The 115343-nt window shown below is 41.3% G+C and carries 111 protein-coding genes, 1 tRNA gene and 1 pseudogene (2 of these 113 only partly in view); 64 read left to right on the plus strand and 49 right to left on the minus strand.

The genetic code is table 11. The features are described 5' to 3' along the window. Nucleotides 1-746 carry the 5' portion of a phosphatidate cytidylyltransferase gene (locus tag B5Y40_RS14175; RefSeq protein WP_079687455.1) on the minus strand. 82 nt of this gene lie to the left of the window's left edge, so the window shows 746 of its 828 coding nt (coding positions 1-746); the start codon lies at nucleotides 744-746; its stop codon lies beyond the left edge, outside the window. A gap of 44 nt (nucleotides 747-790) precedes the next feature. Continuing rightward, nucleotides 791-1750, minus strand: coding sequence for a CPBP family intramembrane glutamic endopeptidase (locus B5Y40_RS14180; protein ID WP_079687456.1), 960 nt, complete (start codon nucleotides 1748-1750; stop codon nucleotides 791-793). 26 nt (nucleotides 1751-1776) lie between these two features. Between B5Y40_RS14180 and dusB the strand changes: the two genes are divergently transcribed. Both dusB and B5Y40_RS14190 read left to right on the plus strand, forming a co-directional pair. Then, a complete protein-coding gene (dusB, locus tag B5Y40_RS14185; protein WP_079687457.1) occupies nucleotides 1777-2772 on the plus strand; it encodes a tRNA dihydrouridine synthase DusB in 996 nt (331 codons plus the stop codon). 177 nt (nucleotides 2773-2949) lie between these two features. Beyond that, complete coding sequence (locus B5Y40_RS14190; RefSeq protein WP_079687458.1) at nucleotides 2950-3831, plus strand: DMT family transporter; 882 nt, start codon at nucleotides 2950-2952, stop codon at nucleotides 3829-3831. A 57-nt stretch (nucleotides 3832-3888) separates the two neighbouring features. On the opposite strand, the gene B5Y40_RS14195 is transcribed toward B5Y40_RS14190, so the two are convergent. Next, nucleotides 3889-6573 (minus strand): alpha/beta fold hydrolase, encoded by a 2685-nt coding sequence (locus B5Y40_RS14195; protein ID WP_079687459.1) that lies wholly within the window; start codon nucleotides 6571-6573, stop codon nucleotides 3889-3891. Nucleotides 6574-6714: 141 nt separating this feature from the next. On the opposite strand from B5Y40_RS14195, the gene hemE reads away from it, so the two are divergent. After that, complete coding sequence (gene hemE, locus B5Y40_RS14200; protein ID WP_079687460.1) at nucleotides 6715-7737, plus strand: uroporphyrinogen decarboxylase; 1023 nt, start codon at nucleotides 6715-6717, stop codon at nucleotides 7735-7737. A gap of 207 nt (nucleotides 7738-7944) precedes the next feature. Here the strand turns inward: hemE and B5Y40_RS14205 are convergent, their stop codons facing one another. From B5Y40_RS14205 to B5Y40_RS14220, 4 genes are all read right to left on the minus strand, one after another. Then, nucleotides 7945-8625, minus strand: a complete 681-nt coding sequence (locus B5Y40_RS14205) for a tetratricopeptide repeat protein (protein ID WP_079687461.1) — start codon at nucleotides 8623-8625, stop codon at nucleotides 7945-7947. After that, nucleotides 8622-9407 (minus strand): hypothetical protein, encoded by a 786-nt coding sequence (locus B5Y40_RS14210; RefSeq protein ID WP_079687462.1) that lies wholly within the window; start codon nucleotides 9405-9407, stop codon nucleotides 8622-8624. Before B5Y40_RS14210 ends, B5Y40_RS14205 begins: the two co-directional genes overlap by 4 nt. Nucleotides 9408-9468: 61 nt before the next feature. Next, nucleotides 9469-9933, minus strand: coding sequence for a DinB family protein (locus tag B5Y40_RS14215; protein WP_079687463.1), 465 nt, complete (start codon nucleotides 9931-9933; stop codon nucleotides 9469-9471). 121 nt (nucleotides 9934-10054) lie between these two features. Then, nucleotides 10055-11032, minus strand: coding sequence for a hypothetical protein (locus B5Y40_RS14220; RefSeq protein ID WP_079687464.1), 978 nt, complete (start codon nucleotides 11030-11032; stop codon nucleotides 10055-10057). Between the two features lie 146 nt (nucleotides 11033-11178). Between B5Y40_RS14220 and B5Y40_RS14225 the strand changes: the two genes are divergently transcribed. Beyond that, complete coding sequence (locus B5Y40_RS14225; protein WP_079687465.1) at nucleotides 11179-12036, plus strand: helix-turn-helix domain-containing protein; 858 nt, start codon at nucleotides 11179-11181, stop codon at nucleotides 12034-12036. 155 nt (nucleotides 12037-12191) lie between these two features. Then, entirely contained in the window at nucleotides 12192-13970 is a 1779-nt protein-coding gene (locus B5Y40_RS14230) for an ABC transporter ATP-binding protein (protein ID WP_079687466.1), read from the plus strand. Between the two features lie 60 nt (nucleotides 13971-14030). On the opposite strand, the gene B5Y40_RS14235 is transcribed toward B5Y40_RS14230, so the two are convergent. The 6 genes from B5Y40_RS14235 to carB form a co-directional block, all read right to left on the minus strand. Then, complete coding sequence (locus tag B5Y40_RS14235) at nucleotides 14031-16532, minus strand: AsmA family protein (protein WP_079687467.1); 2502 nt, start codon at nucleotides 16530-16532, stop codon at nucleotides 14031-14033. A gap of 116 nt (nucleotides 16533-16648) precedes the next feature. Next, on the minus strand, nucleotides 16649-17176 hold the full coding sequence (locus tag B5Y40_RS14240) for an SPOR domain-containing protein (protein WP_079687468.1): 528 nt from the start codon (nucleotides 17174-17176) through the stop codon (nucleotides 16649-16651). Nucleotides 17177-17178: 2 nt separating this feature from the next. Next, nucleotides 17179-20544: a preprotein translocase subunit SecA gene (gene secA, locus B5Y40_RS14245; protein WP_079687469.1), complete on the minus strand. Its 3366-nt coding sequence runs from the start codon at nucleotides 20542-20544 to the stop codon at nucleotides 17179-17181. Nucleotides 20545-20687: 143 nt separating this feature from the next. Further along, nucleotides 20688-21461 (minus strand): diaminopimelate epimerase, encoded by a 774-nt coding sequence (gene dapF, locus B5Y40_RS14250; protein WP_079687470.1) that lies wholly within the window; start codon nucleotides 21459-21461, stop codon nucleotides 20688-20690. Nucleotides 21462-21526: 65 nt separating this feature from the next. Beyond that, the gene (locus B5Y40_RS14255; protein WP_079687471.1) at nucleotides 21527-21715 is read right to left on the minus strand and encodes a hypothetical protein; all 189 of its coding nucleotides are present in this window, start codon (nucleotides 21713-21715) and stop codon (nucleotides 21527-21529) included. A 249-nt stretch (nucleotides 21716-21964) separates the two neighbouring features. Continuing rightward, the gene (carB, locus tag B5Y40_RS14260) at nucleotides 21965-24781 is read right to left on the minus strand and encodes a carbamoyl-phosphate synthase large subunit (protein WP_079687472.1); all 2817 of its coding nucleotides are present in this window, start codon (nucleotides 24779-24781) and stop codon (nucleotides 21965-21967) included. Between the two features lie 233 nt (nucleotides 24782-25014). On the opposite strand from carB, the gene B5Y40_RS14265 reads away from it, so the two are divergent. From B5Y40_RS14265 to B5Y40_RS14285, 5 genes are all read left to right on the plus strand, one after another. After that, nucleotides 25015-26709 (plus strand): GMC oxidoreductase, encoded by a 1695-nt coding sequence (locus B5Y40_RS14265; protein WP_079687473.1) that lies wholly within the window; start codon nucleotides 25015-25017, stop codon nucleotides 26707-26709. 34 nt (nucleotides 26710-26743) lie between these two features. Beyond that, nucleotides 26744-28099, plus strand: a complete 1356-nt coding sequence (locus tag B5Y40_RS14270; RefSeq protein ID WP_079687474.1) for a 3-keto-disaccharide hydrolase — start codon at nucleotides 26744-26746, stop codon at nucleotides 28097-28099. 26 nt (nucleotides 28100-28125) lie between these two features. Continuing rightward, complete coding sequence (locus B5Y40_RS14275; protein ID WP_079687475.1) at nucleotides 28126-29463, plus strand: Gfo/Idh/MocA family protein; 1338 nt, start codon at nucleotides 28126-28128, stop codon at nucleotides 29461-29463. A gap of 158 nt (nucleotides 29464-29621) precedes the next feature. Next, the gene (locus B5Y40_RS14280; protein ID WP_079687476.1) at nucleotides 29622-30815 is read left to right on the plus strand and encodes a homogentisate 1,2-dioxygenase; all 1194 of its coding nucleotides are present in this window, start codon (nucleotides 29622-29624) and stop codon (nucleotides 30813-30815) included. A gap of 165 nt (nucleotides 30816-30980) precedes the next feature. Then, entirely contained in the window at nucleotides 30981-31178 is a 198-nt protein-coding gene (locus tag B5Y40_RS14285; protein ID WP_143785775.1) for a hypothetical protein, read from the plus strand. Nucleotides 31179-31382: 204 nt separating this feature from the next. Here B5Y40_RS14285 and B5Y40_RS14290 read toward each other — a convergent pair whose 3' ends face one another. Both B5Y40_RS14290 and B5Y40_RS14295 read right to left on the minus strand, forming a co-directional pair. After that, nucleotides 31383-32411 (minus strand): RluA family pseudouridine synthase, encoded by a 1029-nt coding sequence (locus B5Y40_RS14290; protein ID WP_079687478.1) that lies wholly within the window; start codon nucleotides 32409-32411, stop codon nucleotides 31383-31385. Further along, nucleotides 32408-32788, minus strand: coding sequence for a DUF1801 domain-containing protein (locus tag B5Y40_RS14295; RefSeq protein WP_079687479.1), 381 nt, complete (start codon nucleotides 32786-32788; stop codon nucleotides 32408-32410). Before B5Y40_RS14295 ends, B5Y40_RS14290 begins: the two co-directional genes overlap by 4 nt. Before the next feature lie 165 nt (nucleotides 32789-32953). On the opposite strand from B5Y40_RS14295, the gene B5Y40_RS14300 reads away from it, so the two are divergent. The 6 genes from B5Y40_RS14300 (at nucleotide 32954) to B5Y40_RS14325 (ending at nucleotide 40216) form a co-directional block, all read left to right on the plus strand. Then, nucleotides 32954-33175 (plus strand): DUF3253 domain-containing protein, encoded by a 222-nt coding sequence (locus tag B5Y40_RS14300; RefSeq protein ID WP_143785776.1) that lies wholly within the window; start codon nucleotides 32954-32956, stop codon nucleotides 33173-33175. 97 nt (nucleotides 33176-33272) lie between these two features. Then, nucleotides 33273-33860 carry an RNA polymerase sigma-70 factor gene (locus tag B5Y40_RS14305; protein ID WP_079687481.1) on the plus strand — a complete coding sequence of 196 codons (588 nt, stop codon included), beginning with the start codon at nucleotides 33273-33275 and terminating at the stop codon, nucleotides 33858-33860. A 70-nt stretch (nucleotides 33861-33930) separates the two neighbouring features. Then, nucleotides 33931-34923, plus strand: coding sequence for a FecR family protein (locus B5Y40_RS14310; protein ID WP_079687482.1), 993 nt, complete (start codon nucleotides 33931-33933; stop codon nucleotides 34921-34923). 42 nt (nucleotides 34924-34965) lie between these two features. Next, nucleotides 34966-38019 (plus strand): TonB-dependent receptor, encoded by a 3054-nt coding sequence (locus tag B5Y40_RS14315; RefSeq protein ID WP_079687483.1) that lies wholly within the window; start codon nucleotides 34966-34968, stop codon nucleotides 38017-38019. Between the two features lie 18 nt (nucleotides 38020-38037). Beyond that, nucleotides 38038-39075: a hypothetical protein gene (locus B5Y40_RS14320; protein WP_079687484.1), complete on the plus strand. Its 1038-nt coding sequence runs from the start codon at nucleotides 38038-38040 to the stop codon at nucleotides 39073-39075. Nucleotides 39076-39133: 58 nt separating this feature from the next. Further along, nucleotides 39134-40216: a phytase gene (locus tag B5Y40_RS14325; RefSeq protein ID WP_079687485.1), complete on the plus strand. Its 1083-nt coding sequence runs from the start codon at nucleotides 39134-39136 to the stop codon at nucleotides 40214-40216. A 19-nt stretch (nucleotides 40217-40235) separates the two neighbouring features. Here B5Y40_RS14325 and B5Y40_RS14330 read toward each other — a convergent pair whose 3' ends face one another. Beyond that, a complete protein-coding gene (locus tag B5Y40_RS14330; RefSeq protein WP_079687486.1) occupies nucleotides 40236-41630 on the minus strand; it encodes a sensor histidine kinase in 1395 nt (464 codons plus the stop codon). 182 nt (nucleotides 41631-41812) lie between these two features. On the opposite strand from B5Y40_RS14330, the gene rpoN reads away from it, so the two are divergent. The 4 genes from rpoN to B5Y40_RS14350 are packed head-to-tail and all read left to right on the plus strand — an operon-like array spanning nucleotide 41813 to nucleotide 47779. Beyond that, complete coding sequence (gene rpoN / locus B5Y40_RS14335; RefSeq protein WP_079688438.1) at nucleotides 41813-43222, plus strand: RNA polymerase factor sigma-54; 1410 nt, start codon at nucleotides 41813-41815, stop codon at nucleotides 43220-43222. A 50-nt stretch (nucleotides 43223-43272) separates the two neighbouring features. Then, entirely contained in the window at nucleotides 43273-44778 is a 1506-nt protein-coding gene (locus B5Y40_RS14340) for a sigma-54-dependent transcriptional regulator (RefSeq protein WP_079687487.1), read from the plus strand. Then, complete coding sequence (locus B5Y40_RS14345; protein WP_079687488.1) at nucleotides 44775-46343, plus strand: sensor histidine kinase; 1569 nt, start codon at nucleotides 44775-44777, stop codon at nucleotides 46341-46343. The genes B5Y40_RS14340 and B5Y40_RS14345 overlap by 4 nt, the downstream gene beginning before the upstream one ends. A gap of 5 nt (nucleotides 46344-46348) precedes the next feature. Next, entirely contained in the window at nucleotides 46349-47779 is a 1431-nt protein-coding gene (locus B5Y40_RS14350) for a hybrid sensor histidine kinase/response regulator (protein ID WP_079687489.1), read from the plus strand. Between the two features lie 61 nt (nucleotides 47780-47840). On the opposite strand, the gene B5Y40_RS14355 is transcribed toward B5Y40_RS14350, so the two are convergent. Then, the gene (locus B5Y40_RS14355; protein ID WP_079687490.1) at nucleotides 47841-48359 is read right to left on the minus strand and encodes a pyridoxamine 5'-phosphate oxidase family protein; all 519 of its coding nucleotides are present in this window, start codon (nucleotides 48357-48359) and stop codon (nucleotides 47841-47843) included. 51 nt (nucleotides 48360-48410) lie between these two features. Continuing rightward, on the minus strand, nucleotides 48411-48695 hold the full coding sequence (locus B5Y40_RS14360; RefSeq protein WP_079687491.1) for a hypothetical protein: 285 nt from the start codon (nucleotides 48693-48695) through the stop codon (nucleotides 48411-48413). A gap of 178 nt (nucleotides 48696-48873) precedes the next feature. Between B5Y40_RS14360 and B5Y40_RS14365 the strand changes: the two genes are divergently transcribed. Beyond that, nucleotides 48874-49305, plus strand: coding sequence for a response regulator (locus B5Y40_RS14365; protein WP_143785777.1), 432 nt, complete (start codon nucleotides 48874-48876; stop codon nucleotides 49303-49305). Between the two features lie 19 nt (nucleotides 49306-49324). On the opposite strand, the gene B5Y40_RS14370 is transcribed toward B5Y40_RS14365, so the two are convergent. From B5Y40_RS14370 to B5Y40_RS14380, 3 genes are all read right to left on the minus strand, one after another. Further along, nucleotides 49325-49702, minus strand: a complete 378-nt coding sequence (locus tag B5Y40_RS14370; RefSeq protein ID WP_079687493.1) for a hypothetical protein — start codon at nucleotides 49700-49702, stop codon at nucleotides 49325-49327. Beyond that, nucleotides 49695-50036, minus strand: coding sequence for a phage holin family protein (locus tag B5Y40_RS14375; RefSeq protein ID WP_079687494.1), 342 nt, complete (start codon nucleotides 50034-50036; stop codon nucleotides 49695-49697). The genes B5Y40_RS14370 and B5Y40_RS14375 overlap by 8 nt, the downstream gene beginning before the upstream one ends. A 106-nt stretch (nucleotides 50037-50142) precedes the next feature. After that, on the minus strand, nucleotides 50143-50412 hold the full coding sequence (locus B5Y40_RS14380; RefSeq protein ID WP_079687495.1) for a YtxH domain-containing protein: 270 nt from the start codon (nucleotides 50410-50412) through the stop codon (nucleotides 50143-50145). A 188-nt stretch (nucleotides 50413-50600) separates the two neighbouring features. On the opposite strand from B5Y40_RS14380, the gene B5Y40_RS14385 reads away from it, so the two are divergent. After that, the gene (locus B5Y40_RS14385; protein ID WP_079687496.1) at nucleotides 50601-50936 is read left to right on the plus strand and encodes a response regulator; all 336 of its coding nucleotides are present in this window, start codon (nucleotides 50601-50603) and stop codon (nucleotides 50934-50936) included. Here the strand turns inward: B5Y40_RS14385 and B5Y40_RS14390 are convergent. The 4 genes from B5Y40_RS14390 to B5Y40_RS29380 all read right to left on the minus strand — a co-directional run bounded on the left by B5Y40_RS14390 (nucleotide 50931) and on the right by B5Y40_RS29380 (nucleotide 54675). Further along, nucleotides 50931-52082 carry a DUF748 domain-containing protein gene (locus B5Y40_RS14390; protein ID WP_079687497.1) on the minus strand — a complete coding sequence of 384 codons (1152 nt, stop codon included), beginning with the start codon at nucleotides 52080-52082 and terminating at the stop codon, nucleotides 50931-50933. The genes B5Y40_RS14385 and B5Y40_RS14390 overlap by 6 nt on opposite strands. Nucleotides 52083-52094: 12 nt before the next feature. Further along, a complete protein-coding gene (locus B5Y40_RS14395; RefSeq protein WP_079687498.1) occupies nucleotides 52095-53693 on the minus strand; it encodes a DUF748 domain-containing protein in 1599 nt (532 codons plus the stop codon). Between the two features lie 104 nt (nucleotides 53694-53797). Beyond that, on the minus strand, nucleotides 53798-54496 hold the full coding sequence (locus B5Y40_RS14400; RefSeq protein WP_079687499.1) for a YiaD family glycine zipper/OmpA-like lipoprotein: 699 nt from the start codon (nucleotides 54494-54496) through the stop codon (nucleotides 53798-53800). Nucleotides 54497-54528: 32 nt separating this feature from the next. Then, nucleotides 54529-54675 (minus strand): lmo0937 family membrane protein, encoded by a 147-nt coding sequence (locus B5Y40_RS29380; protein ID WP_143785778.1) that lies wholly within the window; start codon nucleotides 54673-54675, stop codon nucleotides 54529-54531. 227 nt (nucleotides 54676-54902) lie between these two features. Between B5Y40_RS29380 and B5Y40_RS14405 the strand changes: the two genes are divergently transcribed. From B5Y40_RS14405 to B5Y40_RS14435, 7 genes are all read left to right on the plus strand, one after another. After that, nucleotides 54903-55658 carry an MlaE family ABC transporter permease gene (locus B5Y40_RS14405; RefSeq protein ID WP_245840551.1) on the plus strand — a complete coding sequence of 252 codons (756 nt, stop codon included), beginning with the start codon at nucleotides 54903-54905 and terminating at the stop codon, nucleotides 55656-55658. Then, complete coding sequence (locus B5Y40_RS14410) at nucleotides 55655-56440, plus strand: ABC transporter ATP-binding protein (protein ID WP_079687501.1); 786 nt, start codon at nucleotides 55655-55657, stop codon at nucleotides 56438-56440. Before B5Y40_RS14405 ends, B5Y40_RS14410 begins: the two co-directional genes overlap by 4 nt. A gap of 4 nt (nucleotides 56441-56444) precedes the next feature. After that, entirely contained in the window at nucleotides 56445-57416 is a 972-nt protein-coding gene (locus tag B5Y40_RS14415; RefSeq protein ID WP_079687502.1) for an MlaD family protein, read from the plus strand. Nucleotides 57417-57559: 143 nt separating this feature from the next. Further along, entirely contained in the window at nucleotides 57560-58096 is a 537-nt protein-coding gene (locus B5Y40_RS14420) for a YciE/YciF ferroxidase family protein (RefSeq protein WP_079687503.1), read from the plus strand. 66 nt (nucleotides 58097-58162) lie between these two features. Continuing rightward, nucleotides 58163-59254 carry a DNA topoisomerase IB gene (locus B5Y40_RS14425; RefSeq protein WP_079687504.1) on the plus strand — a complete coding sequence of 364 codons (1092 nt, stop codon included), beginning with the start codon at nucleotides 58163-58165 and terminating at the stop codon, nucleotides 59252-59254. Between the two features lie 96 nt (nucleotides 59255-59350). Next, nucleotides 59351-59653 (plus strand): DUF4286 family protein, encoded by a 303-nt coding sequence (locus B5Y40_RS14430; protein WP_079687505.1) that lies wholly within the window; start codon nucleotides 59351-59353, stop codon nucleotides 59651-59653. A 77-nt stretch (nucleotides 59654-59730) separates the two neighbouring features. Further along, the gene (locus B5Y40_RS14435; protein ID WP_079687506.1) at nucleotides 59731-60012 is read left to right on the plus strand and encodes a hypothetical protein; all 282 of its coding nucleotides are present in this window, start codon (nucleotides 59731-59733) and stop codon (nucleotides 60010-60012) included. Between the two features lie 168 nt (nucleotides 60013-60180). On the opposite strand, the gene B5Y40_RS14440 is transcribed toward B5Y40_RS14435, so the two are convergent. The 3 genes from B5Y40_RS14440 to B5Y40_RS14450 form a co-directional block, all read right to left on the minus strand. After that, the gene (locus B5Y40_RS14440) at nucleotides 60181-60567 is read right to left on the minus strand and encodes a hypothetical protein (protein ID WP_079687507.1); all 387 of its coding nucleotides are present in this window, start codon (nucleotides 60565-60567) and stop codon (nucleotides 60181-60183) included. 91 nt (nucleotides 60568-60658) lie between these two features. Next, nucleotides 60659-61153: a GNAT family N-acetyltransferase gene (locus B5Y40_RS14445; RefSeq protein WP_079687508.1), complete on the minus strand. Its 495-nt coding sequence runs from the start codon at nucleotides 61151-61153 to the stop codon at nucleotides 60659-60661. 139 nt (nucleotides 61154-61292) lie between these two features. Next, nucleotides 61293-63437, minus strand: coding sequence for a prolyl oligopeptidase family serine peptidase (locus B5Y40_RS14450; RefSeq protein WP_079687509.1), 2145 nt, complete (start codon nucleotides 63435-63437; stop codon nucleotides 61293-61295). 120 nt (nucleotides 63438-63557) lie between these two features. On the opposite strand from B5Y40_RS14450, the gene B5Y40_RS14455 reads away from it, so the two are divergent. Next, nucleotides 63558-64307 carry a tryptophan-rich sensory protein gene (locus tag B5Y40_RS14455; RefSeq protein ID WP_079687510.1) on the plus strand — a complete coding sequence of 250 codons (750 nt, stop codon included), beginning with the start codon at nucleotides 63558-63560 and terminating at the stop codon, nucleotides 64305-64307. 20 nt (nucleotides 64308-64327) lie between these two features. Here B5Y40_RS14455 and B5Y40_RS14460 read toward each other — a convergent pair whose 3' ends face one another. Both B5Y40_RS14460 and serS read right to left on the minus strand, forming a co-directional pair. Then, entirely contained in the window at nucleotides 64328-65365 is a 1038-nt protein-coding gene (locus B5Y40_RS14460) for a nucleoid-associated protein (protein ID WP_079687511.1), read from the minus strand. Between the two features lie 75 nt (nucleotides 65366-65440). Beyond that, complete coding sequence (gene serS / locus B5Y40_RS14465; protein WP_079687512.1) at nucleotides 65441-66715, minus strand: serine--tRNA ligase; 1275 nt, start codon at nucleotides 66713-66715, stop codon at nucleotides 65441-65443. Between the two features lie 281 nt (nucleotides 66716-66996). On the opposite strand from serS, the gene rho reads away from it, so the two are divergent. The 7 genes from rho to B5Y40_RS14500 all read left to right on the plus strand — a co-directional run bounded on the left by rho (nucleotide 66997) and on the right by B5Y40_RS14500 (nucleotide 72403). Further along, nucleotides 66997-68601, plus strand: a complete 1605-nt coding sequence (gene rho, locus B5Y40_RS14475; RefSeq protein WP_079687514.1) for a transcription termination factor Rho — start codon at nucleotides 66997-66999, stop codon at nucleotides 68599-68601. Between the two features lie 42 nt (nucleotides 68602-68643). Continuing rightward, nucleotides 68644-68790 (plus strand): hypothetical protein, encoded by a 147-nt coding sequence (locus B5Y40_RS29825; RefSeq protein ID WP_221408951.1) that lies wholly within the window; start codon nucleotides 68644-68646, stop codon nucleotides 68788-68790. 24 nt (nucleotides 68791-68814) lie between these two features. After that, complete coding sequence (gene ccsA, locus B5Y40_RS14480) at nucleotides 68815-69486, plus strand: cytochrome c biogenesis protein CcsA (protein ID WP_079687515.1); 672 nt, start codon at nucleotides 68815-68817, stop codon at nucleotides 69484-69486. Further along, nucleotides 69476-69700 carry a CcmD family protein gene (locus B5Y40_RS14485; protein ID WP_079687516.1) on the plus strand — a complete coding sequence of 75 codons (225 nt, stop codon included), beginning with the start codon at nucleotides 69476-69478 and terminating at the stop codon, nucleotides 69698-69700. Before ccsA ends, B5Y40_RS14485 begins: the two co-directional genes overlap by 11 nt. A 574-nt stretch (nucleotides 69701-70274) precedes the next feature. Further along, the gene (locus tag B5Y40_RS14490) at nucleotides 70275-70976 is read left to right on the plus strand and encodes a TIGR04255 family protein (RefSeq protein WP_079687517.1); all 702 of its coding nucleotides are present in this window, start codon (nucleotides 70275-70277) and stop codon (nucleotides 70974-70976) included. A 4-nt stretch (nucleotides 70977-70980) separates the two neighbouring features. Further along, a complete protein-coding gene (locus tag B5Y40_RS14495; protein WP_079687518.1) occupies nucleotides 70981-71748 on the plus strand; it encodes a hypothetical protein in 768 nt (255 codons plus the stop codon). Further along, the gene (locus tag B5Y40_RS14500; RefSeq protein WP_079687519.1) at nucleotides 71714-72403 is read left to right on the plus strand and encodes a hypothetical protein; all 690 of its coding nucleotides are present in this window, start codon (nucleotides 71714-71716) and stop codon (nucleotides 72401-72403) included. Before B5Y40_RS14495 ends, B5Y40_RS14500 begins: the two co-directional genes overlap by 35 nt. A gap of 12 nt (nucleotides 72404-72415) precedes the next feature. Here B5Y40_RS14500 and B5Y40_RS14505 read toward each other — a convergent pair whose 3' ends face one another. Continuing rightward, complete coding sequence (locus tag B5Y40_RS14505) at nucleotides 72416-72640, minus strand: helix-turn-helix domain-containing protein (protein ID WP_317043554.1); 225 nt, start codon at nucleotides 72638-72640, stop codon at nucleotides 72416-72418. Nucleotides 72641-72713: 73 nt separating this feature from the next. Here B5Y40_RS14505 and B5Y40_RS14510 point away from each other — a divergent pair, with 73 nt between their 5' ends. The 11 genes from B5Y40_RS14510 to B5Y40_RS14560 all read left to right on the plus strand — a co-directional run bounded on the left by B5Y40_RS14510 (nucleotide 72714) and on the right by B5Y40_RS14560 (nucleotide 81821). Beyond that, complete coding sequence (locus B5Y40_RS14510; protein ID WP_079687521.1) at nucleotides 72714-73052, plus strand: hypothetical protein; 339 nt, start codon at nucleotides 72714-72716, stop codon at nucleotides 73050-73052. 164 nt (nucleotides 73053-73216) lie between these two features. Further along, a complete protein-coding gene (locus tag B5Y40_RS14515) occupies nucleotides 73217-73753 on the plus strand; it encodes a hypothetical protein (protein ID WP_079687522.1) in 537 nt (178 codons plus the stop codon). A gap of 52 nt (nucleotides 73754-73805) precedes the next feature. Beyond that, on the plus strand, nucleotides 73806-74255 hold the full coding sequence (locus tag B5Y40_RS14520; RefSeq protein ID WP_079687523.1) for a hypothetical protein: 450 nt from the start codon (nucleotides 73806-73808) through the stop codon (nucleotides 74253-74255). Nucleotides 74256-74542: 287 nt separating this feature from the next. Then, nucleotides 74543-75109, plus strand: a complete 567-nt coding sequence (locus B5Y40_RS14525; RefSeq protein WP_079687524.1) for an HD domain-containing protein — start codon at nucleotides 74543-74545, stop codon at nucleotides 75107-75109. Nucleotides 75110-75213: 104 nt separating this feature from the next. Then, a complete protein-coding gene (locus B5Y40_RS14530; protein ID WP_079687525.1) occupies nucleotides 75214-75453 on the plus strand; it encodes a hypothetical protein in 240 nt (79 codons plus the stop codon). A 158-nt stretch (nucleotides 75454-75611) separates the two neighbouring features. Continuing rightward, the gene (locus B5Y40_RS14535) at nucleotides 75612-76106 is read left to right on the plus strand and encodes a hypothetical protein (protein ID WP_079687526.1); all 495 of its coding nucleotides are present in this window, start codon (nucleotides 75612-75614) and stop codon (nucleotides 76104-76106) included. Between the two features lie 53 nt (nucleotides 76107-76159). Then, nucleotides 76160-78640 carry an ABC transporter permease gene (locus B5Y40_RS14540; RefSeq protein ID WP_079687527.1) on the plus strand — a complete coding sequence of 827 codons (2481 nt, stop codon included), beginning with the start codon at nucleotides 76160-76162 and terminating at the stop codon, nucleotides 78638-78640. Nucleotides 78641-78783: 143 nt separating this feature from the next. Beyond that, nucleotides 78784-79941 carry a hypothetical protein gene (locus tag B5Y40_RS14545; RefSeq protein ID WP_079687528.1) on the plus strand — a complete coding sequence of 386 codons (1158 nt, stop codon included), beginning with the start codon at nucleotides 78784-78786 and terminating at the stop codon, nucleotides 79939-79941. Further along, complete coding sequence (locus tag B5Y40_RS14550) at nucleotides 79938-80495, plus strand: hypothetical protein (RefSeq protein ID WP_079687529.1); 558 nt, start codon at nucleotides 79938-79940, stop codon at nucleotides 80493-80495. Before B5Y40_RS14545 ends, B5Y40_RS14550 begins: the two co-directional genes overlap by 4 nt. A gap of 152 nt (nucleotides 80496-80647) precedes the next feature. After that, complete coding sequence (locus tag B5Y40_RS14555; protein WP_079687530.1) at nucleotides 80648-81211, plus strand: RDD family protein; 564 nt, start codon at nucleotides 80648-80650, stop codon at nucleotides 81209-81211. Nucleotides 81212-81347: 136 nt separating this feature from the next. Then, nucleotides 81348-81821 (plus strand): hypothetical protein, encoded by a 474-nt coding sequence (locus B5Y40_RS14560; RefSeq protein WP_079687531.1) that lies wholly within the window; start codon nucleotides 81348-81350, stop codon nucleotides 81819-81821. Nucleotides 81822-81823: 2 nt separating this feature from the next. Here B5Y40_RS14560 and B5Y40_RS14565 read toward each other — a convergent pair whose 3' ends face one another. The 4 genes from B5Y40_RS14565 to B5Y40_RS14580 form a co-directional block, all read right to left on the minus strand. Further along, complete coding sequence (locus B5Y40_RS14565) at nucleotides 81824-82198, minus strand: iron chaperone (RefSeq protein ID WP_079687532.1); 375 nt, start codon at nucleotides 82196-82198, stop codon at nucleotides 81824-81826. Between the two features lie 173 nt (nucleotides 82199-82371). Next, nucleotides 82372-84282, minus strand: a complete 1911-nt coding sequence (locus B5Y40_RS14570; protein WP_079687533.1) for a beta-N-acetylhexosaminidase — start codon at nucleotides 84280-84282, stop codon at nucleotides 82372-82374. A 140-nt stretch (nucleotides 84283-84422) separates the two neighbouring features. Further along, a complete protein-coding gene (locus B5Y40_RS14575; RefSeq protein WP_143785779.1) occupies nucleotides 84423-85493 on the minus strand; it encodes a hypothetical protein in 1071 nt (356 codons plus the stop codon). Between the two features lie 66 nt (nucleotides 85494-85559). Then, a complete protein-coding gene (locus B5Y40_RS14580; RefSeq protein ID WP_185145730.1) occupies nucleotides 85560-86957 on the minus strand; it encodes a DEAD/DEAH box helicase in 1398 nt (465 codons plus the stop codon). A gap of 23 nt (nucleotides 86958-86980) precedes the next feature. On the opposite strand from B5Y40_RS14580, the gene B5Y40_RS14585 reads away from it, so the two are divergent. The 4 genes from B5Y40_RS14585 (at nucleotide 86981) to B5Y40_RS14600 (ending at nucleotide 89745) form a co-directional block, all read left to right on the plus strand. Further along, nucleotides 86981-88321 (plus strand): dihydroorotase, encoded by a 1341-nt coding sequence (locus B5Y40_RS14585; protein ID WP_079687535.1) that lies wholly within the window; start codon nucleotides 86981-86983, stop codon nucleotides 88319-88321. A 58-nt stretch (nucleotides 88322-88379) separates the two neighbouring features. Next, nucleotides 88380-88456: transfer RNA gene (locus tag B5Y40_RS14590), tRNA-His, on the plus strand. Nucleotides 88457-88588: 132 nt separating this feature from the next. Then, a complete protein-coding gene (locus B5Y40_RS14595) occupies nucleotides 88589-89446 on the plus strand; it encodes a dienelactone hydrolase family protein (RefSeq protein ID WP_079687536.1) in 858 nt (285 codons plus the stop codon). Nucleotides 89447-89457: 11 nt separating this feature from the next. Continuing rightward, nucleotides 89458-89745: a hypothetical protein gene (locus B5Y40_RS14600; protein ID WP_317043555.1), complete on the plus strand. Its 288-nt coding sequence runs from the start codon at nucleotides 89458-89460 to the stop codon at nucleotides 89743-89745. Between the two features lie 16 nt (nucleotides 89746-89761). On the opposite strand, the gene chrA is transcribed toward B5Y40_RS14600, so the two are convergent. Together chrA and B5Y40_RS14610 are read right to left on the minus strand one after the other, a co-directional pair. Next, a complete protein-coding gene (gene chrA, locus B5Y40_RS14605) occupies nucleotides 89762-90961 on the minus strand; it encodes a chromate efflux transporter (RefSeq protein ID WP_079687538.1) in 1200 nt (399 codons plus the stop codon). Between the two features lie 46 nt (nucleotides 90962-91007). After that, nucleotides 91008-91979, minus strand: coding sequence for an isopenicillin N synthase family dioxygenase (locus tag B5Y40_RS14610; RefSeq protein WP_079688440.1), 972 nt, complete (start codon nucleotides 91977-91979; stop codon nucleotides 91008-91010). Between the two features lie 109 nt (nucleotides 91980-92088). Between B5Y40_RS14610 and B5Y40_RS14615 the strand changes: the two genes are divergently transcribed. Together B5Y40_RS14615 and B5Y40_RS14620 are read left to right on the plus strand one after the other, a co-directional pair. Next, nucleotides 92089-92817: a superoxide dismutase gene (locus B5Y40_RS14615; protein WP_079687539.1), complete on the plus strand. Its 729-nt coding sequence runs from the start codon at nucleotides 92089-92091 to the stop codon at nucleotides 92815-92817. Between the two features lie 81 nt (nucleotides 92818-92898). Beyond that, on the plus strand, nucleotides 92899-93600 hold the full coding sequence (locus B5Y40_RS14620; RefSeq protein ID WP_079687540.1) for a glutamine amidotransferase-related protein: 702 nt from the start codon (nucleotides 92899-92901) through the stop codon (nucleotides 93598-93600). 55 nt (nucleotides 93601-93655) lie between these two features. On the opposite strand, the gene B5Y40_RS14625 is transcribed toward B5Y40_RS14620, so the two are convergent. The 4 genes from B5Y40_RS14625 to ribD form a co-directional block, all read right to left on the minus strand. Next, on the minus strand, nucleotides 93656-94006 hold the full coding sequence (locus B5Y40_RS14625) for a hypothetical protein (protein ID WP_143785780.1): 351 nt from the start codon (nucleotides 94004-94006) through the stop codon (nucleotides 93656-93658). A 108-nt stretch (nucleotides 94007-94114) separates the two neighbouring features. Next, on the minus strand, nucleotides 94115-94531 hold the full coding sequence (locus tag B5Y40_RS14630; protein ID WP_079687542.1) for a hypothetical protein: 417 nt from the start codon (nucleotides 94529-94531) through the stop codon (nucleotides 94115-94117). A 395-nt stretch (nucleotides 94532-94926) separates the two neighbouring features. After that, nucleotides 94927-95373, minus strand: a complete 447-nt coding sequence (locus B5Y40_RS14635; RefSeq protein WP_079687543.1) for a hypothetical protein — start codon at nucleotides 95371-95373, stop codon at nucleotides 94927-94929. Nucleotides 95374-95621: 248 nt separating this feature from the next. Continuing rightward, nucleotides 95622-96662, minus strand: coding sequence for a bifunctional diaminohydroxyphosphoribosylaminopyrimidine deaminase/5-amino-6-(5-phosphoribosylamino)uracil reductase RibD (gene ribD / locus B5Y40_RS14640; protein ID WP_245840554.1), 1041 nt, complete (start codon nucleotides 96660-96662; stop codon nucleotides 95622-95624). A 29-nt stretch (nucleotides 96663-96691) separates the two neighbouring features. On the opposite strand from ribD, the gene prmC reads away from it, so the two are divergent. Together prmC and B5Y40_RS14650 are read left to right on the plus strand one after the other, a co-directional pair. Further along, nucleotides 96692-97543, plus strand: coding sequence for a peptide chain release factor N(5)-glutamine methyltransferase (gene prmC / locus B5Y40_RS14645; protein ID WP_079687544.1), 852 nt, complete (start codon nucleotides 96692-96694; stop codon nucleotides 97541-97543). A 66-nt stretch (nucleotides 97544-97609) separates the two neighbouring features. Continuing rightward, nucleotides 97610-98389, plus strand: a complete 780-nt coding sequence (locus B5Y40_RS14650; RefSeq protein ID WP_079687545.1) for a Rossmann-like and DUF2520 domain-containing protein — start codon at nucleotides 97610-97612, stop codon at nucleotides 98387-98389. Here the strand turns inward: B5Y40_RS14650 and B5Y40_RS14655 are convergent. Then, nucleotides 98380-99318: an alpha/beta hydrolase gene (locus B5Y40_RS14655; RefSeq protein WP_079687546.1), complete on the minus strand. Its 939-nt coding sequence runs from the start codon at nucleotides 99316-99318 to the stop codon at nucleotides 98380-98382. The genes B5Y40_RS14650 and B5Y40_RS14655 overlap by 10 nt on opposite strands. Further along, nucleotides 99311-100414 (minus strand): serine hydrolase domain-containing protein, encoded by a 1104-nt coding sequence (locus tag B5Y40_RS14660; protein WP_079687547.1) that lies wholly within the window; start codon nucleotides 100412-100414, stop codon nucleotides 99311-99313. Before B5Y40_RS14660 ends, B5Y40_RS14655 begins: the two co-directional genes overlap by 8 nt. 90 nt (nucleotides 100415-100504) lie before the next feature. Here B5Y40_RS14660 and hemB point away from each other — a divergent pair, with 90 nt between their 5' ends. Then, nucleotides 100505-101488 (plus strand): porphobilinogen synthase, encoded by a 984-nt coding sequence (hemB, locus tag B5Y40_RS14665; protein WP_079687548.1) that lies wholly within the window; start codon nucleotides 100505-100507, stop codon nucleotides 101486-101488. A gap of 11 nt (nucleotides 101489-101499) precedes the next feature. Beyond that, nucleotides 101500-103449, plus strand: a pseudogene (locus B5Y40_RS14670) (sensor histidine kinase); the annotation flags it as partial. A 66-nt stretch (nucleotides 103450-103515) separates the two neighbouring features. Here the strand turns inward: B5Y40_RS14670 and B5Y40_RS14675 are convergent. After that, nucleotides 103516-104199 (minus strand): response regulator transcription factor, encoded by a 684-nt coding sequence (locus B5Y40_RS14675; protein ID WP_079687550.1) that lies wholly within the window; start codon nucleotides 104197-104199, stop codon nucleotides 103516-103518. Nucleotides 104200-104218: 19 nt separating this feature from the next. Next, nucleotides 104219-105478, minus strand: a complete 1260-nt coding sequence (locus tag B5Y40_RS14680; protein WP_079687551.1) for a sensor histidine kinase — start codon at nucleotides 105476-105478, stop codon at nucleotides 104219-104221. Nucleotides 105479-105633: 155 nt separating this feature from the next. Between B5Y40_RS14680 and B5Y40_RS14685 the strand changes: the two genes are divergently transcribed. Beyond that, nucleotides 105634-106041 (plus strand): DUF1573 domain-containing protein, encoded by a 408-nt coding sequence (locus tag B5Y40_RS14685; protein WP_079688442.1) that lies wholly within the window; start codon nucleotides 105634-105636, stop codon nucleotides 106039-106041. A gap of 75 nt (nucleotides 106042-106116) precedes the next feature. On the opposite strand, the gene glmS is transcribed toward B5Y40_RS14685, so the two are convergent. From glmS to B5Y40_RS14700, 3 genes are read right to left on the minus strand one after another with little or no spacing between them, the layout of a single operon-like run. Continuing rightward, a complete protein-coding gene (gene glmS, locus B5Y40_RS14690) occupies nucleotides 106117-107952 on the minus strand; it encodes a glutamine--fructose-6-phosphate transaminase (isomerizing) (RefSeq protein WP_079687552.1) in 1836 nt (611 codons plus the stop codon). Between the two features lie 12 nt (nucleotides 107953-107964). Next, nucleotides 107965-109530, minus strand: a complete 1566-nt coding sequence (locus B5Y40_RS14695; RefSeq protein WP_079687553.1) for a DUF4270 family protein — start codon at nucleotides 109528-109530, stop codon at nucleotides 107965-107967. Then, complete coding sequence (locus B5Y40_RS14700; RefSeq protein ID WP_079687554.1) at nucleotides 109514-110314, minus strand: glycogen/starch synthase; 801 nt, start codon at nucleotides 110312-110314, stop codon at nucleotides 109514-109516. The genes B5Y40_RS14695 and B5Y40_RS14700 overlap by 17 nt, the downstream gene beginning before the upstream one ends. Before the next feature lie 121 nt (nucleotides 110315-110435). Between B5Y40_RS14700 and panC the strand changes: the two genes are divergently transcribed. The 3 genes from panC (at nucleotide 110436) to B5Y40_RS14715 (ending at nucleotide 112741) form a co-directional block, all read left to right on the plus strand. After that, on the plus strand, nucleotides 110436-111281 hold the full coding sequence (gene panC / locus B5Y40_RS14705; protein ID WP_079687555.1) for a pantoate--beta-alanine ligase: 846 nt from the start codon (nucleotides 110436-110438) through the stop codon (nucleotides 111279-111281). 64 nt (nucleotides 111282-111345) lie between these two features. Continuing rightward, entirely contained in the window at nucleotides 111346-111693 is a 348-nt protein-coding gene (panD, locus tag B5Y40_RS14710) for an aspartate 1-decarboxylase (protein ID WP_079687556.1), read from the plus strand. A 37-nt stretch (nucleotides 111694-111730) separates the two neighbouring features. After that, nucleotides 111731-112741 (plus strand): lysylphosphatidylglycerol synthase transmembrane domain-containing protein, encoded by a 1011-nt coding sequence (locus B5Y40_RS14715; protein WP_079687557.1) that lies wholly within the window; start codon nucleotides 111731-111733, stop codon nucleotides 112739-112741. Between the two features lie 3 nt (nucleotides 112742-112744). Here the strand turns inward: B5Y40_RS14715 and B5Y40_RS14720 are convergent, their stop codons facing one another. Continuing rightward, on the minus strand, nucleotides 112745-113863 hold the full coding sequence (locus tag B5Y40_RS14720; protein WP_079687558.1) for a glycoside hydrolase family 130 protein: 1119 nt from the start codon (nucleotides 113861-113863) through the stop codon (nucleotides 112745-112747). An 89-nt stretch (nucleotides 113864-113952) separates the two neighbouring features. Here B5Y40_RS14720 and B5Y40_RS14725 point away from each other — a divergent pair, with 89 nt between their 5' ends. Both B5Y40_RS14725 and B5Y40_RS14730 read left to right on the plus strand, forming a co-directional pair. After that, entirely contained in the window at nucleotides 113953-114705 is a 753-nt protein-coding gene (locus B5Y40_RS14725; protein WP_079687559.1) for an LOG family protein, read from the plus strand. Between the two features lie 65 nt (nucleotides 114706-114770). Beyond that, nucleotides 114771-115343, plus strand: partial view of a lytic transglycosylase domain-containing protein gene (locus B5Y40_RS14730; protein ID WP_079687560.1) — the 5' portion only. It continues 432 nt past the right edge of the window; the window shows 573 of its 1005 coding nt (coding positions 1-573); its start codon is at nucleotides 114771-114773; its stop codon lies off the right edge, out of view.

The raw sequence follows: 115343 nt of genomic DNA on the forward strand, positions 1-115343 counted from the left end.
GGAAGGCTCGTGCCCGAGTCTTTTATTTCTATACTTCTTTTCAGAAGGGATTCCACCAAGTCACCAAAAGTTCCACCTACGATAATGATCACTCCCACGATCAGCCATTGAATCAGCGAAAGCGTATGAAAATATGTTGACAGTCCATATGCGAAAATCATGGCGAGCAATGCTCCTCCAAAAAAACCTTCCCATGATTTCTTTGGAGAGATGCGTTCAAAGAGTTTTCGTTTACCTAAATAGGTTCCTGCAAAGTATGCTCCGGTATCGCTTGCCCATAAAATAAAGAGGCATCCGAATATAATTTCAAAGTTGTAAACGCCATTCTCGAAGGCAGCGATGTTCAATAAGGCAAAAGGTATAGCTACATAAAATATACCGAGGAACGTAAAGGCTATGTTTGTAAAAGGTTTTCTCTCAAACTTCTTATATAGCTTGATCATATATACACACGATATGATTGGGAAGAAAAGAAAATAATACCGGTACGAGATCGCGTGATTTTCAATCAGAAAGGAAAGTGTAAAGATCAGAACACCACCTAATGTACCCAGTGCTTTTTGAGGTACCATGCCATCAAGTCCTACAAGTTTATAAAACTCGATGAGCGAGAAAAAGCAGATGATAAAAAATACTGCAAAGTATCCCCATTCACTCAGGCAGACAGCGGTAATGATACCGGCTGAACCGAGCAAGCCGGTAATAATGCGAAGGGTCAGGTTATTATACTTGGTAAGAGAAGTCACAGAAAATCTGGTTGCAGTTAGAATGGCGTCTAAATTATAATTTGTTACGGAATAAGAGTCGAATTATCCTCATTTGTATTGTCTGAAAAATTAACAGATCTTCTCTTTTCATAAAATTTCTTAAAAATATAAAGTAACGCAGTGGTTATTACAGCGCTGAATAATACTGCGGACCACGGTGCAGCCTCTGCATTTTCGATATCCATCTTAACAGAACCTTGCTGATATAAATACATCGCGACTACAGTAAAGCCATTGTTAATAAAGTGAGCGATGATCGGCATCCAGAGATTGCCCGACCAATAATAAAGATATCCGAAGAGTGCTCCCAATAACATACGCGGTACAAAACCATAGAACTGTATATGGATTGCACTGAAGATGGCTGCCGAGATCCAGATTGCAACGTGAATGTTATTCGTTCCACGGAATAATTCGCGCTGGATGATTCCACGAAAAACAAGTTCTTCTCCAATGGCAGGCAATACAGCAATTACCACTACGGCCAGTAACATTTGCCCGGTTGAATCAAACTTGGTAAGATATTTTGTGAGCTCTGCTAGTTGCTCCTCGGTTGCCTTCGCCCATTTTTCAATCCCGGAAGGGAACGTAACATTCTGATTCCATTCGATGAACACAGAATTCACGATCATGAACACAATGACGATCGCGCCTATCATCAAAACGGCTTGCATATAAATTGTCTCTTTAAAAAGATCAGCAACCGAACGATGAAATTTTTTGAGGATATACATCGGCACAAGTATGAGGCCGAACAGCGTGCCGAACCCTTGCATGAGAAATAAAGGAACTTTCATTCCCGGATCGCTCAACGGATTTTTTAAAGATTCCGTCATTTCAATGACGCTTCCAGGATAAAAAGGCAGTGCAAAGAAAAAACCGATCATCGGCCCCACCACCTGAAAACCCAAAAACACCGCTCCCAGCGTGATGAGGATCACTACTGCCGGGTGTACATTACGAGCACCTATTTCCTGCTCCATATTTCTGCTTAAATTTGCGAGCTAATATGGTGAAAATCGGTCAAATAGAGCTGGGAGAGTTTCCTCTGTTGCTTGCGCCCATGGAAGATGTGAGTGATCCGCCTTTCCGCGCGGTATGCAAAGAGGGGGGTGCGGACCTGATGTATACTGAATTTATATCATCGGAAGGTCTCATTCGGGATGCTGCCAAGAGCCGTCAGAAGCTTGATATATTTGAATATGAGCGTCCTATCGGGATTCAGCTTTTCGGTGGCGATATAGGCAACATGGTACAATCCGCAGAGATCGCTACCGCTGCAAGACCAGACCTGATCGATATTAATTATGGTTGTCCCGTGAAAGCGGTTGCTTGCCGGGGCGCTGGTGCTGCCTTGTTACAAGATATACCCAAGATGGTGAAGATGACCGAAGAAATTGTGAAGTGTACACATCTTCCGGTTACAGTAAAAACCCGCCTGGGCTGGGACGAGTCAACAAAAAATATTTTAGAAGTAGCAGAGCGTTTACAAGATATAGGGATCAAAGCTTTATCCATTCATGGTCGTACGCGTGTACAGATGTATAAAGGTGAAGCCGACTGGACACTGATTGGGAAAGTAAAAGAGAATCCACGCATACATATACCGATCTTTGGCAACGGAGATATAGATTCACCTGAAAAGGCGCTGGAGTATAAAAACCGGTATGGTGTGGACGGTGTTATGATTGGTCGTGCTGCAATTGGTTATCCCTGGATCTTTCAGGAGATCAAGCACTATATTAAACATGGTGAACGTCCGTTGCCTCCCGATATGAATGAACGCGTACGTGCTACAAAAAAACACCTTGAGTTTTCTATTCGCTGGAAGGGCGACAAATTAGGTGTATTCGAAATGCGCAGGCACTATACCAATTACTTTAAGGGTATTAATGACTTCAAACCTTTTCGCATGCGATTAGTAGAAGCTCCTACAGAAGCGGAAGTGCTGGCTATACTCGATGAAGTTGTCAGCACGTATAACGGTACCGTTGTAGCCGCTTAATAATTGTAGCAACATATATATCCTGCCAAATCCATTCATTTTATTTCAAAGCAGAAAGAAGTCTGACGGAAAATAACTTTATTGCTTACAAGCAATATCTGGTTTTAATTCTTTCAAACTTCGTGAACCTTTACGTCTTCAAAATCGTAATTTGATCTTTCTACCTCATTAACCCTTATGTCTGATTCTACTAATCGCTCAACCTCCATTATACTTTTTGTATGCCTTACATTGATTTGGGGAACATCGTTCATCCTGATCAAACAAGGACTAAAAGTTTTTTCTCCCGATGAAGTCGGGGCACTTCGTGTTGCTGCCGCTTCCTTGTTTCTCTTTCCACTTGCAATAACACGTCTGAAGGAACTTCAGACACATCACTACGCTAAGCTTTTTGGCTCCGGCATGCTCGGTATATTTATACCTGCGTTCCTTTTTGCCACTGCACAAACAAGGATGGAAAGTTCCGTTGCCGGGATCATGAATACACTTACTCCTATTTTTACCATGATTATAGGTGCTGTTGTTTTTAAATTACGTTTCAAAACAATGGCTATTGTTGGAATTATGTTGGGATTCGCAGGTGGTGTAATTCTAAGTATATCCAGAAGTGATGGCGCAGTGGCTGGTTTCAATGTATTTGCACTGCTCATCGTGCTGGCTTGTTTCTGCTATGGATCGAACCTCAACCTCATCAAATTTAAAATACCGGATCTTGGTTCTTTAACCATCACCAGCGTTTCATTATTACTGATCGGACCGTTGGCTATACTATATTTGTTTGGCTTCAGTGATTTTACGCACAAGCTTACAACACAACCCGATGCATGGAAAGCTTTTGGATTTATAGTACTGCTCGGATTTATGAGTACTGCTGTAGCTACTATACTTTTTAACAGACTCGTAAAAATGAGCACTGCCCTCTTTGCAAGTTCGGTTACCTATGCATTACCTATTGTAGCTGTAATGTGGGGATTGTTGGATGGCGAAAGACTTGGTATAGGTCATTTCATAGGGATGGCCGCTATCATTGGTGGAGTATATCTTGCTAACCGGAAATAGTTATCGGTTAATCGTTATCCGGAAATGGTTGTGGATAACGATTAACCAATAATGTTACTACTTCAACTCAGCTATCATCTTCGCGTTACCCATCTGCGGAACGATAGCTTCAGTACGAATCATATTCTTATCAGCGGATGATATCCAGAAGATAGTCTTTTCACCACCGTCAATTTGATTCATGGTAATTTTATAAGTATCAAATGAACCTGCTGGCACGGTGATCTTTTCAGTACCCGCTAATTTAATTTCATACTTTTTGATTTGAGACGTTGCTACATCCACCATCTCTATAATTGTACTTGTATTTTCTTTCAGTGGAAGACGTGCAATTACCAGATCTGATCCGGCACCATCTATTGTGATGGGGTTTTCGAGCTTTACATTAACGGGTTTTTTTTGTCCGTTCCCCATATCCATAGTACCGGTTACGTTCTGATCCGTATAGCTCAGATCTATATTTACCGGTCCTTGCTTTACTTTTCGCTGCAGACATTTCAATGTTTTAGGCTCTATCAAATTTTGCTCTGCAATTTCTCCCATGGGTGATTTTATAGCATCGGTAACAGACCACTTTCCACCTTCCTGTTTTATTTCACGGTTCATTTCCATCGCTATATTTTGTGCGCCCATAACCATGGTAAACGCATAAGTATATTTACCGGCTTTCAGATCGGCAACTGGTGCCGGTAATTTTGTTACGCCTGACGCCTTCTCTGCAACCTTTACAGTTTTTACATCTACCAAAATCGCTTGTTGTTTCTTTGCAACTTCGGGCTTCATTGATTCCTGATAACGGCCACCCAAATGTTTTGCCAGGAACTTCTCAGCGTATGCAAGCATCGCCATGTTATTATCCGGTACTCTGAAACCGTGACCTTCATCCGGAGCGCAGATATACTCTACCGCTATACCCAGATCACGCAATGCTGAAACGATCTGGTCGGACTCCGCCTTCTTCACGCGAGGATCGTTGGCACCTTGCACCACAAGTAATGGTGCCTTGATCTTGCTTGCGGAAAACAAGGGTGACTGCTTTTCAAGTTTTGCCTTTCCTTCCGGTGTGGATGGATCGCCCATACGGATATAAAACACTTTGCGTATAGCCTCCCAGTAAGGAGGAATAGAATTTAATAACGTCATCAGATTGGAAGGGCCTACTATATCTACACCTGCCGCATATACATCCGGTGTAAACGCCAAACCGGCAAGCGTTGCATAACCACCATACGAACCGCCCATGATGCCTACACGCTTCGCATCCACTATACCTTTGTTGATCAAATGCTTTACTCCCCAGGTAATATCATCCTGCATTTTTTCTCCCCATTGACCATTCCCTGCATTCAGAAATTTCTTACCATAGCCTGTAGACGCGCGGAAATTTGGCGACAACACCGCATATCCTCGGTTTGCTAAGAATTGTGCATAACCATTAAAGCCCCAGCTGTCGCGAGCCCATGGGCCGCCATGGGGGAAAACGATGAGTGGAAGATTTTTCGCTTCTTTACCGAGAGGCAATGTCAGGTAAGCAGGAATCTCAAGACCATCCGATGATTTATAGGTTATCGGCTCCATCTTTGCCAACGGAAGCGCTTGTAATTTCGGACGCGGTGTATACTGTTTGATCACTTTCTTCTTCGGTATATCAAAGAAATAAACTGAACCCGGATCGTCATCGCTATATACAGAAACCAAAGCCTTGTTCTCATCTTTTGTGAGCGATACTATACTAATCTCCTTGCCCGAAAATTTAGACTTCAGGAAATTATAGTTTGCCTCGTATGCCTTGTCTTTAAAATACCAGCGCGTCTTTGCATCGGTATAGGTTGTATATACTATATCTTTTGTTTTGTTGGAAACAAACACACCACCAAAGTCTACTTTGTTTAAAGGATCGCCTTCTACCAGTTTCACAGCTTTTGAATCCGGATTAAGCAAATATAGTTTTACAAGATCTTCTGCTTCACCTTTGTTGGATTGCAGGTAAAAGTTTTTATTCTCTTTATCGAAGAAGCCTGCAGGGGCACAGCTTTCCAGCGGACTACAATCATATATTTTACTGAAGCCCTCTGCATCGGCACGAAGAATTTCGGTGCTACCATCATCTGCCGAACGTGTGGCCAGGCGAATGTTTTCATCCCAATCAAAATAAAAACCAGTAAGGCGATCTTTATTTTCTTTCAACAGTGTAAGCTTGCCCGTACTGATCTCCAGCTTATATAGATCATGCCATGCCTGATCACGACTATTCAATCCAACCCACAATACATCTGGATTTTTCTGTGATACATTGTAAATCATGGCGCGCACATTTTCCATAGGGGTAAGGTTGCGTGCAGCAGGAACACCCGTTGCTTCTTCTGCCGGAGCATAAGGATCTAGACCATATACATTGTAGTTTTCATTACCTCCTTTATCCTGTACATATAGAATATATTTACTATCGTACGTCCAGAAATATCCACCGATAGGACGTAAAGTATCTGCTGTAACCGGCTTTGCTTTTTCAAACGGTTCATCAAACTTCTTTACCCATACATTCATTTTACCTTTGTAGACTTTCTGAAAGCTTATCATGTTTCCATCCGGTGAAAGCTGGCCGGCAGCAATTTCAGGATTATCAAAAAACAATTCGCGATCAATAATAGGCGGCTCTTTGGCACCGGCCTTACTTTTCTGCGCTTGTGCTGCAGTCACCATCAGCACCAAAGCCAGGGTTAGAACGATAAGCTTTTTCATATTCTGTATGAGGGGTTAATTTGTTACTTCATTTAGTTAGTTGAAAAGAATAATAAAATGTTACAGATGATCGCGAAAGATTAAAAAATCAAAAAACACTTCTACTTTTGCGGCTGTTACTTAGCAGGACAAACAAACACTATGCAGCTTCAGAACGATTTACTTCTTCGTACGGCACTGGGACAGAAAACAGAACGCACACCGGTTTGGCTGATGCGCCAGGCAGGACGCGTTTTACCTGAATATCGCAAGGTGCGCGCTACGATCAAAGATTTCAAAACACTTGTTAAATCACCGGAGTTTGCCACCGAAGTTACCATTCAACCCGTTGATATTCTAGGCGTAGATGCTGCTATCATTTTCTCTGACATTCTTGTGATTCCCGAAGCGATGGGATTGAATTATGAAATGGAAGAGAGTAAAGGTCCCGTGTTTCCGAAAAGAATTGAATCTCCTGCTGATCTTGATCTGCTTCATATATCCGGTGCAGATGAACTTCAATATGTACTCGATGCCATCAAGCTAACCAAGCAAGCGTTGAACGGACGCGTGCCTCTAATTGGTTTCGCGGGTGCACCGTGGACTATATTTTCATATATGATTGAAGGTCGTGGCAGCAAAACATTCAGCGCTGCTAAAAAAGTACTGTACTCACAACCTGAATTTGCGCACAAGCTTTTGTCGATGATCACGCAAAGTACAATTCATTATTTGAAGGCACAGGTAAAAGCAGGGGCTGATATTATACAGCTTTTCGATTCCTGGGCAGGAGTGTTAAGTCCGGATCAATATGAAGAATTTTCGTTAAAGTATATATCTCAGATCTGTGATGCTATCACGGAAGTTCCTAAAACCGTTTTTGCAAAAGGAGCTTTTTTCGCACGCACCGACCTGAACACCATAAATTGCAATGTCGTTGGACTTGACTGGAATATGGGTATAGAAGAATCACGACAATTGATACCGAACAAAGTGTTGCAGGGAAATCTTGACCCTTGTGCCCTATATGGTTCACTCGAAGATGTAAAGCGTGAAACTAAAAAAATGCTAGCTGCTTTTGGAGACACTAAACATATAGCCAACCTCGGTCATGGCTTATATCCAGACACTGAAGTAGACAAAGTAAAATGCTTTATTGATACGGTAAAGGAATTTAGAGGATAGCTGCTGCAGAAAATACATGGTTGTATATAAAAATCTGCGCGTGTATCCATATCAGATCTATAGGAGTATCTTCTGAATGTTGGATATATTTCCCGCAGATCTCACAGATTACCGCAGATGAAATACAATCCTGTATTTCATCTGCGTATTCTGCGGGAGTTGCATTTTAGATCTGTATAAGTACCGTCAATCTGCGAATACATTTCACTATTTTAGACTTCGTAACTCAATTGTCTTTTTCAAAAAGTCACGTGACGTCTTGTGGTTTGGATCAATTGCTATTGCTTTCTCGAACTGCTCCTGAGCTTTATCAAGTGCACCCAATTGCAAGTTACACTCACCAATTGAGAACTCCGCCAGCAAGCTATCCGGGTTAACAGAAAGAGATTCTTTGAAATCTTCGATGGCTTCCTCCCATCTTCCGAGATCCATTTTACAAAATGCTCTGTTGTCTATAGCTTCGAAGAATTCAGGAACGAGATCTATAGCTTTGGTATATTCGTCTATTGCAAACTCATACTTTTTTTCATCGGTGGGGCTATGGGCTCGCTTATAATATTCACTAGCAATGCCTACTATAAATTTAACAGCTTGCGTCTGCCTTAAGAATTCATGATACCCGATCAAATCATCTGCACGTATGGTTCCTTTCGCAAAGAAGATCGCATCATTAAAACCATTCTTATCGATAGGCGCATGATAAATCTGTACTTCCAGGTTTTCCAAATTTTCTGAAAGAGGCAAAGAAGCCTGAGGCTCGTAACATAAAACATGATAGGTATTATTTCCCTGATCAAAGTTTAGAAGTTTATACAAATTATATCGTCCATCAAAGAATGAATAGAAAATATCTCCTACAGCGAGTTCTTTATTGTTTTGATCCTTCATTTACTATTATCAGAGTCCTTTAATAATTTAACGTAGTCTACTTTCTCAAAACTATATTCCATTTGTTTTTGATTGTTACAATAGTTTATAATCATATCAAACTTGTCAGCACTTTCAACAGGTATGTAAAGTTGATAATGCGAATTTCCTGATGCCTTTGAAAATTCGAAGATTGTTAGTTTCGAGATAGGGTCGATAATGTGCAACGTTAATGTTGTTATTGAATCATTATCGTTGTGAAGATGATCTGCTATTGAAAGCACACATTTATACGTATTTACTTTGTTAACCGATTGTAATGGGACCGGATACGGACCATCCATATACCAATAAACAAAAGCGCTATCATTGACTATACGTCTTCCCGCATTTCCCCAATCAGAAGGAGCATACAGGTAGTATGCATTTTTATACCTATACACTGGCAACCAATGTTTCGGTAACCCTAACGATTTCTGCTTTTTAAACGAAGCTGCCTTTTCTTTCTTAAAGTATTCATAGTTTGCCTCATATGTCGATCTGTTGTCCTCATTGAACTGAAAGTCTACTAGCCATTTATATTCCTGAGAATCGTGACCTTTGTCAATATAAATAATGTGACGATAGTCGTTTGTGATTTCCTTATGTATAATAATAGTGTCTGCCTTATTTATGTCCCCCGAAAATGTACCGACAACACGAGCAATCTGGTTGTTATCTATTTTGTCAGATGTACTGATAGCTGCAGCCTGCTTTCCGGCACACATGCAAATAAGAAGAAGTGGAATTAGTATTTGTTGCATTCTCTAAATCTAAACATAGGGCTGTATATTTTCAAACCTCCAAAAGTATTTCAGGAACGATTTACACAAATCGCTTCAACGAAAGTATACAACCCAGATGAAACCCTTCATGATAAAGCAGATACTCAATCGCTTCGTCTATATTCGGCACCTCAAACCCATAAACTTTTGGTATCATGACAGACGGGGAATAATTCTGAAATATAGCTTTGTCGAAATCAGACTGAAATCTATCAATCGATGTAATCAATAAGTCTTTGAGATTCACAATCTGCTGATCATTTAAGACCGCACTCGGCTTAGTGCCCGATATATATGGGGAGAAATACCGGTCATCTACAGTAATGGGTAAACCTGCCCGTACATAACACATGTTTTGTTGAGAGGAGATAAGATGCCCCACATTCCAGACTATATTATTGTTATAGCCTGGAGGGATATAATTAAGTTGTTGCGCTGTCAATCCTTCGATTTGCTTCAACAAATAAAGCCTGAAGTTTTTTATTTTATCAATCTTCGTGTTCATGGAATGCTTTTAATAATGATCCTGGTATGAACTTATATGAAACCAATTTTACTGAATTCCCTATTCTAAACTTATACATACTATATGATACACGTAAGTAAAAAGGAGTTACCTCCCCCCATTACCTTGCGCCTTTATACTCACTTCTTCTCTTAATCACTTGTAAAATATTCTCCTGAATATCTTGCATGATCCATTTACCCCAGAGACTTGCGTAGAAGTTAAATGTAGTAGTGAGTTTAAACTCACTGTAAAGATGGAGTCTGTATTGGTCTGAACCGATTTGTTCAAGTATATAGGTGCCTTCCAATACATTAAAGAATGCACCTCCAACAACAATGTGTTCATCAAACGTAGTCGAAGGAATTTCATACGGGTTTGCATGTATCGAGAAATTCATCATCTTCTCATGCTCATATTTCAAAACAGTTTCATCGAATACAAGACCATGCGAAAATATAGCTGCGCGCTTTGCGCCAACACCTTCATAGTTAAGCTCTGCACATATAGGTCGTGGCAGCTGTAAGAAATTCGTCAAGCGCCCACGATCCTCGTTCGGCTGTATTTCCTTCACGCTTGTTACATTACTCCATATCTTCTCTTTCGATGCATTAATATCAATAGATGTGTCGGCCCTATAAAATCCAGGAATATCTCCAATCACTTTTTCAATCGGCCCTATGAAGAATGGCAGAATGATAGCAGCCGATATATGCAGATTGTTTGTACGCTTTGATTTTTTAAGTTTAAAGTATCCACAAGTAAGTCCGCCTAAACTTGCAAAGAACAGAAAGATTGGAAAGACCATAATCCAGCAAGCCCAACCTTCAATGGCAAATACCAGGGTTACTATAAGGAATATGAATATAGGTATCCACGGACAAAAGACTAGGTAACGCTTACTTTTCGCCTTGTCAGAACTTGAAAGATATATAGTTAACACTCCTACACCATAGGGCAATGACATAAAAAAAGTCAGTGTCATGACGGACCATAGCGACTCCAACCCGCTAAAACCAAATGCAAGCCGAAAGAGAAGAGCAAAAGCAACAGGAACTCCTATGACGATAATTGGTGTTTTGAATTCTTTCAGTGTCATTTATACTTAAAGAGTAGTTCACTTAAATATATAATTATTAATATTATTTCCCGAATACATTCTAGCTTGTAAAATACCAGTAGAGAAATAGAAATGTCTTTCTTGTTTGATCTTCCTTACTCCGCTATATTTCGAGCTTCGCAACAATGAAACACATTCCAATACGGTATATAAATACACCCCAGGAAGAACAGAAATTCTCTGGAAGCTTTAGCATACGCGACATTCACAGTCTGCTTGCAGGGAAGGATATCATTCAAGAGCTTCACCGGCACGACTTCTTTTATATACTGGCATTGGAAAAAGGAAGAGGTAATCACGAGATCGATTTTAGATCCTACGAAATTCGTGACTATTCAATATTTCTCATGCGTCCCGGTCAGGTGCATCAGCTTACTCTGAAAGCAGGGAGCTCGGGATACTTGATTGAATTTAACACTGACTTCCATTTTTTAAAAGATAAGGTATCGAGTGAACTCTTGCGAAAAGCTACTGATCTCAACCACTATCAATTTGAAGCCAACAGCCTTAAAAGGTTAGTCGCTATACTAGGCTATATATTTGAAGAGTATACTATCAAAAAGGAAAGATATCAGGATGTGATCAAAGCCAATCTTGAGATTTTCTTTATCGAACTTATCCGGCAGAATAGTAATGCTACACCGAATACCACCAACCCCTACACACAGGAGTGTTTTGAAAAATTGTCAGAACTTTTAAAGACGCATATTGTCAAACACAAGCAAGTATCATTCTATGCAGACAAGTTGAGTCTTTCCCTCTATCAGCTTAATGCCATTACAAAAGGAGCGCAGGGGAAGACGTGTTCAGAGATTATGAACGAATATATTATACTGGAATCGAAACGATACCTTCTCGCAACATCAAACCAGGTAAATCAAATTGCAAGTTACCTGGGTTACGAAGACGTTTCCTATTTTATCAGGTTCTTCAAAAAGCACACAGGGCAATCACCGGAAGCGTTCAGGCATAATTTCAAATGACTACTGAGAAAATATTACAATAAAGTTTAGCCAGCCTTTATACCATTACAACTAACATTTCACGTAAATATTTTTTTCTTTATCAAATGAAAGAACCTACTTGAACATTTCTTTGTTCAAAAAAAGTCATATTACCGTCACCTATTTGTACAGGCATGAAAATACTTTTAAACTACCTCAAGAATTATAAAGGCCTTATTGCCATTGCTTTACTGTTAGCTGCAACCAGTCAGGTTTTCTCACTTTTAGATCCTCACATCACAGGTAACATCGTTGACGACTTCATCGAGAAACGTGACTCACAATCCCGGGCGGAATTTGTGAGAGGTATTCTCTACCTGGTAGGGCTCGCAGTCGGTGCCGCCATGGTATCTCGTATAGCGAAAAACCTGCAAGATTATTTCACAAGCATTGTCGTTCAGAAACTGGGTGCTAAAATGTATGCCGATGGACTTAAGCATTCGCTGGAACTGCCCTACCAGACTTTTGAAGATCAGCGTAGTGGCGAGACATTAGGTATATTACAGAAAGTACGCACCGATTCAGAAAAGTTTATCACTTCGTTCATCAGCATTCTGTTTTCTAGTTTGGTGGCTATGATTTTCGTAGTAGTATATTCACTTACGGTTAGCTATAAAGTTACGCTGGTATATTTCGCTGCCGTTCCGATCATTGCTATTACAAGTTGGTTATTGAGCCGTAAGATCAAAGTAGTTCAAAAGAATATAGTAAAGGAAACTACATCCCTGGCAGGCTCTACAACAGAGTCTCTGCGAAATATAGAGTTGGTAAAAAGCTTAGGGCTTGCCAACCAGGAAATCCAACGTCTGAATAACACAACCTATAAAATCCTCGACCTTGAACTTAAGAAAGTAAAGTATGTACGCGGGATGAGTTTCTTGCAAGGTACTACCGTTAACTTTATAAGAAGTGCCATGGTTGTTATTTTACTGATGCTCATTTTTGATAATGAAATTTCGGCTGGTAAATATTTTACATTCCTCTTTTACTCATTCTTTCTGTTCACTCCTTTACAGGAATTAGGAAATGTAATCATTGCATTTCGCGAAGCAGAAGTATCGTTACTTAATTTCAACCGGATTCTGAATCTTCCAAAAGAAGCTAAACCAAAGAACCCTATATATGTAGACAAGATCACAGATCTTACTTTTAAAGATGTTACCTTTCAACATCAGTCTGCAAGTAGAACTGCATTGAATAATATATCTTTTGAAACCAACAATGGTAAGACCATTGCATTTGTCGGCCCATCAGGCTCCGGTAAAACTACACTTGTAAAATTATTGGTGGGCCTATATAAGCCTAAGCAAGGAGATGTACTATACAATGGTGTTTCGAGTGCAAGCATAAATATGGATGAGCTGCGCGAAAAGATTGGATTTGTGACACAGGACACGCAACTGTTCTCTGGCACCATTCGCGAAAATTTATTATTCGTAAGACCTACTGCCACCGATGAGGAGTGTATGATTGTATTGCAGAAGGCTGCATGTCAGTCTTTATTGGAACGTGCCGATAAAGGTCTCGATACTGTTATAGGCGAAGGCGGTGTAAAAGTTTCCGGAGGAGAAAAACAAAGATTATCTATAGCGCGCGCACTGCTTCGCCAGCCAGATATACTGGTGTTTGATGAAGCAACGTCATCTTTAGATTCTATTACGGAAGAAGAAATCACCTGGACTATCCGCGATATTTCGACCGCGAAAAACCACATTACTATATTGATTGCACACCGTCTCTCTACCGTGATGCATGCTGATCAGATTTATGTACTTGAAAAGGGTAACATTGTTGAATCCGGGAAGCATGATAAACTCTTGCAGGAAAAAGGATTATACTATGCAATGTGGCGACAACAGATCGGAGAGAATGTTCATACACGTGTTAAAACAAATGGAGTTGCTGTAAGTTAATAAGATGGCGTTCTGTACGAAGCTTTAGCTTAGACCTTAAGCTAAAGCTTCACTCCAAAATCATTGAGGCTGTTCAGCATCCCACTCGAAGTACTCGTCTTTCTCGAGTTCTACTTCCTTCTTCTTCTGTGTGCCTTTATTTTTGAAGGCTTCACGAAGTTCCTTCACTTCGTTCTTCAGGTCGTTCACGATTTTCTTTTTCACGGCCTCGGTATCGTATTGAATGCGGTAGTCGTCAGTGGTCCCTGTGATTTTCAGATAAAGTTTACTTTGTCCGGAGCCATCATCGCCAATGGCGTCTTTAGCTTCGAGATCAGCAGCTCCTCGTTGTCGCAGTGGTGTAATAATCCTATAGTCAATGTGCTGATCGAACGTATGCGTACCGCTTACCTTGAGGCTGGTAACATTGGTGCGCACTTCCATTTGCGGTATATAAATAGTTTTATTCTCGATGTGTATTTCATTCTTTAAATCAGAAAATCGCAAACGACTAAGACCATCATCTTTTATATAGCGCTTCAACTTCTGCATGGGCTCAAAGTTGTTAAGTTCGCCTTTTTTGATCACGACCCCTATATCTGCAATTAACGTCTCCGGGAAGAGACGAAGATTAGGCTTCAACACCATCTCCATGTTAACATCAGCATGCGCCTGGCCCTTTAAATGCTTATCCTGTATGAAGTCCTGTTGGAAATTTTCGAATACGTAAAATATACTATCGACATATATACCATTTAACCGTATCGTACTTACAACATCTATAGCTTTTCGATTCTTGGCATCTACAATGCCTGAGCATTTGAGGTCACCACCCATCGATTTCAATGTAATATTGCGCGATACCGCCATTTCATTCTTTACGAGCAGATCACCTTTCAGATCGCTGCCGTGAAAACGTTTATACTGCAATGCCTTTACATCGCAGTTAAAATTCAGGTTTATATTTCGAGATATACTGAAATTATACTCCTGTTCTTTATTGGCAGAAGGTTTGCCGAATCCGATAGCTAGCAGTTGATTGAGGTCTATAAATTCTGATTTCAGATCGGTTTCTATACCAATAGGCTGGTCTTCAAATAACAGGAAGGTGATTATGTTTTTGAAGAATCCATTGAGCATAAAATCGCTGTTACCTAGTTCACCAGCAACATTACTTAAAGCCAGGTCGTTGTTACTGAATTGCAAACTACCTTTCAGATTTTGAAGCGGCACTTTGTCATCTCCGTATAGCAGGCTGATGTTCTGAAGTTCTACTGTACCTTGTGTGGATACGCGTTGCGCAGTTGCACGCTTTTTCAACAAACCAATTCGTCCTTCAAAAGACACATCTGCCAGCAACGAACCGGATACATTTCTGATCTCGGGCACCGGGTAAAAATCAAATACAGAAGCAGCATCTACGCGACCTTTGAAATCGCACATTACTTCAGGGTCACTGAAATTCTGTAGTATAAAATTGGCAGCAAAGGACTCACCATTCAGGCTTCCCTTTATATTCTTCAATACCAATGTAGCCTGTCGTGGATCGGAGATTTCACTGCTCGCAAAAGATCCTTCGAGGCTTGCGCCTTCAATCCGTGTCTTGAATTCAGGATGAAATATAGTGGCATCCTTAAAACCAAAGTCGATAGAAAACAGAGGATTTCTCCGTTTGCTGATCTCACCTTTTAATTTTGTTTTAAAGTATACATCACCTTTACTCTGGTACTTCGTTAAGTTTTTGGTAGCCGATTCCGGTAATAGTGAAAATATAGTCTGTATATCTGTATTCTCACCTTCAGTAACGAGGTCAATTAGATTTTCATTTTTCCAGTTGTAGGTACCATGCACGGTGAAGGAAGATTGCCTAAGCTTGAGGGTTGAAGGATTGATGAGAATATTGCGCTCCCGATCGTTATATACCAGGTCGGTTTCTATCATAAACGATTTATTCGCGAGGTATGTCCCAGTACCGATGTTGATTCGTTCGGAGGTTAATTGTCCCTCAGCATTAATATTGTATACATCGTTGGTTGTGCCTATGGAAGCAACAAGATTCTCACTGGTAAACATCAGGTCTTCGGTAGCAGCTATATTTATATAGTGAACACGTGTATTTTGCAGACTTACATTCTTCAACTCAAAGCTTACCGTCCCGGATGAAGCCTGCTTTTTATCTTTATTCTCCTTTAATATAGTATAGTTGTTATTGCCATGAGCATCGATCTTCAGGCTGGTTTCGCTGTCGCGGATCTGAAGGCCTCTGATGGTATATTTTCCTTTCCATACTTCAATAGGATTTAGTTGAAAGGAGATCGTATTTGCTGTCAGCAGTGGATATTTACCGGGCTGACTATCCTCCACGTATACATCTGTAAATACGATTGATAGCTGTGGGAACTTCTCAAACCATGAAACGTCCATCTTACCGATAGTCACCGGTGTGTTGAGGCTCTTGTTAACCTCCTGAACAAATTGGTTGATGATTTTATCCTTAAACAGGAATACTGATATCGACAACGATACAAAGAGGACCGCCAAGGTTAGTCCTGCATAAAAAAGTATCTTCTTAAACGTTTTCAAGCTTAAAAAATGGTTTGACAAAAATACGTTTCAAAAATCAAACCACTGAATAAATAACGCTGCTCCCGGTATATAAAAGCTAAAGTCGTGAAAATAACGACCAACCCGGGGCGTAGCTATTGAATTGAGATCTTCTCGGGGATCAGAATCGCTGCGGGGAAATACCGTTTTACGGCTGCATAGTCTTGCTGTGCATCCATACGACTAAAGTATTTACCAACCTTTACACGGAAGATTGGCTCTGTAAACTGCACTTCTGTGTTGAGTTTTGGTAGTGCTGTGGCGATCTGTTTTTTCGCATTCAACGCTTCTTCACGTCTTCCGGAGTATACTTGTATAGTATACCCCTCAACAAATTTACGGCTCAGGTTTATATGATCAATGCTATCCAATACACCATCAAGCCTTCTGTTCACAGTAAGCTTCGGCTCAACATAAACTGTTGTTGTAGCTTTTGTATTATCCGTGGTAGTGCTAGTTGTGTTGGTTTCTGCAGGAGCTGCTTCAACTTTAGGCCTCCATACAGAAAGATCTTCCGAATATTTTCCCGTCTGGGAAGTTGTGGTCGTCTTCTTTTGAGTGACACAACTTCCCAGCAGAAATATAGCTGAAAGTATATATAGCGATTGTTTCAATACCTGCATGATTAATCTATTATGATACAGCGGTTGTTATTGATATCGTCTTCTACCTTCTTGAATTTCACATCACGAAGAACACGCCCGTCAGGATACTGAACGCTTACCTTATCATTCCGATTGGCAACCTTCTCTGACTTGGCTGGCATTACTTTCTCTTGTGGAGGACGATTTGGCTGAGGCTGCTGTTGTTGGCTTCCTCCTCCACCACCACCACTTAACAGTGATCGTGACTCTTCCTTCTGTTCATTCAATCTAACACGTGAACGACTTACGCGTGCTTCCTGAACATCGTCCGGCTGTTGCACGGGTATATCTGCTTTCAACAAGAAGGATATAGTATCTTCATTTACTTTCGCGATGAAGCGTTTGAAAAGCTCGAAGCCTTCAAACTTATAAATCAAGAGTGGATCTTTCTGTTCGTACACTGCATTCTGCACAGACTGTTTCAGATCATCCATCTCACGCAAGTGTTCTTTCCAAAGTTGATCGATGATGGCCAGTGTAATCATCTTCTCCATGGACTTTATCAGCTCGGTGTTATTCGTCTCTACGCATTTCTGAAGACTCGCTGCTACACCAATCTGCTTCTGACCATCACTGAATGGAACGAGTATATTTTCAACGGTAGCTCCGCGTGATTTAGAGATCTCATGTACCACTGGCAATGCCTTATCAGCGATAACTTTATTTTTTCTATGATAATGCTCTAGTGATTTGTGATAAAGATCGTCTGCGAGTTTACTCTGATCGAGCTTCTCAAAAGTTTCCCTCGAGATATCATAATCCAATCCCAATACTCCCAATGCATTGAGGCGGAGTGCTTCGTAATCATTACCATTTTTGGCGTTGATTACCATATCCTCACATGTATCATTTAACATGTTTAGTATATCCAGCTCAAGACGTTCTCCGAACAACGCATTTCTTCTACGCTTGTATATAACTTCACGCTGTGAGTTCATCACGTTATCGTACTCGAGCAAGCGCTTCCGTATACCAAAGTTATTCTCTTCTACTTTCTTCTGTGCACGTTCGATAGAGCTTGTCACCATGGAGTGCTGAATTTCTTCACCCTCTTTCAAGCCAAGTTTGTCCATAATGCGGGCGATACGCTCCGGCATGAACAAACGCATCAGGTTGTCTTCGAGAGATACATAGAACTGAGATGTTCCCGGATCGCCCTGACGACCTGAACGACCACGCAACTGGCGGTCTACACGCCTTGATTCGTGACGCTCTGTACCAATGATTGCAAGACCACCTGCGGCTCTCGACTCTGGTGTAAGTTTTATATCAGTACCACGACCTGCCATGTTAGTGGCAATCGTTACTGTACCCGGCTTACCGGCTTCCGCAACAATTTCTGCTTCACGCTGATGTTGCTTCGCGTTCAACACCTGGTGTTTAATCTTCCGCATTTGCAACAGGCGGCTTACTACTTCCGATATTTCTACAGATGTAGTACCAACGAGTACCGGACGGCCTTCACCGGTGAGCTTTACAACTTCATCTATAACTGCATTGAATTTCTCGCGCATCGTTTTATACACGAGGTCATCATAATCTTTACGAACAGCTTGTCTGTTGGTAGGTATAACTACTACATCGAGCTTATATATATCCCACAACTCACCTGCTTCTGTCTCGGCAGTACCCGTCATACCAGCAAGTTTGTGATACATACGGAAGTAATTTTGCAACGTGATAGTAGCGTACGTTTGTGTAGCGTCTTCTACCTTCACATTCTCTTTCGCTTCTATAGCCTGGTGTAATCCATCAGAATATCTTCTTCCATCCAATACACGACCAGTCTGTTCGTCAACGATCTTTACTTTACCATCAACAATAATATACTCGGTATCTTTTTCGAAAAGTGTATAAGCTTTTAAAAGCTGATTTACACTGTGGATACGTTGTGATTTGATTTGATAATCGCGGATCAGCTCTTCTTTTCGTTGAAGCTTCGCTACATCATCCAATGTTGATTCTCTTTCGAGTTTATTGAGCTCCGTTCCGATCTCAGGCAAAATGAAGAAGTTGTGATCTTCACCTTCTCCGGTAATAAGATCGATACCTTTTTCCGTGAGTTCAACGCTGTTATCTTTTTCATCGATCACAAAATACAAAGGCTTATCCGCCTCTGGCATGTTGCGCTTGTTATCTTGTAAGTAGTAGTTTTCAGTTTTCTGTAGAACAGCTTTACTACCGGCTTCACTTAAAAATTTAATAAGTGGTTTATACTTTGGCATTGCGCGATGCGCACGGAATAAAGCCAATCCACCATCCTTATCATTTCCTTCTGTCAGTTGCTTTTTAGCTGTTGTCAGGTAATCGTTCACCAGCTTTTTCTGTGCTTCAACCAACTTATATATACGTGGCTTGAGATCGTAAAATTCATGTTCATCACCGCGAGGAACAGGGCCTGATATAATCAATGGCGTACGCGCTTCATCGATCAACACAGAGTCAACCTCATCAACCATTGCATAGTGATGGGTGCGTTGTACAAGTTCTTCAGGGTCGCGCGCCATGTTATCACGCAGATAGTCGAAACCGAATTCGTTGTTGGTTCCGTAGGTTATATCTGCACGGTATGCATTTCTGCGTGCGTTTGAATTCGGTTCATGTTTATCAATACAATCTATACTGATACCGTGGAACTGGAAAATCGGAGCCATCCACTCGCTATCGCGGGTAGCCAGGTAGTTGTTTACGGTTACTATATGAACACCGCGCTTAGCAAGTGCATTTAGAAACGCAGGCAATGTAGCCACGAGCGTTTTACCTTCACCGGTTGCCATCTCGGCAACTTTACCTTCATGCAATACTATACCACCGATGATCTGCACATCATAATGCACCATATCCCAGGTGATCATGTTTCCGGCAGCCATCCATTTATTATACCAACGAGCTTTGTTGTCTTCGATCTTTATATGCTCACGACCTACAGAGAACTGACGATCGAAATCCTGCACGGATACTTCGAGGTATTCATTTTCTTTAAAGCGTCTTGCCGTTTCGCGCACAATAGCAAAAGCTCTCGGCAGCACTTTCATCAAGACTTTTTCAAGTTCTTTATTGCGTTCTTCTTCCAGCGCATCGATCTCCTGGAAGATGGCTTCCTTATCGTTAATCTCAAGCTCAGGGTTATCTGCTATTTTTTTATGAAGAGACGCTAATTTGTCGTCTATGTTTTTGAGTTCCTGGTTTATGAATTCCTGGATCTGCTTTGTTTCAGCACGAAGTTCATCGTGACTTACGGACTTCAGTTTTTCGCCTTCCTGTTTAGTCTGCTCAACCAACGGCATAATGCGCTTGATGTCCTTCTCTGACTTTGTTCCGAATAATTTGGCAATGAGTTTCAGCATAGTATAGTCGTTATCCGTTAGTTGTTATCTGTCATCCGGCTCGCGGTGCCTGAATTTTTACCCCAGGCGGACAGCAAATAACCCTTAACCTCCCCAAAAGGGGCTTAAAGTTAATTTGTTTTTTGAGATTTCAGGGAGAACAATTACAGTTCCAAGTCGCCTTCGAACACCATTTTGGCAGGACCAACGAGGAAAATTTCTGAGAACGTGCCGGAGTGGCTGGATTTGAATTCAACAGACAGGTCGCCACCTATAACTTTAATGTCAACCGGAGACGAATATCCTTTCAATGAAGCAGCCAATGCGGCTGCAGTGACACCTGTTCCACACGAAAGTGTTTCGTCTTCCACGCCACGTTCATAGGTACGCACATAAATTGTATTGTCTGCCAGAAGTTGTACAAAGTTTACATTTGTCCCTCCGGGCTTGAACGCATTACTATATCTTATCTTTCTTCCCTCCTCTACCACCGGGTACTGTTTGATATCGTCAACAAACCGGATATAGTGCGGAGAGCCGGTGTTAAGAAAATAGTCGTCACCGATCAATTGAATTTCTTTTACATCATTCATTTTTAAACGAATGATACCAGCCGATAAAAGCTCTGCCGAATGCGGGCCATCGTAAGCCTGAAAAGTAGAGTGCCCATTTACAAGCCCCAGCTGAGAAGCAAAATGAACTGCTGCACGACTTCCGTTGCCGCATAAACTTTGCGAGCCATCGCTATTAAAATATTCCAGATTGAAATTGAGCGAAGGATGTTTTTCGATCAGCATAAGTCCATCTGCGCCTACACCAAACTTCCGGTGACAGATTTTTTCAATCTGTTCTTTCGTAAAAGACAGTTTGCCTTCGCGGTTGTCCATCACCACAAAGTCGTTACCGGTTGCCTGATATTTATAAAAATGGAGTTTCATAAATCGATACTGGGAGAATTAGCTGCAGGAGAACAAGATTTAATAACAATCCTATTCTAATCGTATTATTTTACTTCTTCGTAATCAACATAATCGCCACCGTTCAATTTGCTCTTCTTGGCTTGTGGTGGAGTTCTGCGTTGTTGTTTAAAATCCTTTAGCTCTTGCGCAGCAGCTCCTGCACGAAAAAAGAACTTGCCTATCTTATAGAAGACATAAACGATGAGACTAAGTATGATAAGGAATCTGAACATATTACTTCGTTTAACAGCTTAAACAGAAATACAAAGGTAGAGGTTCGCTTGTAATTAGCAATTCACGGCTACTGCAGAGAGGAGACGAAAGATGCTGCAAATTATTTCAGTCCGTTGGCTTTACATGAATAATCCTTACCGTTTTAGGAAATGCGATTAAACATTTTTCCTAGGTTAAACATGTAACGCTTCCAAAAAAGAAACCCCGGAGATTTCCCCAGGGTTTCACATTAATTTTAATTATCAGTATTATCGACTCAGGTATAAATTCCGTTCCGAGTAAATCTTCATGAAGTAATCATCCATCAGGTCATCGATGAAATAAATCGCTTCGCCCGTAGATTTCATTTCAGGGCCAAGCTCCTTATTTACTTCCGGGAATTTATGGAAAGAGAACACAGGCTCTTTAATCGCGTATCCCTTGCGGGTAGGATTGAAAGTAAAGTCTGTCACTTTCTTCTCGCCCAGCATCACCTTCGTTGCGTAGTTTACATACGGTTCATCGTATGCTTTGCAAATGAACGGCACCGTTCTGGAAGCACGCGGGTTTGCTTCAATGATATATACCTTGTCGTTCTTGATGGCGAACTGAATGTTTATCAAACCAACCGTGCGTAACGCTACTGCAATTTTTTGAGTATAGTTTTCGATTTGTTTGATCACCAGATCTCCGAGGTTAAATGGTGGCAACACTGCGTATGAGTCACCGGAGTGAATACCCGCTGGCTCAATATGCTGCATAATACCAATGATGTATACATTTTCACCATCGCATATAGCGTCTGCTTCTGCCTCAATGGCACCATCCAGAAAATGGTCAAGCAATACTTTATTTTCCGGTAAATGTTTCCAGATGTCGAGGATGTGATCTTCCAGTTCCTGTTCGTTGATCACGATCTTCATGCTCTGTCCTCCGAGTACATACGATGGACGCACCAACAACGGGAAGCCTATTGTTTTACAAACTTCCAGCGCTTCATCTGCATTTGTCGCTACACCAAATTCAGGATATGGAATTCCAAGTTCCTTCAGCAGAGACGAGAATCTTCCGCGATCTTCCGCAAGGTCAAGTGCCTCGAAAGAGGTACCGATTATTTTGATTCCGTATTTATCAAGTTTCTCAGCAAGCTTCAATGCCGTCTGGCCACCCAACTGAACAATTACACCTTCCGGTTTTTCATGTTGAATGATGTCGTAAATGTGTTCCCAGAATACAGGCTCGAAATATAGTTTATCTGCTATATCAAAATCAGTGGATACAGTTTCCGGATTACAATTGATCATGATGGTTTCATAACCGCACTCTTTCGCAGCCAGTACACCATGCACACAAGAGTAATCAAACTCTATACCTTGTCCAATACGATTCGGTCCTGAACCCAACACTACTACTTTCTTCCGATCAGAAACGGGGGACTCATTCTCCGTGTCGAATGTAGAATAGTAGTATGGAGTTTTTGCTTCAAACTCTGCCGCACATGTATCTACTAATTTATATACCCGATTGATCCCAAGCTCTGTACGCTTTTTATGTACATCACTTTCATAGCAATCTACCAAGTGAGCAATCTGCCGATCAGCGTATCCTTTTTCTTTTGCTGTGCGAATCAGAGAAGCCGGTATGTTTTCAATGGTATACTTTTCAATTTCTTTTTCGAGTTCAATCAACTCTTCGATCTGCTTTAGGAACCAGCGATCGATCTTTGTGAGTTTCAGAACGGTCTTCATTGGTATACCGAGCTTCAACGCATCGTATATGTGGAAGATCCGGTTCCAGGATGGATTCTCAAGGCTATGCAAAATTTCATCTTGCTTCGTCAGTGATTTTCCATCTGCACCAAGACCGTTTCTTCTGATCTCCAGTGATTGACAAGCCTTTTGTAAAGCTTCCTGGAAATTTCTTCCAATACCCATCGCTTCACCTACTGACTTCATTTGCAAACCTAATCTGCGATCTGCTCCGTGAAACTTATCGAAGTTCCAGCGTGGAATTTTCACGATCACATAATCTATAGCAGGTTCGAAGTATGCTGTTGTTGTTTTGGTGATTGCATTTTTCAATTCATCGAGGTTATACCCGATGGCAAGTTTTGCTGCAATCTTCGCGATAGGATACCCCGTAGCTTTTGAAGCCAACGCTGATGAGCGCGAAACCCTTGGGTTAATTTCTATACCAATGATGTTGTGATCGTTATCCGGGTCGAGCGAGAATTGTACGTTACAACCTCCTGCAAACTGACCTATACCGTTCATCATTTTGATGGCAAGATCGCGCATGCGCTGATATACTGTGTCAGGCAACGTCATGGCTGGAGCAACCGTGATAGAATCTCCGGTGTGAATCCCCATCGGATCGAAGTTTTCAATCGAGCAGATGATGATCACGTTACCATTACCATCGCGAAGCAATTCCAATTCGTATTCTTTCCATCCCATGATACTTTGCTCCACCAACACCTCATGTATAGGTGATGCGTGCAAGCCATTGTTCAAGGCATGATCGAATTCGTCAGGGCTGTTTACGAAGGCTCCACCGGTTCCGCCTAATGTATAGGAAGGACGAATCACCAATGGGAAACCAATTTGCTGAGCAATTTCTTTTCCCTGGAGGAACGAACTCGCAGTACCTCCCTTACAAACACCTACACCAAGCTCGAGCATTTTCAGTCGAAACTTCTCACGGTCTTCGGTAGTTTCAATGGCTTTGATATCAACACCAATGATACGTACTCCGTAATGCTGCCAGATTCCTGCTTTGTCGCAATCAATGCAAAGATTCAAAGCAGTTTGTCCGCCCATTGTAGGGAGCACCGCGTCAATATGGTGCTTCTCCAAAATCTCACGAATTGATTTTTTGGTCAGTGGCTTCAGGTAAACATGATCAGCCGTTACTTTATCGGTCATGATCGTAGCCGGATTAGAATTGATCAGCACGACTTCAATGCCTTCTTCACGCAACGAACGCGATGCTTGTGAACCTGCATAGTCGAACTCGCAAGCTTGACCAATAATAATAGGGCCGCTACCGATGATGAGTATGGAGCGTATACTTCTGTCTCTTGGCATTTTTGTAGTGGAGTGGTATGAACAAAATTGCGCAAAAATATAACATGAGGTCGAATGCTAAAGCGATTCGGAAGATTAAATATTAAAAAGTGCAATCCATACAATTGATAGGATGTCCTTCATATTCTGAAGCAGACTCTTTTAGCACCATGTGACCGTTCCCGTTACCGTTTGAAAAACTTATTTTCGATGCACAAAAGATTTTAGAATTTTAGAGTAAACAAATCTGAAGGATGAATCTGAACGGTAAAGCCCGGGAGCAAAATACATATGACGCCATCGTTGTGGGCTCGGGCATAAGTGGAGGATGGGCCGCGAAAGAACTTTGCGAGAAGGGGCTGAAAGTATTGATGTTGGAACGTGGCAAAAATGTAACGCATCCGAATTACCCGACTGCAAGTGACGATCCCTGGAAAATTGATTACGCTGGAAAGTTAACAGCAGCTGATCGAGAGAAAGGTCCGATACAATCACGTCATTATTCTTATCGGGGCGACAACAAACATTTTTACATTAACGATCTCGAGAATCCCTATACTGAAGTGAAACGCTTTGATTGGATTCGAGGAGATGTTGTTGGAGGGCGGTCGCTTTTGTGGGGACGTCATTGCTATCGCTGGAGCGATCTTGATTTTACAGCGAATCATGAGGATGGCTTTGGCGTTGACTGGCCTATTCGGTATAAAGAGTTAGAGCCGTGGTACGATTACGTTGAAACATATATAGGGGTGAGCGGTCAGTCCGAAGGTCTCGATCATTTACCCGATGGAAAGTTTCAACCTCCCATGGAGATGACGTGCGTTGAAAAAAAATTCAAGGAGCTCTCCGAGAAGAAATTTCCGGACCGAAGAATTACCATCGGACGAATCGCCAATCTCACACAAGCTGTTAAAGGCCGGGGTACCTGTCAGTATAGAAATCTTTGTCATCGTGGTTGTCCGTATGGTGCTTACTTCAGCACGAACGCGAGTACAATGCCTGCAGCTTTTGCCACCGGCAATCTTACACTCCGACCAAATTCACTTGTGAACAGAGTGCTCTATGATGAGCAAAAACAAAAAGCGATTGGTGTTGAAATTATAGACACCGAGAGTAAAGAGACAATTGAATATTACTCGAAGATATTATTTCTGAATGCTTCTACGCTCGGTACAACGTTCATTCTACTCAACTCGATTTCAAATCGATTCCCCAATGGATTAGGAAATGATAGCGACCAGGTCGGTCGTAATCTGATGGATCACCATAAACATGCTGGTGCCGAAGCATTACTGGACGGATTTGAAGATCAATACTATTTCGGACGGAGGCCTAATGGACTATATGTACCTCGTTTCAAGAACCTTGGCAAAAAAACAGAAAATTATTTTCGCGGTTTTGGACTCATGGGAAGTTCGTGGCGTAGTGGTTGGATGAGTCATTTTGCGTCTGATGAAATAGGAGAATCTCTGAAGCAAAGTATTCAGAAACCGGGTCCATGGGGAATATCTTTTTCAGGTTATGGCGAATGTTTGCCTTACCAGGATAATCGCGTCACCTTAAACAGCGATACAAAAGATGCCTATGGACGCAACACGATAACAATTGATTGCGAGTTTAAAGAAAACGAAATGGCAATGCAGCAGGATATGGCTCAGTCATCTGCAGAGATGTTGGAGGCGGCAGGATTTAAAGATATCAAGCCCTATATCCGTACATCTGCGCCTGGTAATGCAAATCATGAAATGGGAACAGCACGCATGGGGCGCGACCCGAAGACTTCGGTGCTCAATGGATTCAATCAAATGCATGCCGTGAAAAATATATTCATTACCGATGGCTCATGCATGACTTCTTCATCTTGTGTAAATCCTTCATTAACCTATATGGCCATGACTGCACGCGCCTGCGATTATGCCGTGAAACAACTGAATAAATTAAATATCTGATTTCAACGAACCCATAACCATCCACATATATATCATGAAACGACTCGGTATAGTAATTTTTGTTTTCGCCTCGTGTCTGAGCTACGCACAAAAAACTGATAAAGGCTGGCGAAAACTTTTCAACGGTAAAGACCTTACGGGCTGGAAACAGATCAATGGTAAAGCTCCTTACAAAGTTGAAAACGGAATGATTGTAGGAACAACGATCAGTGATTCGCCAAACTCTTTTATTGTTACAGAAGAAACATTCGGTGATTTCATTCTTGAGCTTGACTTCAAAATGGATGATGGTACAAATTCCGGAATACAGTTTCGCAGCGAAAGCAAGCCTGATTACTTAAATGGAAAAGTATTCGGCTACCAATTGGACATTGATCCTACACCTCGCAAGTGGTGCGGTGGTATATATGATGAATCGAGAAGACAATGGCTATATCCGTTAGAATATAATACCCCTGCTAAAAATGCATATCGTAACAACGAGTGGAATACGGTTCGCATCGAAGCAATAGGCAACGCGTTGCGCACCTGGATCAACGGCATTCCATGTGCCCATATTATTGATGACATGACCTTGCGTGGCTTCATCGCCCTGCAAGTGCACTCCATCAACAAACCGGAAGAGGCAGGTAAACATGTGTGGTTTAAAAATGTACGCATCAAAACCGAAAACCTGCAACCCTCACCAATGGATTCTATTTTCGTAATGAATTTTGTTCCGAATACATTAACAGAGCAAGAAAAGAAAAACGGTTTTGTTTTTCTGTGGGATGCCAAAACAACACAAGGATGGAGAGGCGCATACAAAGATAAATTTCCGGAGCACGGATGGGAGATCAAAGACGGTACCCTGAGTGTGGTGAAGTCAGCAGGAGCAGAATCACAAAACGGAGGAGATATAGTTACTACCAATGAGTATGGAGCCTTCGATCTCCAGTTCGAATTCAAATTGACAGAAGGCGCCAACAGCGGTGTAAAATATTTTGTTACCGAAAAAGAAAACAACCAGGGCTCTGCTATAGGACTTGAGTACCAGGTGCTCGATGATGAAAAACATCCGGATGCTAAATTAGGCGCTGCAGGTAATCGCACCCTGGCATCACTATACGATCTGATTCCTTCCGAAAAAAATCCAAGAGGTCTTAAAAAGATTGGTGAGTGGAATAACGGTCGTGTTATAGTATACCCTGATAACCGCGTAGAGCATTGGCTGAACGGATACAAAGTGGTAGAGTATAAGCGCGGCAACAATATATATAAAGCTTTGGTGGCTCGTAGTAAATATGCACAGTGGGAAAATTTCGGCATGGCAGAAAAAGGACATATACTCTTGCAGGACCATGGTGATAACGTGTCTTTTAGAAGTATCAAAATCAAAGAACTAAAATAAAGATCAGGTAGCTGAACTATATCTCTATGAAAACATCCAGAAGAAATTTTATTAAAAAATCAGCGATGGCATCTCTTGGAGCGATGGCCTTTACCGCTAAGAGTTATGCGAATATCATTGGCGCCAATGATCGTGTGCGCGTAGGCGTTGTCGGATTTTCTGACCGCTTCCGTCAGTCATTGCTGCCAAGCTTTATGAATCACTACCAGGAATTGAACTTTGATATAGTTGCTGTTTCTGACCTATGGAAAAAGAGGAGAGAAGAAGGCCAGGCATATCTGAAAGAAAAATTTGCTCACGACATTCAGGCTTGTGTTAATAATGATGAGCTCTATAAAATTAAAGATCTCGATGCTGTTATTATCAGTACCGCAGACTTTCAACATGCATTGCATACTATAGAAGCAGTAAAGGCAGGCTGTGATACGTATACCGAAAAACCTTTTGCTGAAACGATGGAAGACAATCGCGCAGCACTAAAGGCAGTAAAAAATTCCAAGCAGATTGTACAGATCGGGTCACAGCGAAGAAGCGGTAAGAATTATCATGCTGCCGCAGATTTTATTCAGAGTGGTAAGTTCGGTCCTATCGTAATGGTAGAACTAAGCTGGAATGTTAACCAGCCCGGCCGTTGGAGAAGACCCGCGCTGGTAGCCGAGTTACGCGAACAGGATACAGATTGGAAACGCTTTCTGCTGAACAGGCCGTTTGAAAATTTTGATCCAAGAAAATACTTAGAGTATCGCTTGTTCTGGCCGTACTCATCGGGCATGCCTGGTCAATGGATGAGTCACCAGATTGACACTGTGCATTGGTTCAGTGGACTGAAACATCCACGCAGTGTGGTAGCCAACGGTGGTGTATATTTCTGGAAAGACGGTCGTAAGAATTGGGACACCACAACGGCTGTGTTTGATTATGGTGACGACAAGCAAGGCTTTCAGGTACAATTTACATCGCGCATGATGAATGGTGATGAACGTCCGGCTGAGATATACTACTCCAATGGCGGCGAGCTTAATCTCAATCTTAACAAAGTTTCACCGGTTGGAGGGCTTCGTGAAAATCATGCTTTGGCCATGAACATGAAGGCCAATCTATTGCCAGAGATGGACATCGTTCAAAACGTTGAAACCGTTGTTGCCTCTGCGAATACAGGAGGTGATTCTCTTACATCAGCACACATGCGCAACTGGATGGAATGTATTAGAAGCAGAAAAGAGCCGAACGCTCCAGTGGAAGCGGGATATATGCATTCCATTGCTACGATCATGACAAATGCTGCAGTGCACACCGGAGAGAAAGTAACATTCGATGAGAAAAAACAAGAGGTAATGGCTGGCGATAAAGTCTTTAAATACTAATCGTTAACGCTTACTCCCAAATAAGAAACGGCTCCTCTGTTGGATATACTCAACAGAGGAGTTTTTATTTTGTGAAAGTTGATTTAACCAAAGAGGCTTTGGAATGCACGCGCTGGTCGTGTTGATTCATTACTTTTATAGCTCAAACTTTTCACGCTATGTACTATCATCGTCTCGGAAAAATTCCACCCAAGCGCCACACACAATTCCGTCAGCCAGATGGAAGTTTGTACAAAGAAGAGTTGGTGAGCTCCGAAGGATTCTCAGGTATATATTCCAACCTATATCATATAAATCCCCCAACACGCATTAAAGAATTAAGGGAGCCTGTACGCTATGGTGCGCGAAAAATAGATGACTATGCGTTGCGACAAACGCATTTGAATACATCGAAGGTAACGACTACCGGAGAGGACTATCTCGATGCACGCAAAGTGTTATTGATGAATGCAGATTGTTCTATCTCCATTTGTTCTCCGCGCAAGCGCACAATGGATTATTTCTATAAAAATGCTGAAGGTGATGAAGTGCTCTACGTGCATGATGGTAAAGGAATTCTTCTTTCACAATTCGGAAAATTGGAAATTCGTCAGGGAGATTACATTGTTATACCACGTACGGTTATTTATAAACTCGAATTTGAAGAAGGTCCTTTACGTCTGCTGATAATCGAATCAGCATCTCCTGTTGAAACTGTTAAGCGGTATAGGAATCAATTAGGACAATTACAGGAACATTCGCCTTACTGTGAGCGCGACATCCGGCCACCACATGAACTCATTACCGAAACAACAAAAGGTGAATTTCTGATGAAGATCAAGAAGCAAGGATATCTGCATCAGTATATATATGATTATAGTCCCTTGGATCTTGTAGGATGGGATGGTTTTCTTTGGCCGTATGCTTTATCTATACACGACTTCGAGCCTGTTACCGGGCGCATCCATCAACCACCTCCGGTACATCAGACATTTCAGGCAAGAAATTTTGTGATCTGCTCATTCGTGCCACGCTTGTTTGATTATCATCCGCTGGCTATACCGGCACCTTACAATCACAGCAACATCGATTCTGATGAAGTGCTATACTATGCAGAAGGTAATTTCATGAGCCGAAGAGGTATTGAGCGCGGATCCTTTACACTTCATCCCGGAGGTCTGCCACACGGACCACATCCTGGCACCGTAGAGAAAAGTATAGGCGCTAAAGAGACACACGAATTGGCGGTAATGATCGACACGTTTCATCCCCTATATTTAACGAATGACGCCATGGAGTTTTTGGACAAGAATTACCCAATGAGTTGGACAGATAACCACCGCGAAGGGTATAATGAAGTAAATACACCTTAAACTTTCATCGGTCTGTCAAGGCAATCTGTCTTCTTTATTAACATTTTTAACTCAAATATTACGACCGTGTTGTATTACTGTTAATAGCGGGCATAATTGTTGAACATCAGCTATCTGATTTACGTTATTTGTATTGTCAAACAACCACTAAAGCGTATGACAAACATGAATCAAAAACATCAGATAGTCGAGTCGTTGAATTCGCTTGATCAGATGCAGACTGAGAAGGTTCTGGAGTACATTAAAAAGCTTACCTATCCTGCTATACAGGATGAAGCTTCCTATCAAAAGTTTAAACGCGAAGCGCTGAAGGAGATTCGTCAGGCGCTGGGTAAAGGCCGCAAGCTCAGACCATCTTTCTAAGATACTGAAGGCCGCTGCCCGATCATCGATCTAACAGCGTTTAGATTACTTCTTCCATTCGCTTGGTGCACTTCTGCATCAAACACAATCCTTTACTCTCTTTTATACGCTACCTGTTCATGGTATTTCGATAATTTTGTTATCTGAAAACCAAAAAAAATATATACTATATATTAATATTAGATGTAGATCGAAGTATAGCTGTTAGTTATACTTTACATAATTGTCCCATTTCTCAAGTACGTCTACAAAATCCTGAGGAAGCTCTGAATCAAATTGGAGAAATTTCTTTGTGGCGGGATGAACAAAGCCCAGTGTTTTTGCATGCAATGCCTGTCTCGGTATAACCTTGAAACAATTTTCAACAAACTGTTTATACTTCGTAAAGGTTGTGCCCTTCAAAATTTCATCGCCACCATACATAGCATCATTAAATAACGGATGCCCCAGGTATTTCATGTGTGCACGGATCTGATGTGTGCGACCTGTCTCAAGTTTACATTCCACCAAAGAAACATAGCGCAAATCCTTTAGCAAGCGATAATGCGTTACAGCACGTCTGCCCATATCACCATTGGGAAACACGGTGGTTACGCGTCTGTCCTTGAGGCTTCGGCCTACATTTACATTGATCGTGCCGCTGGCAGACTCTGGCACACCCCACACCAACGCATTATACGTGCGCTCTATAGAGTGATCAAAGAACTGCTTCGCCAAACCTGTTAGACTTACTTCATCCTTCGCTATAACAAGCAACCCGGAAGTATCTTTATCGATCCGATGCACTAACCCAGGCCTTCCTTCATTGCCTTCCATCTGTGGAAGATTTTGAAAATGATACGCCAAGGCATTGACTACTGTTCCACTCCAGTTTTGATATGCAGGATGTACCACCATACCTGCAGGTTTGTTGATGACGAGTAAGTGTTCATCTTCAAACACAATGTTGAGTGGTATATTTTCAGCAACAATTTCTGTATCGCGAGGAGCTTCCGGCAGCGAAACAGTTATTATATCGTTGGGGTGTATTCTATAGTTTGGCTTGATCGGCTTTTCATTTACCCTCACAAAACCATCATGAATACCACTCTGTATTTTGGTTCGCGTTACATTCGGCAAGCGATCCATCAGGAATTTATCGATGCGAAGTAAACTCTGCTTGGGATCTGCCACGATGCGATGGTGCTCAAACAATTCATCATCGTCATCTGGAAGTATAGCTTCTTCGCTCATTTCGTAGTTCTTTGTTTTTTACGTTTAGAATGATATTCATTCAGGATTGCAGCTTCGTTCAGGATATGCCGGATCTTTTCCTCATTCTCTTCTACTTCTGCCACACTGTGGAATGTTATTGATTTAACATGCTTACGTCCTTTAGACTCCAGCAATTCATCATCATTGGACAATTCATATCCTTTTGCAAAACCAAAATCTACTCCATCAACAGCCGGACTCAGATAACACAGTTGCCCATAGAAATAGAAGTAAGGAATTTTATTGCTGATCTTTTCCTGCACATGCGTGCCCAGATCCATTACCCACGAACGGAGTATGGTCATAATCTCGCGAGCCGGCTCTTCTTTTTCAGAAATAAAGTGAGAAACAGTCATGTGACAAAAATAAGCTTCCTGAATCTACATTCTGTAGAATCATGAAAGAAAGATCGTGCTTCATGTGGGCTGGAAAGGTCCTCCCCGGAACAGTATTTTTATAAACCTTTACGGAAAGAGAACCAACATAGGTTGATACTTGTTGTAAGGCCAAACCACTCCACTATGGTTTTTGCTGATGATATCCGGAAAACAATTTTGAAACTCGCAGACGAGCGAGGTGCAGAAAAAACGTTTTGTCCATCCGATGTTGCTCAGGCTATCGATCAGAAAAACTGGCAAATGCTGGTCGATCAAGTAGAACTTGTTGCCAGCACTTTGATCCAGGAAGGCAAAATCATCGCCACACAAGATTATAAAGAGCCACTTCGATTCCGCAAGAAGTAGATCATACTACCTGCTTATCCCCTTCATTAATAATCTCTTTACGATTTGATAACACCTATACTTTTGTGCTCTGCAGCGAAAATCGAATTTTTAAGCTGTGGAACAGGAGAGCAACGATATTATACTTTTCAGACAGGTAAAGTCTGATGATCGCCTTGCGCTCAACACGCTGTTTGCCCGGTATTATCAAAAGCTGTGCGGGTTCGCCACCACCTATATACGCCAGGCAAATGAAGCCGAAGAAGTAGTTTCAGATGTCTTTGTGACACTCTGGAAGAATCGCCACCACCTTGTCATTGAAAAAAATCTGAAGGCTTATCTCTACGTCTCAGTGCGACATGCAGCATTGGCCGTTATTAAAAAAAGACAACCGTTGTTCGAAGATATTGAAGATATACTCTTTGAAAACACTCTCCCTGATTTCCATACACCCGAGCAATCGCTCCTGCATAAAGAACTTCAACAGTATATAAACAATACAGTTGACGCCTTGCCACCCCGTTGTAAACAGGTTTTCCTGATGAGTCGGATAGATGAATTGACCTATCGGGAGATCAGTGAGATCCTAGAAATTTCCGAAAACACAGTAGAAAACCATTTGGTAAAGGCGTTGAGTGTACTGCGCGATTCTCTGAAACGGTATCATTACACCGAACATCATCCTCGTGCGTTAACAGAAGCTTAACCTTTAATTAATATAGCGCACTGGTGGTGTACACGCTATATATACTCTTCCTGTATAGAAAACAGAATCTATGCAGGAGAATATTCCCACACACCTCATTGTACGCTACCTCTCGAACGAAGCAACTGCAGAGGAAAAGAAAAAATTACTGGATTGGGTTGCAGAAGATGCGTCCCATCACAAAGCATTCCTGGAATGGCTAACACTTTGGGAGAACAAGACACCCCGGCCTGCGGAACCTGATCTTTCACATGCACTTCGTCAGCTCAATGACAAGATTGATATATACGAGGAGGATGAGAAGAAAACACGAACGCTCTTCTCCTGGAGAAAACTTGCCGCTTCCATTGCAGTATTTCTCGTAGCCGGTATAGCCATTTATTTACTGGGTAAATATTCGGAATCTCGTTCAGAAAAAATAACCTATACACAGCAGACCACATCATCCGGAGAACAAATCAGTATAAAACTGAGCGATGGTTCGGTTGTACAACTTAATGCGCAGGCGTCATTGAAATATCCCGAAACATTCAAAGGGTTCAAACGCGAAGTATACCTGACAGGAGAAGCATTTTTCGAAATTGAAAAAGATTCGTTACGGCCTTTCATCATTCACACCGGAGAATTTTCAACACATGTATTGGGGACATCTTTCAATGTAAATGCAACCGGCGACAACATTATAGTAAGTGTAGCTTCTGGAAAAGTGCGGGTGATGCAAGGCGATGAAATGCAGACTCTCCTTCCGGAAGAAAAAGTAAGATACTCCAGTGCTACTAAAATCATGGTGAAAGAAAAAGCCAATCTCGAACGAGAGCTGGCATGGAAAAACAACACACTCATCTTTGAAGACACTCGTCTCTCTGACGCATCGAAAAAAATAGAACAATGGTATGGTGTCAGCGTAAGCTTTCAAAACGAAGCAATCAAGCATTGCCTTATCACTGGCAAATATAAAAATGAACCGATTGATAAAGTGTTGCAAGCCATCAGTTATAGTACCGGAATTCAATATCGTATCACTGACAAAACCATTACACTCTACGGCAAGGGCTGTGAGTAACATGACTATATATACCCAACGGAGAAAATAAACCTGAACCTTATGCACAAAAACTTACAAACTTTCATCAGCAAATTACGGAAGCTCTCGCTTTATACCTTGTCGGGTATACTTCTTCAGTGTCTGCTTTTCAACTTCCTGCTTGCAAAAGACGGAACAGCACAAAATATCTACGATGTTAAACTACGGCTTGAAGTAAAAGACAAAACACTAAAAGATGTGTTCAGCACCATCGAGGAGAAAACTGAATTTACTTTTACCTATAGCAGTAAGAAAGTAGATCTGGCTAAAAAGATCACACTCGATGGACAACAAACAAACCTGGGACAAATTCTCGAATCCATCTCGCGTCAGGCAAATATAGCAGTACAACAAGTGGACAATTTATTAATGGTGAAAGCTCAGGAAACAGCCGTGGTAAAAAAACAAGCAGCTGCTAACGGTGTTATTCGCGGACGCGTTGTAGATGAAGTATTAAAATCCGTGTTACCAGGTGCTACCATTTTTCAAAAGGGAACCAACAATGGAACTACATCTGATGTGAATGGAGAATTCTTTCTTCGGGTGCCAGCAGGTGATGTTGAAATTGAAGTAAGCTATATAGGCTTTCGCAAATATTCCGAAGTCGTTACTGTTCCGGAAAATGGAGTAGCGCAGGTAGAACTTAAAATGATCAGCGATGCTACTGAGTTACAGGATATCGTGATTACCGGTGTATTACAAGGACAACAAAAAGCACTCAACCAGCAGAAGACAGCGGACAACATCAAGAATATAGTAAGTGCAGATCAGATTGGTCGCTTCCCGGATCCAAACGTAGCAGAAGCATTGCAACGTGTTCCGGCAGTAAACATTGAAAGAGATCAGGGCGAAGGCCGCTATGTACTGGTGCGCGGATTAGCACCTCAATTTACCAACATCAGTATAAATGGAGAACAAATTCCTTCACCTGAAGCCAGTGTTCGATATGTAGCATTGGATGCAGTACCCGCAGATCAACTTGCATCAATTGAAGTAAGCAAAGCTATAACACCCGATATGGATGGGGATGCTATAGGAGGTTCTGTCAATTTGATTACACGTACAGCACAAACTGAAAACATCAGTGTAAATGCATCCGGATTGATGGGCTATAATAATATTAGTGGTAAAGCGAATTTGCAAGGCTCCCTGGAGCTCAGCAAGCGCTTCCTGAACAACAAGCTTGGCATTATGCTAAACTCCAGTTACTATGAGACCGAACGAGGTTCTGACAATTGGGAACGTGATGAACATCAACTGGAACTCCGGGACTATGAATTAACCCGTACACGCCTGGGCCTAAGCAGTACGATAGACTATAAATTCAACGAAAAGAACGAAGTATATTTCAGAACACTATATAATCGCTTCACAGATCGTGAGCAGCGCAGACGGTATATATTTGCACCGAATGCGGAGGATTCTCCTTTCGAAGACAATGAAATCGAGCGTCTCACCAAAGACAGACTTGAAAAACAGATTGTAACAAGTTTCAATCTGGGTGCAAAACATACACTTTCCAAATTCAGCCTCGATTATGAAGTATCATATTCTGAAGCTATACAAGATACGCCCTATGATATTGAGATTGGAAGCGTGGGCGAAGTGGATCAACTGTCCACAGACTTCACCACAAACGCCAAGTTCCCTACATTTACAGTAGATGATCTTCCGAACACAAGCCCACAGAATATATACCTTGACAATTCGATCTATGAATTTGATGAGGCCACGATGGGAAACACCTACGCCAAGGACGTAAACAAAACTGCGAAGTTTAATATAGGCATTCCATACAAGGCTGGTACCAGCGATGGTCTATTCAAATTTGGTGGTAAAGTAAGATTGAAAGAAAAAAGTTATCGCATAACCGAAAATGTTTTCAGCTATACCGGCTCAGACGACATTACCCTAGATCAATACGCAGGAGGAACAGTTGATGACAATTTCCTGGATGGCCGCTATAAACTCAGCGCAAATGCAGACCCTGAGAAGTTTGTAAAATTCTTCAATGCTAACCGTAACGATTTCGAACTATCAATAGAAGATAAACTGGCCACCGAAGCAGCAGAATCTTTTACTGCTAAGGAGGATGTATATGCAGGCTATATCATGTCGAAGCTTCAGTTGAGCAAACTTATGATATTAGGAGGTCTACGGTACGAGCATACCAGTGTTGACTATACATCTTCTAATGTTATAAATGAAAGTGAGATTATACCCGAAGAAGGCGGAACAGACTATAGTTTCCTGCTACCTCAATTACACATTCGCTACAACATAACCGACAACATGAATCTTCGTGCGGCTATTACGCGAAGCTACGCCCGTCCAAACTTTAGTGACATTATACCTGCACAGGAGATCAACATCAATGAAGGAGAAGGAACTATTGGTAATGCCAAACTTAAGCCCGTTGCCGCTACGAACGTAGATATACTTGCCGAAAAATACTTTGGAAGTGTAGGTATATTATCCGGTGGTATATTTTACAAGCGCCTTACCGATTTCATTTTCAACCGCAGATTCGAATCTGATCAATACCCGGGTTCTGAAGGACAAGTGATTGATATAACACAGGCCCGTAATGGGGAATCAGCATCCTTGTTTGGTTTCGAAGTAGCCTACCAACAAAACCTTACGTTTTTACCCGGAGCACTCAAAGGGTTGAGTATATATGCCAATTATACGCTTACAACCTCTAATGCCAAGATTCAGTCGCGCGATGACAATACCAGTGATGAAGAAATCAGGCTTCCGGGTCAGTCTAAACATGTCGGGAATATATCTTTGGGCTACGATCTCGGGCGCTTCAATTTCCGGGTGGCCGCTAATTTCAATGGAGAGTATATCAGTGAAATTGGAGGAAGTGCAGATGAAGATCTATATGTAAAGGATCGCGTACAACTCGATGCCACTACTACCTTCACGATCAGTCCCAAGCTTCGGTTCTTTGCTGAGTTCCTGAACATCACCAACCAGCCGTTTCAAGTATACCAGGGCGAAGAGAACCGCTACATACAACGTGAATTCTATTCATGGTGGACGCGTGCAGGTTTAAAACTTGATCTTTAATCTTAACCGAACTGAAAAATGAAAAAGCATCTATATATACTTTCTCTGGCAACAGCCTTTGCAACTTTACTGAGCTGTGCCGACAATTCTCTGGAAGAAACACCAAATGATGGCAACTTTCCTTTTCAATTACTGCTCGATGCAGAAGAAGGAGCTGATCTTGCAGACGCTGAAGACTATAGCGTAGAAATAAAATTTGCCGATTACCTGCCCGATGCAACGCTTCCCAAAAATGCCATTACACTTGGTTATACCCTTAGTGACCTGGAAGACGATATGATCGGAAATGTTACTATCGACAAAATAGTATATGAAGTTGAAATGGATGATTGTATATATGAACGTGAACTGAACTTCACAAAAGATACCGATGGCCTCTCCGGCACAATAACACTTTCTCCGGATACAGATCTTAACACGGTGCCACCCTCCTTTGAAGTTGTATTTACATTACCGGGAGGAGATGAGACTAAAGGAAGCTTCAAATTTGAGATCACCAATTTAACATCGAATGGAAATGTAGTATTGGGCTCTCCAAGGGTATTTGAATATGAGGTGTTGGACAATGACGTAGCGGGTGAATGGGAATTCGAAATCACCTCTGAAGAAGATCTTGAATCATTCAAGAGTATATTTGGCCACGTCAATGCCGACCTTGGAAAACTTACCCTTGAAGATATAACCGGAAAAGTGAAGGCCGAATTCGAATTTGAAGAAATGAAATTTGAAATCGAATTATTGGAGGAAGAAGAGATTACATCCTGTGAAAACGGAGAAACAGAAACTGAAGTCGAAAACAAGGTTATTGAGATTGAAGCTGACTACAATGCTGAAGATGGTGAGATAGAATTAGAAGGAAGTCATGTGATCGTGAACGATGATGGCATCGAGGAAAAAGAATTGGACTTCATTGTAGAGGGTGAATATGAAATACATGAAGATGATGAGACTGTAACCTTCACCTTTACGAAGGTTGTAGATGAAGACAATTTCAAGGATGGTGAAGAGTTATACTCCAGCAAGGATGGCGTAACAATCACATTCAAAAAAGATTAGATCGAACGCACCCTATAGCGTATACTATAAATGTCCTAACCGAAGATTACGTATATAAATGAAGAAATTATTCATACTGGCAGCATCTGCATTGCTTTTTATTACCTGCAAACAAAAAGAAGCAGCTACGCAGAGCATGGCATTAGATTCAACAACCATCATAGAACCAGCGTTTGCCACGGATACAGTCGCCTATGACAGTGACGACCCTGCATTCTGGATCAATCCTTCAGATCCTTCACAAAGTCTCATCCTTGGCACTGATAAGGGTGGAGATACAGGCAATGGCGCACTCTATGTCTTTGATCTGACAGGGAAAGAGGTTCCGGGTAAAACTATAAAAAATATAAAGCGCCCTAATAATGTGGACGTTGCCTATGGCCTTATGCTCCAAAACAAAAAGAAAGATATAGCAGTATGCACGGAGCGTAATACCAATTCTATCCGTGTTTTTAGCTTGCCCGACATGAAGCCTATAGATCAGGGAGGTATACCTGTCTTTGAAAATGATTCTCTTCGTGCACCCATGGGCATTGCACTCTACACCAACCCGGCCGATGGAAAAATCTATGCTATTGTTGGTAGAAAAACAGGCCCAACGAATGGGACCTATTTATACCAGTACCTTCTGCATGATGGTGGCAACGGAACAGTGAAAGGTAAACTTGTGCGCACATTCGGAAATTATAGCGGCAAGAATGAAATTGAATCCATCTCGGTCGACAACGAACTCGGCTATATATACTGCTCAGATGAAGGTGTTGGCATTCGAAAATACTATGCTCACCCGGACAGTAGCAATACCGAGCTGGCTCTTTTTGGAACAACCGGATTTGCCGACAACCATGAAGGCATCTCTATTTACAAATTCAGCGATGGCACCGGGTATATATTAGTATCCGATCAGCAGGCCAATCAGTTTCATATATTTCCTCGCGAAGGCCGCGGTGGAAATCCACACGACCATCCTATCATCAAATCGGTAAAGACCTCTACGATTGAAAGCGATGGCAGCGATGTAACCAGTATAGCACTCCCCGGATTTGAGCATGGACTATTTGTCGCCATGAGCGATAACAAAACATTTCAATTTTATCGTTGGGAAGATATCGCCGGACAAGAATTAAGAAAGGCTAATTAAGCTATAGCTATAGCTATAATCAACTCACGGGAAAGTATAGGGTGAATTCTGCGCCTTCGTTTATTTTCCCGTGGGCTGTTACAAACCCGAGGTGATTGGTCATAATCCTCTTTACGATTGTTAATCCGATGCCTTTTCCTTTGTACACAGTCTCCTGAGCGTGCAAGCGCTGAAACAGATTAAACACTTTTCCGGCAAACTCATCATCAAAGCCTATACCGTTATCTCTGATGATTACTTTTATATACCGTTGGTGGTCGTGCTTGATCTTGAATTTTTCTGCCATCTCTTCCGCTGTGGCATCTTGGGTAAGAATAAAAATTACGGGGGCTACATTATCACGCGAGAATTTTACGGCATTGTCAATCAGTGCATGAAAAAGTAAACCTAACTGATTATAGTATCCTGTAATCACAGGCAACTTCAAGTCAATGGAAAGCTGAGCGTCCTTGGCAGCAAATACATCTTTAAAATTATACTGCACCTCTTCAACAACTTCTTTCAATGATACCTTTTGTGGTTCTTCTTTTATTCCGGCAAGGCGTGTAAAACTCATCAGATCATCCACCAATCCATGCATGCGTGTAGCCGAGAGTTGCAAGCGCTCCACCAGGCGTTGAGCCTCTGCTGGTATAGTGGAAGTATATTTCACTTTCAGCATATCACTGAACGTCATGATTTTTCGCAACGGCTCCTGCAGATCATGTGAAGCCGCAAATGTAATTTGTTCCAGCTCTGCATTTGCCTGATTGAGTTCAGTGATCTTCAACTCAAGATCGCGCTGATACCGGAATCTTCTGGACAGTTCCCGAATGATGAGTAAAAAAGTAATGATGAATACCACAAAGGAAAATATAAAGATCACAACGGAGTAGTTAGACGAAGATGTGCCATAGGTGTCTTTGATCTTTCTTCGCATTACCAGTAAACGCTGTTCTTCCTTTTCCATCCTGGAAAGTATAACCGCGCAATTATCCATCGCTTCCCTTCCTTCTATCAATCGTTTCTTAAACAACGTACGATCCAGTGTATGCAGAACGATCGCTTCTTCCAGAATATCCAATCGCCTTGATATAAGATAATTCAAGTTGCCAAGATTTTTCTGTTGGGTGGGGTTGTCACTTGTCAGTTGCAGCAATCGCTTAAAGGAAAGTTTTATACTATTAATCTTTTTGTCAGACGATTTCAAAAAAACACTGTCGCCCGTGAGCAGAAAACCACGCTGACTACTTTCAATTTCCTTAAAATAATTTTCAAAATTTCTGATCTCATGAAGAACTTCATGCGTGTGCTCAATCCAGGTGATTGAATAATTATAGCGTAATAAACGCGTGTAAAAATTGAAGCCAATGCCCAGCAAAATGACAAGTGATATGAAAAAAGCCACATACGTGATTGCTACCGACTTGCGCATAGAATAGATAAATTTCTACAAATCGAGTAATAATTTCCACAATACCCCACTTTGATACTTGCTTATCAATATCATTGGAATTATATTTATTTGATTATCAATTCATTAAAAAAAAATTCGGAGGTTTAAAAATTTGGTTTTAGGGTTGCATGTACTTCCTGGTATTTAAACCCGAACCAGCTATGTTACGTCAGAACTTAACTCAAAAGCAACAGCTAAAGATAAATCCTCAGCAGCTTCAGATGCTCGAGCTGTTTCACTTAACAAGCTTACAACTTGAGCAACGAATTAAAAACGAATTAGAGGAAAATCCAATCATCGAAGAGAAAGAGGCCGATGAAATTGATACTACGAATAGCAAGGAAGAGGTTCAGGAGTATCAGGATTGGGAAGAATATGGATACGATGATATACCAGACTATAAAACAGAGAACAAACAATACTATCAACAGGATGATATGCCTGATAAACCTATCGTTGCGTCACGCGATTTCAAGGTAGATTTAGAAGAACAATTATCAGCTATAAAACTTTCTGAAACAGATCTGGCGTTCGCGCAATTCATCATTGGAAATCTGAATGAAAAAGGTTTTCTGGAAACTCCTCTTGAAACATTAGCAGAAGATTTTTCTTTGAAAACCATGCAGTGGATTGAAGGTGAGGATGCTGAAAAATTACTTCACGTCATTCAACGTTTTGAGCCTGCAGGTGTGGGTTCGCGCGATATACGCGAGTGCATGATGTTGCAGCTGAAACGGATGAATACAAAATGTCCGGATGTAAAAGCTGCACTTGTTATACTTGAAAAATATTATGATGATCTCAAAGCGCGCAATTTCGAAAAAATTGAAAATGCTTTACAGATAGATGAAGAAGAATTAAGGATGGTGCTTGAGATGATGGGTTCGCTCAACCTCAATCCGGTAGGAAGCACTGAAGAGAGAAGTTCAGCCGATACAATCATTCCTGATTTCTTTATTACTCATCGTGAAGACGGTATGGAAGTAGGCCTTACAAATCAACGCTCAGCAAACCTGGTTATCAGTAATCGCATGAAAGCCATGGTGCAGCAAGCAGAGAAAGGCAAAGACACACGCGCGTTCCAATATTTAAAAAGCAAACTTAGTTCGGCAGAATGGTTTGTTAATGCAATTCGCCAGCGCGAAACCACTATGTTGAATGTTATCAATTCCATTGTCCAGTATCAATTTGACTATTTTCAGGATGGTGATAAGTCTCAATTGAGGCCAATGATCCTGAAGAATATAGCAGAGATGGCCGGAGTAGATATATCCACGGTGTCCCGCATTACTTGTAACAAATACGTTCAGACTCCCTTTGGAACGATTTTATTAAAGAGTTTATTTAGTGAAGGTATTGAAAACAAAAGTGGCGCGGTGATCAGCAACAAGGTCATCCAAAAAGAAATTGAAGAAGTTATTAAGCGTGAAGATAAAAAGTCACCCTATTCCGATCAGCAGTTGGCTTCATTACTGGCTACACGAGGATTTAATATCGCAAGAAGAACTGTTACCAAATACCGGGAGCATCTCCAAATACCCGTTGCACAGATGAGAGCTTTCTGGGCTTAATTTTTTTAAGTAATTATAGTAGTAGTTATGTAGTTATTTTTAAAAAAGATATGGCTGAAAAAATTTTAATCATTGATGATGATAAGGACATGTGCCTTGTTTTAAAGCGTTTCCTATCCAAACATGGCTTTGAAGCAATTGAAGCGAATAGTGGTAAAAAAGCGTTGGAGATTTTAGAGAGCACCGACCCGGATTTAATACTTTGCGATTTTAAGCTGGAAGATATGGATGGCACTACCATCCTTAAAAACATAAAGGAAAAGCTTCCAACGGTTCCTGTAATAATCATTACAGGCTATAGCAATATTAAAACGGCTGTAGAGGTAATGAGACTGGGTGCGATTGATTACGTTACAAAACCGCTGTTGCCCGATGAAATATTAGTGACCATCAAGCGTGCGCTCAAGGAGCCCGCAGCGGTTGTAACTCACGTTTCCTCCGGTAACAATGACAGTAATAATGATACGAAGGCGTTATCATTCTCTAAAAAACACGAAAACGGGCAAACCTATATCTTCGGTAATAGCCCCGACTTCAAAAACATTTTAAATCAGATTGACCTGGTTGGTCCAACCAACTATAGCGTTATCATTTACGGTGAAAGCGGAAGTGGTAAAGAAGCTATAGCACAAGAGATACACAAGCGCAGCAAACGTGCAGACAAGCCATTTATAGCTATAGATTGTGGTGCCCTATCAAAAGAACTTGCCGGCAGTGAGTTGTTTGGTCACGAAAAAGGATCATTCACCGGTGCTGTTGGTCAAAAGATAGGAAGCTTCGAACTGGCAAATGGTGGAACAATTCTGCTTGATGAAATTGCCAACTTACCGTATGATGTGCAGGTTTCATTACTCCGTGTTACACAGGAGAGAAAAATGAAACGTGTTGGAGGAACGAAAGATATAGAACTCGATGTACGCATTATTGTAGCGAGTAACGAAAAACTTTGGGATGCTGCCCGCAATGGAAAGTTCCGCGAAGATTTATACCACCGCTTCAATGAATTCCAGATCAATGTGCCACCGTTGCGTGAACGCAAAAACGATGTTATGATTTTCGCGAATCACTTCCTGAATATAACCAACCAGGAACTTGGTAAAAATGTAAAAGGATTCACTCCTGAAGTGGAAAACATTTTCCAGAACTACGTATGGCATGGCAATCTTCGCGAATTGAAAAATGTTATCAAACGTGCAACGCTTTTAAGTGACGGAGATATCATCGATGTGAAGAGCATTCCTTTCGAGGTATCAAATTATACAAAACTGCAATTCGATGCAGGAGCAGAGCAGCAAATTCCTGTAATGTCGTCTTCCTATGGATTGGATTCCGGATTACCGCCAACACCAACGTATACCCGTCCCGTTATAAAAGAAACAGGGTTGAAGGGTGCTGGTATAGATGCGGAATATGAAATCATACTGGAGGCATTAAAGCGCGTTAACTTTAATAAAAGTAAAGCCGCCAAGCTTTTAAAAATCGATCGTAAAACACTATATAACAAAATCAAGCAGTACAAGGAGCTTAATAATATTGAGTTCCAGCAAGAAGTATGAGTGAATACATCCACTACTTGAAAATGCTGTTCGACTCGGGTGAAAACCGAGATACATTTGACGAAAAAATAGCAGACTTCTTTCCCGCGATTATTTATGTCTATGATGTTAGTAACAAACGCTTAAAGTTTGTTAACAAACGCATATCTGATTTCCTGGGATTCTCTTATGACGAGATCCGGGAAGGCGACTTGAGCAAGATCATTTTTAAAGATGATCTTGATCTCGTTCAGACTGAACTCCAAAAATTTTACGCACTCCAGAACAACGATTCTTATTCCTATAAATGCAGGCTAAACCATAAACAAGGTCATTGGCGTTACTTCCGAACATTGGGTTCGGTTCTACGCAGAAATGAAAATGGTGATGCCGCTTCACTCTTGTTCATAGCAGAAGATATTACAGAACTTCAAAAAAGTGAAGAAGAGACGAAGGCCATTCGCGAACTGTTTGATGAAACAGAAGAACTGTTACAACTTGGAAGCTGGACCTATACTATATCTGAGAAAAAGATGCAGTGGTCTAAAGGTATATATAAGTTGTTTGAATTTGATCGTGACGAGCTGCCCACAGTCTCTTATGATTTTTACATGAGCCTGGTTTCGCACGATGATGTTGATGGTTTTGAAAAAGCCATGCAAAACGCCTATGATACAAAATCGGAATTCGAATGTGAATACCAGGTAAAAACAAAGCACGACACCAGCAAGATTGTATCGACCAAGGCTAAAGTTGTTACCGATACAAATGGAACACCGTTGAAAATGATCGGTATAACGCGGGATGTCACAACCGTTAGAAATTTTGAACGGGATCGTGAACGAAGTATTCGCGAACTAAATCGTTCGAACAAAGAGCTTGAAGAGTTTGCATATGTAGCTTCACACGATTTACAGGAACCCCTGCGGAAGATCTCCACCTTCAGTGAGCGCCTCAAAGGTATACTATCGTCTGAGTTGAAAGCTGATGGACTGCTATACCTGGAACGCATCATGGCTTCTGCTGAAAATATGCGCATCCTGATTGACAACCTTCTGGATTTTTCCCGTACTACACGCAGTTCACATATTTACGAACAAGTAAATATGAATGATGTTATCGCTGCTGTTAAATCCGATCTCGAGTTAAAAATCGAAGAGACGAATGCTAAGATTATAACATACTCGTTGCCACAACTAGAAGCTGTGCGATCAGAAATAAAACAACTTTTTAATAATCTGATTGGTAACGCTATCAAATTCAGAAAGCAAACACTCAACCCGGTTATTAAAATCAATAGTGTAAGAATTACAAAACAAGACAAGGAGCTATACCACCTTCCTGCGGACAAAGATTTTTTTAAGATCCAGGTGCAGGACAATGGAATTGGTTTTGAAGAAGAATATTCCGAAAGAATTTTTCAGATCTTTCAACGTCTTCACGGAAAGTCAGAATACCCCGGCTCGGGGATTGGACTGGCGATCTGCAAAAAAATTGTCGATAATCATAGCGGAGTGATGTACGCTGAAAGCAAACCAGAAGCAGGTGCCTGCTTCTTTATTATTTTGCCGGAGAAACAATCCTGAATTACATGTCACAATCCACACGTATTTTAATTGTTGATGATGATGAAGATGATTTTCTCATCACGAGTGACTATATAAAAAGTATTGACAGCGCTGCTTTTAAAATTGACTGGTGTTCTACATATGCAAAAGCGGTGGATCACATTCGAACTTCCGAGCATGATATATACCTGGTCGATTACCGTCTTGGAGTAAAGACCGGGCTTGACTTGTTGAAGGAAGCGGTTCGCCTGAATTGTGAACAGCCTATCATTCTGCTCACCGGAAAGGGAAACCAGGCTGTAGATAAGGAAGCCATGCAAGTGGGCGCTGTGGATTACCTTATAAAATCAGAGCTTAACACCGAGAAACTTGAACGAAGCATTCGTTACTCGCTGGAGCGTTCTGCATCGCTTAAAGCACTGCGTGCAAATGAAAGAAAATATCGCAGCATTTTTGAACGGTCCAAAGACGCTGTTTTCATAACGGATGAAGCGCTACGTTTCAAAAATATTAATAGCGCTACTGCCGAGTTATTAGGATATACCACAGAAGAACTTTCTCTTCTCTCACTATACGAACTTATCACAGAAGGTAAAGATCGTGTCTCACAAAGTCTGGAGCAGACCAAAGAGATCGATGATGCCGAAATTATACTCATCAATAAACAGGGCGAGAAGAAGATATGTATACTCTCCGCCACATTAGAGATTGATAACACCGGGGCTCCGTATGTTCAAGGTATAATTCATGATATAACAAATTTGAAGCGTGCCGAGAAGGCAGCGTTGCAAGCCGAGAAACTAGCTGCTACCGGCCGACTCGTACGAACACTTGCACATGAAGTACGCAACCCGCTAAACAATATACAGATGTCGGTAGAGCAATTGATCACTTCAAATAAATCTGAAGATGATGCATTGTTCCTGGAGATCATTCAGCGAAACTCAAAAAGAATAAACGATCTGATCACCGAACTTCTTAATTCAGCACGTCCGACAGAACTCGTATTCAAGAAAGCTATACTTCAAGCTGTATTGGATGATAGCATCAGTGCTGCGCTCGATCGGATTACTTTACAGCATATTAATATGCGCGTGCGTTACCCGGAGACACCATGCTATATTCAGGCTGACAACAGTAAATTAAAAATCGCCTTTTTGAATATTATCATCAATGCAGTGGAAGCCATGAAGGACATGCAGGGAGAACTAACCATTGCGATAAATCCTACCCCAGGAGCTTACGTGGTCGAAATCATCGACAATGGATGTGGTATTTCCTCCGAGAATATCTCTAAACTTTTTGAGCCATACTTTACTTCGAAACGAAATGGCATGGGGCTTGGCCTGGCAGCAACGCTTAATATTCTGCAGGCGCATAAGGCACATATAGATGTTAAGTCTAAAGAGAATATGGGAACTACGTTTTTGATTTCGTTTCCCGCTATAGCATAACAGGTATGAAATGTATAGCTAGCAATAAGGGTTTCAATCACTCTTAATCGCTATACTCTGTTCATTTACCTTTCCCGAATTTCAGTTTGCCTACTTCGCCTTCGTCATACCGATCGCCCGTTGCAATAGACTTCACCATATTAAAAAATGTTACCATTTTATTTGACGCGCTGTTCCAATAGTGTGCTTCCTGTACATTTACTTTTATCAGGCAAAGCTTCGGATCATCCACTCCATCCGGAAACCATGCTTTAACAAGAGGTGTCCATAATTCTTTCATCTTCGCCTTATCAACCACAACTGTACTGACACCATTTATATGTACATATACATTCTTACCAGGATGAGAATATGCAAGCGCTACGGAGTTGTCTTGTGAAGCTTCATGAATTTTTTCGGAAAACTCATTGGTAAAGAACCAAACGTTGCCTTCATCATCAGTGTCCACCGTAGCCATAGGGCGGCTCATCACTTTGCCGTTATCATCTGTTGTTATGAACATGCAGATGTTTACATCCTGCAACAGATCTTTCAATTTATCTATTGCTTCACTTCTGTTTTCAATAATTTCAAATTCCATGGTATAATTTGTTACTGATAGATATGTTTGGAACTATATATATAGCGCTGATTACTTATCGCGTTGATCCGTTATTTCATCTTGCGAATGCTCCGGATTGTTAACGATGTTTTTTTGTTCATCCGCATTTACACGCGGCTGGCGTTCCCATTCCTTTGTTTGTGCAACCGTCTCTTGGCGGTCACTTGATGATGCATTTTGTTCTGGTCCTGCCGACACTTCTGCATCGGTTACAGGCTTCTCACGCTTTTCACTGGGCACAGAACGCTCTGCTGAATTTACCGGTGAAGTTTTTTTATGCGCCGAGCGTTTACGTTGTTTTGCATGCTTTTCCATAACACTTCTTTCTGTTCTCTATAAAATTTAAATGCCTGCTCAAATAAAATGTGTTTTCGCAGGCAGTTCTTTCAGGGAGGAATTTATTCCACAGATTTATACATGCTTTCCTCGGTTTTATGATTCACTGATTGCGAATGGTTGAACAACAGTAAAATGAATAGTTTATATTTGATTTATGACTATGAAGACCACTCGAAAAGAATTTATACTGGTTGCTGAAGATGATGCTGATGATCGCTACTTAATGCAAACAGCCTTTCATGAGAAAGGGTATACTGAAAAAATTGAATTTGTTGAGAATGGCGTAGAGTTATTAAAATTCCTCGAATCAGTTGCAAACGCAGAGTATCCGGGATTCATTTTACTGGACTTGAACATGCCAAAAAAAGACGGTCGCGAAGCATTGAAAGAAATAAAGCAACATCCTGTGTTTAAGAAAATACCAGTCATTGTTTTCACTACCACAAAAAATGACACAGAGATTAAACGGTGTTATGAGCTGGGTGCTAACACGTATATAGTAAAACCGACCAGTTTTGAATCGCTGCTAAATGTAGTCGAGGAAATCCGAAGCTACTGGTTTCGGGTGGCTTCTATTCCTGCATAGATATATAGTATATAAATACCTACTGCTGTTCTTCGACAACCGGTTTCTTCTTCCGTGATCCGATAAGTTTTTGAAGCCACGGTTTAGCGCTATAGAGTAAATGTGAAGTCACATTCTTTAACATACCAGGCAAGAACAACCTGCTGATTATATTTTTCGGCAACACTTTTCTGGCCAGCAAGTCAATCGCCAGCGATGACCCGGTACTAATCAACGCATCGTTGCGTGTTTCCCGCGTAGTCATTTTCCCCAATACCTTGGTGAGGTTAAGCAAAGGCTTCATTTCCTCACGAAGTTCCTGCATATCAACTTTAATCTGTTGCTTATGGAACTGAAGCTGTGCTCTTAATTTTTCTCTTTCCCGTAAAAGATCATCATAGGTACGAATGTTACTCATAAATCCGGGCTATTAAAAAATTACGGATAAGGGGCGCTATATGCTTTTTGCGAAAGAGTAATAAAATGGCAATCAACAACCCATATACTCCTGCTACAATAAAAAATCCACCAACAATATTATTGATTGCATTTCCTATCCACCAACTCAAACCAAGTCCCGAAAACAACAGGACAAACAACGACAGCACCGTTAACAACGCTACTGTTACACCTTGAGATGCCAGACCAGTAGCCTTATCGGTAGCATTTAAAACTGCCAGCTTAAAATGGGTCTCAAAGTAATCACCTGCATGCTCAGCTAAATTTTCAGCTTTTGATTTTAACTCTTCCATAGGGTTTACTGTTTAAGGGAAGTATATAGAGCAAATGTTTAAGGTTTACATCTAAAACCAAATGGAATCGAATGAAACCTTAAACAAAAGCTTAGAGCTTATAGAATCAGCTTACAGATTCCTTCACACGACCAAAGCGTGATGCAGCTTCGGACTTTAATCCTTTCGCTTCATTCACAAATTGATCCTTTGCGCTGAGTAATTTTTCTCTGTTGCTTAATATCGCATCCGTCAGGCTACCCGCAAACTCATCTGCTGCCTTTGATATGCGCTTACGAAGATCGCTTCCTTTGTCTGGTGCAAGTAGTAATCCGATAACAGCACCAGCTGCTGCTGCACCAACAATACCTAAAATTATTTTACTGTTTCTGTTCATGGCTGTTATATTTTTAGATGTATACCAGGTTAGTAAAAAACCGTTCCAAGGGTAATGCTTTTCGAATGAATATCACCTACATAAAAATGTAATACGATTTTTTTCGCGTTATATACTTAAACACCGAAAAATCGTTTACTTTTATTGAATTGGTTTATTTACTCACTACCCAGTAAAGAGCATTTAGAGTGAAAAAGGTTTTAATCATAGATGATGAAAGGGATCTATGCGTATTGCTGAAGGCTTATCTCGTTCCTTTGCAATACGAAGTACATTTAGCCTATACGCTGAAGGATGGCATTCAGAAGTTAGAAGGTATATCTCCTGATATTATTTTTCTCGACAATAATTTACCGGACGGTTTGGGATGGGACAAAGTAGAATATATACGCACTAATTTTCCAAAAAGTGCGATCAATTTAATGAGCGCTTACAGAGGCTTTCCGCAGGAACTTGATAATATTTCATCTGTTAAATTTTTGGAGAAGCCCATCAGCCTCGGATCTCTCAAGAATTTTCTATGACTCTTCTTTTTTCTTTTTACGCTCTTCCCTTTTTTTCCGTCTGCGTTCTTTACGCTCCTCTTTCTTAGCCTTCTTTTCCAATTGCTTTACTATACCCGAATCTTCGTTTACTACAGTCTTTAACTTTAGTGTGCCTTCACGTTTTTCCTCAAAGGCCTTCACGAAACCTTCCCATAGAACATTCCACAAAACAGGTACTACTGCCACAGTGCTATCGCTCGTAACGCTGGTAATCGGCACGCGCGTTGATAACCTGTCCTTGGACTGATTCGCGAGCAAAAAGGTTGATATAGATTTCCATCCAGCTCTTTCATCGTCTGCCTTACGTTTCCCTATACTTACTCCTTTCAGATTTTCAATGACGGGCGATATATATCCTTCCGTTTTTCCATCCATCATAACTACTTCTGTATATAGATTAAAATTACCTTGCTGTATATGGATACCGGGATACGCCTTAAGAAAATCATCCCACGCTTTCAAGTCTGCATTTTCAAATTTCAGATTGATCTCGAGATCAGGAAAAGACTTTGCTACATTCATTTTAATTTTCACACCTAACATTCCGTTACCGGGAGTAACAGCCGCCAGATGCGCAGATGCAGGCAACATGCCCGGATCTTCAGTTATATTCAGAAGATTTTCTGCCGATGCATTGACAGAATTTAAAACCAATTCTGCATGAGGCACCGTAGTGGAATCATAGTAAGCAATTCTGCCATTTGTGATTTTGATGCGGTTAACACGAAGCGGCATTAACGCGCGTATCGGCTGCATCCAGTCCACATCCATTCCGTTCGTACTATTTTTACTCCCGGTAAAATTCAACTCCGAATTTTCGAAGGTGACTTGCCCCACCAGGGCTGCATCAAGCACCGCGCTCCATTCTACCGAAAGATCTATCACTGGTATATATATAAATGGACTCTCATTGTTTTCATTCTCTTTAAAAACGCGCAACTCCTTCAATTGATATGCACCTCTGTACAAGTATATATCGACATCACTCAAGGTATAGCGATACCCGGGTATAGCTGCCAATACCTTATTTACATGGCGCGTTACAAAGTAAGGCATGGACAATCGGGCTGCGAAAATGATCGCTGCAACGGCTATTAGTATCCAAACCTTCTTTGACAGTTTCATATTTATACCGTATCACTCTTTTTTCTTCATTCGCTTCTTCCTGTCCTTCTTCGCATTTTTCTCAGCAGTCAGTCTATCGGTTTGCTCTGTTCGCAAGGCTACCGATGACTTTATCCCCGAGAAAAGCGATTTCCACCAATAATTGAAAATGGCTTTCTTACGATCACGATAAAATAAAATGATGCCTGTTTGTTTTTCACCCGTCACAAATTGTCCTGCATCATCCTTTATAAATGTATTGATAGCAAGTGTCAATAAATTATTACGCACCGCCTTGTCTGTATCCTTGTCTTTACGCAGGCTTGTTATTTTTAAATCTTTATAACTCAAGTCCACCGCTCCATCCGAGCGATATTCACCAAAGCCAAAACTGAAATTAAGTTTCATCATGGTGCCGCTTTCAACCTCTACTTTTGCCTGCGGTCGTAGTATATCATTCACAAGCGTGAGAGGAAAATTGCTTAATGAGCCTTTTACCATCGCAGGTTTTTTCGTGTTTGAAAACTGGCAGGTCATTTTAAGTTTACCTTTACCCATTAGGGCACTCGAAGCTTCGAGGTAAGGCGCTGGCATTGTGGTGTCCGTTGAGATGTGAAAGATACCAGCCTCAAGCTTATCAAAATATAGTGTGCCGGTAGAGTCTGCTTCTTCGCCCAATTCTTCATACGACACATAACTATCGCGTATGCGTACCGTGTCCAACGTAAGCGAAAAGGGCAATCGCTTCAATGCGTCCATTGGCAAAGGCATATAGTCACGCTTCGGAAACGGATAATGTTTATTCCTGTATATATCCATGGCTAAACTAAATGTGAGGGCCGATGCATTTACAAAGGCAGAATCTCCGGTTTCAAAATCAAATCCATCTGCAGTAATAGCGGTAATTATACCATGGAAGCGATCGTCCTCTACACGTTTACGTCTTGCATGCTCACGCTTTGAAAACCGAGGTTTGATACGAAGTGTATCGATAGCAAGATGTCGCCTGTCTTTATCAAGGTCCAGGTGATCACTGACGATAGTATAAAATGGAGAATCGAATGTCAAAGAATCCATCGAAAGGGCATGGAACGTCCATGGCGATTCATCACGCGTGTCGTTAATGCTCAGTCCTTTTACTTGTATACTTCCTTGAATCGTTACGGTATCGCGACTTGTACTATCTTCTGTACGAAAAAAAGCATGGCGAATATTAATAGAATTTATAATGACGGAAAGATCTCCCTTTTGATCAGCGTCAAGTTTTTCTTTTTCAACATGCTTTTTGGTCATGCTGAATTTTACTTCGTCTGCAGTAACGTCATTCAGATGAATACGTTTACGGAAGAGCAATGGAAGAATGTGAAATGAATTTATTTTGCAGTTATATATCTCTGCAGAGATTTTCTTTTCCGGAATGTCAAGGGTGATGGTATCAATTTCAATCTGTCTTTGCCATAAATTCAATTGCAAAGAATCATATTTCAGAACGATACCTTTTTTACGGAGTGATGCGACTTTTTCCCGAAGTGTTTTGTGAAGGAAACCTGGCAGATAACGGTTTGCAACCAAGGCAGAAGCACTAAGTATTATTAGAATTATAATTATCGAGACATACGTTTTCCTTTTCATGTATACATGTGCTTACGGGTTTCTTAGCAGCAGCATAGAAGTTGTAGAAAGTATTTCCAAAACTCCTATGCGTACTGTAAGAAGTAAATATATAGTGGTTGTTATTATGAATTGCCTGTGTCATTTTTCTCTGCCCACTTCTTCATTTTCTTATTTGCAAAGATAGCAACCTCTACGCGTCTGTTCTGATCTTTACCCACATCGGTAGTATTATCTGCTACCGGTTGGGTTTCACCATAACCAGTCGTTGTTATACGACCGTTCTTTACATTCTGCGCATTTAGAAAAGTAGCTACAGATCTTGCTCTTTCTTCAGAGAGTTTTTGATTGTGTTCATCCGAACCAGTATTATCTGTATGACCTTCAATTAAAATGTTGGTGTCTTCATATTTATTCAGCGTAGCGGCCAGCTCACGTAAATTTTGTTGTGTTGTTGGACTCAGCTGCGATGAATTAACATTAAACAACAGACCGGAGTTAAAAGTTATCTTTATACCTTCTCCTACACGTTCTACGGTTGCGCCTTCCAGATCGCGTTTAAGTTCTTCCGCTTGTTTATCCATCTGGCGTCCTATCAATGCACCTGCTGCTCCACCCACTGTAGCACCTATAATAGCGCCCACGGCAGTGTTACCTGATCGTGATCCTATAACTCCGCCTATAGCACCTCCGGCTCCTGCACCAATAGCACCACCTTTGGTAGTGTTGGTCGCATTACAGCCCATCAGTACCTGCATGCTTATCGCTACAAGCATAAACAATACAGATACTTTACTAAGAACGCTGCTTTTGACTTTGTTCATGATTTAAATGTTTGGTTGAAGATTCTGATTTATCAAGCCCTTCTGATTACACCCAGTAATAAGGAGAGAATTGCGAGTACAATAAGAACGTGAATTAATCCGGTAGCGCTATAAACAAATACGCCTAAAAGCCATCCAATGATTAATATCACTGCGATTAAATACAATAATGATCTCATAATAGTATAGTTAAAATTAGTTTGATGTTTGTAATGCTACATCTTAAAAAAGCTTGCCACCAACCGGCTCACCTGTAGAAAAAGTTACTTCATAGTATGTGAAGTCAGTGATATATATTTTCAAATTGCCCAAGTGTAGACATTCTTATACAGCCCGGTTTATAAAAGCTGTATGCCTTTTTGGGGCACAACTTTTACAAAGGCCCATGTTATATATATCTGTATACATGAAAATCAAAAAATTGTTAATAGACCTCGCTGACATTTATCGGTTTGTTATAAACGTTATACGCGAAGTGTTTTTACCGCCTTATGACTGGAAGGAAACGTTGCGACAATGCTTTGTTGTTGGTAATCGCTCCTTGTTCTTGATTGTATTTACTTCATTTCTCGCAGGCGTTGTGTTTACACGTCAATCGCGTCCGTCACTATCTTCTTTTGGAGCGGAGTCGTGGTTGCCTTCGCTGGTGTCACAAGCGGTGGTGCGTTCCCTTGGCCCGCTAATTACAGGACTTATCTGCGCCGGGAAATTGGGATCGAATATGGGAGCTGAGCTTGGAAGTATGCGTGTAACCGAACAGATCGATGCGATGGAAGTATCGGGCACTCGCCCTTTCTCGTTTCTCGTGGCAAGTCGCGTTACGGCTGCAACGTTAATGCTTCCTTTCCTGGTAGTCTTCGCGGACATGACTGCGCTGCTGGGATCTTTTCTCACCGTAAACTTCATGAACAACTCCAGTTTCCAGCTATACTTTAATGATGTTGCTGTGTCAATCACGTATGTAGATATATTCTCTTCCCTTATAAAAGCGGCCTTCTTTGGTTTTGCTATAGGAGCGGTAGGATGTTACGCTGGCTATCATGCCGAGCGCGGCACTGCCGGAGTTGGTAAAGCTGCAAATACTGCAGTAGTGGTTTCCATGATCCTCATTTTTGTGATCGATCTGCTGAGCCTTCAATTCATTAACCTTTTCAGACGATGAACCAGGATATAGCGACAGCTTCTGCAAAGGAAAAGAATATACCGGCATCAACAGATATAGTTGTAAAGGTCCGGAATTTAAAAAAGTCATTTGGCGATACGCATGTACTCCGTGATATAAACCTCGACCTGCATAACAGTGAGAACCTGGTTATACTCGGCAGGTCTGGCACGGGTAAATCTGTACTCATTAAATGTATGGTGGGCCTCATTACGCCAGACGCTGGCTCGATTACTATACTCAACTATGATGTACTCTCGCTGAATCAAAAAGAAATGAATGAACTGCGTTTGCATGTGGGCTTTTCATTTCAAGGCAGCGCGCTATATGATTCTATGACGGTGCGCGAAAACCTGGAGTTCCCGCTCAAGAGAAATCTGGGTATAAATGATCCGCATGAACTGGAAGAGCGTGTCGTTAAAGCTCTGGAAGATGTGGGACTCGAAGATGCCATCAATAAAATGCCGGCAGAACTTTCCGGTGGTATGAAAAAAAGGATCGGTATAGCACGAACGCTAATCCTCAATCCGAAGATCATGCTATATGACGAGCCTACTGCGGGGCTTGATCCCATTACGTCCATTGAAATCAATGAGCTGATACTTAAAGTACGCGATAAGTATAAAACGTCTTCCATCATTATCACACACGACATCAGCAGCGCCCGTCACACGTCCGACCGTGTTATTGCATTGGTAGGAGGCTACAGTAAATATGAAGGTACGTTTGATGAGATCAGACAAACTACCGATCCTGAATTAGAACCATTCTTTAATTATTAACTATATGAAAACGAACGAAGTTAAACAAGATATAAAACTGGGCGCCTTTGTGCTCGCAGGGTTAGCGATCTTCATTGCAACGGTGTTTTTTATCGGAAGCGAGAACAGCATCTTCAGTAAAACCTTTACAGTAGTATCGATCTTCAAAAATGTTGAAGGATTGAAAAGAGGCGATAATGTTTGGTTGTCGGGAGTAAAGATCGGCACGGTAAAAGAAGTACAAATCGTTTCTGAAGGTAAAGTGGTAGTACAACTTCAATTGAAAGAGCGGCAAAACGAGTTTATCTCTAAAAATGCAACAGCCTATATCGGCTCCGATGGACTCGTAGGAAATAAAATTGTAGTGGTGCGCCCGGGTAATGCACATACGCATATAGATGACAACGATACTATAAATGCTGCATCACCTGCAGATACACAAGAACTCATAAATATAGCGAAAGATGTAGGGCAGAATACAAAATCGTTAACAGGCGATCTTCAAACTATATCCAAGCGAATAAAGGACGGACAAGGTGTAGTGGGAGAATTATTAAATGACGGGCAGTTTGCACAAGAGCTGCGCAGTACGGTAAGCAGTCTCAAGTCGGCAGGCAACAACATGAATCATGCTACCGCGGAATTGAATGGACTGGTATATGAAATGAAAAACGGCGATGGCGTTATCAATAAACTCCTATACGACACGAGTATGGCGAGCACGTTTGACGCAGCACTGGTGAATGTAAAAAAAGTATCCGCAAACACTGCGAAGATCGCAAGCGACTTACAGGAGGTCGTTGCAAAAGTGAACAGCAATGATAATGCATTGGGTTTATTATTGGCAGATACAACTTTTGCACAACGTATGGAAAATACATTGATCAATGCAGAAAGTGCATCCGGTAAACTGGACGAAAACATGGAAGCCATGCAGCATAATTTTCTTCTTCGCGGATATTTCAAGAAGAAGAAAAAGAACGAGCAAAAACAGTGAGAAATTTTATACCTAACACTTAAGCTTGTCTGGTTCTCGGGGATAATCATCTACAAGAAAAAGCTTGAAAACCAGAGTGGTAGTGGCACAGAGTTTTATACATATAGTATAGATTAAGATTAATCATTAAAACCCTTAGAACCATGGAAAAAACAAGCACTAAAAAAGCTTCTTCAGCGAAGGAAAGCTCTTCCGAACTCGAAGAATTTTTCGTTGACAGCCTGAAAGACATTTATTGGGCAGAAAAGCATCTTACAAAGGCATTGGCAAAAATGCAGAAGGCAGCAACCTCTGAAGAGCTTGCTAACGCTTTCGCGGATCACATTACCGTAACACAAGAGCATGTTGCACGTGTAGAAAAAGTTTTTGAACTGCTGGATAAAAAACCGCAAGCAAAAAAATGCGAAGCAATGGAAGGTTTGATCAAAGAAGGTGAAGATATCATTTCTGAAACAGAGAAAGGATCTGCTACGAGGGATGTAGGATTGATTCTTGCAGCGCAAAAAGTTGAGCACTACGAAATCGCTACCTATGGTGGTTTGGCACAACTTGCCAAAACGCTAGGGCGTGAAGATATCAAAGATATACTTGGTCAGACACTCGATGAAGAGAAGCAAGCCGATGAACTGCTGACGTCTCTCGCAGAAGCTGACATTAACGAAGCTGCTGAACAGGAGTAGGTCACATTCCCTCACAGCCGAAAGTCAGGACATACAGTCCTGACTTTTTTATTACCGACTTACTTTATGAACAACAACACATTAAATATAGCCTTAACGCATAAGGAGTTTATCCGGCTTGACCGAAACTACGAGAAGGCTGCGCAGGCAGCATCGCTTAAGTATGTTACGGATTCAAGCACCGGTATTGTGCGTATACGAAAAGGTACAGGCTATATATACCTCCTTGACCGCAAGCCACTGCGTAGCAAACGAGAACTTGAGAGGATTAAAAAACTTGCGATTCCTCCTTCATGGTCGGATGTGTGGATTTGTACCGATGAAGCAGGACATATACAAGCAACAGGGTTTGATCTTCGTCATCGTAAACAATATAGATATCATCCGTTGTGGACGGCTTTGCGCAACGAAACTAAATTCCACCGCTTGTATGAATTTGGCAAAGCGCTGCCGACTCTTCGGTTAAAACTTGAAGAAGATCTGAATCGCAAAGACCTTTGTGAGGAGCGTGTTATCGCTACTGTAATAGCGTTGATGGAGCGAACCTATATTCGTGTAGGCAATGATGGCTACGAGAAACTATATGGCTCGTATGGTTTGACAACCTTAAAAGATAAGCACGTTGCTATTGACGGAAGTAAACTTGAATTCTCTTTCAAAGGGAAGAAAGGAATATTTCACAAAGTATCGCTTCAAAACAAACGGCTTGCTAAAATAGTAAAGCAATGCAGAGAGATACCGGGCAAAGAACTCTTTCAGTACTATGATGCTAACGGACTTCGCAGGTCGATAGACTCTGGAATGGTGAATGGCTATATACAACGGGTAACCGGATTCGAATTTACTGCCAAAGATTTTAGAACATGGGCCGGATCACTTCACTTTTTACGCGAGCTTAAATCACTGGGTGAGGTGTCTTCGGATACCGAATCAAAACGAAATATACTTTCTGCACTGGATGCTGTGAGTAGAAAATTAGGGAATACGCGTACGGTGTGCCGGAAATATTATGTACACCCTGCGCTGATCAAATTATACGAAGAGCGAAATTTAAAGCGATATCTGGATGAACTGGATGCTATTGAAGTAACAGACGGCCAATCTGATCTTACAATAGACGAAAAGGTGCTGATGAAGATTCTGAAGGCGCTTCTTTGATGGTACGGCATGCAAATTTTGATTTTTTGAAAGATCGCGCCCTATAAATATATAGGCACCCTATAAATGATGGTGTAAGACTACTACCTTTGTGGCATGCTGCTTTACAACGTAACAATAGGAATAGACAAAGAAATTGAACAGGAGTGGTTGCTTTGGATGAAAGAACAATATCTTCCTGTAGTCATGAAAACAGAAATGTTTACAGATTGGAAAATGTATAGAGTGCTTCACGACCAGGACGAAGGTTCTGTTTCGTATAGCGTTCAATACTTTGCAGCAGATATTCAGGAGGTGGTGCAATTTGTAGAGCAGTTCGAGCCGGAGCTTAACAAAGCGTTTCAAAACCGCTTCAAGGACCGACACGTGGCATTCCGAACACTTTTAGAGGAAATCTGAAACGAAAAGATTTTTCTCTTTGTTTTGATGTCACCGCTTACTTCTCTTTCCTGTCAGAACTTAACATTTAAATATATATGGACGTCAGGAAAATTAACCCAGAAGAAATTCCAATGGTGCATTTCACACACCAGGATGTACTCAGTGACGAAGAACAAAAGATACTTCGTGCTCACAAACTCGTAAAAGCCGTGATGATCAGTAGCCTTGAACACCAGGATATAGGCCTTATCATGAAACTTGAAGACGGTGAAGTCATCGAAACTTTTTCAAACCTGATTGACTTCGCAGATAACTATGTTGAAGTAAAAGGAGGTTCGCTTATTCCGGTATGGGCTATCGTGGATATCGAAGCCTGACGGGAAGCCTGATAAAAAAGATACTACATATTTACATGCCATTGGGGAGTACCCCATGAACATTATTGCTCAGCATACTCAAACGCGAGGAGCCTGTCTATTGTGTACTAAAAGCAATCACCTGCTTGCATCTAAAACAGGCGATTGCTTTTCTCTATATCCAATAGACTAATCTTTTTTCTTACCTGGATATTCTTCCCGGTGTTTATCGTAAGATTTTTGTGGTTCATCGCCACTGAAGTCGAGATCAATCTTTGGTGCAGCAAGCAAGTCAACACCCTTTAGTATATCTGGCAACTTCGCAGATATAGACCAGTTCTTTCCCGACATCGATATATATACTCCACGGTCATTATCATAATATACCGGGTAATCTTTAAAGTATACATAGCGCGTTTTTGCGCGGTAACCATGTGCCGGTGCCCAGGGTGGCGGGCCTCCTGCTTTCTTCTCTGACTTGTGTTTCTTTTTGCTTTTTCCCTGCGCTTTTGTATCCACTGTTGAAAACAACGTAAATGCCAGCAGCAGGATCAGGAGTAATCTTAGATTCTTCATACTTTCAATTTGAAATTCAAAGATGAAGAACTGTTGCGGATTATACTCTCCGAAAGCCCATAAAACCTTACAGGTAGAAATAAATCAAGTATTAATGCTTGCTGTTATTCCCTGAAAAGAATTTTTCAATCTGATCGCGCTCAAGTGTACAGTTCAGCCAATCATCGCCAAACTTGGTACCGTACTTTTTATAAAAATTTATAGCAGGATCATTCCAATCCAATACTTGCCACATCATGCCCGAGCAATTCTGATCCAATGAGTGCTGCATGGTTCTGTCGAATAGTATTTTACCAATGCCTTTACCACGCTCTGCTTCGGTAACAATTATATCTTCCAGGTATAAACGTTTTCCTTTCCATGTAGAATACCGCCAATAGAACAGTGAAAGTCCAATGATACCGTTCTCATTCTCGGCAACAAAAAAACCATAGATCGGATTTATACCGAAGCCATCGATCTCCATCAGCTCAACTGTATTGATCACTTCATGGGGTGCGCGCTCATATAAAGCGAGTTCTTTCACCAACTCCAGCACACGAGGCAGATCATCTTTCTTACCGATCCGGATATTCACATTACTCATATATCAAAAATAAAAGAGGCAGCGGTATATGCTGCCTCTTGTGGTAAATATTTACAGTATTTTTTTAATTATACTTCTTCTCCTACACTTCTCAACCGCACTTCAACTCCAATTGGATTCTCCTGCTTCGTATGCGATTTTACATTTCCTTTTTCGCGATGGGAGGAATAACTCCCATGTTATACCATGCAAACACATATTGATCAGCCGTTGATTCAATCGCTTTTGAAAGATTGGATGCACCATGACCAGATTTCGTATCGATGCGAATGAGCACCGGATTTTCTCCCGACTGACTTTCCTGCAAGGCAGCGGCAAACTTGAACGAGTGTGAGGGCACAACGCGATCATCATGATCCGCTGTTGTTACCATCGTAGCAGGATAAGACACACCGGCTTTCAGTGCATGAACCGGAGAATACTTCTTTAGATACTCAAACATTTCCTTTGAATCATCTGCGGTACCATAGTCGTATGCCCAGCCTGCACCAGCCGTAAAGGTGTGATAGCGTAACATATCCATTACACCTACAGCAGGCAAAGCAACTTTGGCAAGATCAGGACGCTGCGCCATGGTTGCACCGACGAGCAAACCTCCGTTAGAGCCTCCGGATATAGCCAGGTAATTACTTGAAGTATATTTCTCCTTGATCAGGTATTCACCGGCAGCGATGAAGTCATCGAATACATTTTGTTTGTTCAGTTTGGTTCCGGCCAGGTGCCACTTCTCGCCATACTCACCACCTCCGCGTAAGTTCGGCTGCGCATATATACCACCGTTCTCAAGCCACACAATGCGCGATGTGTTAAAGCCTGGTGTAAGGCTTACACCAAAGCCGCCATACGCATATAGCATCGTTGGGTTTTTACCATTCATCTCCAGACCTTTTTTATATACGATGAACATCGGCACCTTCGTTCCATCCTTGCTGGCATAAAACACTTGTTTTGTTTCATACGCTTCAGGATCAAAGTCTACTTTTGGTTTTTCATATAGCGTAGATTTTCCGGAAGCAATATTAAATTTAAAGATCGATGTAGGGTAGGTAAAGGAAGTATAGGAATAGTATACATCTTTGTCGGTGATCCTGCCACCAAAACCATTTGCCGTGCCAATACCTGGTAGACTCACTTCGCGCTCAGGCTTACCGTTGTAATCAAATTGCTTGATCAGTGTACTCGCATCTTTCAGATAATTCACGAATAACTTTTTGCCCGCTGTGCTTACCCCTTGCAAGGCGTTCTCTGTTTCGAGTATAATATCCTTCCAATGCTCCGGAGTAGGGTTAGAGAAATCTACCGCCACGATGCGATCGTTCGGTGCGTTAAGATTTGTTTGTATAATGAGACGCGAACCATCATTGTCGATGACGTTGTGGTTGTTATCAAAATTATTTACCAGGCATACAAGCTTGCCTTTTGGATCATTCAAATCCTGAACATATAGCTCATTACCCGTGGTGCTGGTAGCAGCCGAAACTATGAGGAAACGTTCGTCCTCCGTGAGGCCGGCACCTATATATCGGCGTGGTGTCGCTTCGCCACCAAATACAAGTATATCTTCATGCTGCGGTGTACCAAGCTTGTGATAAAACAGTTTATGATGCTGTGTTTTGGAAGACAACTCGCTGCCTTTTGGTTTATCATAGCTGCTATAATAAAACCCTTCATTTCCCTTCCAGGCAATGCCGGTAAATTTTAGATCGCGAAGTGAATCTTCTACAACACTTTTATCAGCAGTCTTGATAACAATAGCTTTACGCCAATCCGATCCACCTTCAGAAATCATATAGGCTGCCATCGAACCATCCTTCGTAAAAGATACACCCGCTAAACCGGTAGTACCATCTTTTGAAAAAGTATTTGGGTCCAGGAAAACTTCTGGTGTTCCGTTCTCCTCCTTCTTACGGTAGAGCACGCTGTGGTTTTGCAATCCGTCATTCTTATAGAAATAATAATATTCGCCTTCTTTACTCGGTGCGCCTAGTCGCTCGTAATTATATACCTGTTCCAATCGCTTTTTGATTGTTTCACGATAAGGGATTTTTTCCAGGAAGCCAAACGTTACATCATTCTGCGCCTTTACCCAATCTGCAGTTTCCTTTGCAGTATCATTCTCAAGCCATCGGTATGGATCTGATACCTTTTCTCCAAAATATATATCGACCGAATCGACCTTCTGTGTTACCGGATATTTCATGTTAGTTGTTTCTTCTTTTTTTGTTGAACATGCTAACGCCATCCCTGCGAAGCAAACTATGAGTAAACGAGTTTGGGTTTTCATGCTATACATTTAAGTGCTCTTAAAATAAAAACTCTTTCTCCGCTTTACCAATTCAGTTTGGGATGAATGGCATAACTTTTTAATTACACACGTGTTATAGCGTTGATAAAACTATACAATATGAAAAGTACAGTGCTCCGTTTAGCCGCTACACTATCTTTTGCAGCTATGGTTGCCGTCAATGCGCTGGCGAATATACTTCCCATGAATGGTTTAAACACAGGTGAAGTGTCGGCACTATATCCCAGTCTTTTTACGCCTGCAGGATTAACGTTTTCAATATGGAGCGTCATTTATATTTTGCTGGGTGGCTTTATAGTGATCAGTTGGACGCAGCGTGATGACAAAAGAATTGATCGCGTGCTGGCCTGGTTTATACTTACATGTGTCTTTAACATCGGCTGGATTTTAGTGTGGCATCATTTGCTTACTGCGCTATCTGTAATCATCATGCTGGCCTTGCTCTCGGTATTAATCCTGATCTTTCGTATTGTACATGAGTCACCCTGGCAGGAGAACAAACTACAAGTATGGGTTGTGTTGCCGTTTACAATTTACCTCGCCTGGATCACGGTAGCGACCATCGCCAACATTTCCGCGCTGCTGGTTTCTCTCGAATGGAACGGTGGATTCCTATCGCAGCAAACCTGGACGATTATCATGATGACTATAGCAACGTTGCTTGCTTTCAAAATTACGTTCGACTATAAAGTCCCTTTCTTTGCCGTTGTGGTGATGTGGGCCTTGTTCGGAATATACTTCCGCTGGCAAGGTGGCGATTTCAACATCATCACCTATACATCTGTTTTGCTGATGACACTCCTCGGGTTGGGCATTTTCTATATCATGCGAAAGAGAACTTCATCGTAGCTATAAAGTTGTACGCAGATCTAGCTTTCGCTATCAAAATATAGTTTATAAAAATGCTTTCCCGTTACTTCATCGAATCCTTTTTCGATTAGTTCGCGGCTGCCATGTATATAGATGTGAAAGTTCTTATCGAGCTTGAGGATACTTTTAAAAACGCGTGCTTGTCGCTTTACAGCTTGCACCGAGATCTCGAAGTTATCCATAGGATCCAGGTTATTCGTGGTCATGAAATTGTTCCCGTAATTCCGGAATGATTCAATGACATCCGCATTACCGAGTACATCAACTTCAAATTCTGCCTTGCTGAACTCTTCTTTCGATCGGAAGAAGTCCATGGATCGATTCAACAAATCAATCTTATCTGCTTTCGATACACTGAACTCTTCCGCAAGCTGGTCTTCTACATATTGTTTCGTAAGCTTCATGAAGTTGTTCGTGTGATGGAACGCATCCGAGCGTGGCTTTACATTCAGAAAGTCATGCTTCCAGAACTGCGCATCCGACTTATTGATATTATCTACGATCAGTACTTTATACCCTTCTTCTTTTTCGGCATTCAAAATCAAGCAACCCTTATCAAGTTTCTTGATATTTATACCTTCATCGGCACTCATGCTAAACTGAGGCGACAACTTCAGATAATTCTCTTTATTCTCCGACTTAAATATACCGATTGCTTCCACACTCATATTCTGCACTTCAATAGAATCGAAGTATGCAATATATAGTTCGCCCGCTTTTATATTCGGATGCTGCGTTGCTCCATACAAGTGCTTGGCCAGGTTTACAGAGTTCTCGTGAAAAGACTCCGGCTCCTGAAATATATCCATCGCAAATTTATAGATCGGGTTGAGCGTGAAGTCTTCGTTGGAAAATGTAAATGTATAGTACTCGGGTGTAGTGAAGTTCGAGAGAAAGTATGTACGCAAAAGCTGATGTACCTTTTCATCATTCACTTCCATAGGCGCTTCCGATAGACGGAGCGATTCACTATTGGCCGGGTTGCCGATATAGTGTGCCGATACTTGCTGAATGTTGGTTAGCGATGAATCGATCATAGTGGATTAAGCATTAAAAAATATAGCCCACGGAATTTATACCGCGGGCTTGTATTCAATTTGTTATCGTTATTATTAGTTGATGAGATCAAAACCTGTATAGGGCACCAATACTTTCGGTATACGGATGCCTTCTTTGGTTTGGTTATTCTCCAGTATAGCGGCAACAATACGCGGCAGTGCCAGCGCACTTCCGTTCAGGGTATGCAGCAACTGCGTTTTACCTTCTTTGCCTTTATACCGAAGCTTGAGGCGATTTGCCTGGAAGGTTTCAAAGTTACTTACAGAACTTACCTCCAGCCAACGTTGCTGTGCTGCAGAGTATACTTCCATATCGTACGTGATAGCAGCATTAAAACCCATGTCGCCACCGCAGAGTAATAACTTGCGATAGGGCAATTCGAGTTTCTCCAACAAGCCCTGTACATGTGCACACATATCTTCCAGCGCGTCGTATGATTCTTCTGGTTTCCGGATCTGCACGATCTCAACTTTATCGAATTGATGCAGACGATTCAAGCCCCGCACATGCGCACCCCAGCTTCCTGCTTCACGTCTGAAGCAAGGAGTATATCCTGCATTCTTGATGGGCAGATCATCTTCCGTTACCAGAACATCACGGTATAGATTGGTGATCGGTACCTCGGCTGTCGGAATCAGGTATAGGCCGTCTTCATTTACGAAGTACATCTGCCCTTCCTTATCCGGCAATTGTCCTGTGCCATAACCGGACGCTTCGTTCACCACGATAGGCGGTTGAATTTCGCGGTAGCCCAACCGTGTTGCCTCATCTAAAAAGAAATTGATGAGCGCACGCTGCAGGCGGGCACCTTTGCCTTTATATACCGGGAACCCCGCACCGGAGATTTTTATACCCAAATCGAAATCGATTATATCATATTTCTTGATCAGGTCCCAATGCGGAACTGCCTCACTATAGAGCTCGGGAACTGTACCGTGGCTATATACTTCTATATTATCATCGGCACCAACACCGGCTGGTACTTTATCGTGCGGTACATTGGGAATCTTATATAGCAGCTCGAGTTGCTTTTTCTCATATACATCCAATGATGTCTCAAGCGACTTCACTTTATCTTTATCCGCGGTAACAGCAGCGCGCAATGCAGTAGCTTCGTCTTGCTTTCCCGACTTCATTAACTCTCCGATTTTTTTTGAATCGACATTAGATTTAGCTTTCAGCTCATCGAGAATTTTCTGAGTATCTCTTCGTAGCTGATCGTTCTCGAGTACCTGGTTTATAAGGTTCTCTGCATCTTTGAAATTCCGTTTTGCCAAACCCTGAATGATCTTCTCGGTTTGTTCGCGGACAGTAGCAAGCTGTAACATGGGTATGGATTTTTAAAAGGCTTCAAAATTAGTTTTTTTTGATCGCCATGCGCTTTTCCAAGCTCAATAAAATATTTAACGGTTTGATAATTTTCAATTTTGGGTTATACTTGCATCATCATTCGGCTTTTATCTCAAGCCCTCTGAATATAAATCCGGAACTCTTTATCAAATTTTTGTTTTCTAGTTATCAGTCCATGACGTTATTACTCAGCTTTACGCTGATCACCAACCAATTCACATATCATTTTTAAAATTAACCACATTCATTTTTAAATCTCATGTACACTATTGACGACCTGAATGTCAGGCTTCTTTCTGAATTGAAAGAAATTGCAGAGGATATGGGCGTAAAGAACGCCAAGAAGCTTTCGAAACAAGATCTTATCTACAAAATCCTCGATCAACAAGCTGTGTCAGGCGATACAGCCCCCGCCAAAAAAGCCGCTGCACCCAAAGCCGAAGTTACTGAATCAAATGACGCTTCTGCCCCTGAACGCAAAATGCGTCCACGCAGACGAGAGAATGTAGCACCTGCAACACCTGCTCCTGCTGCTTCAACACCACAACCTCCGGCAAAAACAGAAACTGATTTCTCTTCTGATGAACTGCTGGATTCCATCAACCTCGATTTCGATTCTACTCCTCAAACTTTTGAAGAGCATACCGAAGATGATTCGGATATAGAGAATATCATCATTAACGAAGAGCCGCGCCACGAACACCGTATGCCGGAGAGACCTCAGCATCAACGTGCATCGATCCGTGAGTTTGACGGAGCGATCAGCAACGAAGGTGTATTGGAGATCATGCAAGATGGCTACGGTTTCCTGCGCTCATCTGACTATAATTACCTGGCGAGCCCTGATGATATTTACGTATCGCCATCACAGATAAAATTATTTGGTCTTAAAACAGGTGATACTGTTAAAGGTCAGATCCGTCCTCCGAAAGAAGGCGAAAAATACTTTGCTCTTCTCAAAGTCGAATCCGTTAACGGTAAGACTACTGAAGAGATCCGCGACCGTGTTGCTTTCGAATATCTGACTCCACTTTTCCCGGAGCAGAAATTGAGACTCGCCACCACGCCAGATAATATGTCTACACGTATACTTGACTTGTTCTCTCCTATAGGTAAAGGACAACGCGGTATGATTGTAGCACAGCCTAAAACAGGTAAGACTGTATTGCTGAAGAACATTGCCAACGCTATAGCATTGAACCACCCGGAAGTTTACCTGATCGTATTACTGATCGATGAACGCCCGGAAGAAGTTACAGACATGGCGCGCAGTGTAAATGCAGAAGTGATCGCTTCTACATTCGATGAGCAAGCTGAACGTCACGTGAAAGTTGCCAGCATCGTATTGGAGAAAGCAAAGCGCATGGTAGAGTGCGGACATGATGTTGTGATCCTGCTGGATTCTATCACTCGTCTCGCGCGTGCCTACAACACCGTAGTTCCTTCGTCTGGTAAAATACTTTCCGGTGGTGTGGATGCAAATGCATTACATAAACCAAAGCGTTTCTTTGGTGCTGCCCGTAAAATTGAAAACGGTGGTTCACTCACCATTATAGCAACTGCGTTAATCGATACCGGCTCGAAGATGGATGAAGTTATTTTCGAAGAATTTAAAGGTACCGGCAACATGGAATTGCAACTTGACCGTAAGCTTGCCAACCGCAGAGTATATCCTGCTATGGATGTACCGGCATCAGGCACAAGACGCGAAGATCTGTTGATGAAAGAAGACGAACTGCAACGTGTCTGGATACTGCGCAAGTTTATGTCTGACATGAACTCGGTTGAAGCGATGGAGTTCCTGCAAGGTAAAATGCGCGGAACCCGTACCAACGAAGAGTTCCTGCTCTCTATGAACGGATAGTATATATAGCACTACAGTATAGAAGCCATCTCTGATTCAGGGATGGCTTTTTTTATTCGCTTTGCGCGTGATATCATTACCATGAAATCCATTATACACGATGGTCAGGGTAACGTTCTCTACGCGCCCGGATTTATAACGAATGCTATTTCCATAGATATAAATAGAAATTACGTGATCCTGTCCTAATTTTACTCAACCAAAATAGTCACTATGACACGATATCGATTGGCGTGGTGGAAAGTCTTAACGCTTATACTGCTATATTATACAGCCATTGGCGGCTTTCTGCTTCCGGTTCCACGACTGCACATTCTCAATGAAAGTATACGCCTTAATTACTTTCACGTGCCCATGTGGTTTAGCATGATGTTTCAGTTCGCTTACTCGGTATGGTACTCGATACGATACCTGCGCTCATCCGCTATCGAAGATGATGACCACGCGTTCGTTGCTACACAAGTTGGTTTTCTGTTTGGTGTACTCGGCCTCATAACGGGGTCACTATGGGCCAATGCAACATGGGGCACTTTTTGGACGACCGACCCCAAGCTGAACAACACCGCCATCGGACTCATGATATACGCTGCCTACTTTGTATTGCGTGGCGGCCTGCAAGACGAAACCCAGCGCGCGAGACTAAGTGCCGTCTACAATATTTTTGCCTTTAGTATATTTATACCGTTGATATATATACTTCCGCGCATGACGGATTCGCTCCACCCTGGCAGTGGCGACAACCCTACGTTTCGTCTTTTTGACACCGCACATAACATGAAGCTGGTGATCTATACTTCCATCATTGCCTTTATTATGACTGGCTGGTGGTTTAAAACTATACTCTTCCGCCTACGAACCCTAACCCGACTACACCATGAAATATAGCATCGCTCTCATCACAATCATATTACTTGCCTGCTCATTACAAGCTTTTGCCCAAGACAACACTCCCGTTGAAATGGCCGACACCTTGAGACGCGATGGAAAGATATATACCGTAGTAGCCGGACTCGTAGTAATACTCACCGGCTTTGTTGTATTTCTGATACGCGTAGATCGTAAACTTCACAAAATGGAAGAAGAGGCTAAGCAGAATTAAGAATTAGCGACCAAGAAGCGAGGAGTGGCATGCTGCCATAATTGCCGGCTTGCCAAAGAATCGTTGGATTTAAGTGCTATTTTTCCAAAATGTCCTAAAGGGTAGGTAAGGCGTTCCTAAGGCGTTCCAACACCCCCTGATTTTTTGAGCCACTCTGGCAGGAAACAGAATTAAATTCTGTTTTGCATACAGTATATTTTATATCGCCCCTCACCATGTACTTTCGAAGGAGGCATAGCAGAGAAATCCTTGCTCGAAGCAACTCACTCGTTATACTATAATCATTCGGTAAGTAAAACTACTGTTTCGGAAACAAAATAATATTGTTGGGAAGGAAATTTGATAGGCTTATATACTCAATTTGATTTAGTTATCTTTAATAGAGCGATATAGATATATTTGCATGCCCAATAATTACTCAAATAAACATCAATTGATATTGATATTGATTTCGATTAACTTAAATTAATTATCTACTTGATTGACTTAATTAATTTTGATAGCTTAACTACAAAAAACAACTCTTGATGATAGAATTCGTTACATTAGATGCGCTTGACTTTCTATATCTGAAATGATTCAAACTGACATTCCGAAAAAAATTACTCCAGATCCTATAGTCGACTCTGTTGTCGAGTTTAGATTCTCCTCTCAACATCCCAAAGATAGACTGACTACGTTGCTACTAAATCACTTCAGTGTTGAGTTCCCTTCCTTTAGAGATTTTGCACCCCAAATTGGGTTTCCGCTTGAGTTCACAACGAAAGTATCCTTACACAATGATAATTTTAACGTAAACATCGGCCCGAATGTAATTTCTTTTGGATGCATGAATAGCTATAAAGGATGGTCTCCTTTCTCAGCAATTGTTACAGAGACCATGCATAACCTTAGTAAACAAGGTTTAATAAACGAAATCGAAAGAGTTGGATTGAGGTACATCAATTTTTTCAAAAATATTATGTTGATCTCTCAAAACACGAATCTTGACATTAGCTTTTCAGGACGTGAAAATTATACTACACGGAGCACTTCGTTAAGAACTCAACTCCAAAAAGACCCTTTTATTTTTAATGTAATTATTGCAGACAACGTTGTGCACAATAATGTTCCAGGCTCGATTTTAGATATTGACGTAGCCACGGAACATGGCTTAAAAATTAAATTTTCCGACCAGATTATTAGAATTCTAGAGCAAGCTCACAGCGAAGAGAAAATGATATTCTATAGCTTGCTTAAAAACGATTTTGTTAAAAAATTCAATCCTGAATACTAGGATTATGACAGAAGAAATTCCTACTCAGACTGACGCATATAGCAAGCTCTTATGCGAAGCAGCAGGTACCTATGAAACCTGGGGAACTGCGCCTGAACATTTCATGATCGCATCGCTAGTTCCACACATCTACTATTCTAACAGTAATTGGAATGTCCAAAAATCGCTTACCAATAATTTCTTGAGATCATTTGTTGCTTCACAAGGTTTCAACGAAAACATTTTTGACAATAACAAAATTTTCACATTTGCTCTTGACTATCCAAGAGCAAATGGAACTGCACTTAGTGGCCAAGATTTCGAAATGGTTTCCGACCTTGATATTAAAATTGCGAAATTAAACTCTCACTATGAGAAGGAGAAAGAAGCTGTCAAAGAATTTTTAGGAAATAAGTCGACCGTATTTGATGACAGTGTAAAGAATATCATAGTCACGGTAAGCGCATTAAAAATTCCTACTATAAACTTAGAACTAAGAGATGAAGCGACAATAATATTCAAACTAAAACTCGATGACTTAGGAAAGATAATGTTCAGATACCACTTGGATGAACCTAGTCGATGCACTTACAGCTATTTCAAGAAAGCCTTATGCATAGAAAATGGTGTTGGAAGCTTAAAAGACGTTATACTGGATATAAAGAAAATTATTTTTCAAGCTAGAATACAAACTTTGTTGCATTCAAGGCGACCTGAAATTAATTCCGCAATTGAAAACTGGAAGAATTCGTTTGTCGATGTCCTATCCTCAGGAGTTACTACCCAAATATAATTATAAGAGTAATATTGAGGTCGAAAGGCTCTTATTATCTCACCCATCAGCTTCCTTACTTAGAAAGTCAGCTGATGGTGCTGATTTATCCGATTTAAAAGTCCGTGATGTATTTCCTAATAGAGGAAGCCTCTATGGTTTCTCTACCTATTTCTTTGGAGAATTTCTTAATGACCATATTAAGTATAAAACGAAAACAAGAACTTACTGGAAAGAAGGGGATGCTTGCTTAAAGAGTAAAGATGTTAAGTATACCAATGAATCTTCGCTTGTCTTTCCCCTATATTTTAAACTGAAGGATTGTCACGAATTGAAAATACCACTGAAGAAAACAGAAAACAAATTAACACAAACAGTGATGTCCACATTGCTTGTTAAACATAGACCGATGTTGGATAACTATTGGCATTTTGAATTTGTAGTTTTCGATGAAAGTGGAACGGAGATAGATTCAAGCAATCTTAAGGAGTATCACAAAAAATCTGCATTAGAATTTGTTGAAGATCAAATTATGACGCTTGTTGATACAAATGATGCAAGTGCGAACAAAATTCAAAATCCGCTCTATAAAAAATCACCTTTTCAATCCTTCAAGGCATTAATAGAGAGCCGATTTATGTATATACTAGCTCAAATTAAAGATTCGTTTAGGTAACTCTGTTGTTCCTCAATAATTTATAAGGTCTTTCGGATTCACTCTTAATACCCTACCGATCTCAAACAATGTTTCAAGTGAAGGCTGTCGATGGTTATTAACATAACGAGTAACAGTCACAAAATCCTTATCCAACTTCTCAGCCAACCATGTCTGAGTTTTACCTTGCTCCTCCAATACTTCTTTAATCCGATTTAAAATCGGCTTGGTAGATTTTGTTTTTCTTTTTGCCATCATTTCAAATATCTACCTATCCAATTTGGTTATATATAACCGTTTTGGTTATATTGTACTTTCGTTTTAATTGAGAATGAAAAAGATAACGTTGAAAGAAAGTAGCAAGGAACTACGGAACCGTATACATCATCTTGAATTTAAGTTGGCTCAACATGAAGAGGCACAAAGTCATGCTACACCATACAATAACAAGAATGAAATAATAGAAGCCTTAAGCGAACTTTCAGTAGGTATAGATACATACGAGTTTCTGAGTGAGCTTTTCTTTAACTTTTTGGCTAACGAAGTACGCACTACATCCCCCTCTGAAGAGCGCCTTAATCTATATATAAACACTCGCCATGAGATACACCAGCTTTATGAACTGGCACGTGCTGCTAAAATGCTGCGAATGAAAATGGTTAATAAGTAAATTATTATTATAGCACTTTAAGAGGCTGCGATCTATATCGCGAAGTCCCCGAGGCGGGAGACTTCGCTCGGACATAAGCCCAGAGTAAAAAGAAACAGAAAACAAAAGATCTCGTCAAGATTGCAAATTACCGTATTTTGCAGCTGGACGCTAAATCCTAAAGTATGTCGTTGGGAGAAGACAAGAGTACAGATGCCGTTTTCGATAAAAAATCCTTTCATTTAGTTGTCCTAATATTGTTCTGTCTCCTTACATCATACTATTTAAAAAGTACCTTTAAACCTATAGAAGTTAACAAGCTATCCACTATTAAAGGCGCATTGGAAAAAGTTCCTTACTGGGGCGCAACTGGCGGGGACTTCACTTACGAATATGTAGAAATCATCATAGCAGATGGTAATTACATTCATCTTTCAAGTTGTAGTTATGAGACTTCTGATCTCAATAAAATTCGGCTTCTACAAATAGGAGATTCCATTACATTTCAAACAAGCGATAGTATCCCCAAAGAAAAAGAATACGAAGTATTTACTATAACTTCCAAGGAGTATGGCAACATATTAACTGTACAAGATTACAATGCTTGTGAGAAGAACCGCTGGAAGATGGTTTACTACATAGCGTTGGCTTCAGCTGCAATATTGATACTACGGATTGGTATTAGAACATTCGACAAATATATAGGAGATAAAACCGCGTAGTCCTTTAGCACTCACTAAAGCTAAGTGATTTAACAGCGTAACAATATTATGTATGGGCTACTATTTACAAGCTTTTATTGGCAGAGATGAAGATCTAAAGATCATTGAGAAGAGTTTTGAACACGCTAACGTCATTGCACTTGTTGATCACATTGCTTTACTTCCTTTAACCGAGGAACTATATAATGAGATTAATAACTATCAGAAAAGTGAGAGTATAGATACATTTGAATTTTTAACAACAGAAACGGAAAGACAAATATTACAGATCATTCAGCACAAAATGATCGCTTATGTGGAAGCTGAATATTTCGGAGGAATGGGAAATCAATGTGGAATAATTTGGAGGGATGGGAAAAGAATTTTCAAAAAGCTGGCTGAACAAGACGTCATAAACATTATACTAAATCAATTCGGCATCAAAAGAAGCAAGTCATTGGATGAGTTTGATATCGTTGGATTGGGAAGATATCGAAATACAAAGGACTGGAATACTTTATAGTGAATTCACCCGCTGCCGCCCAACTATATATATCGCGAAGTCCCCGAAGCGGGAGACTTCGCTCGGACGCAAGAATTGCACTACATTACATATCCATTGCACAGGGATAATCCCTGTGCAATAGATGCAAGGCAAATGAGTTCTAATAAAATCAACTATCAACAAAAAATCAATTAAGATTGCTAAGTAAAGATGTGATTCAACCCCATCAGAATCACCGGTTTTCCGGGACTCTGATGTGCTCGCGGCTATAAACGCAATCCATTATTATTATAACTTTATTACACATGAAACAACACTGGTCAATAGACGAAGTCCAGAACATCTGGCAACTCGCTTCACGATTACATGACGGACAAAAATATGGTGGCTCCAATGAAGGCGAAAAGATCGAGTATATAAATCACATCGGCAGCGTAACGTTTGAAATTTTAAATGCTATACACTATACCGAAGATATAGATGCAGGTCTCGCTATCAAATGTGCGATCTTACACGATACCATTGAAGATACCTCCTTTACCTATACGAAAGTAAAAGAGCTGTTTGGTGATGAGGTTGCCAACGGTGTTATGGCATTGTCTAAAAATGATAAAATTGAAGATCATCTTGAGAAGATGCTCGATAGCTTGAAGAGGATCAAACAACAGCCTAAAGAAATCTGGGCTGTCAAGCTGGCAGATAGAATTGTAAACCTATACGAACCTCCTTACTCTTGGAACAACGACAAGAAAAAGAAGTATAAAGAAGAAGCTGAAATTATACTGAAAGAACTTGGCGATGGAAATAAATACCTCTCCGACCGACTGCGCAATAAAATAGCCAGCTATGATCGCTTCATAACTGGCAGTTAAGGTGTGCAGCTAACGGCTGCCAATGATAATCTATGATCAGATTCAACTTTTATTCCTCTTAAGTACTTTTTTCATATTAGCTTTGTGTCTATATAAGTTGCTCGATGAAAAAGCAGTTCTTCACATACTCGTCAATAATACTGGCAATTCTCCTGATCTTTCACATTGTGAAGTTCACACAACGTTCTTCGGAATATGCACTTAACGGTGCAGGAGATTTTCTCTACGGTCTTCTCAAAACACTAACGTGGGCATTCCCTATATACCTGGTCTTAGCAGTGATCGGTGGTTATGTAGTCGCGCTGATACGGAAGAACCGCGGGCAGAGGCTTGGGGAGAAATAAACTAATAAAATAAGAATAGCATTATTTCACATATCCATTGCACAGGGATTAATCCCTGTGCAATGGATACAGGCACATAAGCACTGATGAAATCAAATGCCCAACAAAGCATTATATCAGTTTAAGATAAGGATGTGATTATTATCAACATGCCATTAATGAAATCGCTAGTAACCATACTTCTTCTCTTATTATCAGGCAATGTGTATAGCCAATCAAACAATAGCGACACCCTCATCATCACTTTGGATGAGAATAAACAATGGCTAACTAAATTTGAAGGGAAAGACCTGAAAGATAAACTCACTATCATCCGAAACAGAATCTTATCCGACACAGCAATCTATATCAGGCAAACTTTTGCTGATAGAATAAGGGTGGAAGACCAATACACACATGAAAAAAGAATTGAGGGTACCTGTAAACCATTATTCATTCTTGGCAATCAACCCATATACATTACTAATCAAACCAGTAATAAACAAATTGAAAATTTAGTGGAGCTCATTAATGTCCACAATATCAAAGATGTGAGAATTTTGAATGACAGTACAGCACCGGCTATCTATGGATCAAAAGCAATTTGTGGTGTCATTATCCTCGACCCTAAAATAAAAAATGCAGGGAAAATTAATCCTTTGCCCTGGGATTAATCCCCGGGCAAAGGATAAGATTGGTATATTAGATCTCTGCAATCACCTGATATATGCTAACAACCCATCTTAAAGTAGCTCTCCGTCATCTCATCCGAAGCAAGATCTTCACACTTATTAACGTTATCGGACTTGCTATAGGTATATCCGCTTTTCTGCTTATTGCTCATTATATAAGTTTTCAGCTGAGCTTCGATCAATTTCATTCCAACAAAGACTATATATACCGTGTCGGGCTGAAGAGGTACGAAAATGGTGAGTTGGTGGAGACTTCGGCAAAAACATTTCCGGGTGTACGTGCGCTATTAAAAGAACACTTCCCCGAAGTGCAGAGTGTTACCGGGTTTTACAAGATTCCAGCCAATACCGGATTTTTATTTCGCCATCAAGGCAAAATATATAATGAGACCGGGGGATGGCTTAGTTCTGATTCCGCATTCTTTACAGTGTTTCCTTCGCTTCTTCTTCGTGGTGATGCAGCAACAGCAATGAAGGAGCCGAACAGTATTGTAATTTCAGAGGCTGTTGCAAAGAAATTATTCGGAGATAAAGATCCGGTTGGTCAGGTACTCGATAGAATTGACGACCACTCGGAAGGAGGACACTATACTATACGCGGTGTACTAAAAGATATACCGGGCAATGCACACTTTCATGCAACCATTGTCGAGCAGATTAACGACAGTCGGCCGGAACAAGAAACGGAGTTATGGGAAGAAGGAAGGCTTGCTACGTATGTAACCTTTTCAGAAAAGATACAACCCGATGTAATCGAACAAAAATTAAATCTATTACTCGACAAATTAAAAAAGGAACATAAACTGGTTGAAAACACAACGCTATATCTGCAACCCGTTACCGACATTCATTTGTCATCACACTGCAAAGATGAGCTTGAAGCGAATGGCAATAAAGGATTACTATATCTGCTAGGTAGCATCGGGGTTATCATTCTTACTCTTGCCTGGATAAACTATATTAACCTGGAGACATCCAGATTTGTATCGCGCACAAAAGAGTTTAGCGTAAGGCGGATCATTGGCTCGGGCAAACGTAATCTGGCAGCACAATATTTAACAGAGTACTATTGTCTCACTATGGCTGCGCTTATCCTATCCGTTGTAATCATTGTTTCTTTTTCACCGCATTATTCTGATCTTATCGGCACTCAACTGCAACGCATATCACTGGATCAGCCGATGGTATGGATAGCAGCATCGATTTTATTTTTGCTTGGATCGATTGCTGCCGGAATATACCCTGCCATTTTTCTGTTAAGGTTCAATCCGGTAAATGCGATCAAAGGTGCAGTGAGTAAATATAGGACCGGCAACAAAGTGAGACAGACTCTTGTCGTGTTTCAGTTTACAGTTTCTATCATTCTAGTTGCGTTTGTTATAACCGTACATCAGCAACTGGATTTCATGAAGCTGATCAATAAAGGTATTGAGCTTGAAACCGTAGTGGCCATCAGAAATCCGACAGCATATTCAAATCAGGAACTCACGACTAAATATGGTGAGTTTGAAAGTCTTGAGAATAAACTGAAACAGTATCCAGCGGTCCAATCGGTAGCGAGTTCGTCTGCTATACCAGGATCAGAGATCGGGTTCAATTATATTAACCTGATCAAGCGAAATATAGGCGATCCATACGACCCTGCGGTCTATAAAACGCTCTTTGTGAGCGCAGACTTTATTGAAACCTATAACATTGACATTCTTGCAGGCAACACGTTTGAAATTCCCTCAAACTTCAATGGCACAGCCCCGTGGGAAACTGCCAACTGGTCGTCAGTGATTCTGAACGAACGTGCTATACGACAACTGGGATTCCCATCTGTAGCAGAGGCTATAAATCAGGAAATATACTTTACAGCATTCGATGAACCCTTGAAGTGCCGCATCATTGGTGTCATTAAAGACTACCACCATGAAGCAAGCCGGAAAGAAGTATACCCAACAATACTATTCCACAACTACGCAAGCTTTCAGCAGGTATATTTCTCGGTACGTCTGAAAGAAGGTAGTCGCCCGCAAGAATCGTTGTCGCAAATTGAAAATACGTGGAAAGAGCTTTTCCCTGACCGACCTTTTGATTACTTCTTTCTCAATGAATACTACGACCACCAATTTAGAGGTGAACTATATTTCCAGAAGATATTCACATTGTTTGCAGGTATAGCCATTATAGTCGCATGTCTGGGAATTATAGGCATGACGCTCTTTGAAATGAATTCGCGGTTAAAGGAAATCAGCATACGGAAAGTTCTTGGAGCATCAGTATTAGGGGTTACGGTACTCTTATCGAAGACTAATGTGAGGCTCATTGCAATTGCAGCCGCTCTTGCTACACCACTCATATACATCCTTGCTAAGGAGTGGCTCTCTGTTTATCCCGAAAGAATTCAGTTAACGGCATGGCTTGCATTATTGCCTGTGGTAATCATCATGGTTATTGTACTACTAATCTCCGGAGTACAAACAATAAAAGCAGCAAGTGCAAATCCGGTTGATCATTTGAGGGGAGAGTAAAAACGCAACTATATTAATTCGCCTATATGCATCCCCCAAAAAATTAATATATATCTTGCATCCTGATTTTGAAAACCCTAGGCGTGTATCCAGAGACATTGTTCTCTGGATAAAACCATGAACTCTATACTCTACAAGCTAATATGAAAGAAGTCGTTTTAAGTTTGGTCGTCACGGTATATTCATTAACCCTCATAAGTTGCAAATCAAAAGAACAGGCCTCCGAATTAAGCGAAACGGATAGTATATCGCAGGTCGAAGAGCACGTTGTGGGGGAAAGGGACACCATTTTATTGAAAAATATTATTCGCTATAGCGGTGCTGTACAAGACAACATCCGAACTTCACTGGAAACATTTTCACCGCTTGCTTCAGTTTTGGAATTTGCCCAGCGTTCTGTTAGCCTTAAAGATAGTTTGGAATTCGCTCACGAAACACAACCCCTTACGGATCCACAGGACAGTCTCATTTTTATGCCACACCAAACACAGGCATACCAGGCTATACTGGACTATAAAAAGCTAATGGCATCAGGGCCTTCGCTTCAGGATGTGTGCCCTAAATTAATAGCACTGAACCGCGTAACCGATGCCGGTGATTCTTCATCCAATCTGCTTCCTCCGGCTGGCGCATCTACCGTACTTTCACATGGCGATTTTTTCTTTCTCGGTGGCGCACCCTTTATATCAAAACTTACTACGGATGACAATGCTGTTTATAGCGATCCGCAGGGAAACCCGGAGACTCGCTTTGAGAGTTATGTAACCGAGAACGGAAACTATATATTAAATTCTATATATCACTTTAAAAAGAATTTACCCACTACAATATCCTTTGGCCCACCGCTTGGTTCGTATGATGGAGGGCCACAGGAAGTGAATGGAATCGGATCGCTCATTCATGAATTTAATAGTCGCATTCCTGTTATGTTTTTCACAGAAAATGGATTGGTACCTGCTCATCTCATTTCCATTACAATTAAAATTGTTCCTGAGTCCCTGGGCTGTGTCTCTGATCAGCCGAATCTCGTATTCGCCTGCTCTAAAAATATAGAAGCACAGGATATACTCGGTATATATATTCCCTACAACACAACGCCTATAGTATCTTGTAAAATTACCCGTCATCCCAACTCCGTGTGGACTGCGGATCTGAATAACGATGGCATTCCTGAGTTCGCCTGTGTCACAGGCTCCTTTGAGGGAATCGCCAGCGATGTAATGCTCGATGCGTTATGGTTTGTAAACATCGAAGGTGGCTGGGAAATTATTGATAGCGGGCAAGAGCTTGATTGCACATGAGAGCGAGTGCATCTTATTATAAAGCCACGGCATTCTTGCTCGCATTCTTTGTCCTGGTTTTTGCAATCGCATTCTCCTTCAATCGGTACTACCCTGTACTTGTAATTGCAGGTGAATCATCTGTTGGCACATGGATGTCCGGTGTACTGCTAACTATATCTGCCACTATATCCCTTATTTTAGGAATGCGCCACGGCTGGCGCCCGTGGTTTGTGTTCGCTGCATTTTTCTTTGTGCTGGCGCTGGATGAACGTTTCATGTTTCATGAGCATCTCAAAGAGTGGATAATTTTCTCTTCGCACACGAACCAAACATCGCGATGGGTATATGAACTTCCGGCTATAGCAGGCGGGCTGGTGGGCGCATATATAGCTATTATCTTATGGAAAAATCTGGAGGGTGTAAGTCGAATATTTCTTCTTTCCGCTACTATACTTGGTACTGCTTCTGTAACCATTGATGTTTTTGCTGCTGGAGTTCTATGGGAAGAATGTTTCAAGCTTCTTGGCGAGTTGTCAATCACCTGTGCGCTTTTAAGAAAAGCCGACCTGTAGTACTATATTAAGGCTGTGGTTTTCGAGTCCCTACATCACCGATTATGGAATAAATCACGTATACAGAAAAATTTAACACACCACTCTATAACATTTAACACAGAAAAAGTATATTTAACTGTGGTGTTTTGCCATGACTAACTTACCCTTCTATGGAAATATTAGATGAACCCCAGCTTAACGTAGATCGTAATTCAGTTATATATGCAGGATTCTGGCCCCGGCTTGGAGCGCTATTCCTCGATGGACTGATACTAACTCCTCTGACATTTGGCGTTATGTACTTTAATATAACTTCATGGAAGAGCATTCCGATACTCGCGGTCGTCACGGTGCTCTCCCTGTCCTACAAGCCTTTTATGGAATACAACTACGGGGCTACCCTTGGAAAGATGGCCTTAAAGCTTAAAGTTGTAAATCTGCAATTTGAAAAAGCCGATCTCCAGGAGATCCTCTTGCGAAACATTTTTCATATTGTACCGTCTTTGATCACGCTCTTTATTACCATTGGTATATATTCATCAGAAGAGTTTCAGGATATAACCGGATTTGGAGAATTCTCAACATACAGCAGTCGATATACATCACTTCAAATTATAAACGTAGTGAGCGGAATCATCACCATTGCAGACATGATCGTGATGTTGTCCGATTCACGGAAGAGATCATTGCATGACAAGATTGGTGGCACGTATGTAATTGAACAGCGGCACTAATACTTCTACACAGCATTTCCTTTATGATCATAAAAGAAATGCTGTGTAACATCTATATATAATAATACGTTATCGTCCGTACCAGGAACCACAATTTCAGGTTGCACTCTACGATGACTAGAAATTATTATATACTATGAGTATCCTTCAGAAAGTACTATCGTTATTTAAAAACAAGGATATCACGTTAGCATTGTCTGGTCAGTGGATTGGCCACTATGGTTATGGCAGTAAGTATTCTCCAACTGTCCAAAACCGCACGGTTTCATTTGTAGCGGACATTATCGCACAAGACAACACGTTTGAGGGAAATATAAAAGAAGATACTACAGGAATTCCGGAGGTGGCCCGAATTGAGGGTAGTATTACGCAGAGGAAAATACAATTCACCAAAACATATCAAAACTCGTACTCTATTGATGAGCACGGTAAAAGAATGGTTGCAAAAGGACCGGCCTATATCCAGTACTCGGGTATATATGATGAATCGGAAAAGAAATTCAAGGGAATGTGGACGATTGAAACAATCTATACTCTTGACTCCGGCAGGAAAATGAATCACATCAGCAGTGGATCGTGGGAGATGAAAAGATTACTGTCCCCTAATTAGCGCTAGGCATTTTTCATTTTTTGTTTTTCCTGGTTTCGCTTCACGTTATACTTCACAATTTTAACAATTAATGTCAATGGGGGTGGTGCATCCAATGGGATTTTCAGTGTGTCCTTTTCACCTTCGTACGCATCAAGTTCTTTCTTAAATCCATCTACTCCTCTGGGCACCGGATAAATTCCGATGTGATTTTTGAAGGCAGCGAAATGTATCACGTTGCCGTTCAGCACAAATGTAGGCATCGCATATTTAATGGCTTCTTCCGCTTTGGGAACTGCCTTCTTTACAGCATCTCTAATTTCTTTCAAGGGCTTTTGAATTTCCTTCGGGAAACCAGCAATGTATTCATCTATACTTGATGCTTGTGTATTTTTCATAGATACCGTTATTGATTCTTCCTGTAGATAAACGCACTGTAAACATAACATTTTGTAATGCGAAAAATCCTGTGCGAACGCGACAGACTACGGGGCAGATGCGCCAAATGCACTACTGTATTTCAAAAAAATACCTGCTTTAATTAGCAGGTATTTCAAGCAGTACTGGAAAATTATTTCTTTACTCTTTTCTCAAGCTCTTCAGTCTTCAGTGAGATCAACCGCCCCACAGGCTCACCTTTCCTGAATGTGATTACACGCAAGTTGTCAGCACCGGCCGGGTACTCAATAGGTGAATTATACTTTGGATAATATTGATTGGGAATTGAGTTATCTACCGTATAATAAATATCAAGCCCAGGTACTTCCGTGGCGAGTTCAATGATAAGCTTTCCGGATGCGTTTTTCCGCACCGTGACGATAGCATCATATATACTTTGTGCATAGTTAATTTGCGCTATATCCATGCGCTTAAAGTGATATTCTACGCGCGGCACGAAGCTATTCCAGTCTTTCTGTTTTTCCGGAGTCCAGAACGATTCTGCCATAGCAAGCGCACGTGGGTACGTCATATACTCTACCTGTGGTTCCGTGGGAATTTGCTCCGTCCATAAATTCCCCTGTGCACCGAGGACATAGGCTGAATCCATTTCTGCCGGAACTAAATCAAATGTATATACTTCCTTCAGCCGGGCACTGTTATATACCGGAGGCTCAATGGATCGCTCGCCCTGGTACATGTCCAAATAATACACCGGTGCCGGGCTCATTACTACCGGATGCTTCAGGTGTGATGCCTCAATGCCGCCTTTGGTTCCACGCCAACTCATAACGGCTGCACCCGGAGCTATACCTCCCTCCAGGATTTCATCCCAACCCATCATCTTTTTCTTTTTGCTTTGAATGATTTTACCAACACGCTTTACAAAGTATGATTGCAACTCCTCACCATTCTTCAAGTTATTCTTCTTCATGAAAGCCTGAACGTTTTTATCGCGCTCCCAAAAGCCTTTATAACATTCATCGCCACCCATGTGTATATATTCGAATGGGAACAACACGGCAACCTCTGTAAATACTTTGTCCAGAAACTGATATACCTTTTCATCGGTAGGATCGAGTGTATTATCGAGGTGCATTTCGAATTTACCATTACCAAACCAGGTTGAGAAACTTGATCCTGGATTTACTTTCAAGGTTGTATCATTGGTAACGGATAGCTCCGGGTACGAGGCAAGTACCGCCATGCTATGGCCAGGTACATCTATTTCCGGAAGAACCTCTATATATCGCTCTTTTGCATATTGGACAATTTCCTTTATATCCGCTTGTTTATAGTAACCGCCATAGGTAGCAGGTTCACCCGGCTTCGGAGCATCGTTACTGCCAAATGTACCAACGCGTGGCACGCGCCATGCACCGACTGATGTTAAGCGTGGCAGACTTTTTATTTCAATGCGCCAGCCATTGTCGTCTGTTAAATGCCAGTGAAACCGATTCAACTTATAGCTCGCCATGCGATCTATATACTTCTTCACATATTCTTTCGAGAAGAAATGTCTACTCACATCAAACATCTGGCCGCGCCAGGTGAAGCGCGGGTAATCCAAAATAGTTACTGATGGTGCCTTCCATTCAACATCCTGGATCAATGATGCAGACAATATCTCGGCAGGCAAAAGCTGCAACAATGTTTGAACACCGTAGAATATACCGGTCGCTGTATTGGCAGTGATATCAACTTTACCAGCTTCTGTATGCAGTGTATATCCTTCCTGTCCTAAACGACTATTGGGCTTTGTATTTAGTGTTAAAACTATATTTGCCGGTTTTGCTTCAACAGTATTTAATGTATAGCCTGTTGCTGGCTTAACTTTATCAGCAAAATATTTTGCTATGCTTGCAAGCTCTGGTTGCTTCGCAGGAATACTTATTGTTGTAGAGTTCGTCAATAGAAAATGACCGATCTCCTGTTTTAAGCTAACAGGAGCAGGAATGATAGAAATAGTCTGGGCATGTATGCATATCGGCAGTGTGCAAAACCATGCAAAGCATAGTATCCATTGTCGTTTTGTTCGAATCATGATTGTTGTCGGGGTTGGTTGCTAAACCAAGTTAAATACTTTTACTGTGCTGATGAAAAGTTTTTCCATGTTCACAGCACACACGGGTATTAACGGTTTGAGAAATAGATTTCGAGTAGCGAGACGAATACCTTTTTTAGTTATTCAACAACCAATTTCATTTTATTATCTGCAGACAACATGAACTTGTAAACACGTTTCTCAAAAGTTTTCAGATTGGTAGATACAACCAGGAATTTGGTGATGCCACGATCAAGATATTCCCCCACAAAGATTTTTTGATTTGCATCACGCTTCGCTTCATATACGAAGGAGGTTTGTTTCAGAATTACATCGCGTATTTCGTCAATCAACAACAACTGAACTTTCGTGCCGGATTTATATACCAGCGCTACATCAATAAAAGGATTTATACCGGAGGACGGACGATATTCTATAAACTGGCGATCAAGTACCTGCTTCGTTTTGTTTTCACTTGAAACTCCCACCACTTCGTATGTATAGCGGCCACGGGTTGCGAGTGTATCGGTTATAGAATAAGAAGTGGTATACGTTCCGATTGTGTTAAGTGCTATTGGTATTCTGCCAACCAAAGTGGATTTACGAATACTTTGCTGACTTCTGTATATTTCAAATTCACGAAGTGTTTGCTGAAGTGCTTCACTCGTTGTCCATTCCAGGTGTACCGCTTTACCAATCACATCTGCTGAGAGACCCAGTGTATCCAGGTTTTGATAGCGGTGTGGAAATCCTTGTGGCTCTGTGCTGAATTGTATTTTGAAGCTGCAGAAATCTCCCAGAAAACCATCAATGTTTACAAAGTAATCTTCATCTGCCTGTATAGAATCCAACGTAATAAAAGCATCCTCTCCGCGAATTTGCGCGATGCAATGCCGGATCGTATAGTTTTTTGTTTGACACGGATTTCCTGCCACTACTATAGCCTGAATTCCCTTTTCATCACGACACTTCTGCGATGCTATATTTAAATAGTACTTACCTGATTTGACAACCCGAAAAGTAAACCACTGATCGTTGTGGTATATCAGGCATTTATGAGTAGCGGCACGAAGAGACTTGTTGATACAATTCCACTCCACGGTGGTGTGACTTGTAGACGATTCTATATAATCATTATTCAGTGTAAGGACAAAGCCGTGCTGTATATCATTGTTAGCCACCTGTGCCCAGAGGCCATAAATGCCAGTCAATAGCCAAAAGATAGTGCACAGAAAAAATCGCATGTATAGTTAATTACAACAAATATAGTATAGCTGCTATCGTGTTTTCTTTTTGATGGCTCTCTTGCTACCTTCCTTAAATTCTTTAACTACTACCTTAACACCTTTTTTATAGTAGTCGCGTTTAGCGTCTTTCTTGCTGTCTTTTTTACGAGTCTTTTTATAGACCTTAATTTCTTTTTTAGGTTCTTTCTTCTCATGAAACGCTCCTTTAAACGTAGGATCTTCTCTGCGCTTCTGATCATCAATTGACTTGGCAATTGCCTGCTTCTCTTCAAATGGTGTCTTCTCTACAAATACAGCTTCCGGTAATTCCTTGAAGGGGATTTTTTCACGAATCAACTTTTCAATTTTTTCTATATGCGATTCCTCCGCCCGGTTTACAAATGTGATCGCCTTCCCATCCTGAAATGCTCTTCCTGTTCGCCCGATGCGATGTACATAGTCTTCATATAGTATAGGTACATCAAAGTTTATAACATGCGATACTTTCACTACATCTATACCCCTGGCTGTTACATCCGTTGAAACCAGTACGCGAAGTTTACCTTCCTTAAATTCATTCACAGCGTTGATGCGGCTGTTTTGTCCTTTGTTGGAATGAATGACACGCACCGGCCCGAGATTTCTACGCTCTATAAAATTGAAAACGTTATCCGCATTTTCCTTCGAACGCGTAAAGATCATTACCCGGTTAAAATCTTCTTTATCCTGCAACAGGTAGTCAATGAAGTTCAACTTCGTCTTCATGTTGGGAACATGATACAACGCCTGCTCTACCTGTTTTGCAGGAGTAGCCTGCTGTGTTACTTCAACTTTTATAGGGAACTCCAGAAACTCTGCAGACAAACGTTCTACTCGTTCTGAAAATGTAGCAGAGAATAATAAGTTTTGACGCTTGCGCGGAATGACTTCAAAAATTTTACGAAGCTGTGGCATAAAGCCCATGTCCATCATCCGATCGGCTTCATCCAGCACCAATATTTTAAATTGGCTCACGGGCAGCTCACCTTTCAGGTAAAGCTCCATAAATCTGCCCGGTGTGGCGATGAGTACATCTACACCTTGCCGTATATATTCAATTTGTGTTTTCGGACCGATACCACCGTATATCGCGAATATGCGCAGGTCGGTATACTTTGCCAATTGCTGCGCATGCTCTGCGAGCTGAACGATGAGTTCTTTTGTAGGAGCCAGAATCAACGCACGAGGTTCGTCACCTTGTGCGTATTTGATCTTCATCAGCAAGGGCAGCATATAGGCTGCCGTTTTACCTGTACCCGTCTGCGCAATACCAATGACCTCTTGTCCTGCCAAGATCATGGGGATACATTTCTGCTGAATTTCTGTTGGATGTTCAAACCCCAGATCAGAAACAGCATTTTGTAATTGCTTGTTCAGATTAAATTCTTGGAAAGTTGTAATGGCAGACACTTTTTGGTTCTAATTTTACTACGATGAAAACTACGCTGATAACAAACGCAAATATAGTCAACGAAGGCAAGGTCTTTCAGGGCGATGTACTTATTAAAGACCGTTATATAGAAAGAATCGGAAAAGAACTGTCTTTTCCGTTGGCAGACAGAGTTATTGATGCAAAAGGAAAGTATTTATTTCCCGGCGTAATTGATGACCAGGTCCATTTTCGCGAACCAGGCTTAACACACAAGGCAACTATTTATACGGAAGCGATGGCCGCGGTTGCTGGTGGCGTTACCAGTTTTATGGAAATGCCGAACACGAATCCTCCCACGTTCACACAAGCATTGCTGGAAGACAAATACCAGATTGCAGCACGTACTTCGCTCGCGAATTATTCATTCTTCATCGGAGCTTCCAACGATAATCTGGAGGAAGTAATGAAGACGGATATTACCAAAGTATGCGGACTCAAGATCTTCATGGGATCGTCTACGGGTAATTTATTGGTAGATAATCCAACTACGCTGGAAGGATTTTTCTCACGTTTCCCTGCGTTGATAGCGGCGCACTGTGAAGATGAACCAACCATCCGAAAAAATACGGCAGAGTATAAAGAGCGCTATGGAGAAGATTTGCCTATGGAATATCATCCACTTATACGCAGTGAAGAAGCATGCTATAAATCTTCATCGTTTGCTATAGGCCTCGCGAAGAAACATGGTACACGATTTCACGTGCTGCATATATCTACTGCCAAAGAGACAACCTTGTTTGATAATTCGATTCCGTTGTCTGCGAAAAAAATAACGGCAGAAGCATGCATTCATCATTTGTGGTTTAATGACGCAGACTATAAACGACTGGGTACGTTGCTGAAGTGGAACCCTGCAGTAAAAACTTTACACGATCAGCAAGAGATCTTCAAAGCTTTGCTGGACGATCGCATCGATGTTATCGCTACCGATCATGCTCCTCATTTATTGGAAGAAAAAAATAATTCATACTTCAAGGCACCCTCCGGAGGGCCGCTCGTTCAGCATAGTTTAGTGGCCATGCTTGAATTTTATCAGCAAGGAAGAATCAGCCTGGAGAAGATTGTACAGAAGATGAGTCACAATCCAGCCATACTTTTTCAGATCGAAAAGCGTGGATTTATACGTGAAGGTTATTTTGCCGACCTGGTGTTGGTTGACCTCGATAAGACATGGACTGTGCACAAAACCAACATCTTATCTAAATGTGGATGGTCTCCGCTGGAAGGAACCAAGTTCCATTCAAGTGTAACGCATACTTTTATTTCGGGACACCTGGCATACAAAGAAGGAAAATTTGATGAAAGTCGTCAGGGAGAGCGATTAACGTTTACCCGAAAATGATCTGAAATTGAATTTTGCAAATTCAGAGGCACTCACTAAATTTGCAGTCCTCAAAATGGTGGATGTAGTTCAGTTGGTTAGAACATCAGATTGTGATTCTGAGGGTCGTGGGTTCGAGCCCCATCATTCACCCCAATAAAAAAAGACTCCTTTTCAGGAGTCTTTTTTTATTTATAGTCTGTTCGTCTCTTCCCGTTTCCGTTCGCTGAAATTCACTGGCTTTTCAAAGCTTTAAACTGTATCTCTGTTTCTCAAAAAAATACCCCTATGGATCAGCGCATCATCAACCTTTTTGACGAGTATACTCACAAGCCTCTTACACGTGAAGATTTTATTCGGAAGCTTAGTAAACTTACCGGCAGCACTGCGGCGGCATTGGCCGTGCTTCCATTGCTGGAAGTAAATTATGCTAAAGCGGAGACAGTTCCTGATCAGGACGACAGACTTACCACGGCTCATGTAACCTACCCGATTGATGGTGGTGAGATGAAAGCATATATAGCACGTCCCAAGAAAAGCGTGACGTATGGAGGTGTCGTTGTGATCCATGAAAACAGAGGTCTTAATCCACACATCGAAGATGTAACCAGACGTGTTGCGCTGGAAGGTTTCGTTGCTATAGCACCCGATGCTTTGTCTCCGTTAGGAGGTACTCCGTCTGATCCTGATAAAGCACGTGATATGTTTCAGCAACTCGATGCTGCCAAAACGATTTCAAATTTTGCCAAGGCATTTGATTTTCTGAAAACACAAAAAGATTGCAACGGTAAATTTGGATGCGTTGGTTTTTGTTGGGGTGGTGCTATGGCTAACAATCTTGCTGTGCAAGTGAGTGAACTAAAAGCTGCTGTCCCTTTTTATGGAAGGCAACCCGAAGTAAATGATGTTCCTAAAATTAAGGCAGCATTACAATTACATTATGCCGGAATGGATGAGCGTATCAATGCCGGTATATCTGCTTATGAAGAAGCACTAAAAAAAGCGAATATTAATTACCAGTTATTTATATATGAAGGTGCTCAACATGCCTTCCATAATGATACTGCACCAACGCGCTATAATGAAGCTGCTGCCAAACTTGCGTGGAGCAGAACCATCGCTTTCTTTAACGAAAAACTTCGCTAACATGCAATGTTGTGCTCCATGAATTTTTACTGTATGTTGAATTCATGATCGTGTGGAAGGAATATAAAAAGCTGGCGCTCGAGGAGAAAATTGATGTGCTGTACGAAAAAGGTACGTTCATCATGGCGATACGATACTATGGGTATAAAGTTAATCTTTACCTCCTCGGAAATTTTTATGTGGAAGTTTTTATTAACCATAAGAATACAATAATCGAGAAGATAATTCCGTTGGACACGAATCATTCGCGCATGCAATTTTATTCTGATCAGATTAAATTACCAGTCGATCTTGACTAAGACTTTTTTTCTCCAACTATTGTGATGTTACCCAACGAACGAAAAATCCGAGTAGCAATCCACCCAGAATAATAAGGGGAGAAGGAATTTTTGTAAAAGCCAGCAATAGAAACGTTGCTATAGTAACGCTGAAATTCATGACTGTATTTTCCAACGGCTGAAAGAGTATAACAGCAGAAGCTGCTACTAATCCTGAACTGGCCGCAGTTATGCCTTCGAGTGATGCGCGCACAGCGCGATAACGTTTCAGACTTTCCCAGAAGCGAATTACAAAGAAGATGAGAAATGTACCGGGAAGAAAAATTCCGAAAGCAGAGACGAGTGCTCCTATAATTTCTCCACCTGTACCATACTCCCTCATAGACAATGCTCCTATATAGGAGCTGAATGAAAATACAGGTCCGGGTAATGATTGCGCAATGGCATAGCCTGATAAAAATTCTCCTGAAGTTAAATATTGCTTCGGAGCGTATTGAACAAACTCGGTATATAACAACGGAGTGAGTACTTGCCCGCCACCGAAAATAAGACTTCCGTTACGGTAAAAATTTTCGAACAACCGTACCGGTAAAGCTTTTGTTATACCACCCAACGCTGCGGCAAAGATCAATACACCTGCCCACAATAAAAAGTTGGCCCAAGGCACTACAATTTTTACCTTCTCTTCCTTGGGTTGTTTTTTATACTTCAATGCGGTAAGCAAACCTGAACATAACAATATAACCGGGAACACATAGGGTGTTTGTATCAGGTATGAAAGTATAGCCGCTATAATCATAAGGACTACAGCTGTTTTTGTACGAATCGTTTTTTGAATGATCATATAGGCACCATAGCTCACGAAGCCAACGGCCATCGGTTGTATAAACCGTGTAAATTCAAGCGACCATTTTTTTTCTTCGATGCTCGACATAAGCATGGCAGCTAACGTCATGAGTATAACTGCAGGAAGAATCCATACAATCAGTGTGAGGTATGCGAGATTAGGACCGCCTATCTTAAAACCAATTGCTGTTAAGGTTTGTGTAGAGGTAGGGCCGGGAAGAATCTGACAGAGGGAATTGATCTCCATCAGATCGTCCTCCGTCAGATATTTCCGTTTATCAACGAGTACTTTTTGAAAATGAGCCAAGTGAGCCTGCGGTCCACCAAACGTAGTAACCGCCAGCATCAGCACATCGCGCAAGAAGATATAGTATCGAACCCGCTCGATCATTCTATAGATATATACCAGTCAGCATGTTCATGTATTTATACTGCACTTATTTTTTTAAACCTATCTCGCGCAAGCGTTGATCGAGAAATTCACCTGCTGTTATATCTTCCCACTGCTTTGGATTTTCTGAATCCACACAACTCTCCAGCGATGCAAGACTCATCTCTGAACGTGGGTGCATAAAGAAAGGTATAGAGTAGCGTGGTGTGTTCATCAACTGGCGTGGTGGATTGACAACGCGATGTATAGTTGATTTTAATTTCTCATTGGTGAGCCGCTCCAGCATGTCTCCTACATTTACAACAAGCTGATCAGGCAATGCCGTGATCGGAATCCACTTGCCATCTCTGCGAAGTACTTGCAGTCCATCTGCACTTGCACCCATGAGCAGTGTGATCAGATTTATATCACCATGTTCTGCAGCGCGCACAGCATCCTCGGGAACAGCATCCGGATTTTCAATCGGATAATAATGGATAGGTCGTAAAATACTATTGCCGTGTTTGATCTTGTCGTCAAAATAATTTTCAGGCAACTCCAGGTATAGCGCTATAGCCCGTAACATATAGGTACCTGTCTTTTCAAGCGCGCGGTAAACTTCAACACTTACCTTCTCCAACTCAGGAACTTCGCTGGGCCAAACATTGGCAGGGTAATTTTCTTTTGCAAGTTCTGAACCCGGCAAGTCTTGACCTACGTGGTAAAACTCCTTGAGGTCACCGGTGTTTCTTCCCTTGGCATGTTCTTTCCCTTTACCGGTATATCCGCGTTGGCCGGCCATGTCGGGTCTTTCATACTTTTTCTTTACATCATCCGGCAATGCGAAAAAACTTTTAATGGCTTTGTAAAGATCCTGCTGCATAGCATCCGTGAGGAAATGATTCCGGATGGCTACGAAGCCAATATTATGATATGCTGCACCGAGGTCGGCTACAAACTTATTTTTTCTTTTATCATCACCACCATGGTAGTCCGCCAGATCAAGTGAAGGAATTTCATCATATAATATTTCATTCATAACACACACATTTGTTTCCGTGCAAGCTAAATATTTTTGGCTAAATTTCGTGCAGGTAAAAGCGGCCACATAGGTTGCAGGAGTATCACACATTTTAATATATCTGTTTATGAAAACAACCCGAAGAGAATTTGTGCAGCAAGCCTTCAAAGCTACAACCCTTACAGCGCTCGGAACGTCATTGGCCTTTAAGGCTTTTTCAGAAACCACGTCTTCACAGTCCGGTATAATACCAGGATCAGCACTCCAGTTTTCGCAGGTTAGTCTGCCCTATGCGTATGGAGCATTGGAACCTTCCATTGATGCAACCACGATGGAGATTCATTATACCAAGCATCATACCGCTTATATAAAAAATGTAAACGAAGCGATCGCTGCTGATAAAATAACTTTTGAGTCGGAGAAAGATTTTTTTGCCAACGCTTCCAAGTTATCTGCGAAAGCAAGAAACAACGGTGGGGGTGCATGGAATCATAATTTCTTCTGGCAAGTAATGAAGCCTGGCAGTGCTGCACCTACAGGCAAGGTAGCCGATGCTATCAATGGTTCTTTCGGATCGTTCGATAAATTCAAAGAACAATTTACACAGGCAGCGATGACGCGCTTTGGTTCTGGCTGGGCCTGGTTAGTAAAAGATGGAGGCAAACTAAAGATCGGTTCAACGCCTAACCAGGATAATCCGCTTATGGATGCAAGTGATTTGAAGGGTACCCCGCTACTTGCGTTAGATGTATGGGAGCACGCCTATTATCTCAAGTATCAGAATAAACGCAATGAGTATGTTGCTAACTGGTATAATGTTATTAATTGGGATGAAGTAGCAAAACGACTCGCGTAGCGTTTAAAAATATCCGTCATAACATCGATTGATCTATATATATAGTAATTCAAGCCTTGTTATGACGGATTTATTATTCTTATGAAGCCTCTCCGAATAGCGATCATTGGTGACTATACCGATAGCAAACATACACACCGCGCATTGAACGATGCGATCGAACACTGCAGAGGGCACCTGAGTTTTCCCTTCGAAGCAACGTGGGTTGCCACCGATGTAACCCCGGAACCGGCATCTCTGCCAAAATATACCGATGGCATCTGGATCGCTCCAGGTTCGCCCTATAAAAATGATGAAGCTGTATACCGGATTATACAATGGGCACGTGAAAATGATTTTCCGATCTTCGGTACCTGCGGCGGTTTTCAGTATATGGTTGTGGAGTACGCTAAAAATATACTCGGAATACAAAATGCCGGTCATGAGGAGAGCGAACCTGACGCGCCACAACTTGTAATTTCTAAATTAAGCTGTTCATTAAAAGGTCAGCAGGAAGAGGTTATTATTACAGATAAAGAATCGTGGCTATATACTATATTAAAGAGCGATGTTATTACCGGTTTCTTTAATTGTAACTACGGTGTTAACGCTGCCTATAGAGACAAACTTCAACACCCACCGTTTGTATTCACCGCCTTTTCTCGTGATGGAGAAGTACGCGGCTTAGAATTGAAGGGGCATCGATTTTTTAAAGGCACTCTTTTTCAGCCTCCGCTGGATTCCTCTTTGGAGAAACCCAATGCCCTAATCATGGATTTTTTTCGAAGTGTAAAAAGTCACTAACGGTTGGCGGTTAACCGATATATACTATAAATATTTATAGTAATAGGTATATGATTTAAATGCTTTTCAGGTAGGCTTCCATTTTTGCACAATCATGAAATTGTGATATCTGAATGCCCTTCATTGTACGGGAAGATTTGTCCTTGATGGTATTTGCAGCAATCTTTGAAAAGATATCGGCTTCATTCACAAGCTGAACATGAATCAGATCTTTACCATTGAGATGTTTTACCATACCCGGCAAAAGATAGTCGACAACCATTTTTTGCGACTCGGTGCTAATAACACCCATCTTCCGAATATCTGCTACAAATTTTACAGTTTGCAGCTTGACGAATGCGTTTAACAGAGCCATGTTAATCATAACAAATTGCTCATGATTAACAACTTTGTTCGTATACTCCAAGAATAGAGTGTCAAGCGGGGTATCATAATATATTCGTGCGCTTTGGTTTTCAAAAAGGTTCTGCATGCTCAAATGTATCCCCAATATGATATATATACGTATGCTTCTCTAAACGCTTCTTAAATATGTTTCCATTTTAGCGCGATCTGTGAATTGGAGCACCTGAAAGTCTGGAATAGTATTTTGTGAGTTCTCTTTAATTTTATTACCAGCCAGTTTCGCGAAAATTTCAGACGCATCCATTAATTGAATAACAACAGGCTTTTTCCCGTTGAGATGTTTTACCATACCTGGCAAAAGATTATCAACAACCCACTTTTGTGACTCGATGCTGATAACACCCATCTTCCGAATGTCTGCTACAAATTTTACAGTTTGCAGTTTGCACATTGCGTTTAATACAGCCGTATTAATGACAACAAATTGCTCATGGTTAATGACTTTATTTGTGTACTCCAGAAACAGAGTGTCAAGTGTAGCATCAAAGTATACTTGTGCGCTTTCGTTTTCAAAAAATTTTTGCATGTTCAAATTCTTTTAGTAGAGATCTTGCCATTAAAATAGGGTGCATAGCTACAACAATTTCAGAAGGGAAAAGAGGGGCAATTTTCAGTTAACATACCCTTGTAGGTTGATTGACGGGGTATATTTATATATAACCAATTACATGGCAAATGATCCCAGCAGACATATTGTTCAGTCTGGTATCTATATCACTGATTGAATGGAATTATCACTATATTTTATACCGTCTGAAGGGGTATACTATATACAGAAGGTTGTTAAACCAAATTTTTCTTACACAAATGCGGTTGTCAGCCAGTGGTCCTTCAAATACATATATAGCACATGGCTGCGATGGCCTATACAGTTTATATATGAATCCGCCTATATTGTTGATTACCGGTTTGCCGGGATGTTTACTTATCCGATATGGATTTGAATGCTCCACTTTCCACACCGTTCCTCTGCTTTGGTAAAACAACCCACCGAATAGCATCTTGCATTCTGTTGAAGTAAGCATACGACACATCGTTGTCAGCCTCCGACATCATGTCGTCCATTGACATCTTTGAAAAGATATCTTCCGAAACTATAAAGGAAACTTTAGAATGGCCGACCGCAATTGCCAGGCTTCGCCATTCTTTTGCAGACCATTGTTGATCCTCTTGAAGAATAATACCAAGATTTATAGCATCATAAACCAACCTTCCTGTTTTGAATTTCTCCATGGCATCGATCATGGCCATCAACCCGGTTCTATACTCATCTGAAGTAGGAGCGAGCTTCCAGGTGCCTATCAGAATATGATGTTTGGAATCGTACTCAATAGTCTTGTAATCGGTATCAAAATAAGTTGTAATCATAGGTTAATGCTATTACTGGTAAAGCAGATGTTTTCTTTGCTTACAGCCGCATTCAAATCTCAAGTTAATTAGCATGATTTGCTATTGATGAAGGGCGTCAAAAAGGTTGGCAGTTAGGATGACAAACTAGTTAGCAGCAAAAAAACATCTATGCATCCGAAATTCAGGCATACAATGCGTTGGGCTTATATAAGACCTTCACTTTGTTCAAATAAAATTTCCAGACACAATTCTGATAAAGGGGAATATCAACCAGCACGGTAGAAGTTTAAACTATCGCCTGCAATGGTTTGCTGTTCAACGAGTGTACCACGATGCCGCGGTGCCGGTATACCTTTTCCGAATTTTTGTGGCGCGATAAAAATACGGGCCTCGTCCCATAAATCATTTTCTATAAACATGGAAAGTGTAGCAGCACCACCTTCTACAATTACAGATTGAATCTTTTGCTTGTATAGATCAGTCACTACATTCCGGATGAAATCACTTTCATCTACACGGATTAATGAGAGGTTGGTGTGTTCCTCATGCTTCATCACATTATAGCAAATTGTTCTTTGCTTTTTATCGAATACATGAAGTTTCGTGGAGAGTTTAAGGAAACGATCTAACACAATACGTACAGGATCTCTACCCGACCAATCACGCACATTCAATTGTGGGTTATCGTATGCTATTGTACGGGCGCCCGCTAATATTCCATCTTCTTCGCTCCGCCACTTATGCACCAACTGTCGCGCATACTCATTGCTGATCCACTTCGAATCGAAATTCTCGCGCGCTATAAATCCATCGGATGTCTCAGCCCATTTTAATATAATATAGGGGCGCTGTTTTTCAATGAATGTGAAGAAACGCTTATTCAATTCACGTCCTTGTTTTTCAAGAATACCAGTGACTACCTCTATACCTGCTGCACGTAGCTTCTTTATACCATTGCCTGCTACAAGCGGATTGGAATCCAGATTGGCCACTACTACTTTCTTTACCTTATGCTCTATTAACATGTCCGCACAAGGAGGCGTTTTACCAGTATGCGAACAAGGTTCAAGGTTCACATATACCGTACTTTGTGCCAGCATACTTTTGTCTTCAACACTGCGCACAGCATTTACTTCAGCATGTGCCTCGCCATATTTTTTATGCCAGCCTTCGCCTATCATTTTACCATCGTGCACAATCACTGAACCTACCAGCGGATTGGGGCTAACGTTTCCTTTGCCGAGCAACGCCAGTTCGAACGTGCGCTGCATAAAAACTTCATCAATATGGTGGTCGTGTTTTGTCATTGCCTTATACTTGCAAAGATTGCCAAGCTATGAAGAATTCCAAAGCACTCTTTCATGATTTCATCAGCCGGATTACAATTCCGGAAAGTAATGACGAGATCAAGAGCATAGCACACCTTGTATTTGAAAAGATCATGGGGCTGAGCAAAACCGATATTCTTGCTGAGAAAAGTGTTTTAGCAGGAACCAATGTAGAGGCACAGCTATATGCGATTGTCCATCGCATCAATCAACATGAACCTATTCAATATATTTTAGAGGAAGCCGAATTCTTTGGAAGATACTTCAAGGTTAATGCTTCTGTGTTGATACCTCGCCCTGAAACAGAATTCCTAGTGCAGGAAGTTATAGTATATTCCAAAAAAAAAGCATCACTAAAGATTCTTGATATTGGCACGGGGAGTGGTTGTATACCGGTTACACTTGCCAGGGAGTTACGGAACGCTGAGGTATATGCAACGGACATCAGTGATGAGGCTCTGACTGTGGCGCGCGAAAATGCCGCACGACTGCAGGCAGCAGTAACGTTCATTCACCACGATATACTATCCGAAAAAATTCCGTACAGTGGTATCGATGTCGTTGTGAGCAACCCTCCCTATATAGCGCAGACAGAAGAAGCAATGATGAGTCCAAATGTACTTCGCTATGAACCGCACCTGGCTTTGTTTGTACCGGATGATGATCCGCTTAGATTTTATAAAGCCATCACTACACGCGCTTCAGAAATCCTAAAGCCTGGAGGGCTATTAGCGATGGAGATCAACGAACGATTTGGACAAGAGGTCGCAGCACTCCTCAATGCAAATCGTTTTGAAAATATTGAGATCGTAAAAGATCTTGATAGTAAAGACAGAATTATAAAAGGAATTTTAATATAGTAATAGCGATGATATCGATCAACAGGATTTTTATCAGCGCTATATTCATGAACTAAATATACATCCATGACACTCGTCTCTTTCATTGGATCCGGTAATGTAGCGTGGCACCTGGCACCTGCTCTCGATAATACTGATTTTGCCGTACGTGAGGTATATAGTCGCAACCCTGCTCATGCATCTGCGCTGGTCGATAAGCTATACGAAGCAGAAGTGAAAGCTACACTTGATTTCTCCACCAGCAACTCGCATGTATTCATAATTGCCGTATCCGATGATGCTGTTGAATCAGTCGTGCAGGAAATTATACTTCCCGAGAACGCTATATTAGTGCATACCTCCGGAAGCCTGCCGCTTGATGTGCTTCGCTATGCCGCTACACCAGATATAGGAGTGTTCTATCCGCTGCAAACTTTCAGCAAATCAAAGAAGGTCGATTTCAAAGAAGTGCCGCTCTTCATTGAAAGCGAAAATACGGAGACGGAAAAAATATTAATCTCCATGGCAAAAGCGATCAGCAAGCACGTGCATAAGATCTCTTCGCAGGAACGGAAGGCTATGCATGTTGCCGCTGTGTTTGCTTCCAACTTTACGAATCACATGCTCACGGTCAGTCAGGAAATTATGAAAGAAAACAAACTCAGTTTTGATTGGCTCAAGCCGCTCATCGCAGAGACAGTCAATAAGAGTTTAACGATAGGGCCAGAGAATGCTCAAACCGGGCCAGCAAGGCGTGGCGATTTCGAAACACTGGATAAACATATGGAGTTTTTGCAGCAGGACGAATCTGTAGCCGAACTATATAAAGTAATTAGCCAGCATATTGTTGACAAGTATCATAGCTGAGCTATAGAACTTAAAAAGGATGTTACATCTTTTCGCCATTGCACTTCATTTTCCTTTGTATATATATTGTGTCCAACGCCCGGATATACTTTAAGTACTTTCTTGCCCTGGAGATTTTGTGCTATAGCATTGGTTTCCGCTATACCAACACGATCATCATCTTCACCAAAAAGCAACAATGTAGGGCAGGTAACTGATTTTGCATAGGTAGCAGGATTATGTGAAAACGCCCAGTAGCCATTTTGCACGCCTCCCCAAAAGCATAACAACGCCGCCATTGGAAACGTGGGTACATTCATTAGCCTGAAGCGAGCGCATACAGTTTTATACAATGAACCAAAGGGACATTCCAGTATAACAGACGACACTGGTAATGTATAGTCATCCATCGCCTTTAATATAGCGGCTGCACCCATTGACGTGCCGAACAAGATGACATTCTTCTCTTCCTTCTGTATATAATTGAAACAATCGCGCACCTGTATAGCCTCACGATAACCAATGGAAGTGCTGTTACCTTCCGATCCACCGGATCCCGTAAAGTCAACCAGTACCGTGGTATAGCCAAGTTTTCTAAATTCCGTTGCCCGTGTAATCAATGAAGATTTCTCTCCGCTATATCCATGAAATAAAATTACGGTGCCCTTTGCATTGGGAACTTTGATCTTCCAGCATTCCAGGTCGTGCGTGCTGATAACACGAAAAGTCTCATAAGGCTTGGGCGGAAACTCTTTTGTGGTAGGCCGCGGATTATCTATACCTGTAAAGAGAAGTCCCGCCTTTGCCAGCGCTGAAAGTTGTTTGGGGTCTTTCGTTCTTGCTTCTGCAGAAGCACCGAAGTGTGTGAATTTATAGGCATGTTGATAAGCAACGGCATTCAGTACGATAAATACAAGCAGAAATATCCAGCCAAGTTTTCTTCTATTCATACCAGTTCTGTTGTCCGATCTGCTCTAATATATAGGTCGTAAGATTTTTCATTTCGTATTCCTCACGTGGTGCATTGCAAAGTATCACAAGTAAAATTTCCTTCTCAGGTATAACAATATAATTCGTTAAAAATCCTCCCTGACTTCCCGGATGTCCCACCATATGCTTGCCTCCTTGCTCCGTTATAAACCACGACCATCCTATAAAGGGTTGCGCCTCACTACTCCAGTTACTGAAACGTTTTATTGTTCGGGCATCATCAATTGTTTCCGGGTTCAGAAATATAGCCTTCCGATGTGCCCGTTCATATAGCACCAGTTCTTCAACGGAACTCCACACACCTCCGTTGCCGGCTGCAGCAAAAGTCGGCTCTTCACCATAATCATCTTCAATCCATTGCCCATGATTCAGTATATATCCATGCGAAACCCCTTTATCAGGATGTGGCTCGTTTGTAATCGTGCTCGCTTTCATTCCGGAAGGACGAAAGATATTTTCTTCAACGAACCGTTGCCAGGGCATGCCGCTTACTTTTTCAACGATCAGCGCCAGGCCATTGAATGCCGGATTTGAATATTCGAAGCGTGATCCTGGCTCAAACTCCAATGCGTCAACCTGAGTTTCCGGATACCAGTTTTCATAATCTTTTGCCGTGAGATAAAACACAGTATCATCATTCACGTGCCGGTTATCCGGGAGACCGGAAGAGTGAGTAAGCAAATGTTTGATCTTTACTTTACTGGCAATAGATTTATTCTTAAACTCGGGAAAGTATTTCAGCAAACTGTCCTCTACGGAAAGCCTGCCACGCTCTTGTAAAATAAGAATAGCATTTGCCACAAAAGTCTTGGAGATGGAACCCAGATTGAAAAGTGTTTTTGGTGTGATCGGTTCCTTCGTAACAAGATCTGCCACGCCATAGCCCTCCGAAAAAATTATACTATCGCCCTTCATGATAAGAATAGCACCACCGGGTTCGTTAGAAGGAAAATAGGTTGATGCGTACTCATGAATAGCGTCAACGGTTGGACTATTTTTTTTTGATACACATGAAAACATGAGGAAGCCAATAAATGTTATGTAAATTGTTCGCATGTCCTAAGCCTTTGAAATGTTGTGAAGGAAAGATCACCATTTTTTTGGTTACCCGGAAGCCGTACCTTTGTCAGCAAAATATAGTTATAGATGTCACAGTTTATTAATTCCCGCAGACCCAGACGAAACAGAAAGAGTGAAGCCATCCGTGCTATGGTAGAGGAAAATCGTGTTACGGTTGATGACCTTATTTTTCCAATGTTCCTGTTGGATGGCAAGAATCAAAAAATAGAAGTCGGATCGATGCCTGGCATTTTCAGGTTCTCAACCGACTTAATGTTGAAAGAAATAGAGGAATGTCTGAAGTTAGGTATTCGTGCCTTTGACGTTTTCCCTGCAGTAGAAGATCAGCATAAAGATAAAACCGCTACAAAAAGTTACGATCCAAATTTCTTTTATCTCCGTGCACTTCGTGAAATTAAAAAGCAATTTCCGGAAGCCTGTATCATGACCGATATTGCTATGGATCCGTATAGTTCGGATGGGCATGACGGACTTGTAAAAGATGGAAAGATACTGAATGATGAAACGCTTGAAATTCTGGGAAAGATGGCGCTCGCACAAGCCGACACAGGCATAGATATACTTGGCCCTTCGGATATGATGGATGGCCGTGTGGGATATCTTCGTGATGTGCTCGACAAGAATGGTTTTATGGAAGTATCAATCATGAGCTATACTGCTAAATATGCCAGTGGCTTTTATAATCCTTTTCGGGATGCGTTGGATTCTGCTCCAAAATTTGGTGACAAGAAAACATACCAGATGAATCCTGCGAACCGGACGGAAGCATTGATCGAGGCACAACTTGACACCGAAGAGGGTGCTGACTTTTTAATGGTGAAGCCTGCATTGGCCTACCTGGATATTATACGATTGTTAAAAGATAACTCATCATTGCCCATCGCTGCATATAATGTTAGCGGAGAGTACTCGATGATAAAAGCTGCGGCATTGAGGGGTTGGCTGGACGGTGAACGCGTGATGAAGGAGACACTATTAAGTATGAAGCGTGCAGGGGCCGATATTATATTAACGTATTTCGCTAAAGAATTCGCATCACTTACAAACTAGGTATATATAGTATGGGCCACAGGATTTTTTTTATTCTCAGTCTTGTGCTCGCTTCATTTCAGGTTTTCCCCCAAACTATTCGTCTGGATGATTCCGGACATTTCGAAGTAAAAGGGAACATCGGTCATTGGCGGGATGCAACCCATAAGCTTACTCTGGATGATGTAAAAAATATAAAGTTCGATTCTCTTCCGGTCACTAAATCTCCCAACTTCGGCTTCGACCGTGCTACACATTGGTTCAAGCTCAACATTACGAATGACTCCAAGAACCAGGACTGGCTCCTGGAGATCGCGTATGCGCCATTGGACATTATTGATTTTTATATACTAACGGATTCTTCCTTAGTACCTGAACACAAAGTATCCGGTGACAGGCTTGCCATCAGCACGCGTGATGTGCCACATCGCCATCCTATTTTTTCGTTTAGTATAGCACCCGGGGAATCGCGCACGATATACCTGCGCTTAAGCACCATCTCCTCCGTGCAATTGCCGGTTACAATTTGGCGTCCGATTAATTTTTATACCACCGGTTTCAATGTTCAGATTGTAAACGGATTTTTTTATGGCGGCATGATTCTGATGTTGCTGTATCAATTGTTCCTCTTTTTCTCGATGCGCGACCGAATCACATTTTACTATGTGCTCACGTTATTGTCGATGGTAAATATAGTCGCATTGTTTCAGGGCTATACATTCCGGTATATATATCCTGAACATCCCTGGCTTAATGATATCTTCGCCATGTTTACGGGGCCCGTGTTTGTTGTGTCTTCCACTTTTTTGACGCGGTCTTTCCTAAATCTCAAAAAATTCAGTCCGCTACTCGACAATCTCATGCTAACCAACATGCTGATGAATGTACTGACGGGCCTCAGTATGTTTATTTTCTTTCCGCATGTTTCGTATGAGTATCACCATTATTTTATTTTAATCCATTGTATACTGGCATTAAGCAGTGCAGGGTTTTGTTTTTACAAAAATTATCGTTCAGCGCGGTATTACCTTATCGCATGGGTTACGGTTTTGATAGCAGCCGTTTTCTTCACTATCAGCAATCTCGGTTTTATACCTGGGTATATGAGTACTAATTATAGCGGGTTGATGATCGGTTCTATTTTCCAAATGCTCTTTATTTCATTTGCGCTCGGTGATCGATGGAATATTCTACGGAAGGAAAATCAGCTTGCAAAAGAACTTGAACTTAAACGAGGACAAGAAGAAAATGAACGACTCGAAAGAGAAGTACAATTACGCATTGAAGAGATCCAGCAGAAAAATGGAAAGCTGGAAGAAGTTAACCGTGTAAAGGACAAATTATTCTCTGTAGTATCACATGATATAAAAGGCCCACTTGGTTCTTTGCAGTTGGCGCTGTCTCTTTTAAAATCAGGTGATGTAAGCAAGGATGAGTTCGAGAATTTAGCGAAGGCACTCGAGGTACGTTTTGTACAAACAACAGAATTCATCGAGAATCTTTTACAGTGGGCTACGCTTCAGTTAAAAGGCGAAACGTACGAGCCCAGTTACCTGGATCTGGCAAAAATTGCCGAGGAAACGATCACGTTACTTGAAGCCGACTATCGCAGAAAAAATATTACTATAAAAAACAATCTGCATCACTCGCTGCAAGCATTTGGCGATTTGAATATGATTCGATCCGTGCTTCGTAACCTGCTTACCAATGCTATAAAATTTACAGGTACCGATGGCACTATAACTATAAATGCTATGCGTACAGATCAGCAGGTCATTCTTTCCGTTACAGATACAGGTGTTGGTATATCTATAGCTCACCAGCATCGAATGTTTACGCTGGGCAGCGTGACAACACCCGGCACAAAAGAAGAAAAGGGAACTGGTCTTGGTCTTTTACTCTGTAAAGAATTTGTCGAAAAGAATGGAGGTCGTATCTGGTTTGAAAGTGAGGTCGGAAAAGGAACCACATTCTATTTCTCATTACCCGAGAATCAAGGCAGCACAGAATCGGTTGCAAGCGCATAGTTATACAGCTCCCTATATATACTATAGTATAACCTCGAGTCTGAATCCAACTCCATGATAGTTTACGATCTGTACAGCAGGATCTTCTTTCAGGTACTTGCGTAATTTGGAAATAAACACATCCATACTTCGCCCCATAAAGTAATCATCATCACCCCAAACCTCTTTAAGGATTTCTTCGCGCTTCAATACGCGATGCCGGTTATAGTATAGCAACTGAAGAACTTCTGCCTCCTTTTGCGTGAGTGTTTTCTCGATCGAAGAATTTCGTAACGTAAGCGTGGTGTAGTCAAACTCGTAATTGCCTACGTGAAATTTCCGTAATGGTATAGGTGCTTCCTCAGCGCTTCTTCGTAAGAAAACCTCAATGCGACAGAGAAGTTCTTCAAGACTGAAGGGTTTTGTTATATAGTCATCAGCACCGGTCTGAAAACCCGTGAGCTTATCTTCCATCATTGCTTTCGCGGTGAGGAAGAGTATAGGTATATTTTTATTTCTGGAGCGAACTGAGCGTGCGAGCGAAAAGCCGTCCTTCTTCGGCAACATTACATCAAAAATACAAAGCTGAAAAACAGAAGTATTAAATGCATTCTCACCGGACTCACCATCCGTGCAAAGCGTAACGTCATAACCTTTCAGACATAGGTTATCTTTTATAACAAACCCCAAGCTTGGATCATCCTCTACCAATAAAATTCGTTTCATATATCAGCAGGTGTTGATTTTATACCGGTAAAAAAAATCTAAACAAGCTTCCTTTTCCCACTTCGCTCTTCAGCGTAATAGTTCCACCATGTGCTTCTATAATTGTCTTCACATAGCTCAGTCCCAATCCAAATCCTTTTACATCGTGTACGTTACCCGTAGGTACGCGATAAAATTTCTGGAATACTCGCTTGTAATTTTCTGCACTGATGCCTATACCATTATCCTGTACCTCCACAATTACTCCTTTGGAATGAGATGACGTCTTAATGGTAATTTCCGGTTCGCCCTTGCAATATTTTATAGCATTGTCAAGAAGATTGGCGAGTACGTTGGTGATATGTAGTTTATCAACCTCGATTCCTATAGAAGCATGATTAAACTCTTCCCTTACCTTACCTCGTTTTTCATGAAGCGCAACGGAAGTATTTCGAATCGCTTCCTGGATCAGGTGACTTATTTCAACGCTCTCTTTTTTAAGACCCATGTCTTCTTTATCGAGGCGCGCCATTTGAAGTACACGTTCTACTTGCTGCTTTAACCGGAAGTTTTCTTTTTCAATGATCGTAGTATAGTTCATTAAACGCTCCGGCTGATTTACAATGTTAGGATCCTTCAACACTTCTGCGGAAACTGCGATGGTAGAAATTGGTGTTTTAAATTCATGCGTCATGTTGTTGATGAAGTCTTTCTGGATTTCCGACAACCGTTTTTGTTTCAAGATGACGAAAAGTGTATACGCAAAGAATACAATCACCAGCAGCAACACTATAGATGAAAACGACCATATACCCATCTGGTTAATGATATGTGCTTCGCGATTCGGAAATTGCACACCGAAGTAATATCCTTGCGTTGACCACTGTGGTAATCTGTTGCTGATGTTCTTTTGTTTTGATTTCAACGGAACATAATTTCCATATACTATCTTTTCATGTGTACAGTCATATATACCATACTCGAAATCAACTACTATATTTCGTCTCTCAAATTCTGTCTGTAATAAAAATTCAAGCAGGCGGGCATTCAATTGATTATTCACCATTACTACGAAGTAGTTGGTGGATAATTGCTTCACAGGATTGTTTGATGGTGGCGGAGTATCATTGATGTCATAGATCTGCTGCGCTACATTATATAGGGCCGCTGTGACAGTACGTTCGAACTCTGCTTCTTTCAGATCGAAAGCACGCCTTACCCAATATAGCTGTGTTATCGTTATGCCAGTGATGGATAATGTGGCCAATATTACAATAAGACGGATTGTAGAATTTTTCACAAGATAAAGGTACGAGTTTGTGCAGTAGCGTGCTGACACTTTAACAAGTTGTTAACAATTTTTAGGCAATCGTTAACAAGCCATTCTAAAGGCTTTGCGCAGTTTTGTATCGTTCGAACATCAAAATATTTCTAAATCAAAAACCATATACATTTATGAAAAAAGCAAGTTTAATTATTCTGGGAATCGTATTTGCCTCTGTGGCCATTGCCCAAACATTTGTTTCCAACGAAAGGCCTACTAACGCTTTGCGTGCAGCAGCTTTCACCTGGATGCAAACTTCCTTTGATTTTGGTAAGATCAAGGTTGGAGTTCCTGTAACACATGAATTTAAATTTACCAACACTGGTGATGCTCCACTTGTTATAACATCGGTACAAGCATCTTGCGGCTGCACGGTAGCAGAATATACTAAGGAACCTATTCCTGCAGGTGCACAAGGTTTTGTGAAAGCTACCTATAACGCTGCAAAAGCTGGTGTATTTACAAAGACAGTTACCATCAACGCGAACACCGAAGAAAGCGCTGTACTACTTTCTATCAAAGGTGAAGTGACAGAATAATTTGAAGTATATCTCAAAAAACACAAAAGGCCGGAGTATATCTCCGGCCTTTCTATTACTATATCTATAGTTTTCTTACTCTACTGTTACAGACTTCGCGAGGTTTCTGGGTTGATCTACATTACATCCGCGCATAACGGCGATGTGATACGAAAGCAACTGTAATGGAATAACGGATACCATCGGCATCAGCGCTTCGTGTACGGCTGGCACTTCAATCACAAACTCAGACATTTTAGGAATGAGTTGATCTCCCTCTGTCACTACTGAGATTACGCGACCTTTACGTGCTTTTACTTCCTGTATATTCGACACAACTTTTTCATATGAGCTGTCGCGTGTCGCTATAAATACCACAGGCATTTCCTCATCAATAAGAGCAATAGGTCCGTGCTTCATTTCTGCTGCTGGGTAACCCTCTGCATGGATATATGAAATCTCCTTCAGCTTTAATGCCCCTTCCAGTGCTACCGGAAAATTATATCCGCGGCCCAGGTAAATAAAATTGTGAGCATCTTTAAACGTTGCCGCTATATCCTGGATCTGATCGTTAAGCTGAAGAGCTCTCTCCACTTTTTCCGGTATAGTCTCCATCTCCACCAGCATTTCATGAAGCTTCTGCTCTGTGATGGTCCCTTTCTTTTGTGCCACCAAAAGTGCAATCATGTTAAGCACGGTTAACTGTGCTGTGAATGCTTTTGTACTGGCCACACCAATCTCCGGACCGGCATGTGTATAGGCACCCGCATGTGTAGCACGTGCTATAGATGAACCTACAACATTACAAACACCAAAAATTATAGCACCTTTTGATTTCGCAAGTTCGATCGCTGCCAGTGTATCTGCAGTTTCCCCTGATTGAGATATAGCGATCACTACATCGCCTTCGCGGATTACAGGATTTCTATAACGGAACTCAGAAGCGTATTCTACTTCTACCGGTATACGGCAAAATTCTTCAAAGAAATATTCCGCTACAAGCCCAGCATGCCACGATGTTCCACAGGCAACAATCAAAATACGATCGGCGTTAACAAGTTTGTTCACGTACTCGCGTAAGCCTCCCAAGATCAATCTCCCAGTCTGTGAATCAAGCCGTCCTCTCATACAATCTTTGATGGAGCGAGGCTGTTCAAATATTTCTTTGATCATGAAATGCTCGTAGCCACCTTTCTCTATAGCTTCGAGTTCAAGATCAACGGTCTGGATATACGGTGTTAACGGAAGGTTCGCTGTATTGGTGATGCTCAGCTTACCATCGCGGATCACAACAATCTCCTGATCGTTCAGGTATATAACTTCGTTGGTATACTCTACGATCGGTGTTGCATCGGAAGCAAGAAAATATTCACCTCGACCAACACCAACTACTAATGGACTGCCTTTACGTGCTGCCACGAGAAGATCAGGATCTTCCAGAGACATGATAACGATAGCGTATGCTCCGATCACTTTCGTTAGCGCAAGACGAACTGCTTCTTCCAAAGAGCAATTTTCATTCTCTTTAATATCTTCTATAAAATGAATGAAAACTTCGGTATCGGTATCGCTTAAAAACGTATGACCCTTTCTTAAAAGATCTTGTTTCAACGCACTATAATTCTCAATTATACCATTGTGAATGATAGCCAGTTTACCAGATGCAGAATAATGGGGGTGCGCGTTGCAGTCATTAGGCTCTCCGTGAGTAGCCCAACGCGTATGGCCTATACCAATGTGACTGTTAAGATTTTTATTTTTTAAATGCGTTTCGAGTTCAGAGACTTTGCCTTTTTTCTTATAGACATTTAAGCCTCCGTTTAACAATGCAATACCTGCGCTATCATAGCCGCGATACTCAAGACGCTTTAAACCTTTAATAATTATTTCATGAGCTTGACGTGAGCCCACATAAGCGACAATTCCACACATAAGGAGTTTTGTTTAGTTAACTGTAGGTACAGTATAGTAAACACGAAGTACTATATTATTCTTATTAAAGACAACCCGGTTCAAGCTCTTCCCGATAACATGTCTTCCATACGGATAACTTGAGGATGCACCTTCATAAGGAACCAAAACTGCCTTGGTGAATTTTGTCTCTTCTGCTGTTTTAGAAAACAATTGTTGAAAAAATAACGAGGCTGACCCTTTATATTTTTTATCTGTCTCAGAATAATTAAGTGTACAGAACCTGCCAACATCATTGATGATATTCAATGTACTGTCAAATGGAACTGACCCACTATAAAAATTTGAAAAACTGCTTACGTCATAATTTATATACCCTCTATAGGAATTGATTTGAGCCACATCATTTGTAAAGGCTGTGCTGTTTCCACGGAAGGCAGGCTTCTTAAGCCGGTTATTATCTTTCAATAATTTTACGACAAGGTTTGGTGGTGGTTCATTACCTGCCGGGTCTTCTATACTATTGATTATAAATTCTGCAGAGTTTATAGCCACTCTATCCAGTGTTGCCGCAAACTCTTCAAACTTCGAGAAATCAATCTTTGTTACAACACCAGTACCAGCTTGTATATACCTAAGGTCACCATTCGGTTCTGTGTCTTGATACGTTGTAGTGAGCGTAGCCAATTCAGAAGAAGAACGATCCGCTGTAATCTGATTGAAGCTCAGCAAATTGTTCAGACTAAATTCAATAGTCAATGTATCCTTCGTTGTATGAAAGTGCATGACAAGCTTCGTGAAATCATCGCCAGGTCTGATGCCTATAATTTTATCAGACTCGCCCGGTGTTAATACCAATCCCTTGAATCGCTCCGTAAAATACGTGTAGTTGGTAAAGTCAGTTTTACTCGCTGTTGTTGCAAGATTGAACAGTCTTTGACCAAATGCATCACTCAATGGTATCGTAGTATATACTGTATCAGGTGTAGCATCCGTTGCTCCCAGTTTATACTTGTCCTTATCGACATTAAATCCTTTTGTACCTAAAGCGGTTGGATCGAACGTAGCAACATCCTTACTAAGATAAGTTTTTTGAAAGTTATAGGTTGTTGTATGTGGCTTCTGTTGTCCGCCAGTATTCGTGGTAGTCGTTGTGCTGAATGAACTCTTCAACGCCTCGGTGAGTTCATGAACATTGATCTCCTGGTGTGTGTTACCATTCGCACCATATGCGTAGTAGTCATGACGCAACTGTAATGATATAGAATCGAAGACAGGCGTATGATTCGTTACGGAAGTGTCCAATCCACTTTTAGGAAGAAACTGCGTGAATGCAATCGCTGTTGCATCCCCGAATCGCGCATCGTCAGTTTTACCAACCAGGAGTCGGTTCAAATCATTCGATGCATTAAAGTTAGACGTACGTATAGAGTCAAGCTGTATAACGCTTGTCTCTACTGGTATATCTATAAATGAAAGATCAAATTTGGATGTTGGATTTTCGTAACCGAGGAGGCTTGTTCCATCTTCGCACGACAAAAAAAATAGAGCAATTGCCAACATAGCCAATTGCCCTACGCGCTTAACCCGCAAGTTCATTATAGAAATTATAATACGATTCAGTATAGTTTTCGTCTTCTATTGTTTCAACTTTCTTTTCCTTGATCTTTTTGAAGAGACCTTCAAGCTTTGTGGTTTCACCAGCAGCAATTACTGCATCTGAGAATTCAACACCAAGTTTAATAAAGCCTTCAAAGTCTGCTGTCTTCAAATTGCCCAGCATGTTATCTTCAATGTCCATCATCTTCACTTTATCAAGTATATCTCCCTTGAACTTGTGTGAGAATGGATTGTTGTAGATCGAGAAAACTGTTTTTGTGTTTTTGAACAACGGATCATTTTTATAGGTTGTCTTCAGATACAACGGAATGAAGCTTGTGATCCAGTCATTGCAATGCACGATATCAGGACCCCATCCTAATTTACGAACAGTTTCAATTACACCTTTGCAGAAGAATATAGCACGCTCATCATTGTCTTCATAAAAATTATTTTCTTTATCGTGGAAGACAGATTTTCTGTGGAAGTAATCTTCGTTATCGATAAAATATACCTGAAGCTTAGCATTTGGAATGGATGCAACTTTAATGATCAAGGGTTTTTCTTCATCGCCAACAGCGATGTTAATTCCAGAAAGCCTCACCACCTCATGTAACCTGTTCTTGCGCTCGTTGATAATTCCGAAGCGCGGCACCAGAATCCTAATCTCCATTCCCTTCTCCTGCATGGCTTGCGGAAGTTTGCGAACAAAGTCCGCTACATCCGAAGTTTGCAGAAAGGGGTTTATCTCGCTGGCTACATAAAGAATACGGAGTTTTGACATATTGATTGATTTTAAAGTAGAACGGAAAATTGAGCCACAAAAGTACAAATAAATACCCCCATGATCAACCTATTTTCAATTTTCCCTATATCTTTGCCCCCTTTTGCCAGAATGGCCTAAAATGGAGATTTTCAATCAAATAGCCCCATTAAAAGCCTTTATACACGCCCAGAAGCAACGTGGCAAGTCTATTGGACTTGTACCAACGATGGGGGCTCTTCATGCCGGGCACCTTTCGCTTATTGAAGCCTCTAAAAAAGAGAATTCAATAACCGTCTGTTCTATTTTTGTGAATCCTACTCAGTTCAACAACCCTGCTGACCTGCTGAAGTATCCACGCACCTTTGATAAAGACACTTTATTATTGGAAAAAGTTGAATGCGATGCGGTTTTTTATCCGGACAATGCTGAAATGTACCCAGAAACATCCCTGATCAAGTTTGACTTCAGCCATCTTGACAAAGTGATGGAAGGTAAATTTCGTCCCGGACATTTTAGTGGTGTAGCACTTGTAGTATCGAAGCTGTTTCATATTGTGGAGCCCGATCATGCGTACTTCGGTCAGAAAGACTGGCAGCAATTTGCTGTGATCAGACAGCTTTCAGAAGAACTTAAATTTAATTTGAAGCTTCACAGCGAACCAACATCACGCGAGCAGGATGGATTGGCTATGTCATCGCGTAACCTTCGGTTAAACGAGCAGCAGCGCGAACAAGCCATTGTTTTCTTTCGCGCGTTAAGTGCTGCCAAAACGATTCTTTTATCAGGTAAAAGTATATCTGAAGCAAAGAATCTTGTAAAGGAAATCATTGAACAACAGCCCGGAACAATACTCGAGTACTTCGAAGTTGCTGACAGCAAAAACTTAAATCTTTTAGAAAACGTTAAGGACTCGAATCGGCCAATTATGTGCATTGCCGGGTTTATAGGAGAGATCCGATTGATTGATAATATGTTTTTGGATTAATCTCCTGAGATCAGCACAACACATTTTTTTGACCTTGTTAATTGAACTATAAATTTTCAATCCCTTGAGAATAGAAGTTTTAAAATCGAAAATTCATCGCGCAAAAATTACACAGGCAGAACTGCATTATGTAGGAAGCATTGCTATTGATGAAGATTTGATGGACGCCTCTAACCTGATAGAAGGCGAGAAGGTAACAGTTGTAAACATCAATAACGGCGAACGTCTGGAGACGTATGTGATTAAAGGTGCGCGGGGTACTGGTATGGTTTGCCTCAATGGACCTGCAGCACGAAAGGCGCAAGTAGGCGATATTGTAATTATTATATCGTATGCATCCATGAAGTTTGAAAAAGCAAAAAAATTCAAGCCTACGATCATTTTCCCTACTCCGGATAATAAACTACCTTAAGGCGTTTTATTTTGTTCTAACCTCAATTTAATCGCCCGTGTCTTCACGCCTTAAGGCTCTTGTCCAGTATACTGTAATCTTTGCAATTACCTTTTTGCTAATCTGGTTTTCGCTTCGTGGATTACAAGGCGAAAACAAATTAGATTATTTAAAGCATACCTGGAACTCAGCACACAAAGGATGGCTACTGGCGATGGCGGGAATTTCTATACTCAGTCATTTGCTTCGTGCTGAACGTTGGCGAATGTTAATGGCACCGGCTGGTCATCACCCCAAACTCTCGCATAGTTTTTTTTCTCTAATGGTTGGCTACCTGGTGAACCTGGTGATACCAAGAGGTGGTGAGCTATCACGATGCTATAATCTTTATAAGCTGGATAAAACACCCGTTGATATGTCATTTGGCACTGTGGTTGTCGAGCGCATCATTGATATGCTTTGCCTGTTGGTTCTCATCGGTATATCTTTCGCTGTTGAATCTGAAAAGCTTTTCAGCTTTATAAATACTTTACCAATCGGGACTTCCAGTGCAAATTCTTCCCGTATAAATTTACTTCTATATATAGGTATAGGATGTATAGTGCTTGCCCTTGTTTTATTCCTGTATCTTCGTCAAAATCAAAAGGTAAGAGGTTTTATATCCAAGACCTGGAAAGGCTTCAAACAAGGCTTATCGTCTGTGTTCCAGTTAAAGAACAAAAGTCTTTTTCTTACCTACTCCGTTTTAATCTGGGTATTATATTTCCTCACGAGCTATACCGTACTCAAGGCATTTCCATCCACCAGTGAATTAGGATTTGGTGCCGTGTTGAGTTTATTCGCTATAGGGTCGATAGCCATGGCAGCCCCGCTACCCGGTGGCACAGGATCGTACCACGTGCTGGTCCCACAAGGACTGGTATTCCTGTATAGCATTCCACAAACAGAAGCTGTTGCGTTTACATTTATATTTCATGGATGGCAAACCGCTATCATGATTCTATGCGGGGCAATATCATTACTGATCACCTCCTATATAGTTCGGAAGAAGGATACCTCTTCAACCTAGTAGCTACTTATGAACTGCTACAGCTATTTTTGAATCGGCTGTGCCATAGTATAAAAACCATTTCTCTTTAAACTTCACCATTCCTTCGAGGAAGCAAACCTGATTTACCTGGCCGTTTATTTCATAGTCTCTATCCGGTCGTATAAAATTCTTTTCTAACCTGGCGATTAATTTAGCAGGATCATTCTTATCGAAAAGTGCCTGCCCTCCACAGTATGCTCCTTTCGCCAGCGTTGTATCACCACCTTCATCCAGGTTCATTCCGTTGTATAGCAAGAGAATTCCTTCATCTCTTATCAAAGCATAAGGACCACTCTCAACTAAACGGCTATCAAAATATCCCTTCCGGGGATGAAGAACTTTCTTCAACGAGTCATTCTCTACTATAGGTGTCCAACGTATAAGATCATCCGATGTAGCCATGAATAAATCTGTATCGCCAAAATACATCCAGTATTTACCATTTATCTTTTCAGCCACTACGCGCGACCCATTCTGTCGTGCTACAATTGCTCCGGATTTACTCCAAGCATTTTTATATTTACCCCGCAAGACACATCCTTGCTTTTGCCAGTGAATGAGATCCTTTGATGTCGCCAGCATAAGCCGCGCAACGCTACCGTCATACGAAGTGTAGGTGAGTATATAGGTACTGTCTTCCGACTCTACGATGCGCGGATCTTCTATTCCTCCTTCCCATTCATATACTTTCAAGCTATCATTATCAGGATATAATACAGGTTCTTTCATTTTTGTGAAGTGTATTCCATCTTCACTTATAGCCAACCCAATCCGTGAAGTCCCCGCATATTTTCCAATTACATCTTCCGCGCGGTATAACAGATATACTTTGCCTTCGCGTATAACGGCAGCAGGGTTAAAAACATCTTTCTCTTCCCACTTTACTTCTTTTTGTAAAATAGGACAGCGAAATGTATTTGTGCCGGGCAGTAGAATAGGATTTACACTATCGATTTTTTCAAACGGGATTAATGCCCATGATGAGTCGGGTTGTATAGGAGCTGTTGTTGTTTCCGTTTTTGGATGTCCGCAACGAATAATTAAAAGAGAAATAAAAATCAATACCAAAAGAACACCCTGAAAATTCTTTTTTCGTTTCATGTAGATATATTTTTATATTTCAGCAGATGCAGACGAGGATGTACATAGAAGTGACATCCTTATTATTTATAAACGTTTAAGTTAGTATTATGAAAACAAAAAAGAAACGTGTTGAAGAAGAGTTGATCAAAGAGGCACTGGAAGAAGAGCATCGCATTCGAAAAGCATTTAAGGATAAAGATTGGGCTGAGATAAAAGGAGCTAACAGCTGGATGATCTTTAAGGTAATGTCAGAGTTTGTAGAGGGACTTGAGAAGCTTGCAAAAATAGGACCGTGCGTTACGATTTTTGGATCTGCTCGTGTGAAGCCCAGCAACCCATACTATAAAATGGCTGATGAAATAGCGTTTCAACTCGTACAACAAGGATACGGTGTAATCACGGGTGGCGGACCTGGTATAATGGAAGCCGGTAATCGTGGTGCGAATCGCGCGAAAGGTAAATCTGTTGGTCTGAATATTTACCTGCCTCATGAACAAAAAGGAAATATCTATATTGATCCGGATAAGTTGATCTCGTTCGATTACTTCTTTGTGCGCAAGGTGATGTTTGTAAAATACTCACAAGGGTTCATCGTTATGCCAGGAGGCTTTGGCACAATGGATGAACTTACCGAAGCACTTACCTTGATTCAAACAAAAAAGATAGGACGTTTTCCCATTGTACTGGTAGGCAAAAAATTCTGGGGAGGTTTAATTGACTGGTGGAAAAAAGTACTCGTTCACGATGGTATGATCCACGAAGAAGATTTAGATCTTTTTGATCTGGTCGATACTCCTGAAGATGCTGTAGCAGTTATAGATGAGTTCTATGCGAAGTATTTATTATCACCTAATTTCTGATGATAAAGACGCATTAGGAACGATCATTGTTAATGAAGGTAATTATTCACACTGATGCATTCTGAATGGAGACAAATTCCTCACAGCCGACAAGACGAAGAAGAAATTTTTTTCCTGGAGGAAATATAACAACTGCAGATTTCATCTCTGTCTGCACGCTTGTTATTCTATTTGGCTATATAATATATAGTCAGACAAGACAAAATTTTTCAAAAGAAACCATCTCTGATGAAGGTGTCATACCAACCGAGTATGAAGAGATAACAGCTTCTACCACGTCACCCCTAGCCGCCATTTCGTTTGATCTTCCGAAAGAAATAACTTTTGCTGGTGAATCCGTTCCATTAGCTATACCAGATGTTCGTGAACGACTGGACAAAGAATTACAGATCAATTGTTACCTCCATAGCAACACTATATTTCTGATCAAGCGCGCGAACCGCTGGCTTCCGCAAATGCAGGCGATACTCCGGAAGTATAATATACCTGATGATTTCAAGTACCTGCCGTTGATTGAAAGTAATCTGCTCAATGTTACTTCCTATCGGGATGCCGTGGGGTACTGGCAGATACTTGAGTCTTCCGGTAAAGAACTTGGTCTTGAAATCACCAATGAAGTAGATGAACGTTTCGATCCC

Origin of the sequence: Ohtaekwangia koreensis (assembly GCF_900167975.1) — a bacterium.
GTDB lineage: Bacteria > Bacteroidota > Bacteroidia > Cytophagales > Cyclobacteriaceae > Ohtaekwangia > Ohtaekwangia koreensis.

Excerpts from the sequence above, each read along its gene's own strand:
- ccsA (WP_079687515.1), top strand. The coding sequence starts at position 68,815 with ATGACACGATATCGATTGGCGTGGTGGAAAGTCTTAACGCTTATACTG.
- B5Y40_RS14340 (WP_079687487.1), top strand. The coding sequence starts at position 43,273 with ATGGCTGAAAAAATTTTAATCATTGATGATGATAAGGACATGTGCCTT.
- B5Y40_RS29825 (WP_221408951.1), top strand. The coding sequence starts at position 68,644 with ATGGCTTTTTTTATTCGCTTTGCGCGTGATATCATTACCATGAAATCC.
- B5Y40_RS14370 (WP_079687493.1), bottom strand. The coding sequence starts at position 49,702 with ATGAGTAACATTCGTACCTATGATGATCTTTTACGGGAAAGAGAAAAA.
- B5Y40_RS14675 (WP_079687550.1), bottom strand. The coding sequence starts at position 104,199 with ATGAAACGAATTTTATTGGTAGAGGATGATCCAAGCTTGGGGTTTGTT.
- B5Y40_RS14405 (WP_245840551.1), top strand. The coding sequence starts at position 54,903 with ATGAAAATCAAAAAATTGTTAATAGACCTCGCTGACATTTATCGGTTT.
- B5Y40_RS14655 (WP_079687546.1), bottom strand. The coding sequence starts at position 99,318 with ATGAATAGAAGAAAACTTGGCTGGATATTTCTGCTTGTATTTATCGTA.
- B5Y40_RS14495 (WP_079687518.1), top strand. The coding sequence starts at position 70,981 with ATGACAGAAGAAATTCCTACTCAGACTGACGCATATAGCAAGCTCTTA.
- dapF (WP_079687470.1), bottom strand. The coding sequence starts at position 21,461 with ATGAAACTCCATTTTTATAAATATCAGGCAACCGGTAACGACTTTGTG.
- B5Y40_RS14215 (WP_079687463.1), bottom strand. The coding sequence starts at position 9,933 with ATGAACACGAAGATTGATAAAATAAAAAACTTCAGGCTTTATTTGTTG.
- B5Y40_RS14510 (WP_079687521.1), top strand. The coding sequence starts at position 72,714 with ATGAAAAAGATAACGTTGAAAGAAAGTAGCAAGGAACTACGGAACCGT.
- B5Y40_RS14275 (WP_079687475.1), top strand. The coding sequence starts at position 28,126 with ATGAAAACATCCAGAAGAAATTTTATTAAAAAATCAGCGATGGCATCT.
- hemE (WP_079687460.1), top strand. The coding sequence starts at position 6,715 with ATGCAGCTTCAGAACGATTTACTTCTTCGTACGGCACTGGGACAGAAA.
- prmC (WP_079687544.1), top strand. The coding sequence starts at position 96,692 with ATGAAGAATTCCAAAGCACTCTTTCATGATTTCATCAGCCGGATTACA.
- B5Y40_RS14630 (WP_079687542.1), bottom strand. The coding sequence starts at position 94,531 with ATGCAAAAATTTTTTGAAAACGAAAGCGCACAAGTATACTTTGATGCT.
- rho (WP_079687514.1), top strand. The coding sequence starts at position 66,997 with ATGTACACTATTGACGACCTGAATGTCAGGCTTCTTTCTGAATTGAAA.
- B5Y40_RS14425 (WP_079687504.1), top strand. The coding sequence starts at position 58,163 with ATGAACAACAACACATTAAATATAGCCTTAACGCATAAGGAGTTTATC.
- panC (WP_079687555.1), top strand. The coding sequence starts at position 110,436 with ATGGAGATTTTCAATCAAATAGCCCCATTAAAAGCCTTTATACACGCC.
- B5Y40_RS14725 (WP_079687559.1), top strand. The coding sequence starts at position 113,953 with ATGAAAACAAAAAAGAAACGTGTTGAAGAAGAGTTGATCAAAGAGGCA.
- B5Y40_RS14415 (WP_079687502.1), top strand. The coding sequence starts at position 56,445 with ATGAAAACGAACGAAGTTAAACAAGATATAAAACTGGGCGCCTTTGTG.
- B5Y40_RS14545 (WP_079687528.1), top strand. The coding sequence starts at position 78,784 with ATGAAAGAAGTCGTTTTAAGTTTGGTCGTCACGGTATATTCATTAACC.
- B5Y40_RS14225 (WP_079687465.1), top strand. The coding sequence starts at position 11,179 with ATGAAACACATTCCAATACGGTATATAAATACACCCCAGGAAGAACAG.
- B5Y40_RS14455 (WP_079687510.1), top strand. The coding sequence starts at position 63,558 with ATGAAAAGTACAGTGCTCCGTTTAGCCGCTACACTATCTTTTGCAGCT.
- chrA (WP_079687538.1), bottom strand. The coding sequence starts at position 90,961 with ATGATCGAGCGGGTTCGATACTATATCTTCTTGCGCGATGTGCTGATG.
- dusB (WP_079687457.1), top strand. The coding sequence starts at position 1,777 with ATGGTGAAAATCGGTCAAATAGAGCTGGGAGAGTTTCCTCTGTTGCTT.
- B5Y40_RS14360 (WP_079687491.1), bottom strand. The coding sequence starts at position 48,695 with ATGGAAAAGCATGCAAAACAACGTAAACGCTCGGCGCATAAAAAAACT.
- B5Y40_RS14320 (WP_079687484.1), top strand. The coding sequence starts at position 38,038 with ATGAAAAAGCATCTATATATACTTTCTCTGGCAACAGCCTTTGCAACT.
- B5Y40_RS14720 (WP_079687558.1), bottom strand. The coding sequence starts at position 113,863 with ATGAAACGAAAAAAGAATTTTCAGGGTGTTCTTTTGGTATTGATTTTT.
- B5Y40_RS14330 (WP_079687486.1), bottom strand. The coding sequence starts at position 41,630 with ATGCGCAAGTCGGTAGCAATCACGTATGTGGCTTTTTTCATATCACTT.
- B5Y40_RS14310 (WP_079687482.1), top strand. The coding sequence starts at position 33,931 with ATGCAGGAGAATATTCCCACACACCTCATTGTACGCTACCTCTCGAAC.
- B5Y40_RS14700 (WP_079687554.1), bottom strand. The coding sequence starts at position 110,314 with ATGTCAAAACTCCGTATTCTTTATGTAGCCAGCGAGATAAACCCCTTT.
- B5Y40_RS14460 (WP_079687511.1), bottom strand. The coding sequence starts at position 65,365 with ATGATCGATTCATCGCTAACCAACATTCAGCAAGTATCGGCACACTAT.
- B5Y40_RS14180 (WP_079687456.1), bottom strand. The coding sequence starts at position 1,750 with ATGGAGCAGGAAATAGGTGCTCGTAATGTACACCCGGCAGTAGTGATC.
- B5Y40_RS14300 (WP_143785776.1), top strand. The coding sequence starts at position 32,954 with ATGGTTTTTGCTGATGATATCCGGAAAACAATTTTGAAACTCGCAGAC.
- B5Y40_RS14295 (WP_079687479.1), bottom strand. The coding sequence starts at position 32,788 with ATGACTGTTTCTCACTTTATTTCTGAAAAAGAAGAGCCGGCTCGCGAG.
- rpoN (WP_079688438.1), top strand. The coding sequence starts at position 41,813 with ATGTTACGTCAGAACTTAACTCAAAAGCAACAGCTAAAGATAAATCCT.
- B5Y40_RS14375 (WP_079687494.1), bottom strand. The coding sequence starts at position 50,036 with ATGGAAGAGTTAAAATCAAAAGCTGAAAATTTAGCTGAGCATGCAGGT.
- B5Y40_RS14615 (WP_079687539.1), top strand. The coding sequence starts at position 92,089 with ATGAAAACAACCCGAAGAGAATTTGTGCAGCAAGCCTTCAAAGCTACA.
- B5Y40_RS14420 (WP_079687503.1), top strand. The coding sequence starts at position 57,560 with ATGGAAAAAACAAGCACTAAAAAAGCTTCTTCAGCGAAGGAAAGCTCT.
- B5Y40_RS14350 (WP_079687489.1), top strand. The coding sequence starts at position 46,349 with ATGTCACAATCCACACGTATTTTAATTGTTGATGATGATGAAGATGAT.
- B5Y40_RS14635 (WP_079687543.1), bottom strand. The coding sequence starts at position 95,373 with ATGATTACAACTTATTTTGATACCGATTACAAGACTATTGAGTACGAT.
- B5Y40_RS14660 (WP_079687547.1), bottom strand. The coding sequence starts at position 100,414 with ATGCGAACAATTTACATAACATTTATTGGCTTCCTCATGTTTTCATGT.
- B5Y40_RS14515 (WP_079687522.1), top strand. The coding sequence starts at position 73,217 with ATGTCGTTGGGAGAAGACAAGAGTACAGATGCCGTTTTCGATAAAAAA.
- B5Y40_RS14620 (WP_079687540.1), top strand. The coding sequence starts at position 92,899 with ATGAAGCCTCTCCGAATAGCGATCATTGGTGACTATACCGATAGCAAA.
- B5Y40_RS14355 (WP_079687490.1), bottom strand. The coding sequence starts at position 48,359 with ATGGAATTTGAAATTATTGAAAACAGAAGTGAAGCAATAGATAAATTG.
- B5Y40_RS14685 (WP_079688442.1), top strand. The coding sequence starts at position 105,634 with ATGAAAAAAGCAAGTTTAATTATTCTGGGAATCGTATTTGCCTCTGTG.
- hemB (WP_079687548.1), top strand. The coding sequence starts at position 100,505 with ATGTCACAGTTTATTAATTCCCGCAGACCCAGACGAAACAGAAAGAGT.
- ribD (WP_245840554.1), bottom strand. The coding sequence starts at position 96,662 with ATGACAAAACACGACCACCATATTGATGAAGTTTTTATGCAGCGCACG.
- B5Y40_RS14530 (WP_079687525.1), top strand. The coding sequence starts at position 75,214 with ATGAAAAAGCAGTTCTTCACATACTCGTCAATAATACTGGCAATTCTC.
- B5Y40_RS14230 (WP_079687466.1), top strand. The coding sequence starts at position 12,192 with ATGAAAATACTTTTAAACTACCTCAAGAATTATAAAGGCCTTATTGCC.
- B5Y40_RS14505 (WP_317043554.1), bottom strand. The coding sequence starts at position 72,640 with ATGATGGCAAAAAGAAAAACAAAATCTACCAAGCCGATTTTAAATCGG.
- B5Y40_RS14500 (WP_079687519.1), top strand. The coding sequence starts at position 71,714 with ATGTCCTATCCTCAGGAGTTACTACCCAAATATAATTATAAGAGTAAT.
- B5Y40_RS14565 (WP_079687532.1), bottom strand. The coding sequence starts at position 82,198 with ATGAAAAATACACAAGCATCAAGTATAGATGAATACATTGCTGGTTTC.
- B5Y40_RS14390 (WP_079687497.1), bottom strand. The coding sequence starts at position 52,082 with ATGAAACTGTCAAAGAAGGTTTGGATACTAATAGCCGTTGCAGCGATC.
- B5Y40_RS14490 (WP_079687517.1), top strand. The coding sequence starts at position 70,275 with ATGATTCAAACTGACATTCCGAAAAAAATTACTCCAGATCCTATAGTC.
- B5Y40_RS14380 (WP_079687495.1), bottom strand. The coding sequence starts at position 50,412 with ATGAACAGAAACAGTAAAATAATTTTAGGTATTGTTGGTGCAGCAGCA.
- B5Y40_RS14285 (WP_143785775.1), top strand. The coding sequence starts at position 30,981 with ATGAATCAAAAACATCAGATAGTCGAGTCGTTGAATTCGCTTGATCAG.
- B5Y40_RS14435 (WP_079687506.1), top strand. The coding sequence starts at position 59,731 with ATGGACGTCAGGAAAATTAACCCAGAAGAAATTCCAATGGTGCATTTC.
- carB (WP_079687472.1), bottom strand. The coding sequence starts at position 24,781 with ATGCCAAGAGACAGAAGTATACGCTCCATACTCATCATCGGTAGCGGC.
- B5Y40_RS14345 (WP_079687488.1), top strand. The coding sequence starts at position 44,775 with ATGAGTGAATACATCCACTACTTGAAAATGCTGTTCGACTCGGGTGAA.
- B5Y40_RS14595 (WP_079687536.1), top strand. The coding sequence starts at position 88,589 with ATGGATCAGCGCATCATCAACCTTTTTGACGAGTATACTCACAAGCCT.
- B5Y40_RS14195 (WP_079687459.1), bottom strand. The coding sequence starts at position 6,573 with ATGAAAAAGCTTATCGTTCTAACCCTGGCTTTGGTGCTGATGGTGACT.
- B5Y40_RS14520 (WP_079687523.1), top strand. The coding sequence starts at position 73,806 with ATGGGCTACTATTTACAAGCTTTTATTGGCAGAGATGAAGATCTAAAG.
- B5Y40_RS14400 (WP_079687499.1), bottom strand. The coding sequence starts at position 54,496 with ATGAACAAAGTCAAAAGCAGCGTTCTTAGTAAAGTATCTGTATTGTTT.
- B5Y40_RS14315 (WP_079687483.1), top strand. The coding sequence starts at position 34,966 with ATGCACAAAAACTTACAAACTTTCATCAGCAAATTACGGAAGCTCTCG.
- B5Y40_RS14555 (WP_079687530.1), top strand. The coding sequence starts at position 80,648 with ATGGAAATATTAGATGAACCCCAGCTTAACGTAGATCGTAATTCAGTT.
- B5Y40_RS14440 (WP_079687507.1), bottom strand. The coding sequence starts at position 60,567 with ATGAAGAATCTAAGATTACTCCTGATCCTGCTGCTGGCATTTACGTTG.
- B5Y40_RS14570 (WP_079687533.1), bottom strand. The coding sequence starts at position 84,282 with ATGATTCGAACAAAACGACAATGGATACTATGCTTTGCATGGTTTTGC.
- B5Y40_RS14210 (WP_079687462.1), bottom strand. The coding sequence starts at position 9,407 with ATGCAACAAATACTAATTCCACTTCTTCTTATTTGCATGTGTGCCGGA.
- B5Y40_RS14445 (WP_079687508.1), bottom strand. The coding sequence starts at position 61,153 with ATGAGTAATGTGAATATCCGGATCGGTAAGAAAGATGATCTGCCTCGT.
- B5Y40_RS14395 (WP_079687498.1), bottom strand. The coding sequence starts at position 53,693 with ATGAAAAGGAAAACGTATGTCTCGATAATTATAATTCTAATAATACTT.
- B5Y40_RS14255 (WP_079687471.1), bottom strand. The coding sequence starts at position 21,715 with ATGTTCAGATTCCTTATCATACTTAGTCTCATCGTTTATGTCTTCTAT.
- serS (WP_079687512.1), bottom strand. The coding sequence starts at position 66,715 with ATGTTACAGCTTGCTACTGTCCGCGAACAAACCGAGAAGATCATTCAG.
- B5Y40_RS14240 (WP_079687468.1), bottom strand. The coding sequence starts at position 17,176 with ATGCAGGTATTGAAACAATCGCTATATATACTTTCAGCTATATTTCTG.
- B5Y40_RS14535 (WP_079687526.1), top strand. The coding sequence starts at position 75,612 with ATGAAATCGCTAGTAACCATACTTCTTCTCTTATTATCAGGCAATGTG.
- B5Y40_RS14270 (WP_079687474.1), top strand. The coding sequence starts at position 26,744 with ATGAAACGACTCGGTATAGTAATTTTTGTTTTCGCCTCGTGTCTGAGC.
- B5Y40_RS14410 (WP_079687501.1), top strand. The coding sequence starts at position 55,655 with ATGAACCAGGATATAGCGACAGCTTCTGCAAAGGAAAAGAATATACCG.
- B5Y40_RS14325 (WP_079687485.1), top strand. The coding sequence starts at position 39,134 with ATGAAGAAATTATTCATACTGGCAGCATCTGCATTGCTTTTTATTACC.
- B5Y40_RS14585 (WP_079687535.1), top strand. The coding sequence starts at position 86,981 with ATGAAAACTACGCTGATAACAAACGCAAATATAGTCAACGAAGGCAAG.
- B5Y40_RS14695 (WP_079687553.1), bottom strand. The coding sequence starts at position 109,530 with ATGAACTTGCGGGTTAAGCGCGTAGGGCAATTGGCTATGTTGGCAATT.
- B5Y40_RS14450 (WP_079687509.1), bottom strand. The coding sequence starts at position 63,437 with ATGAAAACCCAAACTCGTTTACTCATAGTTTGCTTCGCAGGGATGGCG.
- B5Y40_RS14525 (WP_079687524.1), top strand. The coding sequence starts at position 74,543 with ATGAAACAACACTGGTCAATAGACGAAGTCCAGAACATCTGGCAACTC.
- glmS (WP_079687552.1), bottom strand. The coding sequence starts at position 107,952 with ATGTGTGGAATTGTCGCTTATGTGGGCTCACGTCAAGCTCATGAAATA.
- B5Y40_RS14485 (WP_079687516.1), top strand. The coding sequence starts at position 69,476 with ATGAAATATAGCATCGCTCTCATCACAATCATATTACTTGCCTGCTCA.
- B5Y40_RS14610 (WP_079688440.1), bottom strand. The coding sequence starts at position 91,979 with ATGAATGAAATATTATATGATGAAATTCCTTCACTTGATCTGGCGGAC.
- B5Y40_RS29380 (WP_143785778.1), bottom strand. The coding sequence starts at position 54,675 with ATGAGATCATTATTGTATTTAATCGCAGTGATATTAATCATTGGATGG.
- B5Y40_RS14290 (WP_079687478.1), bottom strand. The coding sequence starts at position 32,411 with ATGAGCGAAGAAGCTATACTTCCAGATGACGATGATGAATTGTTTGAG.
- B5Y40_RS14540 (WP_079687527.1), top strand. The coding sequence starts at position 76,160 with ATGCTAACAACCCATCTTAAAGTAGCTCTCCGTCATCTCATCCGAAGC.
- secA (WP_079687469.1), bottom strand. The coding sequence starts at position 20,544 with ATGCTGAAACTCATTGCCAAATTATTCGGAACAAAGTCAGAGAAGGAC.
- B5Y40_RS14560 (WP_079687531.1), top strand. The coding sequence starts at position 81,348 with ATGAGTATCCTTCAGAAAGTACTATCGTTATTTAAAAACAAGGATATC.
- B5Y40_RS14430 (WP_079687505.1), top strand. The coding sequence starts at position 59,351 with ATGCTGCTTTACAACGTAACAATAGGAATAGACAAAGAAATTGAACAG.
- B5Y40_RS14265 (WP_079687473.1), top strand. The coding sequence starts at position 25,015 with ATGAATCTGAACGGTAAAGCCCGGGAGCAAAATACATATGACGCCATC.
- B5Y40_RS14550 (WP_079687529.1), top strand. The coding sequence starts at position 79,938 with ATGAGAGCGAGTGCATCTTATTATAAAGCCACGGCATTCTTGCTCGCA.
- B5Y40_RS14365 (WP_143785777.1), top strand. The coding sequence starts at position 48,874 with ATGACTATGAAGACCACTCGAAAAGAATTTATACTGGTTGCTGAAGAT.
- B5Y40_RS14220 (WP_079687464.1), bottom strand. The coding sequence starts at position 11,032 with ATGACACTGAAAGAATTCAAAACACCAATTATCGTCATAGGAGTTCCT.
- B5Y40_RS14280 (WP_079687476.1), top strand. The coding sequence starts at position 29,622 with ATGTACTATCATCGTCTCGGAAAAATTCCACCCAAGCGCCACACACAA.
- B5Y40_RS14650 (WP_079687545.1), top strand. The coding sequence starts at position 97,610 with ATGACACTCGTCTCTTTCATTGGATCCGGTAATGTAGCGTGGCACCTG.
- B5Y40_RS14205 (WP_079687461.1), bottom strand. The coding sequence starts at position 8,625 with ATGAAGGATCAAAACAATAAAGAACTCGCTGTAGGAGATATTTTCTAT.
- B5Y40_RS14190 (WP_079687458.1), top strand. The coding sequence starts at position 2,950 with ATGTCTGATTCTACTAATCGCTCAACCTCCATTATACTTTTTGTATGC.